The following is a 114815-nucleotide window of genomic DNA, read 5'->3' on the forward strand; positions in this document are numbered from 1 at the left end:
CAGGTCGCGACGTGAGCGTGTCGGCGGGGCGCTCACTGTTCGCGTCGGTGCGCGGTGCGATCTCGATGTTCGCCTACCAGCTTGGGCTGAAACTGGTCGCCGCGAAAGGCCGCGTCGATATCCAGGCGCAGAGCGACCAGATGGCGCTCGCGGCCCTGAAGGACATCACGGTCACCAGCACGGATGGCAAGGTCGTCATCACCGCGTCGAAGGAAGTCTGGATCGGCGCGGGTGGGTCGTATATCCAGATCAACGGCAGCGGGATTATTAACGGCTCGCCGGGGGTGATTCTGGAGAAGGGGGTGAGCTGGGATGTGCCGGGGCCGGATTCGAAGCGGATGCCGTTATCCACCATGCCTCAAGGCAACCTGAAAACGACAAGTCTGTACCCTAAATCTCGCTAACTTATGATTATCAGCCCACCCTTCCTGCCGCAGTCGGCGCTCAATTCCGGCGACGATACCGACACTGATGCGATGATGACCGCGGTCGAAGCATACGAACCGGGCTATCACGGTGTCTTCCCTGTGACATTCGATCGTCGCTGGCACGGTGGCATCCATCTTGTGCCAGGCACCCGAGATGAACCTGTGCGGGCCATCGCAGATGGCGAAGTGATCGCCTATCGCGTTAGCCAGAATCCCATTTCCGACGGACATATAGATGACGCGACAGGCCAGGAGGCACTGAATACTAACAATGGATTCGTGCTACTTCGTCATGTCACCGACACGGGAGACGGGCGCACGATAACCTTTTATTCGCTGTATATGCACTTGTTGGATCTTACGGCGCAGCATGCGCTAATCGCACCGCTACCAGCGAATCCGTCGTCGCACGCTTCGCCCTTCGCGCTCGCGGCGTGGCTGCTTGAAGCTGGCGATGGTGTCAAAGAGGGCAATGGCAGGAAGGTCTATCGCAAGGACATCCTCGGTCATTGGGGGCAATCGCAAGGGCTATGGCACTTGCACTTCGAAATCTTTATGACCGGGGATGATTTCACTGCCTGGTTTCAGCAGACTGGTCATACAGTCCAGCTTGGGGAAAATACTCCGGTTCAGCCCAGTTCGAAAGACTGGTGGGGTCATGCCTATTATGTGATCCCTGCCACAGTAGAATTTCTGGACCGGCCAGGCACACCGCATGACGAAGCCTAGTTTCCAAGGCTGAATGCGGGAAGGCTTCCAAAGGAAAGCAGCAAACTGTATGTGGAGGCCTATTTCCACAAGGGCCAGCGTTACGCGCGCGCCTGGATGGATGAAAACGGCGACGGCCGATGCGTACAACTGACAGCCCAGCCCTTAAGGGAGCGATACAACGACTATGAGTACAAGCTCTATGAGCGTGCGATGGCGTTGTATCCAACATGTCCGAGCGACGGGTACGAACTGCTGCGCTTCGGGCGCATTCTGGCCGATTCTCCGACGCTTGTCTCCGCCTCGGATAGAACAACATGGGTCGCGGTGCCCTTCGACGCAAACGGTACGCAAGGCTACGTGGATATCAACAGGACATCCATCGTCAAACTTTCGGATGCGGACTTTCCATTCTTCACCGGCTGGCAGAAGATAAGTAGTGAAAACGCGCCGCTCGATGCGGATGGTCTGTTCAGTTACCGCAAGCTGCGGCAGCTTGTTGGCGACGCAACCGCAACCGCGTTTGATGCTTCTCAGAGTGATTCAACCTTCAGCCTCGATGAACAGCTCTCTTCCTACGTGCAGGGCAACGATAGTGTGCAAACTGGTCTCTCCGGCCTGGTGTGCCATACAAAAAGCGAGTGGGATTCAGCCAACAATGACCTGCGTTATAGGGATCTGAACAAGCCCGATGGTTATTTTGGCAAGTGCAAGGATACGGACCCCGACGGCTACGACAGGTTTTTAGGTTTTTTGAATAAAATCCAGTTCATGGATCACGTGCCATCGCTGGCAGGCGGAAAGGAATTCTGGTTTTTTCATCCACTTGCATTCATTCGACATTTCAGAAAATGCGGATGGCTGTCCGCATCTGAGCTGGCTCAATGTATACCGCGTCAAATTATTGACGAGACTAAAGACGCCTCGCATCATCGAACATATCCAACTGGGACGATACCTTGGGCCAGAGCACTGCAACGGGCAAACCTTTTTGTGCGACATTTAAATTCGACTTTAAGAAAATACTCAATTTCGACCAGCGGATTAAGGGTGGCGTATTTCTTGGGAAATGCGATTCAAGAAACGATTTACCTTTCCACAACTGCCGAGGTCGGCGGAGCACATGCCACCTACGCCCCATGGTGTGGTCGCGGGGTTATCCAACTTACTTTTGAGGCGAATTATACGAAGTATGGGCGCTACAAGGGCTGGAGTGGTCCAGCAACGGCATATCGCGATAGACTTGAAACGGATAGAGATGTCGCCTGCGATTCAGCCGGATTTTACTGGGTTACTTGCGCGAAGGAAGTGCAGTCGGCACATAATATAAATGTCGAATCCGACATTGTTCCAGTCGTTTCCAACTCGCGGCTCGAAAATGTTTGCGACAATTATGATTACCATCAAAAATCTTGCAGATCTCATCCCGAGAGCATTGATTTTCGTGTGTGCCCTCAATTTGAAAGGGCGGCCCGCGCAGTCAATACTGGAAATCCAAATAGTACCGGACCTATGAACGGACTTGTGCCGCGAACAAATGTCTTTCTTTCTGCGCTTGCAAAGACTACTGATACTATCATTGACTATGAAAAAGCATACACTCAAAAAAGCCATTGATCTCTTTAAAGTTTCGCGACAGCGTTCTTTAAAAATAATTTTTATGATCGTAACGCAAGTCGTTCTTCGTCAAAACGGGCTAGTGTTAGCGAAGGAAGTTGCTGCTTCGGGAATAACATTGTCGGGACGGGAACTCCGCGTCATCACAGCAGAAACAAAGCAGACCATTTGGTTAAATCGTGATGTGAACAAGAAAGATATATCCTGGGAGGACCTTAACTTCGATGGTCATCCTGATTTAAAAATACTTTCATCCAGAGGGGCGAGTCAAGAGTTCTATGATGTGTATTTATTCAATTTTTCGGTGAAAAAGTATGTTTATTCCAGGCGATTAAGTGCTTTGCCGTGCATTCAGGCAGACTTGAAGAGGCACCAAATTGTCGGCGCTTGTTTTCATGAAAGTGCTTGTGAAAACTGGAGTGAACGGTATTCCATAAATAAGGGCGGGAAGCTTAATTTATTAGAGCGCGCTGGAACGTATTGCGATACGGCAACAGGTGAGGCATTTTCTTATGTTGATCGTTTTAGCAACGGCAAGCGCATATCATCTAAAGTTGCTCCGATGAAGAATGAATCCATGGTTCAGTAATAAGGGCTGCCGGAGAACTCGGAGTTCCGCAATGAGTGAGTCTGCATCCAATCCCAGTGTATTGTCCAAGTAAAACGGCAAGCACAAAAATGTTGAGCAATGTGCAAGGAACAAATCCGTGACCGATCTCATCCGACTCGGTGACACCACCGACCACGGGGGCGAAGTTATCACCGCCTCAGAAGTCATGCGCTATGGCGGCTTGCGCGTGGCCCGCAAGGGCGACGAAGTGACCTGTCCGCTTCACCCCGAGGTGGTGCCCAACGTCATTGTTGAGGGCGACGACAGGATAACGGATCACGGCGTCCCCGTTGCGCGTCAGGGCCATCACGCAACGTGCGGTTGCAGCCTTATATCCAGCATCGTGTAGCTGGTATATCCACGCCGTTTCCTGCGGCGTGGATACACGACGAAGGAATTACAGGACGTGATTGTGACGAACCCAGACACTATCAGGCTGTTACGCCTGTGGATTGCGAAGGAGCCCTATCACCAGACTCCGTGGGGAAAATCCATGTCGTCCCCATGCGCCCACACCGCAGCATGGACAACTCACCTGTCCGAATTTAAACAAGTCACTTGCCGTGTTAGCTCCCGTTAGGGATCGCCGTTAGCTCGAATGCTGTACAAAAACACATGTCTAATATGTCGGCCTTTTCCCATTGAGGGGAAAGGCAGTTTCCCCGCGCCGTAGCGTATGGGGAAACGTGGGGAACGATGTTTGGCGGCCTGCGGGGAATGCTCAATTTCCCATCACATGGCCCGCAAAGCATTATGGCGTGGGGTTCAGCGCTGTGGGGAGAGACTTATCCACGGATTTGCGAACACAATCTGTGGATAACCTGCAGCGCCGCCGGTCATTCCCACGGCGCCCGACGTTGCTGCATCCACCGGCATCTCAAGTAACAAACCCATTCGCGTCAAGCACTTAAGCGGGTAGCCCCGGAGTTATCAACAACGCTGTCAACACAAACTGGGGATAACGTCGAGGCCTCCCAGGGTCTTCGTTTCGTGAAAGAGCCATTGTTCAACGCCGGCTGGTTCATTCCGTACCGCACACACAAATCCCCATGCGTTCAAGCCGTTAGCCTGCTTGTCAGATAGTTTTCAACAGGCTCTTCAACAAAAAGTGGGGATAAGTTTGCAGCGACCAGTACGGAATCCCAGGTTTAGCTAATCGACAACACCCGGGTTCGCCGCCGGAGCGGCCGACGGCGAAGCCGAAGCCGCGGTCGCTGCAGTTGCGGAATCCGCCGCCGACCCCACCGGCGGATTCCCCATCGCCTGGAACAACGCCGCTGTATCCGTCAAACGCGCGCTCGTATAGCGGATCTCATCGAGCTGCGCGTTGCGGAACTGCTGCTCGCTTGAACGTGCCGACGTAATAGGCAACGCGCCGAGCCGGTAGCGGCCGGAGGTCTCGTCGAAGATGCCTTGCGCCGAGCGCGCGGCGACATTCGCCGCGTCCAGCGCCTGCGAGTCGTGCTCGAGCGCGGCAAGCGTGTCGGCGACGTTCTGGAACGCGGCCAGCACCGTCTGTTTGTACTGCGAGACGGTGGCGTCGTAGGTATCGACCGCCGCGCGCCGTTGCGCGAACAGGGCGCCGCCGTGGAACAGCGGCTGCGACAGCGACGCACCGATGCTCCAGATCGCCCCCGCGCCGGAAAGCGCGACCGGCCAGCTAAAGCCGCCTTGTCCCATCGACGCGCTCAGCGACAGGCTCGGGAACATCTGCGCGGTGGCCACGCCGACATCGGCCGCCGCGGCTTTCAAGGCGGCATCAGCGGCCTGGATGTCGGGACGCGAGCGCAGCAGTTCCGACGGCACCACCACGGGCACCTGCTCAGGCACATGCAACTGCGCGAGTTCGAGATCGTCCGGTGCGGCATCCGGCGTGCGGCCGAGCAGCACCGCCAACGCATGGCGCGTTGTGAGCCACTGCTGCTTCAGGCCCGGCAAACTCGCGGACAGACTCGCGGCGCTTTGTTGCGCGCTCAACTGATCGGCGTGCGAGACGGCCCCCAATGCATAACGCCGCTGCGTGTCGCGCGCCTGATCGTTGGCGATCGTCACAAGCCTTTCCGTCGTCTCGATCTGCGCGCGCAACGCGGCACTGGTGATGGCCGCGCTCACGATGTTGGCGGCCAGCGCCCGCCGCGCGGCGTCGAACTGATACGCCTGCACGTCGACGCGCGCGGCGAGCGCCGCGTCGGCGAGGCGCGCCGCGCCGAACAGGTCGAACGTATAGTGCGCCTGCAACTGACCGACGAAGATGTTGTACAGAAACGTGTTCGGTCCGATCTCGGGGATCGCCAGCGCGCGATTGCGCGTGACCTGGCCGCCGGCATCGATGGTCGGCAGCATCGAACTGCCGATCTGCGCGCGCAGTTGCTCGCGCGCGGCGGCGAGGCTCTTGTCGGTCGCGGCGAGCGTCGGGCTGTTGCGCAGGCCTTCATCGACCAACGCGTTCAGCGCGTCGGATCGATACAGCTTCCACCATTCGGGCACCGGCTTCGCGCCGACCACGAATTGCTGCGTGATGCCTTGCGCGGGCACGGTTTGCGTCGGCTGCGCTTCGGCGCCGTAGTGCGCCGGCTGCGGCATGGCGGGCGGTTCGCCGCTCGGCCCGAACGAACAGGCGGCGAGTGCGCATGCCATGCCGGTGAGCGCCGAGATACGCGCGGATCGGGAAAGTGCGAAAGTAATCATGCTCAATTCCCCGTATGCGTCGTGCCGGACGCGGACGGCGCCTGCGGCTCGCGTTCATCGGCACGCACGCGGAACGACACGGCGTAGAGCGCGGGCAGATAGAACAGCGTGAGGATCGTGGCGCTCGTAATGCCGCCCATCAGCGCGGTGGCCATCGGTCCGAAGAAGTTCGAGCGCAACAGCGGAATCAGCGCAAGCACGGCGGCCGCCGCGGTCAGCGTGATCGGCCGGAAGCGCCGCACGGTCGCGCCGACAATCGCGTCGAAACGCTTATGTCCCGACGCAATGTCCTGCTCGATCTGGTCGACCAGAATCACCGAGTTGCGCATGATGATGCCGAACATCGCGATCACGCCGAGCATCGCGACAAAGCCGAACGGCTGACCGAACAGCAGCAGCGTGAGCACCACGCCGATCAAGCCGAGCGGGGCGGTCAGCACGACCATCAGCACGCGCGCGAAACTTTGCAGCTGGATCATCAGCAGCGTCAGTACGGCGATGATCATGATCGGCATCTGCGCATTGATCGAGGTCTGACCTTTGCCGCTTTCCTCGACCGAGCCGCCGATTTCGATCCGGTAGCCGACCGGCAGTGTCGCGCGAATCGGGCCCAGCGCTTTGTCCACCGCATGCGTGACGTCGATGCCTTGCGCGCCGGGCGCGACGTCGGACTGAACGGTGAGGGTCGGTTGACGGTCGCGTTCCCAGATCACGCCGTACTCGAGGTCGTTGCGCAAATGGCCGAGCGTGCCGAGCGGCACGGGGCCATTAGGCGTGGGAATGGCCAGTGTAACGAGTTGCGCGGGGTCGACACGCTCGGCCTTCGGCGCGCGCAGATCGACGCTGATCAGTTTGTCGCGTTCGCGGTACTGCGTGACGGTGTAGCCGGAGAGCGTCATCGCGAGGAAGCTCGAAATGTCGTCGGAACTGACGCCCAGTTCGCGCGCTTTTTTCTGATCGACTTCGAAGCGCACCGAGCGCTCGGCGGGTTCGTCCCAGTCGAACTGGACGTTGCTGGTGCCGCGGTCCGCGCGCATGGTTGCGGCGACGCGCTCGGCGATCGAGCGCACGGTGGCGATGTCGTCGCCGCTCACGCGGAACTGCACCGGATAGCCGACGGGCGGTCCGTTTTCGAGCCGCGACAGGCGCGTGCGAATCGCCGGAAAGTTGTTGCGCAATTCCGGTTCGAGCCATTGCGCGAGTTTCTCGCGATCCTTTACCGACTTCGCCGTGATCACGAACTGCGCGAAATTGGGCTGCTGCAATTGCTGATCGAGCGGCAGATAGAAACGCGGCGCGCCGGTGCCGACGAAGTCGACCGTATGATCGATTTCCGGGCGGCCCACCAGCGCTTTTTCGAGCCGCTGTGCCTGGCGCAGCGTGGCTTCGAACGACGCGCCTTCGGGCAGGCGTACGTCCACCAGCAACTCGGGACGGTCCGAACTCGGGAAGAACTGTTGCGGCACCAGCGTGAAACCCGCCATGGCCAGCACGAACAGCGCGACGGTGATGGCCAGAACGACGAAGCGTCGCTCGATGCACCAGCCGATCCAGCCGCGCAGGCGCCGGTAGAAGCGCGTGTCATAGATATCGTGCTCGTGATCGTCGGGCAAATGCGCTTCGTGCACCTCGCGTTTGCGCTCGGGCAGCAGGTGATAGCCGAGCAGCGGAATCAGCACCACCGCGGCGAGCCACGAGGCGATCAGCGCGATCGCCGATACTTCGAAAATCGAGCGCGTGTATTCACCGGTGCTCGACTTGGCCAGCGCGATCGGCAGAAAACCGGAGACCGTGACGAGCGTGCCGGTCAACATCGGAAACGCGGTGCTGGTGTACGCATACGCTGCCGCGCGCGTGCGGTTCCAGCCTTGCTCCAGTTTCACCGACATCATCTCGACGGCGATGATCGCGTCGTCGACGAGCAGTCCAAGCGCGAGCACCAGCGTGCCGAGCGACACCTTGTGCAGACCGATATCGAACAGATACATGCACAACGCGGTGACGGCTAGCACCACCGGGATCGAGATCACGACCACCATGCCGGTGCGCACACCTAGCGAAACCAGACTCACCACCAGTACGATCGCCACTGCTTCGGCGACGGCTTCGAGAAAGTCGTCGACCGAATGCGCGACCGCGTCCGGCATGCTCGACACTTCGACCAGTTGCAAGCCGGCGGGCAGCGCTTTTCGCAACTGCGTCATCTGCTGATCGAGCGCCTTGCCGAGGCGAATCACGTCGCCACCCGGCTGCATCGTCACGCCGATGCCGAGCACGGCCTTGCCGCCGGCGCGCATTTGCGTGGCGACGGGGTCGTCGTAGCCGCGCTTGATCGTGGCGATATCGCCGAGACGGAACGAGCGGTTGTTGATGCGGATCAGCGTGTCGGCGAGCGCGTTGACGTCTTTGAACTGACCGGTGGGGCGCACGAACACGCGGTCGTCGGCGGTGGTCAGCGTGCCGGCTTGCGAGACGCTGTTCTGCGAGTTGATCGCCTGGCCGAGTTGCTGCGGCGAGATGCCGAGACGCGTGAGTTGCGTGTTGGCGATCTCGATGTAGATGTGCTGGTCCGGATCGCCGAAATAATCCACTTTACCGACGCCCGGCACGCGCAGCAGCACCGTGCGCAACTGGTCCGCGTAGTCGTGCAGTTGCGCGGCAGAGAAGCCGTCGCCTTCGAGCGTGTAGATGTTGGTGTAGACGTCGCCGAACTCGTCGTTGAAAAACGGGCCTTGAATGCCTTGCGGCAGGGTCGCCGCAATATCGCCGACTTTCTTGCGCACCTGATACCAGGTCTCAGGTACGTCCTTGACCGGCGCCGAGTCCTTCATCGAGAAGAACATCAGCGATTCGCCGGGGCGCGAGTAGCTGCGCACGAAATCGATGGCGGGCGTCTCCTGCAATTTGCGGCCGATGCGGTCCGTCACCTGTTCCTGCATCTGGCGCGCGGTGGCACCCGGCCAGAAGGTGCGGATCACCATCACACGGAAGGTGAAGGGCGGATCTTCGGACTGCGCGAGCCGCGTATAAGCGAGGATGCCGAAAGCGGTCGCGAGCGCGATCAGGAAAACCACCAGCGCCTGATGACGCAGCGCCCAGGCGGACAGGTTGAAGCGTCCTTCTTCATGCGTGGTGCTCATGAAGCGAAGTCCTCGGGATGCAGCGGCGCGATCGCCCGGACTTTTTCGCCGGCGCTCACCGTATGCACGCCTTGCAGCACGACGCGTTCGCCGTCCTTGAGACCTTGACCGATCACGACGGTGCGTTCGTTGTAACGCGTAACCGTCACGCGGCGCAGTTCCAGCGCGTTATCCGCGGCGCGCACGATCCACACGGCGGGCTGCGTGCCGTCATGGAACAACGCCGTGGCGGGCACAGTGAACGAACCGTGCTGATTGGCCGAGGCGTTAGCTGGCGCGGCGAGTTCGATATCCGCGGTCATGCCGAGGCGCACGTCCGGACCGGGATTGTCGAGCGTGAGTTTGGCGCGATAGGTGCGGCTTTGCGGGTCCGCGGCGGGCGACAGTTCGCGCACGCGCGCGGTGAACTTGCGCCCCGGCAGCGCGGCGAGCGTGACGTTGGCGGTTTGCCCGACCGAGAGCGCGGCGAGCGCGCTTTCCGGCACGTCGCATACCACGTCGATGTCGCCGCTCCACGCGAGGTTGTAGACGGCCTGGCCCGCGGAGACGTTCTGGCCCGTGTCGGCCTGTTCGGCGGTAATCACGCCGGCGTGATCGGCGGCGAGCGTGGTGTATTGCAACTGGTCCTTCGATAACGCCGCCTGCTGCGCGGCCTGATCGCGCTGCGCGAGCGCGGATGCGTATGCATTGGTGGTCTGTTCGAGCTGCGCGGGCGCGATCAGGTTTTCTTTGGCCTGCGCCTGATCGCGATCGAGTTGCTGCTTCGCATACACGAGAGCGTGCTGCGCGGCGGTGAGTTGCGCCTGCGCGCTCGCGGCGCTCTTCTGCTGATCGGCCGGATCGAGGCGGGCGACGATCTGCCCGTTCTTCACCACATCGCCGAGACGCACGCGCCGCTCGACGATCTTGCCGCCGACGCGAAACGACAGCGGCGTCGAATAGCGCGCCTGCACCTCGCCGGGCAAGGATGCCGCCTGCGTGCCGCTGCCGTCCGCATGCACGGCGACGGCCACCGCCGGACGCGGCTCGGGCGCCGAGGCTTGCTGCTTCGAACACGCGGCCAGCGTGACGACGCCGGCCAGAACCAGCACGGACGCGGCGCGCCGCAGGCGCGCTCGATGACGATGCTGATGGGACTGCGGACGCATCGCGGGCGATGCATGAAGACCGGGACGCTTCACAATTACCCCAACTGGAGACAGCGAACGAACAGGGCAAGCCGCAGTGGCCCGCCAGCGAAGACGCGCCGGCCGTTCATGCAATTGGCATACGCGACTGATTCAGAATGACGAGATGCATTCTAATACACACCTGTATTTGAATGTTGGAGTGAATTCGAATTCTTTTCGGTGCTAGACTTGCGCCCATGAAACGGCAACGACTGACACGCGAGCAGAGCAAGGACCAGACGCGCGAGCGTCTGCTCGACGCTGCGCAAGCAATTTTTATGAAGAAAGGGTTTGTCGCGGCGAGTGTCGAAGACATCGCGGCGGCGGCAGGCTATACGCGTGGCGCGTTCTATTCGAACTTCGGCAGCAAGAGCGAGTTATTTCTTGAACTATTGCGGCGCGATCACGAGGTCATGCAGGCAGGGCTGCAGGCCATCTTCGCGAACGCGGCATCGCGCGAGGAAATGGAAGAGCGCGTGCTGCGCTACTACAGCAACCTGCATCGCGAGAACAAGTGTTTCCTGCTGTGGGCGGAGGCGAAGCTGCTCGCGGTGCGCGACGGCCGGTTCCGGATTCGCTTCAACGCGTTCATGCACGACAAGCTCGAGCAACTGGGCGCGTACATTCGCGAGTTTTCGGCGCGGGTCGGCACGCCGATGCTGATGCCGCCGGACACGCTGGCGATCGGCTTGATGAGCTTGTGCGACGGTTTGCAGTTCTTCTACACGGTCGACCCGCAGAACGTGCCGGCGGAGAGAGTTGAAGCGGTGCTGGCGGGATTTTTCGCGCGCGTGGTGTTCGGGCGCGATGCGTAAGCGCGTTGAAGCGCGCGATCAGTTGGTCGGCAATTGCGCGCAGGTGTCCACCACCGGCGTGGCGCATACATACGAATATTGACCGCTGTAGCGCAGCACTTCTTCGCCTACGTGCAGCACCACCTTGATGTCCGGACAACGCTCATAGGCGATGAAAGCCGAGCAGGCCGCGGCGGACCAGCAGACCAGCGAGAACGCGATTTTTTCGAGAAGCTGAAAACGGTGTGTCATGGCGGCTTGATTGCAATTGATTTCCATTCGGACGCTATGGTACCAGAATACTAGGGTTTATACCTAGTCGAAATCCGCAATAATGCTCGCGGTCAAGCGCGTTATGAGCCTGCAAGCGTGACGCAGGCGCCTCGCAAACCTGTCCGAATTGTCATGTTCAGGTCAGGGTTGGGACATGATCGGGTCGATACAATCGGAACGTTGGGCAAGCCCGCGCGCGCCTTGCCGCGCGGGTCGACACAGGCGCGAGGCGTGCGCCGGCCCGGCTTTACCGAGGCAGGAGTCGTCCCATGAACCAATTGCAGTCGATGCGCGTATTCGTCAAAGTGGCCGACCTCGGCAGTTTCGTCGGCGCGGCCGGCGCGCTGGATCTTTCCACGGCGGTCGTCACGCGCCACGTCGCCGATCTGGAAGCGCGTCTCGGCACGCGCCTGCTCAATCGCACCACGCGCCGGCTGTCGCTGACCGAGTCCGGCACGACCTATCTGGAGCGCGTGCGTCACATTCTCGACGACCTGGAAGGCGTGGAGCAGATGGTGGTGGCGCGCAATCACGAGCCGGTCGGCACCTTGCGCATCGTCGCGCCGGTGGTGTTCGGGCTGCACAGCCTCGCCCCCGTGGTGCAGTCTTATGCCGCGCGTTATCCGGATGTCGTTCCCGACGTCACGCTCGCGGATCGTCATGTCGATCTGGTGGAAGAGGGCTTCGACGTCGGCATTTTCGTGGCGCGGCACATGCGCAGCGCGAGCATCGTCACGCGACGGCTCACTACCGGCTATCTGACGGTGTGCGCGACGCCCGCTTATCTGGCGCGGCACGGCACGCCGACGCGGCCGGAGCATCTGCTCTCGCATCCCTGGTTGAGCCGTCCGTCTGAGCAGGGCGGCGAGGAGCGTGTGTTCACCGGACCGGATGGCGAAGTCCGCCTGCGCCCGCCGAATGCGATCGTCGCGAACAATACGGAGATGCTCAGGCAGTTCGCGCTGCTGGGCATGGGCGTGGCGATCCTGCCGAGCTATCTGATCGGCCGCGACCTCGCGTCCGGACGGCTGGTGCCGCTGCTACGCGAATACCGTTTGCCGCAGATCGAAGTCTCGATCGCTTATCCGAGCCGCCTGCATTTGCCGGCGAAGGTGCGCACCTTCATCGATCACCTCGTCGAGTATTTTCAGCAGCCGGGGCAGCAGACAGGTGATCCGCGTGCTGTGACGGCGGTGCGTTCCGCGAACGGGGCGACGGACGTTGCAGCGGATATCGACGACCTGTCGGTGCCCGAATTGACTGCCGACGCAGCGCGTCCTTTGCACAAGACTGCGCGCTCGCGAATCGCGGCTTCATCGCCGTTTTGATGCTGTTTTGATGGCGTTTTGACGCCGGGCGCGGCAGGCGTCGGCTTTTGAAGCGCGGCGTCAGTTGGTATGGCGGACTGGCCGGCATGCCTGTCGGCGCTGGGCGCTGCGTCTCGCTCGGCAGCGCCGCCCTGAAACCGCGCTAACGCTTCAAATCCACACGTCGTTTGCCGCCGTCCGTTCGCTGACTTCCTCGCCGGTATTCTTCACGCCGCGGGGCTCGATCAGCAGCAGCTTCACTTCGTGTTCGGCGTACGGCTTGTGCTCGATGCCCTTCGGCACCACGAACATTTCCCCCGCTGAAATCAGCACGAAACCATCGCGCATGTCGATGCGCAGTTGTCCCTCGAGCACGATGAACGTCTCGTCGGTGTCAGCGTGCTCATGCCAGATGAAATCCCCCTCGATTTTTACCAGCTTGAACTGATAGTCGTTCATTTCGGCGACCACGCGTGCTTGCCACTGGTCGTTGAAGAGCCGCAATTTTTCCGCGAAATTGATGGCCTGATACGGCCGTTGAGTGACCTGTGCGTCGGACATGCAGTGCTCCTCCTGAGCGGTTATGTCAGGCAGGAGCGTACGGCGCGGCGGGTGGCCGGGTCTTGAACGTTTGTGCGCGCGGGCTGTGCGTCGAAAACGCCTTCGCTCAGCGCGCGCCGGGTCCCGACGATCCGAGCATCTTCAGCCATTGCGCCGGTGCGACGCCCCAAGTGTGCTTGAAGTGCCGCGTCATGTGGCTCTGATCGGCGAAGCCGCTTGCCGCCGAGGCGTCGGCGAGCGACAGGCCCGCGAGCACCCGTTGCCGCACGAGATCGAGTCGCCGCATGGTCAGATAGCGATGCGGACTGGTGCCGAACAATGCGCGAAAATCCCGCGACAAACTCCAGCGGTCGCGGCCTGCCGCGGCTGCGAGTTCATCGAGCGTGACGGCGCGATCGAGCGAGGCCAGCAGGTAGTCGCGCGCAAGCGTTGCCGCGCGGTAATCCACCGGACGCGGTGTATCCGGCGCGCCTGCCACCGTGTCGAGTGCGACCGCAAGATCGTAGAGCGCGCTGTCCTGTTCGAGCGGATCGATGGCGCTGTCCATCGCGCGCAGCAGGCTTTCGGTGGCGGCGAACAGGCGCGGATCGTTCGACAGCCCTCCTTCCAGGAACGGCAGCGGCTTGCCGCCGAGCGCCTGCTGGAACAGCGCCGGATCGACATAGATCATGCGGTAGTGGAAGCCGTCGCCGGTGCCGGCCTGGCCGTCGTGCGGTTCGTCGGGATGCAGCACCATCGTGCCGCCCGGCAAGCTGTTGCGGGTGCTGCCGCGATAGCGAAAGCTCTGCACGCCGGACAGCGTGCGGCCGATCGCATACGTATCGTGGCGATGCATCGCGTAGCCGGCCTGGTGAAAGAACGCCTCGATCCGCTCGATGCCGCTCACGCCGGCAGTTTGCGGCGAGCGATAAATCCAGTCGGAACCGCGGCCGTTCCGCGTGGACGAAAGCGGCAGGGAACGCGCCGGCGATGAAGCCGGTTCCTCGCTCATCCGCCGAGCCCCGGGCCGTAATTGCCGCTGATGTAGCGCGTCACGGAGGCGACGTCCGCGTAATCCTGTTCCGGCAGGCCATCGAGCATCGACAGCACTTCGTTGCTCGCGCCGGCTTCGCGCGCGGCGTCGACCAGCGCGTCCTTGTACGTGGGAAATTGGACTTCGCTCAGAAGATCGGTGATCTGCAGGTCAATCGATTCGCCGGGAATAGCCGATGCGGTCATGCAAACGCTCCTATTGATACGGTTGGACGTGACGAGGACGTGAGTGTTGCCGCTGAACGAAACGCCAGAGGCCGCGCTAGTTGCAGTATGCCGCATGAGAAAAAGTGCCCGTCCGCGCACGCCATCGTCACCGCTGACGGGTCGTGACGTCTCACGTATGCAACCCGCGCGCGCGCTTCCGTACATGCCGGTGTCAGGTCTGCAAATGCTCGTTCTGTCCGGTGAAGCTTCGATCGAGATGCCGTGACTTGGGCAGCGCGATATGTTGCCATTGTTGCGGACGATTATTGTCCGTGGCGGCAACATCCGGCGCCGCCGGGGCGACGGGTGCTGCGTTAGCGCGTTCGGCAAGACTATTGGCGTTCGTGCTGTCCGGCGCGGTGTGAACCGGCGCGGCGAAACACGAGGCTGACAGCGTCACCATGGTCAACAGCGTCGAGGTTTTCATCCCGACCTCCTAAGCTCATGCGGCGCTGACAGTGGAGCAAATGCTGTGCCGCAAGCGCTGTGCCGTCCCCGCGTCGAAAGGACGGCGCATGCTCTGCGCGGCGTGGCCGAGGTGTACGGTCGGCGGCTACCGCGCATCTTTCCATCTTACGCGCGCAAATTCTGCATCGCGCGCACGTTTGCGGCAAAACGGTATTGTGATTTCAGATAATGGCAGAAACGCGGCGACCGCGCAGCAGCGCCATCGCGAACGGCCGTGCGGCGCGAATGCTGCGGCGCGGCAGGCGCCATGGATGAGGCTCTAGCGCAGCACGTCAAAGCGCGTCCACGGCCACGAAGGCCGGTCGCGCATGTACCCATTCAGCCAGTTCCACTGCGGATGCCGCTTCATGAACGCCTGCGCGTCGAACGGCCGCCCGCAAGGGTGGCCCCAGCGCGCGCTGAACGCCATCTCGCGCGCCATTTCACTGTCGACCACCTTGCCGTCGTTGGCGCCCCATGGATTGAACGGCCCGTGATCGGTTCCGCCGAAGCGCGCGTCGTCCAGTTCCAGATGCCCGCAGATGGTGCGCGAGCATGGATTGTCGTTGCGGTCGAGATAAACGTCGTGATGATCGGCGATCATCTCCTTGGCCAGTTCCACGTCGATCTTGCCGCGATGCATTTCCTCGAGCTGCATGAAGCGCAGGCGCCGTGCGCCGTTCTTGCGCACGTCTGTATAGTCTTCGCCTTCGCCGAGGCATTCCTGGTTGCGGATCTTCAGGTCGGTCGCGGTGTTGTAGCCGCTGTAGAAACCGTCCTTGGTGCTCTCGAAACCGGAGAAGTGCAGGCCCAGTTCGTAGCGCGCGATCTCGCCGGTCTTGGCGTCGCCCAGCAGCCAGCTGTTCGCATAGCCGCCGTTATTGGCGATCGCGAACATTTCGCACCATTCGCCGATGCTGTTCGCGTACTGCGACGCACGCCGCGAGCGATAGAACTCGGGCGCGCCCGCCGCGTTGTAGCCGGCGAAGTTGGAGATGGTGGTTTCCGTCACCATCAGCCCGGCGGCGGTGACCCAGAAATCCGTCAGACTGGAAATGCAGCCGGGCAGCCCTTGCATCAGGATGCGGTTGCCCTCGTCGGGCACGATGTCGAAGATCACGTTGAACGCGTCGCCGGCGGCGTAGCGGTCCCACGAGTTGTGCGCCATCACGATCCGGCCGTCGCGCGTTGCGCGGCCGGTGGCAATGAATGCGCTGCAGTGGTGCCCGCGCCGTCCGCGCCACGGCTTCACGCCGAGGTTCGGCTGCTTCTGCGACGCGTGGGTCGGCCACCAGCTTTGCAGCAGATCCATGTAGCCGTTCCACGCCAGCACTTCGGCGAACGGCAGCTTCGCGCCGTCGGCGATGCCCTGGATTTCGTCGGCGAATTCGGTGTCGAGTTTGTTGGCGAACTGGGAGACCGCGGCGCTGACGAAGGTGTCGAAATCTTCGCCGGTGTCCCATTTGGCGAGATAGCGGGCGGTGTGGATCGCGTTGCGGATTTCGCTGGCGAGCAACTGGCCGTGCTGCTCGCCGCGATCGTACGGCTCGCCTTCGATATGCAGGAAAATCCAGCCTGCCTGGTCGCGGCGCACGGCATCGAGGGACGGTTCGCTCATCTTCGCTCCGATCGAAGGACGGGCGTCTCGGTGCGCCCGTTCTGGCGTAACGCGCGCTGCCGGCGTTCGCCGCAGCGGTCTGTCCATTGTAGAGAATTTGCCGCGCTTTGCACGGGCCCCAAAGAGAGCGCGGCCGCGGCCTGGAGCGGATCGCGCGCGGTGCCTAACGCGTCGGATTCATGCGGAAATACGCGTCGAGCAGCGAGCTTTTGTAGACCACGCCGGCGAGCGTGGGATGCGCGGCGCTTTCGATCACCGGCAGGCGCTCACCCTGGAACGCGAGGAAATGCTGCAACGCTACGCCGAGCGGCATGTCCGGCGTGAGCACGTCGAAATGCGGCTGCAAATAGTTCGCCGCGGTCTTCGCGGACGTGTCGCTGCCGTCGAGCAGATCGGAGGTGATGTCCTTCAGAGCGACCACGCCGAGAAACGCGCCGGACTCGTTCGCCACGTAGAGATACTTCACCGGATATTCGAGGAATACGCGCGTCATGTCCTGCACGGTCGCATTGGGCGGCACGACGGTTTCGGCGGGGCGGATCAGCTCGCGCATCTGCGTGGCGCGCAGTCGCGAGCGCTCCTGTTCCTCGTGATTGCGGCGCAGGGTGATTTCGTACATGGAGGTCTTGCCGATCGCGCGCGACACGAAATAGGCGACCACGCAGGAAAGCATCAGCGGCAGCACGACCTGATAGCTGAGGGTCATCTCGAAGATCATCAGGATCGCCATCAGCGGCGCCTGGGTCGCACCCGCGAGGAACGCGCCCATGCCGACCATGGCGTACGCGAACGGCGCCGACGTGCCGTGCGGCCACAGCGCGTGCATGCCCTGGCCGAACAGCGAGCCGACCACCGCGCCGACGAACAGCGTCGGCGTGAACACCCCGCCGACCGCACCGGAGCCCGCCGTGGCCGCCGTGGCGACGAGCTTGAAGACGAGCACGAGGACGAGCGCGGTCCACGTCCACGGCGAATGCAGGATCGAGTTGACGACGCTGTAGCCGTTGCCCCACACCTCGGGCGTCCAGACCGACAGAATGCCGACCACCAGGCCGCCGAGCGCGAGCCTCAACGGCAGCGGCACCGGCAGCTTGCGAAAGCTTTGCTTCGACGCGTCGAGCAGCCGCAGAAACTGCGGCGCGGCCGCGCCGCACAGCGCGCCGAGCGCGACGAACAGCAGCACCTCAAGGCCGGCCACCGGCGGAAACACCGGCATCTCGTACGGCGGCTTGTAGCCGGCGAATTCACGCATGGTGATGTTGGCGACCACCGCCGACACCACCACGGGCCCGAAGCTCTCCATGGCGATCGAGCCGAGCACGATCTCCGTGACGAAAAACGCGCCCGCGATCGGCGCGCTGTACGCCGAGGTGATCCCGGCCGCCGCGCCGCAGGCCACCAGCAGACGCAGCCGGGGCGGATCGAAATGCACCCAGCGTCCGATCAGCGAACCGGCGAGCGCCGCCAGTTGCACCATCGGACCTTCGCGGCCGATCGACCCACCGCTCGAAATCGTGAACAGCGACGACACGCTGCGCCACAAGCTTAGTTTGACCGGCACCACGCCGTCGCCGATCGCGACCGCCTCCATGTAATCGATGTGATTGCATTTGTCCTCGTAACGCCGCGCGATCAGCAGAAAGAAGCCGGCGATCAGGCCGCCTGCCGCGGGCAGCCAGATCCGCACGGTCCACGGCAAGCCGCGCGCCATTTCGACGAAACTGCCGGACTTGCCGACGATCGCGAATTGCAGCAGCGCGATGCCCTCGCGAAAGCCAATGGTAGCGAAGGCGCCCGCCACGCCGACCACGACCGACCAGATCAGCATGGTGTGAGCGTCGGAAAGGCGGAACAGATCTTGGGCGCGGGTGCGCAGCTTCAGCAGGAATGAAAGCACGTCGACGGTACAGGGCGTGAAAGTGGGTTGGACAGCGCGCACGGTAACAGCATCGCGCCCGCTTTGGACGGCGGGCGGGCAACGTTGAGCGAACGAGTGAAGAAGGCGCGGCTCAAGTCGCCGCCTTGTCGAGTTCCGGGTAGTGCCGGAAGATGCAGGCCTCGTTGTGTTCGATGCGCCGCTCGGACTGCAGATACGCGGCGATGTTCGGCCGCTCGATCACCGCGTCGTGTAACGCGGCGAGCCGCGGGTAGTGCTCGCCGAATCGCTTGAGCGCGCGGGGAAACGCGTACAGCAGGCCGTCGATCAACTGGAACATCGACAGGTCGACGTAAGTGAGCGCGTCGCCCACCATGAACTGATCGCCGGCGGGATTCTGTTTGAGCACGCGCTCGAAGTACGACATGAACTTCGGAATGCGGTTGTCGATGAAGTCATGCGCGCGCACCTTGGCGGCGTCTTTCTGGTCTTCGTAGTACAGCGCGCTGGCGAGCGGGTGATGCGTGTCGTGCGCCTCGGTGACCATGTCCGCGATAGTCAGTTGCAGGCCGTTGGCCACATAGCGCAAGCTCTCCACCGTGGGTGCGAGGTTCAGCCGCGGGCCAAGATAGAACAGGATGTTGGCGGTCTGCGCGATCACCAGGTCGCCGTCTTTCAGAAACGGTGGCGCGAACGGCGGATACGGCTCGTCCTTGCTCTTCATCACCGACATCATCGCCTTGGTGCCGAGACCGTCGGACGGTTCGCCGCGCGCCACTTCCACGTAGTCGGCGCCGGCTTCTTCCAGCGCGAGCCGGACGAATTCTCCGCGGCCTTGCAGGCCGTCCCAATAGTAAAGTTCCAGGCTCATCAATCGATCCTCATTCCGGTTGCATTGACACAGACGCGAAGACGGGGCGCGAAGCGCAGCGCGGAAGCGGCCCACCTTGGCATGCTGCATGAGCTGACAACGTTGGCAGCCAGTATGCCGCGCGAGCGGGCAGTTTGGGTCTCCAGAATGCGCAAAACCCCGCACGCGGCGGGGTGGGTTTAAAGGCGAGGGCGGCCTAGCCGAACAGGTGCTGGACAGTCCATGTAATTCCGAGTCCGCCGGCAATCAGCCACACATACAGAATGAAGCCGGTGGTCAGTGCGCGGGGGCCGGCCTGCCGGATCTGCGCAATGCGCGTTTCGATGCCGAGCGCGGTCATGGCCATGGTCAGCGCGAAGGTGTCCAGCGTGTTGAGCGTGCTGGTCGCGGCTTCCGGCAGCACATGCAATGAGTTGATCACGACGAAGGCGAGAAAGCCGAGCGCGAACCAAGGAATCGCCAGCTTACGCGGCGCGTTGCCGTGGGCGCCGTCCTGCGCGCCGGCGGCAGCCGAATCGCGACGCGCCGAGCGGTTCACCCACATGCCGACCACCAGCAGCACCGGCACCAGCAACATCACGCGGGTCATCTTCACGATGGTGGCAATGTGCGCCGCTTCCGGGCTCACGTTGCTGGCCGCGCCGACCACCTGCGCCACTTCATGGATCGTGCCGCCGAAGAAGAGGCCCGCGCCGACCGTGTCCAGATGCAGCCAGCCTGCCTTGAACAGAATCGGGTAGAGGAACATCGAGAGCGTGCCGAACAGCACAACACTGCCTACCGCCATCGCGCTTTTATGCGGCTTCGATTGCAGCGTCGATTCGAAGGCGAGCACGGCGGCGGCGCCGCAGATCGCGCTGCCCGCGGCGGTCAGCAAGGCCGTGTCGCGGTCGAGCTTCATGATTTTCATGCCGGCCCACGTGCCGATCACGAGCGTGCTGACCACGATCAGAACGGATTCCGCGAGACCGGGCACGCCGACCTGAGCGATTTCCTGGAGGCTCACGCGCAGTCCAAAGAAGGCGACCGCGATCCGCAACAACTTGCGCGCCGAGAAATTGACGCCGGCCGCCCAACTGGCGGGCATGCCATCGCGCAAGGCGTTGCCGTAAATGGCGCCGGCCACGATGCCGACGATCAGCGGGCTCAAGCCCAATCCGGCGATGGCGGGAATCGCGGCGATGCGCGTGACGGCAGCGGCGAAAAGCGCGACGAACAGAACGCCGTTGAGCTGCCCGCGGGTGGAAAACCCGGCGGGCGTCGTGCTGGAGGCAGTGAGATGAGCGGTGGACATGAAGCAGCCCTTTTCTGTGACTGACGAAGATTCGATGGGGCTAATCCTAAATTAGATATATCGATATGAAAAATCATGATTTAGAATGTAAGGTATCGCCCCAGCCGATACTTCGCCCTCCATGACCCCCGATCAACTTATAACTTTCGCTGCCGTCGCCGAGCATCGCAACATTAGCCGGGCGGCTGTCGCGCTGCATTTGTCGCAGCCCGCCGTGTCCGGCCAGTTGCGGCAGTTGCAGGACGAATTCGGCGAGCCGCTGTATCAGCGCGACGGCCGCGGCGTGCGTCTCACGCCGGCGGGCGAACAGCTCGCCAGCTACGCCACGCGGCTGCGCGACACCTGGCGGCAGGCGCATGCGTACCGTGATGCCTTGCGCGGCCTCGAGCAGGGCACCTTGCGGATCGGTGCGAGCACCACGCCAGCCAGCTACCTGCTGCCGTATCTGATCGCCGACTTCCATCGCCGCTATCCGGACGTCACGCTGCATACGGCGGACGGCAATACCACGGAGATCGTCGCTGGGCTCGATTCGGTGGACATCGCGATGATCGAGGGGCCGGTCGGCGTGGATCTGCCGCCGGACACCGCGGTGCACTCGTGGCGCGAAGACGAGATCGTCGCGATCATGCCGCGCGCGCATCCGTTGGCGCAGTCGGCGGAGTCGGCGGAGTCGGCGCAGTCGAGCAGAGGCGGCCCGGCCGGGCTGGCGGCTTTCGGCGACTATCCACTGGTGTTGCGCGAAGCGGGCTCGGGCGTGCGGCAGATCGTCGAGCGCGCGTTTGCGCGGGCCGGTGTGCCGATGCGCGTCGCCTTGGAGATCGCCGGCGTCGAAGGCGTGAAGGAAGCGGTGCGCGCGGGCATGGGCATCGGTTTCGTGTCGGCCATGTCGATGCGGCACGAAGACCACGCGCTGTGTCTGCTGTCGCTCAGTCCGGAGCCGCTCACGCGGCGGCTGTCGATTCTGGTGCCGCATGCGAGCGCGCCGTCGCGGGTGGTGGAGCAATTTCTCGCGCTGTGTCTCGCGGAACAGCGTTGAGTCTTCGGCGCCGGCAGCCGGCACGTCGATCGCACACCATGCCAACCGACGCCTGGGGATTTCCACTATGGTGCATAACGGCGCCCTCGGCGCACTATTCGGGCATCGGAAGCGCCTCGGCGCTTTTTTTCGAGGCGTGTTTGGAACCGGTTCCAAATGCCGATCGTGAGACAGATTTGAGTAAATTCGACATGGCCGACGCAGTGGACGTGGTGATCGTCGCAAGCGCATTCGGGATGGACGCGGTCCGCACGGACGGTCATCTGAAGTGGGCGCAAGCGAGCAAACAGGCCGGCGCGGCGGGTTTCGAAGTGCGCCGCGAACTGTTCGCTGACGAAACAGACGCCGCGCCGCACAAGCTGCGCGCGCTCGGCGAGCAGATCGCCGAGCTGGGACTGTGGTGCGTGTACTCCACGCCGGCTTCGCTGTACACGGCGCAGGGCAAGCTCGACGCCGAAGCACTGCGCCTCTCGACGGAAGAAGCGCGCGCGCTCGGCGCGCGCTTCGTGAAGTTGCAACTCGGCGGGTTCGCCGCCGACGCCAACGCTGCGGTGATCGCCGATCACATGCGCTGCGCGGAGTTGCGCCTCGTCGTCGAAAACGGGCAGTTGGCCGAGGGCGGTTCGCTCGCGCAATTCACCGGCCTGTTCGAAGCGCTGGCGCGCGAAGGTCACGCCGACGTGCTCGGCATGACTTTCGACATCGGCAACTGGGCCTGGCGCGAGGTGATGCCGCTCGACGCCGCCCTGCCGCTGGCGGCGCATGTGGACTACATCCATTGCAAGACGACGGTGGGCGAGGGCGCACGACGCTTCCCCGCAGCCCCGGCCGCGGACGACGCCCAGTTCGCCGCCGTGCTCGACAAGCTGCCGCGTCATGTGCCGCGCGGCATCGAGTTTCCGTTCGATACGAGCCGTACCGAAGCAGACGCGGCGCATTACGTCGCATGGCTGGCCGCCGCGTGAGCGGCATGTGGAACCTGAGAGAAGCAGCGACACCGAGAAAAGCACGCGGCAACAGGCACGCGGCAAATGAGTCGCGGTAAAGGAAAGCAGCAAGCGGTGCGCGCAAAGTGGTACGCCCAAACAGCACGCAGCAAATCTGACGCGGCAAACCGTAAGCGATAAACACGCACGCGAAACACGCAGCAAAAGGGATCACGCAGGAGCGAAGCATGAGCAAGCCAACCGCAGCACTCGATGTCATCACCTACGGCGAAGCGATGGCCATGTTCGTGGCCGCCGAAACCGGCCCGCTCGCGGGAGTCGGCCAGTTCACGAAGCGCGTCGCCGGCGCCGATCTGAACGTGGCGATCGGTTTGTCGCGCCTCGGCTTCAAGGTGGGCTGGATGAGCCGCGTCGGCAACGATTCGTTCGGCCAGTACGTGCGCGACACGCTGACGAAAGAGGGCATCGACCAGGGCTGCGTCACGACCGACGAGCGCTATCCGACCGGCTTCCAGCTGAAGTCGAAAAACGACGATGGCAGCGACCCGGCGGTCGAGTATTTCCGCAAAGGTTCGGCGGCGAGTCATCTGTCGCTGGCCGACTATGCGGCGCACTACGTCCTGCAAGCGCGCCACCTGCATCTGACCGGCGTGGCGCCCGCGATTTCGGCCAGCTCGCGCGAACTCGCGTTCCATCTGGCGCGCGAAATGCGTGCCGCCGGCAAGACGATTTCGTTCGACCCGAATCTGCGCCCGACGCTGTGGCCGTCGCGTGCCGCGATGGTCGAAGGCCTGAATGCGCTTGCCGCGCTGGCCGACTGGGTCCTGCCCGGCATCGGCGAGGGCGAGATTCTGACCGGCTACACGCAGCCCGAGGACATCGCGAAGTTCTATCTGGATCACGGCGCGCGCGGCGTGATCATCAAGTTGGGCGCGCATGGCGCGTACTTCCGCACCGCCGACGATGCCGCCGTGATCGCCGGTCAACCGGTTGCGAAAGTCGTGGACACGGTCGGCGCGGGTGATGGTTTCGCCGTCGGCGTGATCAGCGCTTTGCTCGAAGGCAAGTCGCTGCCGCAAGCGGTGGCGCGCGGCAACCGCATCGGCGCGCTGGCGATTCAGGTGATCGGCGATTCGGAAGGGCTGCCGAGCCGGGCCGAACTCGACGCGCTGGAAGCGGCCGACGCAGCTCCCGTGGCCGCTGCGGCCTGACAACCGAGGGACCGCGCAGCTCGCAAGACCGCAAGCCGCGTTGAACCCGACCGCCTCGATAACAGCAAGAGCGCTCGAACAGAGCGCCGCATGACCGTCCATCATTGTTTCGGGAAGCCGTCCAAGGAGACACCCTATGACTTCATCGCTTGCGATTCGCCGTTGGTGGACGATCATGCCGATCGTTTTCATCACCTACAGCCTCGCCTATCTGGATCGCGCGAACTACGGTTTCGCGTCGGCCGCCGGCATCAACCAGGATCTCGGCATCAGCAAGGGACTGTCGTCGCTGATCGGCGCGCTGTTCTTCCTCGGTTATTTCTTCTTCCAGATTCCCGGCGCGATCTATGCGGAACGCCGCAGCGTCAAGAAGCTCGTGTTCTGGAGCCTGATTCTGTGGGGCGGGTGCGCGTCGCTCACCGGCATGGTCAGCAACATTCCGTCGCTGATGGTGATCCGCTTCGTGCTCGGCGTGGTCGAAGCCGCGGTGATGCCGGCCATGCTGATTTTCATCAGCAACTGGTTCACCAAGAGCGAGCGCTCGCGTGCCAACACTTTCCTGATTCTCGGCAATCCGGTGACGGTGCTGTGGATGTCGGTGGTATCCGGCTATCTGGTGCATTCGTTCGGCTGGCGTCACATGTTCATCGCCGAAGGCGCGCCCGCAATTCTTTGGGCCGTGTGCTGGTGGTTCATCGTGAAGGACAAGCCGCAACAGGTGTCATGGCTCACGCAGCAGCAGAAGGACGACCTCGCCGAAACGCTGCGTGCCGAGCAGGCCGCGATCAAGCCGGTGCGCAACTATAGCGACGCGTTCAAAACGCCCGCGGTGATCAAGCTGTGCGCGCAATATTTCTGCTGGAGCATCGGCGTGTATGGTTTCGTGCTGTGGCTGCCGTCCATCTTGAAGAACGGTTCGACGCTCGGCATGGTCGAAACCGGCTGGCTCTCGGCGCTGCCTTATCTTGCCGCGACCATCGCGATGCTTGCAGCTTCGTGGGCATCGGATAAACTCAACCGCCGCAAGGTATTCGTGTGGCCGTTCCTGCTGATCGGCGCGGTCGCGTTCGCGGCTTCGTATGCGCTCGGCTCCACGCATTTCTGGCTCTCGTATGCGCTGCTGGTGATCGCCGGCGCCGCGATGTACGCGCCGTATGGCCCATTCTTCGCGATCGTGCCGGAACTGCTGCCGAAGAACGTCGCGGGCGGCGCGATGGCGCTGATCAACAGCATGGGCGCGCTCGGTTCGTTCGTCGGTTCGTATGTGGTGGGCTATCTGAACGGCGCGACCGGTTCGCCCGCCGCGTCGTATGCATTCATGAGCGTGGCGCTCGTCGCCGCCGTGATTCTGACGCTGATCGTCAAACCGCAGCAGCAGGAAACCGGCAACGCGGCCGCCGTTCGTCATACCGTCGCAAGGAAAATAAGCTGATGAAGAAGATCGTCGCCTGGAAGTCGTTGCCCGAAGATGTGCTCGCGTATCTGCAGCAGCATGCGCAAGTCGTGCAGGTCGCCGCCGCGCAGCACGACACCTTCGTGGCCGCGCTGAAAGACGCGGACGGCGGCATCGGTTCGAGCGTGAAGATCACGCCGGCCATGCTCGAAGGCGCGACGCGGCTCAAGGCGCTCTCGACCATCTCGGTGGGCTTCGACCAGTTCGACGTGGCCGATCTCACGCGCCGCGGCATCGTGCTCGCACACACGCCCGACGTGCTGACCGAGTCCACCGCGGACACGGTGTTTTCGCTGATTCTCGCCTCGGCGCGGCGCGTGGTCGAACTCGCCGAATGGGTGAAGGCAGGGCATTGGCAGCACAGCATCGGCCCGGTTTTGTTCGGCGTCGACGTGCAGGGCAAGACGCTCGGCATTGTCGGGCTCGGGCGGATCGGCGGCGCGGTGGCGCGGCGCGCGGCACTAGGTTTCAACATGAAGGTGCTGTACACCAACCGCAGCGCGAACCCGCAGACGGAAGCGGCGTATGGCGCGCGGCGCGTCGAGTTGGCGGAACTGCTCGCCGTGTCCGACTTCGTTTGCCTGCAAGTGCCTTTGACGCCGGAAACGAAGCATCTGATCGGCGCGGCCGAGTTGAAGTCGATGAAGAAAAGCGCGATCCTGATCAATGCCTCGCGCGGCGCGACCGTCGACGAAAAGGCGCTGATCGAGGCGCTCCAGAATGGCACGATCCACGGCGCGGGTCTCGACGTGTTCGAGACCGAACCGCTACCGGCAGAGTCGCCGCTGCTGAAGCTGCCGAACGTGGTCGCGCTGCCGCATATCGGTTCGGCGACCCACGAAACCCGTCACGCCATGGCGCGTAATGCGGCGGAAAACCTGGTCGCCGCGCTCGACGGCACGCTGACCAACAATATCGTCAACCGCGACGTTCTTTCGAAATGAGCCCATTCCGCTCGATGAGCAGCCGATGAGCACGACGCCGCAGGCTACGCCGCGCCGCGCGACGATCACCGACGTCGCGCGCGAAGCCGGCACCGGCAAGACCAGCATCTCGCGCTATCTGAACGGCGAGATGAGCGTGCTGTCGCCGGAACTGCGCGCGCGCATCGAGGCCGCGATCGCGCGCCTCGACTATCAGCCGAACCAGATGGCGCGTGGCCTCAAGCGTGGCCGCAACCGCCTGATCGGCATGCTGCTCGCCGACCTCACGAACCCCTACACGGTCGAAGTGCTGCAAGGCGTGGAAGCGGCATGCCACGCGCTCGGGTTGATGCCGCTGATCTGTCACGCGGCGAACGAAGTCGAGATGGAGCGGCGCTATCTGCAACTGCTCACCACGTACCGGGTGGAGGGCGTGATCGTCAACGCGCTCGGCGTGCGCGAGGAAACGTTGCGGCCGGTGGGCGGCGGCGGAATTCCGGCGGTGCTGGTCGATCGTTCGGTGGATGGACTCGTCACGGATATGGTCGGTCTCGACAACCGGGCGGCGGCTGAACTCGGCACGCGGCATTTGCTGGACAATGGCTTCGACGATATCTGGTTCGTGGTTCAGCCTTTCGAGCAGGTCAGCTCGCGGCAACTGCGCGAAGCGGCGTTTCGTGAAGCGATCAGCGCTCAAGGCGAGCAACGCGGCAAGCGCGCCGCGCGCGGTCACACGTTGGTGCTGAACCTCGCGGACGCGGACGAAGTGGCGCGCGGCCTCGCCGAACTGGACCGCGCGATCGACGCAGCCGCCCGCGCGCTCGGCGCCGCTGGCGCCACGAGCAACGCGGCGCGCATCGCCCTGTTCGCGGCGAACGCGCCCGTCGCGCTATGCCTCGCCTTGCATCTGAAAACGCGCTACGGCGCCGACTGGCAAGCCCGCGTCGCGCTGCTCTCCATCGACGACCCCGACTGGGCCGAACTGACCGGCGTCACCACGATCCGCCAGCCGACCTACGAGATAGGCTACCGCGCGGTCGAGTTCCTGCACGAACGCATCGAAGGCGTTCAGACCGCCGCGCGCGACTGTCTTCTGCCGGGCGAACTGATCGTCCGCGCCTCCACTTTGCGCTGAATTCCCGCCGATCTGCGATCATTCGGGCTGCGGCGCGCAGCGGGTGCGCGCCGGACATCGCAAGGAAACTCATGGTTGTTGCACCGCTTACCCTCTCGAGCCTCGCCCTCGCGACGCTGCTCGTCGCCGCTTTACCCTTCCTGATCTACCGCCGTCTGCGCCGGCCGCTCGCGCTCAAGCCGCGTGACGCCATCACCGGCATCGCCGTGTTCGCGCTGTTCGCCATGGTGATCGAGCGCGCGCTGAACGACTACGTGCTGCATCGGAACGAAGCGACCGCGAACTTCCTGTCGAATCCGCTCGCCTTCGTGGTGTACGGCGCGCTGGCCGCGGGTATTTGCGAGGAAGTGGGGCGGTTCATCGGCATGCGGCTGCTGCTCAAACGGGCGGCGGCGAAGGCCGGCGCCACGTCGCTCGCGGCGGGCACGAACGACGGCACCGCGCTGACCTACGGCCTCGGACACGGTGGCGCGGAAGCCTGGCTCGTCGGCGTTCTGGTGCAGATTCAATGGATCCTGTTCGCGGTGTTCGAAAACCGCGGCCAACTGGATGGCTATCTGAGCAATCTGCCGACCGATTCGCTGATGCGCATCCACCTGATTCTCGCCAGCCTGACCCCGCAGACGGCCGGGATTTTCGCGCTCGAACGGGTGGCCGCGCTGGTGTTCCAGATCGGCTTGTCGGTGCTGATGTGGCGCGGCTTGCGGGCCGGCTGGCGCGGCATCCTGCCGCTCGCGATCGTATTGCACGCGCTGGTGGACGTGCCCGCCGCGTTGTTCCAGGCGCAACTCGTGCCGCTTGCGGCGGTGGACGCCTTGTATGCAGTGGGAGCGGTGATCGTCGCGGGGTTGTTGTTCCGCGCGTACAGGCGTCCTGTCGTGGCCGCTTGATGCGCGCTTCGCACTACATGTTCGACGACCGCGTGACCACCACGCGATAGCCGCGCCATGGGCGCGCGACGGTTGCTCGATGGCGCGCATCAGACGCGCTCCGTCTTGAGCCGTCAACCGTTCTCTACAATCGGCCTCTTTTCGAGGCCACCCTTTCGGCACACTTCAATGGAAGAAGCTTACCAATACGACTGCGCCAATCCTGAGTTCGAGGAACTGGCGCGCGTGATCAGCGATCTGTTTCCCGAGCAGACGCAATTCATCCAGCGCGCCGCGGAAGACGGCACGCCGACGCTGGCCATTCACTGGGTAGCAATGCGTTTCGGTTCCACCGCGCGCCGTATCGTGATGACCGTGGTGATCGCACCGGCCGCGTTGGCGCGTTATCGCGCAATGCCGGCGCGGCTGCGCGGCCGCAGTTTCGCGGTGCTGCGCGCGTATGTCGAAGCCAGTATCGGCTCGCTCGAAGAACAGTATGCAAATGGCGAAGCGGTGCCGCGCGACGTCACCGTGGATCTGGGTGACGAGTTCGCTTGATGCACATGCGGCGCCGGCTCAATCGGCGAGCCGGTAGACCTTCGCGAAGCGGGCGGCCTGCACCACGCCGTAGTCGCCTGGCGCGTATTGCATGACCCAGTCGCCGGCGACGCCACGCAGCACGTCGCCGCCGTTTGCCGATCGCGCGAGCGTGAACGCTTCATGCATCTGTTTGGCCAGCACGACGGCGGGGCGGTTGCGGTACGCGCCGGCTTCGCCGTGCGAGACGGCTGCGTCGGCGGGAACATATTTGGCGTCGAAGCGTTCGCGCGAGACGACCCAGCGGTCGCCCGTCGAACCGGTGATCAGCGCGTCGCCGCGGACATAGCGGTTGGGGCCTTCGAGGCTCATCAGTTCGCCTTCGGCGGCGGCGAATTCAACGCTGACCGTTTCGTCTTTGACGACGCGGCAGGCGTCGGCGTCTTGACTCAGGTCGAGATTTTTCAGTTCGGTCATGAGGCGGGCAAGTATGGAGAGTTTGGCGGCGGCGCCGGACTTGAAGTCTTCGGGCCGCGTACGACTCGCATCATGCCAGATGCATCTGGCGACCGGTTTCTTTTGCGAAGGATGGCGGGCGCGGATCGTCTGTTTGTCGGGCGGAATCGCTAAGGCGGGAAGAGCCGGATCGGCGTGTGGACGGCAGGAAAGTTCGACGTGCGGCAAGCGTAAGGGCGAAACCCCTTCCGCCGCGCACGGCAAAAAATATCCGCCGCGCGCAGCGTGCACAAGCGACACTGCGCGCAAGCGGTTTTTTTACACTTACGGCTTCACCGTGGCGTCGCTTGCCGGCGCTGCAGCGGCCTTGCCGCCTTTACCCTTGCCACGATGACCATGGCCTTCCACGCCGCCCGGCTGATGGAAGGTCACGTCAGCCAGCTTCTTCTGTTCCGGCGAGAAGCTGTTGTACAGCGGGTCGAACGCGTCGACGAGCTTCTTCATGCCGTCCGCGTGCGCTTGCGCGATCGTCGCGTATTGCTTCATGTCGTCGAGCGCCGACAGGTTGGTGGCGGCACGGCGTTGCTGGAACAACTGACCCATCGTCTGGCCGTTGCCGCGCATCACGTCGGCGAACGCGTTCCACTGCGATTCCTGCGCCGAGGTGATCTTCAGTTGCGAGTGCAGGTAGGCGATGCGGTCTTCGACGTTGCGCTCATGGCCGGCCTTGCCGGCAGGTGCGGAAGCGGCGCTCGCCGGTGCCGACGCCGACGCCGGCGCGGAAGTTTGTGCGAACGCGCCGCTCATGGCGACTGCGGTGGCCAGCATTACCAGTGCTTTTTTCATCGAAACTCCTGATGTCTATTCGAATTGGGACAAGGCTCGCGAGCGAGCGGCCCGTGGTGCGTCAGTCATGCACGAGTCAAGACGACGCACGGCGGCCGGCTGCCCACTTTGCCGTCGCCGCTATTAGTATCACGATATCCCTACAATCCGGCTCTTATGCGACAAACGCTTACAACCGAAACGAACAGGAAATAGCGGGTGGACAAATTCGTCAGCATGGAAATCTTCGTCGCCGTGGTCGAGGCGGGCAGCCTGACGGCGGCCGCCGAGCGCTTCGACATTTCGTCGGCGATGGTGGGCAAGCATATCCGTTCGCTCGAAACGCGGCTCGCCACGCGGCTTTTGACGCGCACCACCCGACGGCAAAGTCTGACGGAGATCGGCCGGCAGTATTACGAGCAATGCCGGCGCATTCTGGCCGACGTGAAAGAAGCCGAGTCGCTCGCCGAGGCAATGGCCGCCGCACCGCGCGGCGTGCTCAAGGTGACGGTGCCGCTCACTTACGGCGTGGAAGTCTTCGCCCCGGCGATGACCGAGTACCTCACGGCATGGCCGGACATCACGCTCGAACTCGATCTGTCGAACCGCTTGATCGATCTGGTGGAAGAGGGCTTCGACGCGTCGGTGCGCATCGGGCGGCTGCCGGATTCGAGTCTCGTGGCGCGGCCGTTGAAGCCGTACCGGATGCGCGCGTGCGCGTCGCCCGCGTACCTTGCGCGCGCCGGCACACCGCGCACGCCGGAAGATCTGTTGCATCACGAGTGCCTGGGGTTTCTGCATTGGGGCCGCGAAGGTTTGTGGCGTCTCGGCGGCGACAACGCGGAGGAATGCCAGCTACGCGCCGGCCGGTTTCGCGCGAACAACGGCCAGGCGTTCAAGGTCGCCGCGCTGCACGGCTTCGGCCTGGTGTTGCAGCCGGAGGCGCTGCTGGCGAGAGAAATTGCCAGTGGCGAACTGGTGTCGGTGCTGGAAGATTATTTGCCCGATGGCGCGCCAGTCCATCTGCTGTATCCGCGTGATCGTCGCGCCACGCCCAAGCTCACCAGCTTTATCGATTTCGTGGTCGAACGGTTCGGCGTATGAGCCTGGCGGCGCACGTTTCGTGACCTCTCGTGCGACTCACACGATGTGTTCATCGCGATAGCCCCGGTGACTTCTCCATTTGCCGATGAAGACGCGCGATAATCCGCCTCACCTGAGCCACTTCTTTTCCCTCCATGAGACCTCCGCGCCTCGACCAACTCGACGATCTCGATCGCAACCTCGTTGCACTGCTGCAGGCGAACGCGCGCGAGAGCGTCGCCAACCTCGCTCGCCACTTGGGCGTGGCGCGCACCACGGTAATCGCGCGCATCGCGCGGCTGGAGCGCAGCAACGTGATTGCCGGGTACAGCGTGCGGCTCGGCCAGGATGTGCTCGATTCGAGCATCGTGGCTTATGTCGGCATCATCATTGCGCCGAAGCATGGGCCTGCCGTGCAGAAACGCCTCGGCAAGATGCCCGAGGTGCAGTTGCTGTGCGCCGTGAGCGGCGAGTTCGATTACGTTGCGTGGCTGCGTGCCGATTCGCCCGATCGCCTGAACGATCTGCTCGATCAGATCGGCGAACTGGAAGGTGTGGAGCGAACCACGACTTCGATCATTCTGGCGCGCAAGATCGATCGCGGCATCGTGTGAGCATCGCCTGACGTTTACACCGTTTTAACACCTTTCCGACATATTGACTGATTGGTTCGTCATAACGTCGAACTTCATGGTCATACCGCAGCATTTTGCACGTATGAACTGTTTTTGCTTCTCCCTAAACTGTTGCTGAAGGGTACAGCCCGCCGGGCGCCGCGCCACGAGCGCAGCGCACTTCCCAAAGCTGGAGACAGCACACAATAATCAGGAGAAGCGCATGAAAGTAGCCATCGTTGGCGCAGGTTTGATCGGTCACACCATCGCCCACATGTTGCGCGAAACCGGCGACTACGACGTCGTTGCATTCGACCGCGACCAGCACGCGCTCGACAAACTCGCCGCCCAGGGCATTCCGACCCACCGCGTGGATTCTGCCGATGCCGCGGCGCTGCGCGCCGCCGTGCAAGGCTTCGACGCGCTCGTCAACGCGCTGCCGTACTACCTCGCGGTGAACGTGGCCTCGGCGGCCAAGGGCGCGGGCGTGCATTACTTCGATCTCACGGAAGACGTGCGCGCCACCCATGCGATCCGCGCGATCGCCGACGACGCCGATCACGCTTTCATGCCGCAGTGCGGTCTCGCGCCGGGCTTCATCGGCATCGCGGCGCACGAACTGGCGAACCGCTTTACGGAAATCCGCGACGTCAAGATGCGGGTGGGCGCGCTGCCGGAATTCCCGACCAACGCGCTGAAGTACAACCTGACGTGGAGCGTCGACGGTCTGATCAACGAGTACTGCCAGCCGTGCGAAGCGATTCGTGATAGCCGCACGCAGTGGGTGCAGCCGCTCGAAGGCCTCGAACATTTCTCGCTCGACGGCACCGAATACGAAGCCTTCAACACTTCCGGCGGTCTCGGCACGCTGTGCGAGACGCTGTCGGGCCGGGTCGAGTCGCTCGACTACAAGTCGGTGCGCTATCCGGGCCACCGCAATCTGATGCAATTCCTGCTCGAAGACCTGCGCCTTGCCAGCGACCGCGACACGCTCAAGGCCATCATGCGCCGATCGGTGCCTTCCACCGCGCAAGACGTGGTGCTGGTGTTCATCACGGTGAGCGGCATGCGCGACGGTCAGCTGGTGCAGGAAGTCTTCACCCGCAAGATTTTCGCGAAGACTGTGTGCGGCGTGCCGATGAGCGCGATCCAGATCACCACGGCCGGCGCGATGTGCGCGGTGCTCGATCTGTTCCGCGAACAGAAGCTGCCGCAAAAGGGCTTCGTGCGCCAGGAGCAGGTGTCGCTGCGCGACTTCCTCGCGAACCGCTTCGGCCAGTTGTATGAGGGGCAGGCGCTGGAGACCATGGCTACGGTCTGAAGGGTCGGCGCCGAGGGCCGTGCGACAACGCGGCAACACGCATGAAATGTCTGCCGCGAGCAGCTAGGAAGGCTTCGTAGAGAGCCGAGGAAGCGCCCCGTCATTCGGGGCGTTTCTGTTGATGCCGACGTTACGCTACACGGGCATCGGCGGCATGAGCGTCGCCGCCCGCGGCTCGCCGACGATGCGCGCGAGCAGGGCTTCATAATCCGCCGACGTTGGCGCGGTATTGTCGAACATCAACAGGTCGTCGCGGACACCGACGCCGGGTTCAAAGCGGCGTTGCCGATATTCGTCCCAGTGCGCGAGCTTGTAGGCATCGTCCGGATTGGCGCGCTCCACGATACGCCGATGCGCCGTCTCTTCCGACGTATGGACCCACACGACCCGGAGCGCCACGTCCGCATCCACCCCCAGCCACGCGCGATCGAACAGGCGCCGCTCACGTACTTCGCGCGAGAGCGGCCCGACCACGATCGCGCTAATGCCGAGTTCGAGATTGTCGCGGGCGGTATCGAGCAGGCCGCGATACTCGGGATCGCGCAGATGCTCAAGGAACAGCGGGCTGTCGCGGTCGTTCGAATCGCCGGTCAGCATGGCCATGGCGGCCGCGCTGTAGCCGCCGTAGAGCGTGTCTTTATCGAGCAGGCAGAAGGGCGTGGCGCACGCTTTCATCAGCGGGCCGACGAGTTTTTTCGCGAGCGTGGTCTTGCCGGTGCCCGCGTGACCGCAGAAGAAAACCAGATGAGTCACGAAGGGTGGTCCTCGGGCGTGGCAGGTACGGCGCCGGCGCGTTGCGGGTCACGCGTGAACTTGTCGCCGGCCTCCAGCCACATCACGTTGATGATGCCGAAGCCCAACGCCACGCCGATACCGAGAATCCAGGTGAAATACCACATTGCAGTCTCCTTGATCTTATGTCGGACGAGGCCGGACCTGAAGCGTTGCGCGTTGTAGTCAGAGCGATGGCGAGCTGACGGCGGGCGAAGGTATGCGTTGGAACCGAGGGTAAATCCGCAACGCGGACCTCGCACGCGGTAGCACACGGAACCGCCCTTTGCAGCGATCATGAAGAAGAACGCCGCGCCGTGCAAGAGGTCGCGGGGTCGGCCGTTCGGCCAGGCTGGCGGAACGGGCGGCCGTTGCTATGATGCATGGCAAAGGTTGGGCGGCAGCAGCGGTCGGCAATCAGGACGGCCAGGCATTGTCCTGCATACCGATCAGAAAGAATACGCACACGAGCGGGACCATAACCAACTAGACGGGAGACCAGCATGCCGACGCGTCCGGACCATCACCGCCAGGCCGCACTAGTCGCATTCGCGAGGCTAGGCGCGCTTGCCGCGCCAGGTCTCCGCGTGCTCGCCGGCTGCGCCTCGACATCCGCCGAGCCGGTTCCGTTCAAGCCGGTGCCGGCCGCGCGCATCGTCGGCCGCGAGGCTTAACAATTCGATACATGGCCTTCGCGCATAGCCCTTAACATGGCGGCTAAAGCAAATTCGTTCATGCAGAGCGCCGCCAGGCTTACGTATCGTAAGCGTGCGGCCGGTCTGTTCCGTTTTTCAAGGTAACTCAACATGCTGATCAATTGCGCCGCGTATCAGGACGGCCGGAAGCTGGCAGACATCGACATCGATAGCATCAGCGACTACGTAGCTCGGCCCGAGTGTTTCGTCTGGGTGGCGCTGAAAGACCCGGGCCCGGGCGAACTGGCCGTGATGAAACACGAGTTCGGCCTGCACGAGCTCGCGATCGAAGATGCGCAGAACGGCCACCAGCGTCCCAAGATCGAGGAGTACGGCGAGTCGCTGTTCGCCGTGATGCACACGGTGGAAATGGACGAGGAGGGCGAACTGCTGATCGGCGAAGTCGACGTGTTCGTCGGCGCCAATTACGTGCTCTCCGTGCGGCGCGGCACCCGCGCCGGCTTCCAGAACGTGCGTGCCCGTTGCGAGCGCGAGCCGCAACTGCTCAAGGAAGGCTCGGCGTTCGTGCTGTATGCGCTCGCCGACGATATCGTCGATCGCTATTTCCCGATTGTCGAGACCATGAACACCGAGATCGAAGCGCTCGAAGACCGCATTTTCGACCGCAACAATTCGGCGGCTTCGCGCGCGATCATCGAGGATCTGTACTCGCTCAAGCGCCGCCTCGTGATCCTGCAGCACCATATCGCGCCGTTGCAGGAAGCCCTCAGCAAACTGACGGGCGGCCGCATTCCGAGCATCTGCGAAGGCATGCAGGCTTACTTCCGCGATGTCTACGACCATCTCGACCGGATCGTCAGAATCATCGACGGCCGGCGCGAAATGGTCGTCACCGCCGTGCAGGTCAATCTCGGCATGATCTCGCTGGCCGAGAGCGAGGTGACCAAACGGCTCGGCTCGTTCGCGGCGCTGTTCGCGGTGCCGACCATGATCGCCGGCATCTACGGGATGAACTTCCAGAGCATTCCCGAGTTGCATTACCAGTACGGCTATCCGATCTGTCTTCTGGTCATGCTGAGCGTCGACCTCGTGCTGTATTGGCGCTTCCGCAAGGCCGGCTGGCTCTGATGTGAGGCGGTGCGGCGTTCGTCCGCGCCGCTCCGCGCTTGCACCGCGCGCAATAAAAGTCCAGCATAGGCGGCCCGCCAGCTTGCGATCTTGCAACCGGCGGTCAATCCGACACGCACGGACCAAGCGAGGAACTCTTTGCCACACGTCGTCTGCCGGCGCGCTGACGCGGCGCGCCGCTTCGATTCGACCGTATGCAGTGCATCGCCGTGCGCCCCGCATGCCGATGCACTGCAACACCGCGCATCGTTGACAATCAGAATAGACTGCGCTGAGAATGGGCTTCGCAAACGTTTGCGCACTAATTAAAAATAAGGCTCCGCCGCGAGCCTGCCAGACCCTGGAGATATGCATGAGCCAACGCATTCGCCGCCGCATCCTGACGGCCGCCGTCCTCGCCACCGCCACCGCCGCGTTGCCGTTTTCCTCCGCGTACGCGCAAAGCGCGCCCGCTCATAAACCGAAGGTCGCGCTCGTGATGAAGTCGCTCGCCAACGAGTTCTTCCTCACGATGGAGACCGGCGCGAAGGACTATCAGAAGCACAATCCGTCGCAGTTCGACCTGATCACCAACGGCATCAAGGACGAGACCGATACGGCGAACCAGATCCGCATCGTCGAGCAGATGATCGTGTCTAAGGTCGACGCGATCGTGCTGGCGCCGGCCGATTCGAAGGCGCTGGTGCCGGTCGTCAAGAAAGCGATCGACGCGGGCATCATCGTCGTGAACATCGACAACCGGCTCGACCCGGACGTGCTCAAGTCGAAAAACCTGAACGTGCCGTTCGTCGGCCCGGACAACCGCAAGGGGGCGCAGAAGGTCGGCGACTATCTGGCGAAGAAGCTGAAGTCGGGCGACGAGGTCGGCATTATCGAAGGCGTGTCGACCACCACCAACGCGCAGCAGCGCACCGCGGGTTTCAAGGACGCGATGCAGACGGTCGGCGCCAAGGTCGTCTCGGTGCAGTCGGGTGAATGGGAAATCGACAAAGGCAACGCGGTCGCGTCGGCCATGCTCAACGAATACCCGAACCTGAAGGCGCTGCTCGCCGGCAACGACAACATGGCGATCGGCGCGGTCTCGGCGGTGCGCGCGGCGGGCAAGCAAGGCAAGGTGCTGGTGGTCGGCTACGACAACATCAATGCGATCAAGCCGATGCTCAAAGATGGCCGCGTGCTCGCCACCGCGGATCAGTACGCGGCCAAGCAGGCCGTGTTCGGTATCGACACCGCGTTGAAGGCGCTCAGCGAGCACAAGAAGCAGGCGGATCTGTCCGGCGTGGTGGAAACGCCGTGCGATCTGGTCACGAAGTAAGCATTGCCCGGTCAGTCCCGGGGTAAGTCGGGTACGCGGGTTCGCGCCGGCGCCGTTTCATGCTTCATGCTCGACCTGCGCCCGCCAAACCCGCGTCTATTCAATAAACGCTCAAGAAACCTGCCGCGCCGCCGTTAATTCCAGAGGTAAGCGTCATGACGGTGCCGCGCGACGGGAGGGTGCGTGGCTGTTAGCGCCGGCGCATTTCGCGCATTGGGCCGGCATGACATGGGGCGCAAGGGCTGCTACTTCACCCGGTCGAATCGGATGAGGCCGCGGCTGCCGCCCGGGAACCAGGATTGCGATGGATTCAACCGATCACGACGCCGTGCCTGCCGTCCTGTCTGTCAGCGGCATCGGCAAGACCTACGCCGAACCGGTGCTCGCCGACGTTTCGCTTTCGCTGCGCGCCGGCGAGGTATTGGCGCTGACTGGCGAGAACGGCGCGGGCAAGAGTACGCTGTCCAAGATCATCGGCGGGCTGGTCGATCCGACCGCCGGCACGATGCAACTCGGCGGCGTGCCGTATGCACCGGCGAGCCGTACCCAGGCCGAGGCGCTCGGCGTGCGCATGGTGATGCAGGAACTGAATCTGCTGCCGACCTTGTCGGTGGCCGAAAACCTGTTCCTGAACCGCTTGCCGCGCGCCGGCGCGTTCAGCTTCGGCTGGATCGACCGTCGCAAGCTGCGCGAGGACGCGCGTCACGCCATGGCGCAGGTCGGGCTCGACGCGATCGATCCGGACACGCTGGTCGGCGAGCTCGGCATCGGCCATCAGCAGATGGTGGAGATCGCACGCAATCTGATCGACGACTGCCGCGTGCTGATCCTCGACGAACCGACCGCAATGCTGACCGCGCGCGAAGTCGATCTGCTGTTCGAACAGATCGACCGGCTCAAGGCGCGCGGCGTCGCGCTGATCTACATCTCGCACCGGCTGGAGGAACTCGCGCGGGTGGCCGAGCAGATCGCCATTTTGCGCGACGGGCGGCTGGTGCACGTCGACGCGATGGCCAACCTGACCAGCGACGAAATCGTCACATGGATGGTCGGCCGCGAACTCGGCGAGCGGATCGAACTGGGCGTGCGCAACATCGGCGCGCCGCTGTTGAAAGTGGACCGGCTGACGCGCGGCAAGGTAGTCCGCGAGGTGTCGTTCGAAGTGCGCGCGGGCGAGATTTTCGGCATCAGTGGCCTGATCGGTGCGGGCCGCACGGAGTTGATGCGGTTGATCTACGGCGCGGATCCGAAGGATAGCGGCACCGTCTCGCTGGCCGCCACGCCGGGCGCGCCGCCCACGCCGGTGCAGATTGCTTCGCCTTCGGACGCGGTACGCGCGGGCATCGCGCTGATCACCGAGGACCGCAAGGGCGAAGGCCTGCTGCTGCCGCAGCCGATCGCGGCCAACGTGTCGCTCGGCAATATCGGCAGCGTGGCGCGGCACGGCATCGTCGATGCGAAGCGGGAGAACGCGCTGGCGCAGACGCAGATCGCGGCGATGCGGATCCGCACGTCGGGGCCGGGGCAGATTGTCGGCGAGCTGTCGGGCGGCAACCAGCAGAAGGTCGTGATCGGCCGCTGGCTGGCGCGCGACTGCCGCGTGCTGTTATTCGACGAACCGACGCGCGGCATCGACGTCGGCGCGAAGTTCGATATTTATGGCTTGATGGGTGCGCTGGCCCGTGAAGGGCGCGCGCTCGTCGTGGTGTCGAGCGACCTGCGCGAGCTCATGCTGATCTGCGACCGGATCGGCGTGATGTCCGCGGGTAGCATGACGGGTGTGTTCGAGCGCGATAACTGGTCGCAGGACGCGTTGCTGGCCGCGGCTTTCGCCGGCTACCGCAGCCGCGAAGCGTTGCTGCACGCCGCCCCCGACACCAGCGAAGCAGGGAGTGTGTGATGAACGATCAACCGTTGCGGGAAGCATCGGGCGACAAGCCAGGCACGGCGAGCGGCACAGGCACGGTGACACCGCCGCCCGATCCGTCGGCGCCGCTCGCGAGCGGCAAGCCGGCCGGCACGCGGCTGGGCTTTTCGAATTACCTGGGGCTCGCCGGCGCGTTGCTCGGGATGATCGTGCTGTTCTCGCTGCTGAGTTCCCACTTTCTGACCTACGACACGTTCAGCACGATCGCCAATCAGATTCCGGATCTGGTGGTGATGTCGGTCGGCATGACCTTTGTGCTGATCATCGCCGGCATCGATCTGTCGGTGGGATCGGTGCTGGCGCTCGGTGCGTCGGTGGTGAGCGTGGCCGCGCTGAAGTGGGGCTGGGGGGCGTTGCCGTCGGCGCTGCTCGGCGTCGCGGCGGCGGCGCTGACCGGCACCATCACCGGCGCGGTGACGGTGGGTTGGCGGATTCCGTCGTTCATCGTTTCGCTCGGTGTGCTGGAAGCGGCGCGCGGCATGGCGTATCAGATGACGAATTCGCGCACCGCCTATATCGGCGACGCGTTCGACTTCCTGTCGAACCCGATCGCGCTCGGCATCTCGCCGGCGTTCCTGATCGCGGTGGCGGTGATGGTCATCGCGCAGCTGGTGCTCACGCGCACGGTATTCGGCCGCTATCTGGTCGGCATCGGCACCAACGAGGAAGCGGTGCGGCTCGCGGGCGTCAATCCGCGGCCCTACAAGGTCATCGTATTCGCGCTGATGGGCGCGCTCTCGGGGCTGGCCGCGCTATTCCAGATTTCGCGTCTGGAAGCGGCCGATCCGAACGCGGGCCAGGGCGTGGAACTGCAAGTGATCGCGGCCGTGGTGATCGGCGGCACGAGCCTGATGGGCGGACGCGGCTCGGTGATCAGCACTTTTTTCGGCGTGTTGATCATTTCCGTGCTGGCGGCCGGCCTCGCGCAGATCGGCGCCAACGAGCCGACCAAGCGGATGATCACCGGCGCGGTGATCGTGGTGGCGGTGGTGCTGGATACATATCGCAGCCGCCGCAAGCGGGCCTGACCGGTGAAGGTCGACGCAAGCCGGCAGAGTAACGCGACCTGGGCAGTCACAGCGTCATGAGCGGTAAAGCGTAAGAATTCACGGATTGAGTCGATCTTCGATGAAGAGTCCGGCGGGTCGCCAGGTGGCGCGGCCGGCGGTAAAACAGGCGGGAGAGCAACAGGTTATGGCGACGATCAAGGATGTAGCGGCTGCGGCAGGCGTGTCGTTCACGACGGTATCGCACGTGGTGAACAATTCGCGGCCGGTGTCGGCGGACGTGCGCGCGAAGGTCGAGCACGCGATCCGTCAACTCCACTATGTTCCGTCGGCGGTGGCCCGCTCGCTGAAGGCGCGGGCGACGGCGACCATCGGGCTGGTCGTGCCGAACGCGACGAACCCATATTTCGCGGAACTGGCGCGCGGCATCGAGGACGGTTGTTCGCGCAACGGCTACTGCGTGTTCTTCTGCAATTCCGACGACGATCCGGCCAAGCAGCGTAACTATCTGCGCGTGTTGCAGGAAAAGCGCATCGACGGCCTGATCGTCGCGTCCGCCGGCGACGACGCCGTGCTCGCGCAGACGCTCGCCGACTCGCACGAGCCGCTGGTCATTCTGGATCGCAACATCGAAGGGCTGAACGCGGATCTGGTGCAGATCGATCACGAGAAGGGCGGCTATCTGGCGACCCGGCATCTGCTCGAACTGGGGCATGTACGGATCGGCTGCATCACCGGGCCGGTTCAGACGGCGGTCAGCGCAATGCGCGTGCACGGCTTTATCCGCGCGATGACGGAGCGCGGCATCGAGATTCCGCCCGACGCGATCGTGGAAAGCGATTTTTCGGGCACCGGCGGCCACCGTGCGGCCGCGCAACTGTTCGACACGCTCAGGCCAACGGCGATTTTCGCCGGTAACGACATGATGGGCATCGGCGCGCTGCGCGCCGCCGCGGAACGCAATATCAGCGTGCCGCGCGACTGCTCGATCATCGGTTTCGACGATATCGAACTGGGGCGTTTCACCTATCCGGCGCTCTCGACCGTCGGGCAATCGGTACGCGCGCTCGGCGATATGGCCGCGCAGACGCTGATCGAACGGATCGCCGGGACCTCGTCGGGCACGCCACGCGCTCCGGGCCGCCGGCGCGTGGTGTCGCCGCGGCTGATCGTGCGCGAATCCACCGCGACATGGGCCGGCGCGGCCAGGCGCGATCTGGCGGCGTGACCGCAGACGGATGCGCGGATTTCAAACGCGCATTTGTGGTTAGCGGAGCGGTTGCTCGCGCGAGGCGATTCCTTTCGCGCAACACATAGCCTTCGAGTTTCGCCCGCATTGACCCGCGGCAGGCTGCTGAACAGTTCGGCAACCCCGCAGACGCTGTCGGATGCGGCGCTGGAAACGCGCGTATGTCCCGGCGCTAAACAGTATTTCTACGCTTGTCTTGTCACATCGGGATCAGGCAGTCGGACGGATTCAACCGTGCGGCGCTCGCTATCGTCGCGCAATCCAGCACCTTCGCGGCGACGCCGCGAGCACACTGGCAGCCGCCGCAACGGCGCGCCGCCGCGCTCTGCCGACTTTGAGCCACCGCCGCTCCGGTTCCACATCGGCTGCCTGCCAACCCGCCGGCTGTCAGCCTATTGTAATTTGTTCCATTGCCTACGCCGCCTTTCCTCATACCATATAAATCCTTCAAGTACGCTGTCACCATGCCGTAAACAGGCTCATTAGAGCGCGGTATCGAACGAACGCGACTACGCAGACGCCACACGCCAAGCCGCGCTGCGGACGCAGCCTCACATTTTGTTAAGCACAGGAACAAGCATGTTGAACAAGGGCATTACGATCAAGGCGCGGATAGGCCTCACGATGGCGTTTCTCGCCGCGCTGCTCGTCGCCATCGGCGTATTCGGTCTGATCGGCATGAGCCGGTCGAATGACGCCTATAAGGACACGTTCACCAACGCCATGCCGAGCGCGGTCAATATCGGCAACGCCGAGCTCTTTGCGGCGCGCGAACGGCTCGCGCTCGACCGCGCGGCGTTCATGATCGGCACGCCGGAAGCGCCGCCGACGCTCGAGCGCGCGCGCACCATGCGCGCCACGTCCGACACATGGTGGAAGAAGTACATGGATCTGCCGCGCGATGCGGACGAAGACCGCCTTGCGCAAGACGTCGTCTCCAAACGTGAGGCGCTGCATCAGCAGATGGACGCCTTCGCGACGATCGTCGCCGCGAACGACTCGCCCAAGCTGGTCGACGGCGCCAAGCGGCTGCAAGCCGCCTACAACGACCTCGCCAATTCCGACGACGCGCTGCGCAAATATCAGTTCGCGTCGGCGAAAGAGGGCTACGACACCGCGCAAAGCAGCTTCGACGTGTTCCGCATGGTCAGCGCGGGTGCGTTGCTGATCGGCGTGCTGGCGGCGGTGATTTCGTACCTGACGCTCAGCCGCGCGATCGCCCGGCCGCTCGATGCCGCCCTCGGTCATTTCGACGCGATTGCTGCCGGCGATCTGCGCCGCCCGGTCGTCGTGACCTCGCGCGACGAAATGGGGCAGTTGCTCGAAGGCATCGCCAAAATGCAGCGCAGCCTCACCGAAACGGTGCGTACCGTGCGCAGCGGCAGTGAATCGATTGCGACGGCCACGCGCCAGATCGCGGCCGGCAACATCGACCTGTCCTCGCGTACCGAAGAGCAGGCGTCGGCGCTGCAGGAAACCGCATCGAGCATGGAAGAGCTGACCGGCACGGTCAAGCAGAACGCCGACAACGCCCGCCAGGCGAGTTCGCTGGCGGCCAATGCGTCGGAGATCGCCAACAAGGGCAGCGCCGTGGTCGGCCAGGTGGTCGGCACGATGGGCGACATCAATCAAAGCTCGGCCAAGATCGCGGACATTATTTCGATCATCGAAGGCATTGCGTTCCAGACCAACATCCTTGCCCTGAACGCGGCCGTGGAAGCAGCGCGGGCCGGCGAGGAAGGGCGCGGCTTCGCGGTCGTGGCCGGTGAAGTGCGCAGCCTCGCGCAGCGCTCGTCGGCGGCGGCGAAGGAAATCAAGGAACTGATCGACACCTCGGTGGAGCGCGTGCAGTCGGGCTCGGCGCTGGTCGACGAAGCCGGCCGCACCATGACCGAGATCATCGGCGCGGTGCAGCGCGTGACCGACATCATGGGCGAAATCGCCGCGGCATCGGAAGAGCAGAGCAGCGGCATCGATCAGGTGGCGCGCGCCGTCACGCAGATGGACGAGGTCACGCAGCAGAACGCCGCGCTGGTCGAAGAAGCCGCGGCCGCAGCGTCGTCGCTCGAAGATCAGGCCGGCAAGCTGCGTACCGCGGTGGCCGTGTTCCACCTCGAAGAAAGCGGGTATAAGGCGCCCGTCAGTACGCCACCGAAGCGCGTCGCCGCGCCGCTGCGTTCAGTCGTCGCGCGCAAGGTCTCGCATACTCGCGCCGAGCAACCCGCGCCGCACGCGGCTGTTGCGACGAAGGCGCCGGCCACGACGTCACAGGCCGCTGCCGCACCGGCACGCGCGCCTGCTAAAGCCCCGGCATCCGCTAGTGCAGGGAGCGATCAGGACTGGGAAACGTTCTAAGCGGAAATCAGTCGCAACATTCATTCCCGGCGCCGCGGCCAATCCCATTAGATGGGTCGGCGCTGTGGAAAGAAAACGCCGACTGGCTTCGAAAGACCGCGATTGCGCAGGCATTCGCGGTCTTTTTTTATGGCGTGCGCATTAAGTAACGTTTGCGGCGTCGGCCGACCCCCTGGCGGGCGTCATGATCCGGTACATTGACGGACGCACCGAAGTAACCGTGCCTGGGCAATGCGGCCCGGCATAGTGCGGCAAGAGCTGACGGCCCGTTAGCCCACGCGCGTGGCTCCGCCGCCCGCGACTAGCGCAACGCACGACCCAAACGCATGGCCCGACGCACGGCCACCACCCACCAGCACGCCACTCCCAATCGCTCAATGCGCCAGCCCCAAAGGACCGACATGACGCCATACGACTTCGCGAACCGCCTGGTCGAAGCACGCCGGCAGCATCGCCCGATCGATGCGCCCGCACCCGACAGCCTGCCGCCCGACGCGGCAACCGCATACGCGATCCAGCAGGCGGTTATCGCAGGTCTCGGCGACTCGACCGGCGCCTGGAAGATCGGCGCCAAAGCGCCGGGCGCGGCCGCCGCGGGCGCGCCGATTCCGGCTTCGCTGGTCCTGCGATCGCCGGCGCGCGTCGCGCATGACGGCTTCTTCAGAGTGCTGGTCGAACTGGAGATCGCCTTCCGTTTCGTGGAGGCGATCGAACCGCGCGGCCGCGCCTATGCGCGCGACGAGGTGCTCTCGAAGGTCGGCGTCGTCTTGCCCGCCATCGAGATCGTGGACAGCCGCTTCACCGAGTGGCCGAATGTCGCGCCGCTCGCGCAACTGGCCGACGCCCAGAACAACGGTGCGTTGATCACGGGCCATCCGGTCGCTTATGCGGGTCTCGCGCGCGGCTTCGACTTCGTCTCGCCGGAACTGGAACTGAGCTTCGAGGGCGCTTCGCTGCTACCCGAAGCCACCGGCAATCCGGCCGGCGACCCGCGCGAACTGCTGGTGTGGTTCGTCAACCATTGCGCTGCCATGGGCATTACGATCGAGCCCGAGTGGACCATCACTACCGGTTCGTATGTCGGTGCCCACAGGCTGGACAAAGCGGGCGTCGTGCGCGGCCGCATCGACGGCCTCGGGGAAGTGGCGATTGAACTGACCTGAGGCATCGCACGCTTGTAACAGTACACGCTTGTAACAGTGCATTACGAAGCTTCGTTCAAACGGCTGCCTGAGGGTGGCCGTTTTACATTCTTCGCATCTGTGAGGGCGACCTCGCCGTATACACCTATTGAAGCGATGCGGGGCGATGTCGTCATCCAGTTATACATGCGGCTAACCATGCTCTCGACGCGGTTAATGCGCACACGTCGCACGGGGCGATTCATGACAAGCTGTGTAGATGACGCGGAACAAAACCGTTCATCAGTTGACGAAGCGCATGAAACCGCACGGACTTTGCTTAAGCTTGAGACGGCGTACGAGGCACGAAGCGCGCATGAACATGTAACAGTCAGGTGTCGGTGTCGACCGAACGCTCGTGTCGCGCGTTGAGGAAAAAGTACCCGGACACAGAAAGCGGCCAGACGTCCGCGCTTTTAGCAACAAAGTGTGCGTGTGCAGACACGCCGTCTCATATTGCGGTGGGATCGTTCGATGAACGTAACGCTGGTGCAAGAGAATATTGCGGGACACTTCGATGAGCACGAGCAGCATTGCAGCAGGCTGCTGATCAGGCGGCAAGGCAGCAGTAGAAGGGCAGCGACGTGTGACCGCAATCGCTGCGATATGAGCGCAAGATTGTAGGTGGTCGAAACTTTGTTTCCAAGTGACGAGTGTTGGGAGACGAATACGGCGCGATTTTCGCAACGTAGTTCGTGAAAAAAAATTTAAAAGGGTTTAGGATGAATTCGAGCGATGTCGTTTCCGAATAGCGCGCCGCGCACGACATCGGTCTAGACTTCGGCGAGGAGGTAGCATGGATATCTACAGCAGTTTCGCGACCCGCTTCGAGAAAACGCGAGAAGATGAGCTCTCGCTCGAGGAGTATCTCGCGCTCTGCAAAGACAATCCCGCCGCGTACGCCACGGCTGGCGAACGCATGTTAACGGCGATCGGGGAGCCGGAACAGATCGACACTCGTAACGATCCGCGCATGTCGCGCATCTTCGCGAACAAGGTCATCAAGGTATACCCCGCATTCCGTGAGTTCTACGGAATGGAAGAGGTGATCGAGCAGGTGGTCGCCTACTTCCGCCACTCGGCCCAGGGGCTCGAAGAAAAGAAGCAGATCCTGTATCTGTTGGGCCCGGTCGGCGGCGGTAAATCGTCGATCGCGGAACGTCTCAAGCAGCTCATGGAACGCGTGCCGTTCTACTCGATCAAGGGCTCGCCCGTGAACGAGTCGCCTCTCGGTCTGTTCGACTACGAGGAAGATGGCCCGATTCTCGAAGAACAATACGGTATTCCACGCCGCTACCTGAAAAGCATTCTGAGCCCGTGGGCGGTCAAGCGCCTGCACGAATTCAACGGCGACATCCGCAAGTTCCGCGTGGTGCGCCGCTACCCGTCGATCCTTCGCCAGATCGGTATAGCCAAAACCGAGCCGGGCGACGAAAACAATCAGGACATTTCGTCGCTGGTCGGTAAGGTCGACATCCGCAAGCTCGAACAGTACGCACAAGATGACGCGGACGCATACAGCTACTCCGGTGGCTTGTGTCTCGCCAATCAGGGGCTGCTCGAGTTCGTCGAAATGTTCAAGGCGCCGATCAAGGTGTTGCACCCGTTGCTCACGGCAACCCAGGAGGGCAACTTCAAGGGCACGGAAGGCTTCGGCGCGATTCCGTTCGACGGCGTGATTCTGGCTCACTCGAACGAGTCCGAATGGAAGGCGTTCCGCAACAACCGCAACAACGAAGCACTGCTCGACCGGATCTTCGTGGTGAAGGTGCCGTACTGCCTGCGCTACGGTGAAGAGATCAAGATCTACGAGAAGCTGCTGCGCAATTCGTCGCTGGCCAATGCGGTGTGCGCGCCGGGCACCTTGAAGATGATGGCGCAGATGTCCGTGCTCACGCGCTTGCAGGAGCCGGAGAATTCGAGCCTCTTCTCGAAGATGCAGGTGTACGACGGCGAGAACCTGAAGGACACCGATCCGAAGGCCAAGTCTTATCAGGAGTACCGCGATTTCGCGGGCGTGGATGAAGGGATGACCGGCGTGTCGACCCGCTTCGCGTTCAAGATTCTCTCGCGCGTGTTCAACTTCGACTCGACCGAGGTCGCGGCCAATCCGGTGCATCTGATGTACGTGCTCGAACAGCAGATCGAACGCGAGCAGTTCCCGCCGGAAACGGAACAGAAGTACCTGTCGTTCATCAAAGACGTGCTCGCCTCGCGCTACGCGGAGTTCATCGGCAAGGAAATTCAGACCGCTTATCTGGAGTCGTATTCCGAGTACGGTCAGAACATCTTCGATCGCTATGTGACGTACGCTGACTTCTGGATTCAGGATCAGGAGTTCCGCGACCACGACACCGGCGAGAGTTTCGACCGCGCGGCGCTGAACGCCGAACTGGAGAAGATCGAAAAACCGGCGGGCATCAGCAACCCGAAGGACTTCCGCAACGAGATCGTGAACTTCGTTCTGCGTGCGCGTGCTGCCAATGGCGGGAAGAATCCGGCATGGGTCAGCTACGAGAAGCTGCGCGTGGTGATCGAAAAGAAGATGTTCTCGAACACGGAGGAACTGCTGCCGGTGATTTCGTTCAACGCCAAGGGCTCGGCGGAAGAACAACGCAAGCACGAGGACTTCGTCAATCGCATGGTGACGAAGGGCTATACGCCGAAGCAGGTGCGCTTGCTGTGTGACTGGTATCTGCGCGTGCGCAAGTCGTCATGATGCGCATTGCGTGCCGCCCGCGCGGTCCGACCGCGTGGGCACCCTGCGAGGCGCAAGCTGCATGGACATAACGTTGCCTTGGGCAGCTACGTCTCGCAAACGCGATATTACAGCGGGAGACCGGGCGTGCTTCATCAAATCATCGACCGCAGGTTAGCAGGCAAGAACAAAAGCATTGCGAATCGCGAACGTTTTTTGCGTCGCGTTAAGAACTATATTCGTCGCGCCGTTTCGGAAGCCGTGCGCGACCGCAGCATCAAGGACATTCAGAACACCCAGAGCATCACCATCCCGCGCAAGGACATTGCGGAACCGTCGTTCCGGCACGGCCCCGGCGGCAAGCGGGAAATGGTGCATCCGGGCAATTCCGACTACATCCGCGGCGACAAGATCCAGCGCCCGCAAGGGGGCGGCGGCGGAGGCGGGGGCAATCAGGCCCGCAATGAAGGCGAGGGTCAGGACGACTTCGTGTTCGAGCTGAGCCGTGAAGAATTCATGCAGTATTTCTTCGACGATCTCGAACTGCCGCGCCTCGTCAAAACCCATCTGCTTGCCGTCCCGACGTGGAAGAGCATCCGCGCGGGCTGGGCTGCCGAAGGCACGCCGAACAACATCGACGTGGTCCGTTCGCTGCGCAGCGCGCTCGGCCGCCGCATCGCGCTCGGGGCGCCGCTCGTCAACCAGTTGCACGAGATGGAGCGGCAACTGGAGGTCATGAAAGCCGATCCCGACGACCGTCGCGAAGACATCAAACTGCTCGAAGAAGAGATTCACCATTTGCGCGGGCGCATCTGGCGGATTCCGTTCATCGATCCGTTCGATCTGCGCTACGTGAACCGCGTGAAGCAGCCCACGCCGTCCAGCCAGGCCGTGATGTTCTGTCTGATGGATGTCTCCGGTTCCATGGACGAGCAGCGCAAGGATCTCGCCAAGCGCTTCTTTATCCTGTTGTATCTGTTCCTCAAGCGTAACTACGAGAAGATCGAAGTGGTGTTCATTCGCCACCACACGCGCGCCGAAGAGGTCGACGAAGACACGTTCTTCCATTCGACCGAAAGCGGCGGCACGGTGGTGTCGAGCGCGCTGGAATTGATGCAGAAGGTGATGGACGAGCGCTATTCGCCGACTGAATGGAATATTTACGGCGCTCAGGCGTCGGACGGCGACAACTGGACCGACGACTCGCCGAAGTGCCGCAAGATACTCTCGGATGACATCCTGGAGAAGGTGCGCTATTTTGCGTATATTCAGGTGACGCCGGAAGAACAGAATCTGTGGCTGGAATATGCGCAGTTGGCGTTGAGCCAGCCGCACATGGCGATGAAGAAAGTCGAGACCGCGGCTGACATTTATCCGGTGTTTCGCGAGTTGTTCGAAAAGCAGGCGGCTAATTCATGACGAACAGGCACCTGCACAACGAAGTGCGCGGCGAGCCGGCGAACGGCGCGCCGGAGCACGGAAAAGGCGTGCCGCAGCAGCAACAGTCGGGGCATGCCGAGGCGAGGGCGGACGATACCGGAACCGCCGCAGCCGGAGCAGTCGACACCGCTGCAGCACGGGGACACACCGGAACGCCCACTCAGGGGCAAAGGGAAGTCCGTATGAACGTAGCCGATAGACGGCCTCTGCCGTGCCCGTCCGACTGGACCTTCGAATTGATCGAAGAGTACGACTCGCATATTGCCCGTGTTGCAGAGCAATATGAACTCGACGTGTATCCGATCCAGCTCGAACTCATCAGCGCCGAACAGATGATGGATGCGTACGCGTCCGTCGGTATGCCGGTGAACTACCGTCACTGGTCGTTCGGCAAACACTTTCTCTCCACCGAAAAAAGCTACCGTCGCGGGCAGATGGGGCTGGCGTACGAGATCGTCATCAATTCGAACCCCTGCATCGCGTATCTGATGGAAGAGAACACGATGACGATGCAGGCGCTCGTCATCGCCCATGCGGCCTATGGGCACAACTCGTTCTTCAAGGGCAACTATCTGTTCAGGCTCTGGACGGATGCGCACGCGATCATCGACTACCTTGTGTACGCGAAGAATTACATCGCGGAGTGCGAGGAGCGTTTTGGGCTCGACCGGGTCGAGGAGCTGCTCGATTCCTGCCACGCGTTGATGAACTATGGCGTGGACCGTTACAAACGTCCGCAGAAGCTGTCGCTGCAAAAGGAGTTTGCGGCGCGCCGCGAACGCGAGGCCTATCTGCAGTCGCAGGTGAATGAACTGTGGCGCACCTTGCCGACCCGGCATACGCCGCTGCCGGAGGAAGTCGAGGAACGCTATCCACCGGAGCCGCAGGAAAACCTGCTGTATTTCGCGGAGAAAAACGCGCCGCTGCTGGAGCCGTGGGAGCGGGAAGTGATCCGCATCGTGCGCAAGGTCGGCCAGTATTTCTATCCGCAACGGCAGACCCAGGTGATGAACGAGGGCTGGGCGACATTCTGGCACTACACCTTGCTCAACACCATGTACAACCAGGGCAAGCTGGAAGACGGCTTCATGATGGAGTTTCTCCATTCGCACAGCAACGTGGTCTACCAGCCGCCGGTCACGAAACCGTACTACAGCGGGATCAATCCGTACGCGCTTGGTTTTTCGATGATGAGCGATATTCGCCGCATCTGCGAATCGCCCACGGAAGAAGACCGCAAGTGGTTCCCGGAACTGGCGGGCAGTCCGTGGCTCCCGGCCATGCACTACGCGATGCGCAACTTCAAGGACGAGAGTTTCGTCGCGCAGTATCTGTCGCCGCATCTGATCCGCGAAATGCGCCTCTTCTCCGTGCTCGACGACGACATGCGCGATGCGCTCGAAGTCTCGGCAATTCACGACGACAGCGGCTATCAGTACGTGCGTCAGGCGCTGTCGCGCCAGTACGACATGCATCACCGCGAGCCGAATATTCAGGTGTGGGCGGTGAACACGCGCGGCGACCGGAGTTTGACGCTGCGGCACTTCATGAGCGACAACCGGCATCTTTCCGGCGATAGCGACGAAGTGCTCAAGCACATGGCGCGGCTGTGGCAATTCGACGTGTACCTGGAAAGCGTCGATGAGAATGGCACGGTCCGCAAGCGTTACGAGTGCCGTTATGTGCCGCCGGCAGTGAGAGTGTGACCGGAGGCCGCAGTGCAACGCAGCGCGGTTGAGGTGTTGCGACCCAAAGAAGCCAGCTTTCGAGCTGGCTTTTTTCTTGGCTGCCCGACCGCGATCAGGCCGGTTCTCAACACTGCCGCGCCGCAACAAGACGGATGGCGCGCATTCGCGGGTCGCTAACAAACTCCCATCTTTGCCTTGCGGTTCTGTAAAATTCGCGCACGCGTGCGACGACATGCCGGCAGGGCACTTCGCCGCGCGCGATGAAGGCGGCGCCAAGACCGCTACCTCCGTTCAAAGATAAGGAAAGAGACCAGCATGACCGACTTAACCGACCAAACCGTGGCCTCGGCTCACGATACCCGGCGCCGCATCTTCGCGATAGTTGGCGCTTCATCAGGCAATCTCGTCGAGTGGTTCGACTTTTACGTGTATTCGTTCTGCGCGCTGTACTTCGCGCCCGCGTTCTTCCCGAGCGGCAACACCACCACGCAGTTGCTCAACACGGCGGGCGTGTTCGCCGCCGGCTTCCTGATGCGTCCGATTGGCGGCTGGTTCTTCGGCCGCCTCGCCGACAAGCACGGCCGCCGCACCGCGATGATGGTGTCGGTGTTCATGATGTGCGGCGGCTCGCTCGTGATCGCCGTGCTGCCCACCTACGCGCAAATCGGTGCGCTGGCGCCGGCGCTGCTGCTGGTCGCGCGGCTGTTCCAGGGCTTGTCGGTGGGCGGTGAGTACGGCACCAGCGCGACCTACATGAGTGAGGTCGCGCTCAAGGGCCGGCGCGGTTTCTTCGCGTCGTTCCAGTACGTCACGCTGATCGGCGGGCAATTGTGCGCGCTGCTGGTGCTGGTGGTGCTGCAACAGACGCTTTCCACCGAAGAGCTGAAGGCGTGGGGCTGGCGCGTGCCGTTCGCAATCGGCGCGGTCGCGGCGCTGGTCGCGCTGTATCTGCGTAAATCGCTCGACGAAACCACCACCGCCGAAACGCGCCAACGCAAGGAGGCCGGCACGCTGCGCGGCCTGTGGCTGCACAAGGGCGCGTTCATGACGGTGCTCGGTTTCACGGCTGGCGGCTCGCTGATTTTCTACACGTTCACCACCTACATGCAGAAGTACCTGGTCAACACGGCGGGCATGCATGCGAAGACGGCCAGCAACGTGATGACCGCGGCGCTCTTTGTCTACATGGTGATGCAGCCGGCGTTCGGCGCGTTGTCGGACCGCATCGGCCGCCGCCGTTCCATGCTGTTCTTCGGCTTCTTCGCGACCATCGGCACCGTGCCGCTGCTGCACGCGCTGAAAGACGTGACGAGCCCGTATGCGGCCTTCGGGCTGGTCGTGGTGGCGCTCGCGATCGTCAGTTTCTACACGTCGATCAGCGGCCTGATCAAGGCGGAAATGTTCCCGCCGGAAGTGCGGGCGCTCGGCGTGGGGCTTTCGTATGCGGTGGCGAATGCGATCTTCGGCGGCTCGGCCGAGTATGTGGCGCTGTGGCTGAAGTCGGTCGGCAACGAGTCGATGTTCTACTGGTACGTGACCGCGTTGTGCGCGGTCGCCGGTCTCGTTTCGCTGCGCATGCGCGATCCGTCGAAAGAAGGGTATCTGCGTCTCGAGCCCTGAATCTTTGAAACGCGGTCCGCTCGCGCGAAAAGTATGTTCGGGCGATGCATGAGAACGGCGGTCAGGGGTTAGCCTTGGCCGCCGTTTTTTATGCGCGTGAGCAGCCGGAGCAATCCGACTGCGCATCGAGGGCAGGGCGCATGCTCACGCCACGACGATCTCCGTGCCCAACGCATGCAGCAGATCGCGCAGCGTCTCGGCCTGCGCCATTTTTGCGTCGCTGCGCAGATGAATCTGCAGCGCCCGCCCCGCAATTCCGTCGACGGGTTGCGCGAGCCATAACTCCACTGCAAGGCCCAATCCTTCAGGCTGGTTGACGACGACAGGTTCGATCACACGCGGCTTGAAACAGGCACTGTCGGACATGCGAGTTACCTCGAGACGGGTGTAGGTTCGCTCTCATCGTAATCAGTGCGCCACACCGCACCAAGCAACAAATCCGCGATTGCTTAGCATTGGATGCTTAGCACAAAACACGCTTATTGCCCGGCGCTTGCAGGCGTTCCGCGCCGGTGGTGTCGCGTCAGACCGGTTCCGAACGATCGCTGACCAGTTCGGAGACGAGTTCCTTCACCACGGCGGCCGGATCCGCGGCCACCACGGGTGCGGCCGCCACCGCGGCGCTCGCGGCCGCCGCCACGGCCTGCTGAGGCGCGCTGAGCGCAGCACGCGCAAGCATCAGAAGATGATAGTAAAGCCGTGCGCTCAAGCCGTAGTTGTACGCGAACAGATGCGTGAAGGCGACCTTGAACCCTGCGAGCACCTGACGATTCCTGGCGTGGATGGACACCACGATCGGCGCGAGCCGGCGCAATGCCAGCTTGCGCGACGGCTCCAGTTGCGCCGGCAGCCGCAACGCCTTGACGTACGCATACGCGCTGACCGTCGCCGCGACCGCCGTGCCGCGCGTGCTATGCGAGACCGAGCTTGCCGTCTTTCGATACACCGAAACGTAGTCGTGCAGATAGAACACCTCGCGCGCGGCGAGACAGAGTTCGCTGCCGAACACGAAGTCGCAGCACACGCCGTACTTTTCCGGGTAGCCGATCCGCTTCACCAGTTCGGCGTTGGCCATCCAGCCGTTATTCGGAAACATCTGGACCAGACCGGTTCGGCCCGGCAGGGACTGCAGGCCTTCGGCGTCCTTCGTACGCCGGAATGCGGCGTTCAGGTCCGCGCTCGCCTGGAAGTCGATGGCGCCGCCGTGATCGGCTTCATATTGATCGCCGAATGCCACCTCGAGCAGCGGGTAGAGCGTCCATAGCGACACGAGCTTCTCGACGCCGTCCGTGGTGAGCAGGTCGTCGTCGTGGATCAGCAGGATTTTGTCGCCGCGTGCGCGCTCGAAGAGGCTCGCGACATTGCGCGCCTGGCCGAGCGGCGGCTGGTTTTTCACGTAGCGCACGCGCGGTTCGCGCGCGTAGCGGGCTGCGATCAATCGCTCAGTGCGCGCGTCTTTCGAGTCATCGCCGATCACGATCTCCAGATTGTCGTAACTCTGCGCAAGGCACGAATCGATGCACGTCGCGATCAGCTCAGGTCGATTGCAGGTCGGCACACAGATCGAGACTTTCGGGCGGTGGGAGAGAATCGGGGAGATGGACATAAGCGTCGCCTTTGTTATCTGAAGAGGGGCGGCAGCGGGTCCGCCTGGCGCACACGTCGCTGCAAGCAGAAAAATAGTCCATCACGCGGGAAAAATAATCGGTAAAAAACAGGAAGAAATGTTTGGCTTATGAAAGCCGTCAGAAGGGAAAAATTTATGCGGCATCGCTGTTTAAATACAGCAAAGCCGCTCCTGGATTGATGCTAACTATTTTAGCCAACCGGCGGTTCACCCTCACCGGGCTTTTTGCCGGGCCGGTCCGACGGCGCTTGATCGCGGCTTGCGTCGTCGCGTTCGGGCAGCTTGCTCTTTTCATTGTCGCTGTGCGCGGCGGGTTGCGGATGCTCGACGTCGGCCGGTTTGTCTTTGGCGCTTTGTTTGGTTTCGCTCATGATCCTCTCCTGGGTGAATGACATGAGCATTGCAGCAAGCGGCAGACCTGGACTCGCGCCTGGCGTTGCGGTCGGGTCTCGCCATCGCTGCGCGGAATTACAAACAAAGCCCTTGACCCGTGCCCCCATTCAGCGCAACGTGGAACGAGAATCCTATAGTGCGGGAGTACGACATGTCCCTCAACTTCCCGAATCCCAGCCGCAGCTACGACGCCTCGCATCACTGCGTGAATTTCTGGGGCTACGACAACGCGCGCGAAATTGCTTTCGCCGTCAACCGTTCGGTGATTTCCAATCTGAGCCCGAGCGTGGGCTCAGACGAACCCGCGGTCCTCGCCGCGTTCGACCAGCATCGCGAGCAGATCCTCACGCTCGCCCGCGGCCTCTACCTGGGCGGCCCGCAGAACCGTTACACGATCTCCTGACGCGGCGCAGCACGCTGCGCCGGCGCGCGGGACGCGGCCTCACGCCGCTGTTTCGCGCGGCGCGCCGCCTGTCAGCGAGACGACGAAATCGTAAAACGCCCGGACCTTGGCCGGCGGATGATGCCGCGAAGGATAGAGCGCATACAGCGGATAAACCTCGTCGCCCCAATCGGGAAATAGCTCGACGAGTTTTCCGCTCGCCATCAACGATTCGGCGCCGAGCGAGAGAATTTGCGCGACGCCCTGGCCGGTCGTGCAAGCGCTATGCAGGGTGCCCACGTCGTTCACGGTCAAACGGCCCTGCGGCGTGATCACGATTTTCTTGCGGCCGCGATGAAATTCCCAACTGAACGGGTAGCCCGTGAGCGGATCGCGGAACTTGATGCAGACATGCTTGCCGCTTTCGAGTTCGGTCGGATTCGCCGGGTGCCCGTGCTTCTTCAGATACGCCGGCGCGGCCACGGTGAGAATGCGCGTCTCCAGCAGTTTGCGCGCGATCAGCGTCGACACCGGCGGATCGCCGAAACGGATCGCGAGATCGAATCCGTCGCCGACCAGATCGCCCATCTGGTCGCGGGTGATCAGTTCGAGCTGCAGATCGGGATGCCTGTCGATAAAGCCGCCCAACCGTGGCCCGAGCACGAGGCGCGAAAAGAACGGGTCCATGTTCACGCGCAAACGTCCGCGCACGGCGGTCGCGCCCTGCGCGGCGGAAGCCGCCGCTTCTTCGAGGCCGCCCAGCAACGGCACGATCTGTTCGTAGAAGCGCCGCCCTTCGTCGGTCAGCGTGACCGAACGCGTGGTGCGGTCGAAAAGCCGGATGCCCAGACGCGCTTCGAGCCGCGCGACCGAACGGCTCACCCCGGATTGCGACATGTCGAGCGCAACGCCAGCCGCCGCAAAACTCCCGGAATCGACAATCGCCGTCAAGACGCCCATGCCGTTCAGCATGCGCTCGTCAAATGGCATGTGATAGTCCTTTGTTATTTACTAATGCGTGACATGCTAACGCGAAAGTCCGTTTGAATTCACATGCCGGCTCGCGGAAACGCCGCCTGGTAAGGCGGACGAATGATGTCATGTCATGAGTGGAATGACAATCAGGCTATCGCGTCAGTCGAGCGGTGGGCGTTAATCTGTTGACGTTCGCCCGAAGCACCGAGACATGCGATTCTCGTCATGCATCAGGCATATTCGGATTCAGTTGGACTGAACAACGGAGAACACGCCATGTCGCGCATTTTTATTACCGGTTCCGCTGATGGTCTCGGTCAAATGGCCGCGCGTCTGCTCGTCGAGGCCGGCCATCAGGTGGTGTTGCACGCGCGCACTGCCGCGCGCGCCGACCAGGCACTGCAAGCCGTACCGCAAGCGGAAGCCGCGCTGATCGGCGACCTGTCGGGCATCGCGGCCACGATCGCGCTCGCCGGGCAGGTCAACCAGCTAGGCCGTTTCGATGCGGTGATCCATAACGCGGCGGTCGGCTATCAGGAACCGCGCCGGATTGCCACCGTCGACGGCTTGCCGCATGTCTTCGCTGTGAATACGCTGGCGCCTTACATTCTCACCGCCTTGATCCAGAAGCCGCGGCGGCTCGTTTATCTGAGCTCTGGGCTGCATCGCAGCGGCGACGCGAGCCTCGACGATCTAGCCTGGGAGCGGCGTCCCTGGCGGGGCACGGCGGCGTACTCGGACTCGAAACTGCATGACGCGTTGCTGGCGTTCGCGATGGCGCGGCGCTGGCCGCAGGTGATGTCGAATGCGCTGGAGCCGGGTTGGGTGGCGACGAAAATGGGCGGTCCTGGCGCGCCGGACGATTTGCAGGCCGCGCCGAAAACCCAGGTATGGCACCGTCAGCGGCGCGTACTTCTATCACATGAAGCGCTGCGAGACGCATCCGGCGGTGCACGACGTTGCCGTTCAGGAGCGTTTGATCGAGGCGTGTGCGGGGTTTTCCGGCATCCGCTTGCCGGACTGACGCAAGCGCCGGATCAGCGGCCCGCGCCTTGCGTCGCCTGCCCGCCCACCGGGCGCGAGGCAGGCGCTTCGTCGAGGTGACGAAACACCCACGCCGACACCAGCGTGATCACGCCGACGCACACGAAGGCGAGCCGAAAACCGAGCGCGGCCGATCCGACTTGCGCCGAGAAGAGATTCACCAACCCGCCGCCGATCGACACGCCCAGCCCGATGGCCAGCATCTGCACCATCGAAAAGAGGCTGTTGCCGCTGCCGGCGTCTTCATGCGAGAGGCCTTTGAGCGTGACGCTGTTCATCGCCGCGAATTGCATGGAGTTGGCCGCGCCGAACACCGCCAGGATCGCGATCTCGACCACGAGCGGCGTGCCGCGTGTAATCAGTGCGAACGCAACGATCGACGAACCGACGATGATCGTGTTGACCAGCAGGAAGGCATCGTAGCCATAGCGGTGCACGAGCGGCGCGATCCAGCGTTTGGCGACGGTGCCGGCGAGCGCCGCGGGCAGCATCATCAGACCGGAATGCAGCGGCGAGTAGCCCAGTTGCAATTGCAGCAGCAAGGGCACGAGAAACGGCACGGCACTCGAACCGATGCGGCACACCAGATTGCCGATCAGACCGACGCTGAAATTCGGCTCGCGAAAGAGCGACAGTTTGAAGAGCGGATTGACGCGGCGTCTCGCATGCGGAATGTAGGCCAGCGCGCTGACGACGGCAAGAGCGAATAGCGCCACTGACCATGCCGCGCGATGCGTGGGCATCGGCGAGTCGACGGCGAGCGAGAACGCGATCATGCACAACGAGAGCAACCCGCAGCCGACGAAGTCGAACGGCGGCGCCTTTGCTTCGCCATGCGATGGCAAGAAGCGCTGCACCGCATATAGACCCACGGCACCGATCGGCACGTTGATCAGGAAAATCCAGTGCCACGTGATCGCCTGAACGAACCAGCCGCCGAGCGTCGGCCCGGCGATCGGCCCCAGTTGCCCGGCCACCGAAATGAACGCGAGCGCCGCGACATACTGGTCGCCCGTGACGCTGCGCAGGACGGCGAGCCGCCCGATAGGCAGCAGCATCGAACCGCCCACGCCTTGCAGCACGCGCGCCATCACCAGTTGACCGAGCGTGTGCGCGCTCGCGCAGCAGATCGAGCCGAGCACGAAAACGAGAATGGCGGCGAAGTAGACGCGCCGCGTGCCGAAGCGGTCGGCGAGCCAGCCCGAGGCGGGCGTGAGCATCGCCATGGTCAGCGTGTAGGCGACCACGATCGGCTGCATCGCGAGCGGTGCGACGTGCAGGCTGTTGGCAATCGACGGCAACGCGGTGTTGACGATCGTCGTGTCGAGCGACTGCATGAAAAAGCCGGCGGCGACGATCCAGAGCAAAGCGGTCTGGGAAGAATCCTTGGTCATCTTTCAACGGTGCAGCGGGGCGGCGGCATGGGCGGCCGTGTCGACGCCGAGCATTCAGTGTGGGGGCAACCCGGTCATCATATTGACATCCTCGTCAATCGGGAACCCCGCTAAGGGCATTGACTGTTATCGACTTTGCCGATGAGCGGCGCGACAATGCCCCATGCTCAATCCCATCTGGCTCAAAACTTTTTCGACCGTCGCGGCCTGCCACAGCTTCACCGAGGCGGGGCGGCGACTCGACCTGACGCAATCGAGCGTCAGCGAACACATCCGGCGGCTCGAGCAGAGCGTGGGCCGGCACCTTTTCGTGCGCGACACCCATTCGCTCGCGATGACGCCGGACGGTGAAGCCATGCTCGCGCACGCCAGCGTGATTCTGCATGCGCTGGCGCGGGCCGAATCGCAGTTTCGCGCGCCGCGTCTGAAAGGCCGCGTGCGGCTCGGTTCTTCGGACGACGTCGCGCTCGGTCCGCTGCCCACCGTACTCGCCGCGTTTCGCGACGCGCATCCGGATGTCGAACTGGAAATCACCATCGGCATGACCGGCAAGCTGTATGAGTTGCTCGATGCCGGGGCGATCGATCTGCTGGTCGGCAAGCGCCGTCTCGGCGACAGGCGCGGCGTGCCGCTCTTCACCGGGCGGCTGGAGTGGCTGGCGCGCGCCGGTACGCTGGTCGATTTGAGTCAGCCCTTGCCGCTGATCCTAGTCGCCGAACCGAGCGTGACGCGAGCCGTCGTGCTCGACGCGCTCGCCGAGGCGGGATTCAGTTGGCAGTTGGTGTGCACGAGCAGCAGCCACGCCGGTTGCATCGCGGCCGCGCGCGGCGGCCTCGGCATTACGGTTCGTCCGCAGTATCTGGCGGCACGCGGTCTTGCGGCGCCCCTGAACACGGCGAGTCTGCCGACGCTGCCGTCGGTGGAATTCATCGCGCTGGCGGCGAAGCGGCTTAGCCGGCCGGCGGGCACGCTGCTGCAATTGCTGCACGACAGCGATCTGCGCGGATCGTGGATCGGGGAATAGCGGCGAGGCGCGAGGCGCAAGGATCGACGCCATGCATTGACATGACGGCGAAGGATCGCGCATCGGCATAGCGAATCCGCGTGGTGCGTGCCGCCGCTTTCCAACCGAAGCGGACTGAACTGCATTGTTTCTGAGCGCGTGCCGCTCAGGCAGGCAGCTTGCGGAACGAAATCGCGAAGCGGTTCCATGCGTTGATCGCGGAAACCAGCAGCGTCAAATCGACCAGTTCTTCGTCGCTGAAGTGCGGGCGCACCGCTTCCCAAACCGCGTCGGGCACGTGCACTTGCGATATTAGCGTCAGCGCTTCCGTCCATTCGAGCGCGGCGCGTTCCCGGTCCGTGAAGAACGGCGTTTCGCGCCAGACCACCACGGTCGCCAGACGGCGGTCGGTTTCGCCGCCCTTGCGGGCGTCGGCAGTGTGCATGTCGACGCAGTATGCGCAGCCGTTGATCTGCGAGGCGCGCAGACGAACCAGTTCGGTCAGCGATTTTTCGAGCGCCGATTTGCCGATGCGTTCTTCAACGCCGATCATGGCCTTGATCGCGGCGGGGTTGGCTTTGTAGAAGTCGAGACGTTGTTCCATGATTCACTCCTGAGTTGGGTTGGACGCATTCCGTAATGCGATGAGGGAAGATTAGGCGCATGACTGGCTTCGGGAAATGACCGATTATGGTGATTTTCAGGTAACCACTTTGACGCGGTGAGCGGGCGCGCACGCGGCCCGCCGAGCGTCCTTACCGACCGTAATGGCATCGTTGCCGCGCATCGGCCGATTCGGTATGGTGGGTCATTCACCCATCTACCCATCCGAAGAGATCGCGCATGACTTCCGCCGCACACCAGCAACCGCCGCCGATCCGCACCGACGTCCTGATCGTCGGCGCCGGGCCGGTGGGGCTTTTCGCCGCTTTCGAGGCGGGCGTGATCGGCCTGTCCTGCCAGATCGTCGACGGGCTCGACAAGATCGGCGGCCAATGCATCGAGCTTTATCCCGACAAGCCGATCTACGACATTCCCGCCATTGCGTCGTGCACCGCGCGCGAGCTGGTCGAGCGACTGCTGGCGCAATGCAAGCCGTTCGATCCGGCCATCCATCTCGAACAACGGGTCGAGTCGGTCGAGCAGGGCAGCGACGGACGCTGGACGGTACGTACCGGGCGCGGCCTCGTGTTCGATGTCGCGGCGATCCTGCTCGCCGCCGGCAACGGCGCGTTCGTGCCGCAAAAGCTGGCCTTGGCCGAGGCCGTACCGCTGGAGTCGCGTCATGTGCACTACAGCGTGCCGCGTCTCGCGGACTTCGCCGACAAGGTCGTGGTCGTGGCGGGCGGCGGCGATTCCGCGCTCGACTGGGCGCTGGCGCTGCGCAAGGTCGCGCGCCGGGTGACGCTCGTGCATCGGCGCAGCGGTTTCAGCGCGGCTGATTCGAGCGTCGCGTCGATGCGGCGCGCGGTCGAGGCGGGCGAAATGGACTTTATCGTCGGCGCGATTGCGGGACTCGACGTCGAAGGCGATGCATTGAAGTCGATCACGTTGCGACATATCGAGGGCGAGACGCAACTCGCGGCCGAGCATCTCCTCGCGCTCTATGGACTCGTTGCCGATCTTGGGCCGATCGCGCAGTGGGGGCTATCGATTCACGCGGGGCGCGTCGATGTCGATACGTCGAACTACGAAAGTTCGCGGCCCGGTATCTTCGCGGTGGGCGACATCGCCAATTATCCGAACAAGCAGAAGCTGATTCTGTCGGGTTTTCATGAGGCATCGCTGGCGCTGCGCCGGGCGTACTCGTACGCTTATCCGGACAAAAAGCGTGTGCACGTGCATTCGAGCTACGACGCAAAGCTGGCGGAAAAGGTCAGTGCCGCCGGGTGACCATCTCGCGCAGATAGCGGTTTCCTGATTGATCCAGCCGGCAGTAACCGCAGGCCACTACCGGCTCTTTTCCACGCGCCGCTTATTTCCCGGCGGGTTGACTCGCGGCCGCGGCCGCGCTGGCTTCCTTGTCCTTCTTCTTGGCCTCGTGATGGCCGACCGCGCAGCCGGCCGCCGCGCCCGCTACGCCATGGCCACCCGCGACGTGGCCGGCCACGCCGCCCACGACCGCGCCTTTCGTACAGCCTTCGGCTTGCGCGGCAGTGCAGATGAGTGCCAGTGCGGCACTGAGAGCGAGGGTAATGAATGCCTGTTTCAATTGCGACTCCTGTTGTTTGATGATGGTGCGATCACGGAGTAGCAATTGCGGGGCCCGGCGATCCCGTCAGCGCTTTTCTCGACGCGGACTCTGGCGTCGGGCCGTTCGCGCGGACCTCAGGTGAAACCATAGGCAAAGCGGCTGGTGATTGGCGGTGTATGCTTTTGGCCGTAGCCCTTATTTCTGACCACAATGAAACCGCTTGATGTCCCTTCCGCCAGCGAAAACGGCCAGCCGGTGACAGTCCCGGCCGCGGCCCGTCCCGGCGCGGCTGTCGAGGTCGACTACTGGGCGCTGCTGCAGGCAATCGAAGACTATGCGATCTTCCTGCTCGACCCGACCGGGCTGATCGTGAGTTGTAATGCGGGGGGCCACAAGCTGACGGGTTACTCAGAGCAGGAGATCGTCGGCGAGCACTTTTCGCGCTTCTATACCGAGGAAGCCGTGGCGCGCGGCTGGCCCGCCTACGAACTGCAACAGGCGTCGCTGACCGGCCGCTTCGAGGACGAAGGCTGGCGCAAGCGCAAGGACGGCACGACCTTCTGGTCGAATGTCGTGATCACGTCGATGCGCAACGACGCGGGCATACTCACCGGCTTTGCCAAGATCACGCGCGATTTGAGCGCGCAACGCGAGTACGTGGAAGCGCTGCGGCAAAGCGAAGAGCGTTTCCGATTGCTGGTCGACTGCGTGAAGGATTACGCGATCTTCATGCTCGACCCGCAAGGCTACGTGGTGAGCTGGAATTCGGGCGCCGCGCGCATCAAAGGCTATACGCGCGAGGAAATCGTCGGCCGGCATTTCTCGACCTTCTACGTACCCGAGGAAGCGGCGGCCGGCAAGCCCGCGCGCGAACTGGCGATTGCCCGGCAGCTCGGCCACGTCGAGGACGAAGGCTGGCGCGTGCGCAAGGACGGCACGACCTTCTGGGCCAACGTCGTCATCACGGCGGTGCATGACGAATCGAACCGGCTGCGCGGCTTCGCCAAGGTCACGCGCGATCTGACCGAGCGGCGTCAGCGCGAAGAACTGGAACGTTCGGGCGAACGCATGCGGCAGTTTCTCGCGACCCTCGCCCATGAGTTGCGCAATCCGCTCGCGCCGGTGCGCAACGCGATCGGCGTGATGCAACTCGAAACCGGTGTGAGCCCCACCGTGGCACGTTCGCGCGACCTGATCGACCGGCAGGTCACGCACCTCACGCGGCTCGTCGACGATCTGCTCGACGTTGGCCGGATCATGTCGAACAAGGTCGAGTTGCGCTTCGGCCGCGTCGATCTGGCCGAGGTCATGGCGCGCGCGATCGAGGCGGCCCGGCCGTTCACGGATGCGCACGAGCAGCGGGTCGTCCAGCATATGCCCGACGAGCCGGTGTTCGTGCGCGGCGACATGACGCGCCTCGTGCAGGTGTTGCAGAACCTCTTGCACAACGCGGCAAAATTCTCGCCGGTCGGCAGTGCCATCGATGTCGCGGCGCGAGTCGACTACCAGATGGCGGTGCTCGAAGTGCGCGATGCGGGTTGCGGCATCCCAGTGCGCTCGCTCGACAAGATCTTCGAACTGTTCGCTCAGGAAAAGAGCGGGCAGAATACTGGCGAGGGCGGTCTCGGCATCGGCCTCACGTTGTGCAAGTCGCTCGTCGAGATGCACGGTGGCAGCATTATCGCGAGCAGCGAAGGGCCGGGCTGCGGCAGCACCTTCACGCTGAGTCTGCCGCTGGCCGCCGCGCCACCCGAAGCAACGGGCGATGAAGCGAACGCGGCGAACACCGAAGTCGCGCCGCTGCGCATTCTGCTGGTCGATGACAATCGCGATTCGGCCGACAGTCTCGCCATGCTGCTCGAACTCAAAGGCCACGAGGTGCGCATCGCCTACGAGGGCGAGCAGGCGGTGCTGATCGCGCCGCGTTTCGCGCCTCATCTCGCGGTGATCGACATCGCGATGCCGAAGATGGACGGCTACGAGACGATTGCGGCGCTGCGCGTCATGCCCGCGCTTGCCAACACGCGGTACGCCGCCATGACTGGCTTCGGCCACGCGAGCGATCGCGAGCGTACCCGCGAAGCCGGTTTCCATGCGCATCTCGTCAAGCCGGTTGGACTGGAACTGTTCGATGCCCTGCTGGCCGACGTGGAAGCGCGGCGCAGCGAACGCGGTCCCGACTAGCGTTCAGGCAGGGCGCGCTTCCCTCATACCAGAGCGGTGTGACGGCTTGCGCGCCTGCACATTCCCGATTCCTGAAGAAAGATGTTGTGCATTCCGACGTCCGGTGTTCGAGGCACGCCGCTTGCTGTGGGTCTTCTGTGCGCGGCGGCCCTTGAGAGTCCGCCGGCAGTCGATTGAACAGCTTCAGGGAGGCACGATGCTCGATACGCGTGGCCGTACGGCCGGCGCCAACGCGCGGCCGCCGCAAAACGCCGGCATGACCGCATCTCGCGATTCCCATGTCAGGGCGGGCGGACCGCGGAAAGACGCGAAACCTGCCGCGTCGCTCGAAAATTTTCTGCGTGATACGCGTTTCGATTCCGGCGACCCCGTCGCGCTTGGCGGCGTGTTGTGCGCGCTGGCCGAGCGCGGCTACGACCGTGCGCCTGACATGCCCTTGCCTGGGCACGGCGAAACGCTGGTGCGCTGGCGTTCCTTGGCTGCGGTGGCCGCGTGCGATCTCGGGCTCGTCAAGCTGTTTGAAGGACACACGGATGCGCTCGCGATTCTCGCCGAGTTGCAAGGCCCCACGCCGCCAGCGGGAAGCCGCTGGGGCGTCTGGGCCGCCGAGCCGCCCGATGCGCGTGTGCAAGCGCTCAAGGTAGGAATCCGAAGCGATGGCGAGAACCTTCGCCTCACCGGCACGAAAGCGTGGTGCTCGGGGGCGGGTGTGGTCACGCATGCGCTCGTTACCGCATGGTTGGACGATGAGCCGGTGCTGGCGGCTGTGGCAATGAATCAGCCGTCCATCTCGATCGACACGTCGAAGTGGCAGGCGGTCGGCATGCAGGCCACGGCAAGCGCCGACGTGAGCTTCGACCAGACATCGGCGACACTCGTGGGCGGCGCGCATGCCTATGTACGGCGTCCCGGTTTTTGGCACGGCGGCGCCGGAATTGCCGCGTGCTGGTATGGGGCCGCCACGCAGATTGCGCACATGCTGCGCGCCGCGTGCACGCGGCGCGCGGATCCGCATTGGTTCGCCCACCTCGGCGCGGTCGAGGTGGCACTGGCCGGCGCGGCCGCGGTATTGCGCGAGACCGCCGCGCACATCGACGCCAATCCGCTAGCCGACTCGCAGCGCGAGACCATGCGCGCGCGCCTGGTGGTGGAAGAGGCCTCGACGGCCGTGATGAATCACGCGACACGGGCCCTCGGCGCCGGCCCGTTGTGCCGCAACGCGCGCTTCGCACGTGCGCTGGCGGATCTGCCGGTGTTCCTGCGACAGAGCCACGCGGAGCGCGATCTCGCTGCGCTCGGTGAGCTGATCGCCGCGGCGGGACCCGCCGACGGTCGCGACGGTCCCGATGCCGGAGGTGCCCCGTGGATGCTCTGACGCCATACACGGAGGGCCGCTGACATGAGCTCACCGGCTACCTACTTCGACGAACTCTATCGACACAGCGACGATCCGTGGAAGTTGCGCGAAGGTTGGTACGAGCGCCGCAAGCGGTCGTTGACGCTCGCGTTGCTGCCGCGCCCGCGCTACCGGAGTGCGTTCGAACCCGGCTGCGCCAACGGCGAACTGACCGTCGAGCTGGCGAAGCGCTGCGACGTGCTGCTCGCGGCGGATCTGCACGAGCGCGCGGTGCAGCTTGCACGCGAGCGCGTTGCCGACGCGCCGCACGTCCGCGTCGAACAACGCACGGTGCCGCGCGATTGGCCGACCGAGGCCGGGCCGTTCGATCTGATCGTGATCAGCGAATTCGCCTATTACCTCGATTCGGCGGAGCTGGAAACGCTGGCTGCGCGAATCGCCGCCTCGCTCACCACGGACGGCACGCTGCTCGCCTGTCATTGGCGCCGGCCCTTCGCCGAAGCGCTCGAATCCGCCGATGCCGCGCATGCGCTGTTCGACACGCGCTGCGGCCTCACGCGTCTCGCGCATCACGATGAAGCCGATCTGCTGATCGACGTCTGGTCGCGCGACGCACGCTCGGTCGCGCAACGCGAGGGGCTTCTATGATCGGCGTGATCGTTCCGGCGCATAACGAAGAGGCGTTGCTGGCGCCTTGTCTCGCTGCCTTGATCGCGGCCTCTCGCCATGAGGACCTAGCGGGCGAAACGGTGCGCATCGTGGTCGTGCTCGACGCATGCGACGACTTCAGCGGGGCAATCGCACGGGCCTACGGCGTCGAGACGCTGACGCTGAAAGCGCGCAATGTCGGCATTGCGCGCGCGGCGGGTGCGGACTTCCTGCTGGCGGACGGCGCGCGCTGGCTCGCGTTCACCGACGCCGACAGCCGCGTCTCGTCGGGCTGGCTGGTGGCGCAGCTTTCGCTGGCGGCTGACGCGGTGTGCGGCTCGATTGCCGTCGACGACTGGACCGCGCATCCGCATAGCGTGCGCGAATACTTCCGCAAGACTTACGTGGATGCCGACGGTCATCGTCATATTCACGGTGCGAACCTCGGCGTGTCGGCCGACGCCTACCGGCGCGCGGGTGGCTTTCCGCCGCTCAGGTGCAGCGAAGATGTCGCGCTGGTCGACCGGCTGATCGCGATCGGCGCGCGCATCGCCTGGAGCGCGGCGCCGCGCGTGATTACGAGCGCGCGCGCAGCGGCTCGCGCTCGCGGCGGCTTCGGCGATACGCTTGCGGCGTGGGCGGCCGCCGGATAAGGGCGCCGCCTGCTAGAACAGGAGGGCGACAGGATGGAAGCGTTCTTGCTGCTGTTCGGTCAAGGCAGGATGCTCGACCCGCTGCAGATGGCCATGCGCTCGGTCGTCGTGTTTCTGATCGCGCTGGTGCTGATCCGCATCTCGGGCCGGCGTTCGTTCGGACAACGCTCGCCATTCGATTCGGTAGTGGTGATCCTGCTCGGCGCGATGTTGAGCCGGGCCATCGTCGGTGCGTCGCCGTTTATCGCCACGGTCGTGGCGTCGTTCGCGATCGTCGTCTGCCATCGGGCGCTGGCGTGGGTATGCATGCGCTCGCGCGCGCTGGAGCGGCTGGTGGGCGGCGTCGAACGCGAGGTGTTCAGCAACGGCGAATTCAACGCGCGCGAGATGGACGCGGCGTTGATCAGCCGAACCGACATTCAGGAAAGCGTGCGGCAGAAAACCGGCTCACGTTCGATGGAAAACGTGGCCGCGGCGATTCTCGAGCGCAACGGCGAAGTGAGCGTGATCCGCAAGAAGGCGTGAGTCGAACCGGTCAGCCCCGGCCACCGCGTGAGATTTCTTCGCCGGCTCCGCGCGGCATGCGCAACGTGACCGGAATCGACGCGAACGAGCATAGCCCAACCACCAGAAACGCCGGCCAGAAATCCGACCATGTGATGCCAGGATGCCCATGCAGCACGCGTGAGATCTGCAGTACGATGCCGCCGATCGTGACGCCGAGGCCGAGCGACATCTGCTGCACGACGCTGCCGAGACTCGTGGCGCGGCCCACATCGCGGCTCGCGATTTCCGCGTAAGTGAGCGAGTTCAGACTCGTGAATTGCAGCGCCGGGAAGAAGCCGCCGAGCAGCACGATCACCCAGATGATCCAGGTCGGCGTGCCGGGGAAAAACAGTCCGCACGCAGCGATCGAGAGTCCCGACAATGCGGCGTTCACCACCAGCACCGAACGGAAACCGAAACGATGCAGCACGCTCGAGGCGACCGTGCGCATGAACATGCCACCGAACGCGGACGCGCAGGTGATCAGGCCGGATTCGAACGCGCTCATGCCGTGGCCTTCCTGCAGCATCAGCGGCAACAGGAACGGCAGCGCGCCGAGGCCGATCCGGAACAACGAACCGCCCAGCACGCTCGCCTGGAACGTCGGCACCTTGAAAAAGCGCAGGTCCAGCAGCGGCAGCGGGACGCGCTGCGCGTAGGCGACATAGGCCGCGAGCAAAACCGCGCCGCACGCGCACATGCCGAATGCGTCGCCGTTGGAAATCAGTTCGCCGCCGACCAGCGACAGCCCGAGCAGAAGCAGCACCGCGCCCGCCGCCGACAGAAAAAAACCGATCCAGTCGAGCGGGCCCGGGTCCGGTTCGCGCGTGTTGGCGATGTGCTTGTTGGTCAGATAGATGCCGAGGATGCCGATCGGCACGTTGATGAAGAAAATCAGGCGCCAGTGCAGATAGGTGGTGATGAAGCCGCCGAGCAGCGGTCCCGCGGCCGGGCCGAGCATCGCGGGAACGCTCAGATAGTTCATCGCGCGGATGAAGTCGGCCTTGTGCACCACGCGAAAGATAATGATCCGCCCGACCGGCACCATCATCGCGCCGCCCACGCCTTGCACGAAGCGCGCGAGCGTGAAGGTGGCGAGAGAATTCGACGCGGCGCACAGCAGCGAACCCGTCACGAAGATACCGATCGCCGTGCGGAAGATCGTGCGTGCGCCGAACCGGTCGGCGAGCCAGCCGCACACGGGGATGAACACGCCCAGTCCCAGCACATAGCTCGTCACGGCGATTTTCAGCGTGACCGGATCGCGCCCGAAGTCGCGCGCCATGGCGGGTAGCGCGGTCACGATCACGTTCGCATCGACACTTTCCATGAACATCGCGCACGCGACGATAAGGGGCGCAATCAGGGCTTTCTGGACGGCGGTCATGAAGGCGGGCTGCGGCGAACGGTCGCGGGCAAAGGGGTCATTATTGCACCTGTACGGTGCGGTTTGTTAATAGTGCGGCGGCCGGTGCCACCCTTTTTAAGTTGGGCGGCGGCGCATGTGACCGTCATGCAACAGTCGGCCGTTTTATTGATATTTGTTGCAGTGCGGCAGGAGGCGGTTATAATCGGGTTATTGCCTAGGTATAAACCCTATACAGGAGTCCGCCATGAACACCGCTTCCAACGCTTCCGCCGTCCGCGCTACCGTCGCCGCCAACAGCACTTTCTTCGGCAAGCTGCGCGCCTTGGCCCTGCATGCCCTGAACCTGCATCTGCAAAACTGCGCCGTGATCGCCGAGGCGCATCGCCGTCCGGAGTAAGACAAAGGCCGCGCGCCGCATGCACTGACTGATAGAGCAGGGCGCTGACATGCGCCCCGTCTGTCACGCGCACGTCGGCACGGCTTAGCATTATTTCTGCGTCATTCATGCCCGCCAGGCCGCGATGTCACCGCGGCCTCGCGGGCATGCGCAGCGAGCGCTGCGCGAACCGATTCCCCATTATTCGAAAATCGTTCCAGCGGCGGCACGCGCGTACTTCGCGCCGTGTGCCGGGCTTTCGTTACGCCGTTCGTGTCTAATCTCGTACAGCGTCGGGGCTGTATATCGTCGCCTGACTTAGTCGCGGACGCGGCGCGACACCTTCGCTACGGTCTTGCGTTCCATGGTCGCTCGCGTGGCGAGTGCGCTCATCAACAGCGCGATGGACACCAATCCGACCAGATACACGCCCGCCATCATCCAATCCTGTTCCGCCATCTTCTTTCTCCTTCAAGTACCGAATTTCACCCGGCAAATGCGCCGCGTTTCACTGAGCTATTGCTCTCGATTACGGCACGCGAAGAGAAAATCTTGATGCTGCGCTTCCACGGTTCGAGCGATACAGCGTGCGCACACACTCGGCGCAATGTCGAATCTTCATTCGCAGCGCGTAAATAGCGTTTAAACTTCAGCCCCCTGTCAGCTACCGGACGCGTCCCGTCACAGCCCAATCGGCAATATCGACCGTTTGATTCGCGTATCGCCGCGGCGCGCCGCGCGGCGCTTTCATATCCAATGGCCGGCTAAGGTTAAACCCCGCAATCCGGCTGACGCTGTCAACCTTTTCACCCCAATGCCGTTATCCATTTGTAATCGCCAATAAGCGGCGATGCCGCGGCAGACGATCCGTCGTCGCAACAGCTCCACGCAAGGCCCAGCATTGACCATGTTCCATCGATATAACTATAAATTCGACCGGCTAGGCGCGATGTTCGACCGTGCATCGAAAACGCTTGGCAACCGGGGACTTCTCTCGCCCCTGCTCGCACTCGTGATTGGCGCGTTGCTGCTGGTCGTCTTGCAACATCTCTCGCAAGCAGTCGACTATCGTTCGGTGATGCATGAGTTGCGTCGACTGACGGCCGGCGAATGGAGCGCCGCGCTCGGCGCCACCGCGCTCAGCTATGTGGCGCTGGTCGGCCGCGATGCCGTCGGTTTGCGCTATCTGGGCGCGCTCGTGCCGCGTGTGGCGCTGTGGATCGGCGCAACGGCGGGCTCGGCGCTCGGCAACGCCACCGGTTTCGGCGCGCTGACGGGCGGTGCGGTGCGCGCGCGCGTCTACGGCGTGGCGAGCGTCACGCCCGCGCAGATCGGCCGCATGACGGTGTTTACGAGCGTGTCGCTCGCGCTCGCACTGGTGTTGATGACGGCGCTCGGCATGGTCGGCGTGGCCGGCACGCTCGCACCGATGCTGCATCTCGAATCCGTCACGCTGCGTTGGATCGGCATGGCGCTGCTCGCCGTGCTCGCATCGGCCGCCGCCGCATGCCGCCGCGACACGCGCCCGGTGCGCACGCGCTGGCAGTGGCTCTCGTTCGATATCCCCGCGCGCCGCGACCTGCTCGCGCAAGTGGCGCTCGCAGTGCTCGACGTGGTGGCCGCCGGCCTCGCCTTGTGGGCGCTGCTGCCGCATGCGGACGTGAGCTTCGTGACCTTCATCACGGTCTACGCCGCGGCCATGCTGCTCGGCATGATCGGCCACACGCCCGGCGGCGTCGGCGTGTTCGAAGCGGCGATGGTGTTCACGCTGAACGGCAGCGTGCAAACGCATCAGATGGTTGCCGCCTTGCTCGCGTATCGCGCAATTTACTTCGGTGTCCCGTTGATCGTTTCCGCCGCGCTGCTCGCCGGTTTCGAAGGGCGCGCGCTAAAAAGCCGTTTGCCGCTGCAATATGCCGCTGCGGCGTCCAGGCTCGCGCCGCTGTTTCTGAGTCTCGTCACCTTCGTAGTCGGCGGCATGCTGGTCATTTCCAGCGCGACGCCCGCGTTCTGGCAACGCATTTACATACTGCGCGACGTGCTGCCGCTGTGGGTGCTCGAAAGTTCGCAGATGCTTTGCAGCGTGCTCGGTGTGCTGCTGCTGTTCGTCGCGCGTGGTTTGATGCGCCGGCTGGACGCCGCATGGTGGATGACGCTGCTGCTCGCGGTGCTGAGTCTCGCGTTGTCGCTGACCAAGGGTCTTGCGTTCGTGGAAGCCGGAGTGCTCGGCATGCTGGTCGTGTTGCTGCTGTCAACGCGCCGGCGTTTCAACCGTCATTCGTCGCTGTTCGCCGAGCGCTTTACGGCGGGCTGGCTGGTGTCGGTTGCGATGGTGCTGATGCTGGCCACGTGGGTCATGCTATTTGCTTTCCGCGACGTGCCGTACACGCGCGACCTGTGGTGGCAATTCGCTTTCGACGAACGCGCGCCGCGTGCGCTGCGCGCGACGCTCGCCGCAAGCGTGTTCGCCGCGACATTCTCGTTCTGGCAGTTGCTGCGTCCCGCGCCGGGGCGCTTCGTCAAACCGGCGCCGGCAGATCTGCACGACGCGGCGCGCATCGTGCGCGCGCAGGAACGCAGCGATGCCGGTCTCGCGCTGATGGGCGACAAGAGTTTCCTGTTCTCCGAGTCGCGCGAGGCTTTCCTGATGTACGCGAAATACGGCCGCACGTGGGCCGCATTGCACGACCCGGTGGGTCCGCGCGAAGAGTGGGCCGGCCTGATCAGCAAGTTCGTCGCGCTCGCCCACGCGCACGGCGGGCGCGCGGCGTTCTATCAGGTGCGCGCCAACGCCTTGCCGCTTTACCTCGACGCCGGTCTCACGCTGATGAAGCTCGGCGAGGAAGCGCACGTCGTGCTGGACGATTTCGACCTGAAGGGCTCGCATCGCGCGCACCTTCGCTATGCGTTGAAGCGTGGCGACCGTGATGGCTTCACCGTCGAAGTGATCGATCAGGCGAACGTGCCCGCATCGCTCGAGACGCTGCGCGAGATTTCCGACGGCTGGCTCGACAGTCGCGACGCGCGGGAAAAGAGCTTCTCAGTGGCCGCCTTTACGGACGAATATCTCGCCGCGCAATCGGTGATGCTGGTGCGCCAGAATGGCGAGCCGGCCGCGTTCGTCACCTTCATGACGACCGACCTGAACACCGAAGCGACCGTCGGCGTGATGCGTCATGTGGAGAGCGCGTCGCCGTATGCCATGGAATATCTGTTCACGCAATTGGCGCTGCATCTGAAACAGGCGGGTTTCCGCTCGCTCAGTCTCGGCATCGCGCCGCTCTCCGGTATGCAACCCACGCCGCTCGCGTCGCGCTGGCATCGGTTCGCCGGCATCGTATGGCGCTTCGGCGGCCGTTTCTATAACTTCCGCGGACTGCGTGCTTTCAAGAGCAAGTTCCAGCCGCATTGGGAGCCGCGCTATCTCGCGGCGTCGGGTTCGGTCGGCGTGTTCTTCACGCTCGCGGACCTGTCATTGCTGGCAGGAGGCCGGCGTTCATGACATTGCATTCGTTGTTCAAGCTGGCTCTCGCAACGAGCCTCGTGACCGGTGGCGCACTCGCGCTTGCGGCAACCACTACGACCACCACGGTGCCCGGCGGCCGTTATGGCGACGTCACGGTGACTCAGCCAACTGGTCCGTTGCGCGGCTTCGTGGTGCTGTACTCGCAGGCGAGCGGCTGGAGCGCGGCGGACCAGCAGAGCGCCGACGCGCTCGCCAAGGCCGGTGCGTTGACCGTCGGTGTCGACACGGCTCGCTACGCCGCCAATTTGGTCGCGAAGAAAGAGGCCTGCCATCAACTGGTGGGCGATGCGGAAGCGTTGAGCCATCAGCTCGAACGTCAATCGCGATCGAGCCATTATTTCGCGCCGATCGTCGCGGGCACGGGCCAGGGCGCGACGCTCGCCATGCACGTGCTCGAACAGGCACCGTCGAATACGATTGCCGGCGCGGTCGCGGTGGATGCCGAACACACGCTCGATGCACGCTTTCAGCCGTGCCCGCCGGACCCGACGATTATCCGCGACAAGGTGCCGGGTTTCGTCGAAAAGGCGGCCACCGGCAACGCCGATCGCGCGCGCCTCGTCGCGTTGCTCACGCCGCATTTGCAGGCCGTGTCGACGAGCGACGACGACGTTTCCGATCTGCCGCTCATCGAATTGCCGGCGGCGCATCCAAACGGCCTGATGGCGATCGTGATTTCCGGTGACGGCGGCTGGCGCGATCTCGACAAGACGATCGCGCAGGCTTTGCAGAAAGACGGCGTCTCCGTGATCGGTTGGGACAGCCTTCGCTATTTCTGGAGCGAGAAACCACCGGCGCAGACCAGCCGCGACCTCGCGCGCGTGATGCAAACCTACGGCGCGCGCTGGAACGCGCAGCATATTGCGCTCGTCGGCTATTCGTTCGGCGCGGATGTGATGCCGTTCGCCTATAACCGTCTGCCGGAAGCGTTGCGCGCGAAGGTAGCGCTGATCGCGCTGCTCGGCTTCGCGCCCGATGCGGATTTTCAGATTCGCGTGGGCGGCTGGCTCGGCATGCCGGCCAGCGACAAGGCGTTGAAGGTCCAGCCGGAATTGACGCGCGTGCCGCCCGCCATCGTGCAGTGCTTTTACGGCGAGAACGAGAAGGACACCTTGTGTCCGACGCTGACCAAAAGCGGCATCGAGGTGATCCGCACTTCGGGCGATCACCACTTTGGCGGCGACTACAACTCGCTTGAAAAGCGCATTCTCGGTGCCTTCAGGAAGCAGAGCGGCGTGCATTGATCGTCGCATCGCGCATGGCAATCAACAGGATTGACAAAGCGCCTCAAGTCAACGAAGATGCAACGCATGAACTGCCTCGACATCCGTATTGCGCTGATTATTAGCATCATTCATCGAATGGTGGGTTAGCGCGCGTCTGATAGCAGTGACACATAACCCGCCCCACGAGGCGGGTTTTTTTATGTCCGCTTGCAGCCTGCCTCCTGGTGAACTCTCCGATGATTCGTCCTTGCCGCACAGGAGCTTGCCTTGTCGTTACACCAATTCAAACAGGTGGCCGTTACCGCCGATAGCGTCGCGCTTCGTCACGACTACCTGAAAAAAACCCTGACCGCGCGCGTCTACGACGTGGCCCGCGAGACCGAACTCGAGCGGGCGCCGAATCTGTCGGCACGTCTGCGCAATCCGGTCTATCTGAAGCGCGAGGACAACCAGCCGGTGTTCTCGTTCAAGGTGCGCGGCGCGTACAACAAGATGGCGCATATTCCTTCTGAAGCGTTGGAGCGTGGGGTGATTACGGCGTCGGCGGGCAATCATGCGCAGGGCGTGGCTTTATCGGCGGCGCGCATGGGCGTGAAGGCGATCATCGTGGTGCCGGTCACCACGCCGCAGGTGAAGGTCGACGCGGTGCGCGCGCACGGTGGCCCGACCGTCGAAGTGGTGCAGTTCGGCGAGTCGTATAGCGACGCGTACGGTCACGCGGTAACGCTGCAGGAAGAGCGCGGCCTGACCTTCGTGCATCCGTTCGACGATCCGTATGTGATCGCCGGACAGGGCACCGTCGCGATGGAGATTCTCAGCCAGCACCAGGGGCCGATTCACGCGATTTTTGTGCCGATCGGCGGCGGTGGACTCGCGGCGGGCGTGGCCGCGTACGTCAAATCGGTGCGCCCGGAAATCAAGGTGATCGGCGTGCAGACCGACGATTCGTGCGCGATGGCCGCGTCTCTGAAGGCCGGTGAGCGTGTCATGCTGAACGAAGTCGGTCTGTTCTCGGACGGCACGGCGGTGAAGCTCGTTGGTGAAGAAACCTTCCGCCTGTGCAGCGAATATCTCGACGACGTGCTGCTCGTGAATACCGACGCGCTCTGCGCCGCGATCAAGGACGTCTTCCAGGACACCCGCAGCGTGCTCGAACCCGCGGGCTCCTTGGCCGTGGCCGGCGCGAAGCAGTATGCGGAGCGCGAAGGCATCGAGAACCAGACGCTGATCGCGATCACGTCGGGGGCGAACATGAACTTCGACCGCATGCGCTTCGTGGCCGAACGCGCCGAAGTCGGCGAAGCGCGCGAAGCGGTGTTCGCCGTGACAATCCCCGAAGAGCGCGGCAGTTTCCGCCGCTTCTGCGAACTGGTCGGCACACGCAGCGTCACTGAATTCAACTACCGGATTGCGGATGCGAACTCCGCCCATATTTTTGTGGGCGTGCAGATCAGGAATCGCAGCGAGTCGGCGCAGATCGCGGGCGCGTTTGAGGCGCACGGCTTCGCCACGGTCGATCTGACGTTCGATGAACTCTCCAAGCAGCACATCCGCTACATGGTCGGCGGGCGTTCGCCGTTGGCACACGACGAACGTCTGTTCCGTTTCGAGTTTCCCGAGCGGCCGGGCGCGCTGATGAAATTCCTTTCGTCGATGGCGCCGAACTGGAATATCAGCCTGTTTCACTACCGTAACCAGGGCGCGGACTACAGCTCGATTCTGGTCGGCATCCAGGTGCCCGAAAGCGAGAACGAAGCGTTCAACCAGTTCCTCGCGACGCTCGGTTATCCGAACTGGGAAGAGACGAGCAATCCGGTCTACCGACTGTTTCTGGCGTCGTAATTTAGCTCGGGGTTTACCTTGATCTGGCGAAACGCTGCGCGAAAGGTGAGCCGTCGAGCGAATGGGCCACAAGCCTCGTCTGGACGGCGTTAAGGCTCAATTCCGCCTACCGGCGGCATGCGGCTGATCAAAGCTTCTATCTCTAAATTAAATACAGTCTATCCGCCATATCGCGTTGCGCGATACCGTGCGTGATCGTCAAACTGGGTGCAAATCTAATGTCGCATTCAGGAGACGACTCATGCGTACCCAAGTTGGCATCATCGGTGCCGGGCCTGCGGGCCTGCTGCTTTCCCATCTTCTTCATCTGCGCGGCATCGACTCCGTTGTGCTCGAGTCACGCAGTCGCGATCAGATCGAATCCACCATCCGCGCCGGCGTGCTCGAACAAGGCACGATGGATCTGTTGACCGAAGCCGGTGTCGGCGCACGGATGAAAGCGGAAGGCGCGCTGCATCACGGCTTCGAACTCGCTTTCGAAGGCAAGCGGCGCCGCATCGATCTGACCGGACTCACGGGGCATTCGATTACGGTCTACGCACAGCACGAAGTGATCAAGGATCTCGTCGCGGCGCGCGTGTCCGACGACGGCAAGCTGCGCTTCGGTGTCTCGGAGACGTCGATTCACGGCATCGACACCGATAAGCCGTCGATCCGTTATCGTCAGGATGGCGAAGCGTATGAACTGCAGTGCGACTTCGTGCTCGGCTGCGACGGTTCGCAAGGCGTGTCGCGCGCAGCGATTCCGCAGGCGTTGCGCAAGGATTTCGAACGTGTGTACCCGTTCGGTTGGTTCGGTATCCTGTGCGAAGGGCCGCCGTCGTCGGACGAATTGATCTACGCGCGTCACGAGCGCGGTTTCGCGCTGATCAGCACGCGCTCGCCGAACGTGCAGCGCATGTATTTCCAGTGCGATCCGAAGGATTCCGTCGAGAACTGGTCCGACGACCGCATCTGGGCGGAACTGCATGCACGAGTCGACTCGCACGACGGCCAGAAGATTGTCGACGGTAAGATCTTTCAAAAGAACATTGTCGGCATGCGCAGTTTCGTATCGAACACGATGCAACATGGCCGGCTGTTTCTGGCGGGCGACGCGGCGCATATCGTGCCGCCCACCGGCGCGAAGGGAATGAATCTGGCGGTGGCCGATGTGCGCGTGCTGACCGAGGCGCTGAATGCGTTTTACGTGGAGAATCGCACGGATCTGCTCGACGGTTACAGCGCGACTGCGCTCAAACGCATCTGGCGCGCCGAGCATTTCTCGTACTGGATGACCAGCATGATGCACCGTATCGAAGGCGCGTCGCCTTTCGAGCAGCAGCTTCAGGTGGCCGAACTCGAATATGTGACGACGTCGCGCGCGGCGGCCACGGCGATGGCTGAAAACTACGTCGGCATCGCGGGCGCGCAGGCGTGAGCGGGCAGGGCGCGCATTGAGTCATGTGCGGGGTGGCGTGCCTGTCATTTGCGCGGGCTGAACATCGCAGCGGCCTCTCGCTGAAAGACCAGCCGGCCGACGGACACGCTAATCTCGCGATACGTCACGCCTGTGGGAATTGACCTGGCCGGACTGGACGCAGGTGAAGATCTTCGAAAACTATTCATAGGGACGCACCTCGCGCTGTCATTTTGCCAGGGTAAGCTGTGCCTTCGGTGCGTTCTCAAAATAGGGGCAGAGGTCGATGCGGCGTGTGATATTCAACCAGAAGGGCGGTGTGGGCAAATCGACCATCGTATGCAACCTGGCGGCTATCAACGCCAGCGAGAACTTGCGTACACTGGTCATCGATCTGGACCCGCAAGGCAACTCCAGCCAATATCTTCTTGGCAAGCAGGCCACCGATCTCAAACCCAACGTCGCGGACTTCTTCGAAACGGCCTTGAGTTTCAGTTTCAGGCCGACGCCTGTCTCGACGTTCATTCACCCCACGCCCTTTGAGAACCTCGATGTGATGCCCTCGCATCCCGACCTCGACACGCTGCACGGCAAGCTCGAGTCGCGCTACAAAATCTACAAGCTGCGTGACGCGCTGAACGAACTGGACGAGTACGACGCGATCTACATCGACACGCCGCCGGCGCTGAATTTCTATACGCGCTCCGCACTGATCGCGGTGGAACGCTGCCTGATTCCGTTCGACTGCGACGACTTCTCCCGTCGCGCGCTGTACACGCTGCTCGATAACGTCAAGGAGATTCAGCAGGATCACAACGCCGGGCTCGAAGTCGAGGGAATCGTGATCAACCAGTTTCAGCCGCGCGCGACTCTGCCGCTTCAACTGGTCGAGGAACTGATCAGCGAAGGCTTGCCTGTGCTGGAGTCACGGCTATCGACGTCCGTGAAGATTCGCGAGTCGCACCAGTACGCGAAGCCGATGATTCACTTCGATCCCCGTCACAAGCTCGCTCAGGAATTCGTGGCGTTGCATCGGGAATTGATTGGATAGCGAACGCCGCGGGTTGTGAATGTGATAATCCGCCACGTTCTCTAGCTAACGAGGTATGGCAATGCAGGTCTACGGCAGACGCAATTCGATCAACGTGCAGAAAGTGCTGTGGTGTCTCGCTGAACTGGGTTTCGAAGAAGGCCGGGAGTTTTCGCGGATCGACGCGGGCCTGGAGTACGGTGTGATCGACACGCCGCAATATCGTGCGCTCAATCCGAATGGCCTGGTGCCGACACTCGTCGACGGAGAGAGCGTGTTGTGGGAGTCGAATACGATTGTCCGTTATCTGGCCGCAAAATATGACGCGCAGATGCTCTTGCCGTCCGAACCGGCTGCCCGTGCCGACGTCGAGCGCTGGATGGACTGGCAGCTCGGCACGCTGTGGGCGACGTTGCGCATCACGTTCCTGGGACTGACGCGCGTGCCGGAGGCGCAACGCGACTACGACGCCATCACGCGATCGTATCGCGAAGCAACGCGGCTTCTGGGCATCGTCGACGCGATCCTCGAAACACACGACTATCTTGCGCAGGATCGCTTTACCGTGGCCGATATCGGTGTCGGCCTCGCGGCGCATCGCTGGGTGCACCTGACTGAACGGTTTCCGGATACGTTGGGGGCGCCGCAGCCGTTGCCTTCGCTGGATCGATGGCTTCGGGCTATCAAGGCGAGGCCGGCGTTTTCCGCGGCGGTTGCTTCGTAAGTAGCTATCTGGCCGGCGAATTGTGACGCGTGGTTCGCCGCCGGTCACCGGCATCAAACTCCCTTCAAGACGGGCGCACGTGCAGGCTTGTGTGGCCACACTCGTTCCATCTCCGCGCTGATCGCCAAATAACCTGATCATCGCCGCCGGAATCCCAACCCGGCCGCCTCCCTGATTCATCTCCTTCCATTTTCCGCTGACCCCGGGTCAACCCGCATTGCCAGGCCATGCTCTTGCGCCTATCTTTCTACATCATACGTATGACTTAGAGGGTATTGTGGCAACCTTGCACAGGCAGGTCCTGAACCAGATGGGCGAGCAGATCTGTTCAGGCAAGTTCATGCCCGGCGACATTCTTCCCGCCGAGCCCGTGCTTGCCGAGCAGATGCAGGTGAGCCGCATCACAATCCGCGAGACGATGAAGTCGCTGTCCGCCAAGGGCATGCTTCAGGTGCGCCGCCGCTACGGGACGGTCGTGCTGCCGCGTTCGCAATGGCAGTTGTTCGACCCGGACGTGATCACGTGGCGGGCTCGGGCGGGCGCAGTCGAGCCGGGCCTCGTCGAAGATCTGATGGAGTTGCGCCTGATCATCGAGCCGAACGCGGCGCGGCTCGCCGCGAAACGCGCGACCGCGGAAGACCGGGTCGCGGTCCGGCGCGCGTTCAAGTTGATGGAGCGCGCGGTCGCCGGGCATGGCGAATACGTTCCCGCCGACCTGGCGTTTCACGGCGCCATTCTCACGGCCTGCCACAACCAGTTTGTCCAGCAGATGCAGAACGCGCTGTCGGCGATCCTGCGCACCAGCTTCGAACTCAGCTCGGAGATCGAGGGTGGGCCCGCTCGTTCGCTGCCCATGCACGAGGCGCTGTGCGTCGCGATCGAGCAGGGCGACCCCGTGGCGGCGGAGCAAGCCGTGCTGACGCTGATCCAGCGCGCCGAGCAGGACTTCGAGGACCGCGCCGCGCTCGATCGCAGCGCCAACGAGAAGCCCGTTTGACGAGTCGCCTTAGCCACGCAACACGGCCACGCGAGGCGGCCTCGTAGGCGGACCGTCCAGCAGCGCCGTTGCATCCCCAACCCATTTATCGCGACTGTCATGACGGCACGCGAGGGGCGCACTCGCGCCTTGTTATCGAACATTGAGAGGACACGTGCATGACACAGCTATTCGATTTGAGCGGGCGCACGGCGCTCATCACCGGCTCGGCGCGCGGCATCGGCTTCGCGTTAGCGGAGGGGCTCGCTGACGCCGGCGCCGGCGTGGTCCTGAACGGCACGCGCGCCGATACGGTGGCTGAAGCCGTCGAGCGGCTACGCGCGAAAGGCTTGAACGCTCAAGGCCGCGCGTTCGACGTGACCGACGAAGCCGCCGTCGCCGAAGCCTTCGCGCAATGGGACAAGGACGGCGTGCAGGTCGACATCTTGATCAACAACGCCGGCATCCAGTTTCGCAAACCGCTCGTCGACCTGGAACTGCGCGACTGGCAGCGTGTGATCGACACCAACCTCACGAGCGCATTCATTGTCGCGAAGCAGGCCGCGCGCCGCATGATCGCACGCGGCACGGGCGGCAAGATCATCAACATGGGTTCGCTGACGAGCGAGGCCGGGCGCGCGACGGTCGGCGCCTATACGGCGGCGAAAGGCGGCATCAAGATGCTGACCCGCGCCATGAGCGCCGAGTGGGGGGGCGCGAACATTCAGGCCAATGCGATCGGTCCGGGCTACATCCTGACCGATATGAACAAGCCGCTGATCGAAAACGCCGCGTTCGATGCGTGGGTCAAGAGCGGCAATCCTTCGCAACGCTGGGGCAAGCCTGAAGAACTGGTCGGCACGGCGGTGTACCTGGCGTCGCCGGCATCAAGCTATGTGAACGGCCAGATCATTTACGTGGACGGCGGCTGGTTGGCCGTGCTGTAAAGACAGATTCGCGCGGGCAGAGCACAACAAAAACACCGCGTTCGCCAGATAGTAAGTATGCCGTACCGATCCGGAGACATCATGGAAAGCGTCAAAGCCGTAGCGCCCCAAAGATGGTGGTATCTGATGCCCATCATCTTTATCACCTATAGCCTTGCCTATCTCGATCGCGCGAACTACGGCTTCGCCGCCGCAGCGGGCATCGATCGCGATCTCGGCATCACGCACGGCACGTCGTCGCTGATCGGTTCGCTGTTCTTTCTCGGTTACTGCCTGTTTCAGGTGCCCGGTGCGATCTACGCGCAGCGCAATAGCGTGAAGAAGCTGATCTTTTTCAGCCTGATTCTCTGGGGGCTGTGCGCGGCGGCCACCGGCATGGTCAGCAACATTCCGATGCTGATGGTGCTGCGCTTCGTGCTCGGCGTGGTGGAGGCGGCCGTCATGCCGTCGATGCTGATGTACATCAGCCGCTGGTTCACCAGGAGTGAACGCTCGCGTGCCAATACGTTCCTGATTCTCGGCAATCCGGTGACTGTCTTGTGGATGTCGGTGGTGTCGGGCTATCTGGTGCGCAGCTTCGGCTGGCGTGAAATGTTTGTTATCGAAGGTGCGCCGGCGCTCATCTGGGCGGTCGTGTGGTGGTTCACGGTGAAGGATCGCCCGGCCGACGCGCCGTGGATGAGCGCCGCCGAAAAGACCGAACTCGACGCGCGCCTGAGAGCCGAGCAGGCGCATATCGCACCAGTGCGCGACTACAAGGCGGCCTTCCGCTCGTCGATCGTATTGAAGTTTTGCGCGATTCACGCGTTGTGGAGCATCGGCGTGTACGGCTTCATCATGTGGCTGCCGTCGATCCTCAAGGCGGCCTCGACGATCGACATCGTCTCGGTCGGCTGGCTCGCCGCGGTTCCGTATCTCGCGGCGATCATCCTGATGCTGCTCGCGTCGTGGCTCTCGGACAAGACGCGCAACCGCAAGCTGTTCGTCTGGCCGCTACTGCTGGTGGGCACGATTGCGTTCGTAGCGTCTTACCTGATCGGCGGCTCGCATTTCTGGATCTCGTTCGCGCTGCTCGTCGTGGCGGGCGCAACGATGTATGCGCCCTACGGGCCGTTCTTCGCGCTGGTGCCGGAGCTGATCCCGGGCAACGTGCTGGGCGGCGCGATCGGTCTGATCAACGCGTGCGGCGCGCTCGGTGCGTTCGCCGGTTCATGGGTGGTGGGGTATCTGAACGGCGCGACCGGCAGCCCGGCGGCTTCTTATATTTTCATGGCGGGCGGCCTGCTGTCGTCTGTGATCCTGATGATGACCGTGCCGGCGAATTCCCAAGAACATGCGAAGCGCGAAGCATCGCTGTCGCTACAGCGCACGCAACAGTAGTCGATCGAATTCATTGGCTGAAACCTGGCAGATAGAGCATGGCAACCCTGATTACCGACGTAAAAGTCATCCTGACCGCGCCGGAAGGCATCAACCTCATCGTCGTCAAGGTGGAGACGAACCAGCCCGGTCTGTACGGCCTCGGTTGCGCGACTTTCGCTTACCGGCATGTGGCGGTGGAGTGTCTGATCGAGGAATATCTGCGACCGCTGCTGATCGGGCGCGATGCGGACGCGATCGAGGAACTCTGGCAACTGATGCATCAGAATGCGTACTGGCGCAACGGCCCGATCGAGAACAATGCGATCTCCGGTGTCGACATGGCGCTGTGGGACATCAAGGGCAAACTGGCGAACATGCCGCTCTACCAGCTGTTCGGCGGCAAGTGCCGCGAAGGCGTGCCGATCTATCGCCACGCGGACGGCCGCGATCTGAACGAATTGTGCGAGAACATTCAGAAGTATCGCGAGCAGGGCATCACGCACATTCGCTGTCAGAGCGGCGGCTATGGCGGAGGCGGTTTCGGCAGGGCGCCGGCGAGCGCGCCGCAAGGCGCGGCGGACGGCGTCTATCTCGACAGCCGTAAATACATGCGCGACACGCTCAAACTGTTTGACGGCATTCGCAGCAAGATCGGTTTCGACGTCGCGCTGTGTCACGACGTGCATGAACGTTTGAAGCCGGTCGAAGCGATCCGCTTTGCGTGCGAACTGGAGCGGTACGAACTGTTCTTTCTCGAAGACGCGATCGCGCTGGAGGAGGGGGAATGGATGCGTCAGTTGCGCGCCAAAACGACCACGCCGCTGGCGCAGGGCGAGCTATTCAACAACCCATACGAATGGCGCTTCCTGATTACCGAGCGTCTGATCGACTTCATCCGCGTGCATCTCAGCCAGATCGGCGGGATTACCGCGGGACGCAAGCTGCAGATCTTTGCCGAGCAATTCGGCGTTCGAACGGCATGGCACGGCCCCGGTGACATGTCGCCGTTGGCGCATGCGGCGAATATTCATATCGATCTGGCCGCGCGCAATTTCGGCGTCCAGGAATGGTCGGGCATCGAGCCGCCGAATTTCGTGATCCAGGACCTGAAGGGTCCGAGAGCGGCGTTGCTTGATGTGTTCCCCGGCCTGCCCGAGTTCAGGCAGGGTCACGTCTACGCCAACGACAAGCCGGGTCTCGGTGTCGATATCGACGAAGCGGAGGCCGCGAAATATCCCTGCGAAAATAGCGTAACGACGTGGACCCAAACGCGCCTGAAAGACGGCACGCTGCAAACGCCGTGAAATCCCCACTTTGACGCAATGGTCTGCATGGACCCTGGTTCGGCAACAGGATCCGTGCGTGACGCTCCCAACGTTGCGCCGCAAAACGCAACTATGCGGGCGATGCAGAACAGTCTCTCCATTGCTGCAAGACAAACGGCGAATTCCGAGCAAATGAATTTGAAAACCACTCGCTGAGCAGCCGTTTTTCATTGTAGTGGCAGCAGCAACAGTGAATTCAGGATTGGCGGATTTATCCCGCCGCGCTGGCCGCCTACACTCAATCTACCGCTGCAACGACAGCCCTTGCCGCAGCGCGTAGAAAGACAATCTCTGGAGGTGGTTTCATGAAGTCGCTCATTCAAGCCGTTGCGATCGCCGTTGTTCTTGCCGCGCCGGTAGCTTCGTTCGCTCAGTCGTCCAATGAACCTGTATCGCAAGGCGCGCAGACGCAAGCCGCGGGTCATCAAGACCCGGCTCAGGCCGGCAACAGCGGATATGGTTCTGCCAGCGCAGGCACATGGCAGGCAGGTCAAGGCAGCGATACGACGGTTAGCTCCTACTCGCCGCCGATTCACAACGCGCGTTAAGCATTTCACGAAGCGCGCGGCGAGCCCATCACCGCGCGCGAAACTGAATCTCTTCTTTTATGGCGCGCGCAACAGAGTCATCTCGTTGTGCAGCAGCGCCAGCAAATCATCATCGCTAGGCCGCGTGCCCCAATGCCGCGCGCCCGCCACTGACGCAATTGCGATCCACGAGTGAGGTGGAAACCATTCGCGCAAGAGTGTGCCGTTCTGGCGCAAACACAATTGGCCGGTCTGTTCGCTGTATTCGGCGCAGATCAGCGTGTCGTCGATGCGCGCGGTGACTCGTCGTGGATCGCTGCGTAGCAAGTCGTCGCTCCTGCAGAACGTATGGCGCGAATGCGTGCGCGGCACGGCCGCGTCGTCGACGCGGCCGCGGCCTCTGCATCAATGATCGCCGTGGCCATGGCCGTGATCGTGATCATCGCCATGGCCGTGATCGTCGCCATGACCATGCCAGCCGTTGTCGTGACCGCGCCAGTCGCCGTGCGGACCGCGCGCTTCATACCAATCGCGTCCGCCGTGATGACGCTCTTCCCATTCGCGCCGTTCCCAGTAGCGGTGACCGTCGTAATACCGTTCGCCGTACCAGCCCGGACTCACCACGACCACCGGCGGAGCCGGAGCGTAGACCGGCGGCGGCGGGGCGTACACGGGTTCGGGCGCATAAACGACGCCTGGAACGCCGATATTCACGCCCACATCGACGTGGGCCAGCGCGACCGATGAAGCGCCGATTCCGAGACCCGCGACGATCGCCATGGACAGCCAGCGGTTTTGTGATTGCTTCATATTTTAGTTCCGGCTTCTACGATGATGAGTGGAAAGTCTTGCGCGTGTCGTGCTCAATAACGATCGTGATAGTGGTTGTGGTAGCCGCCTTCCGGAACCACGATGCAGCCGCCCAATGCACTGCCGAGGGTGACGGCCAGAATGACCAGCGCGAAAATTCTTTTCATGACATTGCTCCCGTTTCCTTGTGACCCGAACTCTACTGAGCCGCGGCATTACCGGTGTGTTTGTGTGTAACAGGACGTGTCGATTGCGATGTATGCGGGCAACCCATGCGTCGCGTGAATGGCGTGCGTCGAGACGCAATGAGCAGAGGGGGCTCAGCGCGCAGTCTGACGCGCAAGCCATTGAACGCATTGTGGAAAGGTCGGCGTGGCCGGGCGTCTCGCGTTTGCCGCGCGTCGAACCGCGCGTGTATCGACGGCCATTGGGTATGCCGCGGCGCATGTCGTAGCGGCTATGCCGTGCGGATACATTCGGTTGCAGACTGCACTGTGCAGACCCGTGTTCTCGGCCGATTTATCGAGCCGGCAGTGCGCGCCTATGCGTTGGCGCGATACGCGAGCCTCGATAGCAAACATGAGCGACAGCATCGTGACGATACCGGCGCCATCGCGTCCACGCGCGATCCTCATTCCGTCGAGTGTGATAAGGACATGAAAAACAAGTGTTTTACGTGCGTCGCCGGGACTGGTTAGATCGCTGGATCGGCTGACCGTCAGCCACTTCAGTTCGATCGCATTCTTGCGGTCAGCGCTGAGCTTTCTCGTCCTCAATCGTCCTCACACCGGGAGTGGCATAGCATGTCGAATCTGAGTCTCGCGACGTCCAACGCACTGGACATTCATCCCGTCACTGGCCGCATCGGCGCGGAAATCCGCGGCGTGCGGCTGTCGAGCCAACTCGAAGCGGCCACCGTCGAAGCGATTCGCGCGGCGCTGGTACGTCACAAGGTGATATTTTTCCGCGGCCAGACGCATTTGCAGGACGCCGATCAGGAAGCCTTCGCCAGGCTGCTCGGCGAGCCGGTTTCGCATCCCACGGTGCCGGTGGTGGACGGCACGGACTATCTGCTCGAACTCGACTCGCATCGCGGCGGCCGCGCCAATTCATGGCACACGGACGTGACGTTCGTCGACGCTTATCCGCAGGCGTCGATCCTGCGCGGTGTGACGATTCCGGAGGTGGGTGGCGACACGGTGTGGGCCAACACGGCCACGGCTTACGACGATCTGCCGCCGCCGCTCAAAGCGCTCGCCGATCAACTCTGGGCCGTGCATAGCAACGATTACGACTACGCGAATCACACCAGCGTCGGCGAGCGTGGCCGCGACGCCGAGGCGATCAGGCGTCACCGTGAGGCGTTCGTCTCGACGCGTTACGAGACCGAGCATCCGGTCGTGCGCGTGCATCCGGAATCCGGCGAAAAGACGCTGATTCTCGGGCTCTTCGTGAAGAGTTTCGTCGGTCTCGCGCCGAGCGCGTCGGCGCATCTGCTGGAACTGCTGCAAGGTTACGTGACGCGTCTCGAGAACATCGTACGCTGGCGCTGGCAGGCCGGCGACGTCGCGATCTGGGACAACCGCGCGACCCAGCACTACGCGGTCAACGACTACGGCGACGCGCACCGCGTGGTGCGTCGCGTGACGCTGAAGGGCGATGTGCCGGTGAGTGTGGACGGCCGCCGCAGTTTCACGCGCAGCGTGCGGCCGAATCCGCCGGCGAAGGCGGCCTGAAGACCTGACGAACTAACGCTCAGCCCGGCTCGGCGGCGATCTGTTGCGGCGCCGTCGCTTGCCGATAACCGAGCCGCGCCGAGATCGCGAGGCCCGCCTTCCTGAGCAGCGCGACATAATGCGACTTCGTGTCGGCGCCGCAGCGCATGGTCGGAAACGAAATCGACAGGCCGGCGATCACGCGGCCGAAGCGGTCGAACACCGGCACCGCGAGGCACCGCAGACCTTCTTCCTGTTCCTCGTTGTCCTCGCCGTAACCTTGCTCGCGCACGTGCGGCAGAATGTTCAGCACGGCCTCGGCGGAGGAGAGCGTCTTCTGCGTCGACTTGCGGAATTCGACGTGCGAGAGCACTTCGCGCGCGTCGGCCGGGTCCATCCAGGCGAGCAGCACCTTGCCGATCGCCGTGCTGTGCAACGGATTGCGCCGGCCGATGCGCGACTGCATGCGCAGCCCGTAGTCGGCATCGATCTTGTGAATGTAGATGATGGCGTCTTCGTCGAACGCGCCGAGGTGCACCGCCTCGCGCGTCGCTTCACCGATGCGGCGCATTTCCACGTCCGCCTCGCGCACCAGATCAACACTTTCCAACGCCTTCGCCCCGAGTTCGAACAGGCGGATGGTCAGCCGGTAGCGCTCCGTTTCCACTTCCTGCGTGACGTAGCCGAGCGCTTTTAGCGTCTGGATCACGCGGTGCACGGTGGTCTTCGACATGCCGAGCCGCTGCGACAGTTCGCTGATGCCGATCTGTCCGCTGTCGCCGATCGCGCCGAGAATCGCGAAGACGCGGCCGATGGACGAGGCCGATTCGCCCTTGTCGCCGCAGTCGGCGTTCTCCGCGTCTTGCGCTTGTGGGGCGCCGTCGTCCTTGCGCTGTTTGCCTGCTGATGCCATTTCCGTCTTCCCTGTCTATCCGTTCCAGTGCCGTTCCCGCAAGTCGCCGGTATTTCCAGCCGCGTGCCCCGGCGCGTGTACCCGCGCGGCGCCGGGAGCATACCGCGTCCTGCGCCCGCTGCCGGGTCAGCGAGCGAGCCAGCCGCCGTCTACTGCCAGTGTATGCCCATGCACGTAGTCCGAAGCCGCGGACGCGAGGAATACCACTGGCCCCGCGAGATCGTCGGGCGTGCCCCAGCGGGCGGCCGGGATGCGGCTCAGAATCTCGTCGTTGCGCTGTGAGTCGTCGCGCAGCGCGGCCGTGTTCGCGGTCGCCATGTAGCCCGGCGCGATCGCATTGACGTTGATGCCTTGCGCCGCCCATTCGTTCGCGAGCAGTCGCGTGAGACCGAGCACGCCGCTTTTCGACGCCGTGTATGACGCAACGCGGATGCCGCCCTGAAACGACAGCATCGACGCGACGTTGATGATCTTGCCGCCGCTTTGCTGCTTCACGAATTGCCGCGCGGCAGCCTGCGAGAGAAAGAACAGGCTCTTCAGATTGACGTCCACCACGGCGTCCCAGTCGGCTTCGGTGAAATCGAGCGCGTCTTCGCGGCGGATGATGCCCGCGTTGTTCACCAGCACGTCGATGCGGCCGAACGCTTCCACAGCGGCGCGCACGATGTCCTCGACCGGCGCGATCGAGCCGAGATCGGCGCGCACGTCCGCGAAGCGTCGTCCGCAGGCTTGCACACGCGCGGCGGTGTCGCCGGCGTCGGCGCGGCTCACGCCGACGATGTCGCAACCGGCCGCGGCAAGCGCGACCGCCATGCCGGCGCCGAGCCCCGTATTGCTGCCGGTGACGATGGCGACGCGGCCGGTGAGATCAAAGGGATTCACGATGTTCGGGCCCATGTCGTGCGGTCGTGGTTGCTGTTGTGAAAAGGGCGGTCCATCAACGCAAATCCCGCACCGCGATGTGATCCATATCGCTGAACACCTGGTTTTCGCCGACCATGCCCCAGATGAACGTGTACGCCCGCGTGCCGACGCCGGAGTGAATCGACCAGCTCGGCGAGATCACCGCCTGTTCGTTGTGCACGAGAATATGCCGCGTCTCGTTCGGCTCGCCCATCATGTGAAAAACGGCGGCGTCGTCGGCGACGTTGAAGTAGAAATACACCTCCATGCGGCGCTCGTGCGTATGGCACGGCATGGTGTTCCACAGGCTGCCCGGTTCGAGTTTCGTCATGCCCATGGAAAGCTGGCAGGTGGGCAGCACTTCGGGAACGATGAACTTGTAGATGGTGCGGCGGTTGCTCGTGGCGGGGTCGCCGAGCGTTTGCGGCGAGGCTTGCGCGAGCGAGATGGTGCGGGTCGGATACGACATGTGAGCGGGCGCGCAGTTCACATAAAACTTCGCGGGGCGCGCGGCGTCGTCGCTGCCGAAGGCGATGGACTGCGTGCCCTGGCCGATGTAGATCGCCTCTTCATTGCGTACCGCGTGGCGCGTGCCGTCCACGTCGACCCAGCCGTCGCCGCCGATATTGATCGCGCCGAGTTCGCGTCGCTCCAGCAGATAGCTCACGCCGATCGCCTGGCCGACGGAGCCGGGCACCTCGACCGCGCGCGCCACCGGCATCGCGCCGCCGACGATGATCCGGTCGATATGGCTATAGGTCAGCTTCAGCGCATCGCGCTCGAACACCTGATCGACCAGAAATGCCTTGCGCAGCCCCTCGGTATCCAGCGTCTTCGCGTATTCGCTGTTGATGGCCTGTCTCACTTCCATTGTTCCGTCTCCGCTGGGGTTGTGGGCTCGACTGTAGCGCAGAAATACAGTTTCGGAACGTCGGTCCGAAAATATTGCGATGCCGCATCATGACTGACAAGGCTTTGGGAGAACGCGCGGGTAAACGATGAGCTAGATTTATCAGGGAAACGGAACAGCGTTCCTTTCACGATGCTATATTGCGCCAAAAGGGAGCAGCCCGGCGCGAGAACGGGACATTACCCAGGGTGAATTACCCGATAACTGGACGCGAAGTCCATGGAGGAGGCATGAAGCTCAAGAAGGCCATCGACCGCATTCCTGGCGGCCTGATGTTGGTGCCGTTGCTGCTCGGCGCCTGCGTCCACACATTTGCGCCGGGCGCGGGCAAGTACTTCGGCTCGTTCACCAATGGCTTGATCTCCGGCACCGTGCCGATTCTGGCGGTGTGGTTCTTCTGCATGGGCGCGACCATCGATCTGCGGGCGACCGGCACCGTGTTGCGCAAGTCGGGCACGCTGCTGGTGACGAAAATGCTCGTGGCGTGGATCGCGACCATCATCGCCTCGCACTTCATTCCAATCGACGGCGTCAAGGCCGGACTCTTCGCCGGCCTCTCGGTGCTGGCGATCACGACGTCGATGGACATGACGAACGGCGGTCTCTATGCGGCCGTGATGCAGCAATACGGCACCAAGGAAGAGGCGGGCGCGTTCGTGCTGATGTCGATCGAATCCGGCCCGCTCGTCAGCATGATCATTCTCGGCGCGACCGGTGTGGCGTTCTTCGAGCCGCGCCTGTTCGTCGGCGCGGTATTGCCGTTTCTGGTCGGCTTCACGCTGGGTAACCTGGATGGCGAGCTGCGCGAGTTCTTCGGCCGTTGCGTGCATCCGCTGATTCCGTTCTTCGGCTTTGCGCTCGGTAACGGCATCGACCTCAGCGTGATCGTGAAGAGCGGCTTGCCAGGCATCGTGCTGGGTCTCGGCGTGATCGTCGTGACGGGCATACCGCTGATTCTCGCGGACCGCTGGATCGCGGGCGGCAATGGCGCGGCGGGACTGGCGGCTTCGTCGACGGCAGGGGCCGCGGTGGCGAATCCGGCGATCATCGGTGAAATGATTCCAAGCTTCAAGCCGCTGGTGCCGGCCGCGACGGCGATGGTCGCGACGGCCTGTCTGGTGACTGCGATTCTGGTGCCGATCCTCACGGCGATGTGGGTACGCCGGCATCATGCGCGCGACGCGTTACAAGAGGAGTTCGCAAGGGCAGCGGCTGGTAACGCGCCGCCCCTGAATGAACGGGACGTCCATGTGTAGCGCAGCAAAGGCGGCTCGCTTTCGCTCTAATCGAGAAGCGTAAGCGGGCCGCGCGCTGGTGGGTTTGTTATCGCGCCAGCTTTGCTTCGCGCATGTTCCCGCTGAAGCGGCCGCAGCTCCACGGTCTTGCCAGTCAGCGTGGGTTGCATGAGTCCTGAAGTCGTATCGTTCATGACAATAAAAAAGTCCGCGAGCAACGACTCGCGGACCCGGTACGGTGGTTTAAAAACAGGCGGCGATAACGCCGCCCTGTTCCGCCTTAAACCGACATCACCGATACCGCCTTGGTAACCAGATAGCCTTCCATCGCTTCCGGACCGCCTTCCGAACCGTAGCCCGAATCCTTCACGCCGCCGAACGGCATTTCCGGCGACGGCGTGGCCGGCTGGTTGATCCACAGCATGCCGACTTCCAGTTGCTGCGACAGCAGATGCACGTTGGTGAACGACTTCGTGAACGCGTAACCGGCCAGACCGTACGGCAGACGGTTGGCTTCGGCGATTGCTTCCTCGAGCTTGTCGAAGCCGCGGATCGCGGCGATCGGGCCGAACGGCTCGTTATTGAACACGTCCGATTCGAGCGACACGTTGGTCAGCACGGTCGGCGCAAAGAAGTTGCCTTCCGAGCCCACGCGCTCGCCGCCCGTCTCGACCTTGGCGCCGGTCTTGCGCGCATCGTCGAGCACCTTGCTCATCGCCGTCAGACGACGTGCGTTGGCGAGCGGGCCGAGTGTGGTGCCTTCGGCGAGGCCGTCGCCCAGCTTCAGGCCTTCAGCGTGCTTGACCAGCGCCGCGGCGAATTCTTCGCGAATGCTGTTGTGCACCAGGAAGCGCGTCGGCGAGATGCAGACCTGGCCGGCATTGCGGAACTTCGCGCCGCCCGCGGCCTTCACGGCGAGCGCCACGTCGGCGTCTTCAGCCACGATCACCGGCGCGTGACCGCCCAGTTCCATGGTCGCGCGCTTCATGTGCGCGCCGGCCAGTGCCGCCAGTTGCTTGCCGACCGGCGTCGAGCCAGTGAACGTCACCTTGCGGATCACCGGATGCGGGATCAGGTAGCCCGAAATTTCAGCGGGATCGCCGAACACCAGACCGACCGTGCCCGCCGGCACACCGGCTTCGACGAAAGCCTGCAGCAGTGCCGCCGGCGACGCCGGGGTTTCTTCCGGCGCCTTGACGAGGAACGAGCAGCCGCATGCGAGCGCCGCGCTCAGCTTGCGCACGACCTGGTTGACCGGGAAGTTCCACGGCGTGAAGGCGGCGACCGGGCCGATCGGTTCCTTCAGCACCAGTTGCTGCGCCGCGAGGTTGCGCGACGGCACGATGCGGCCGTAGACACGGCGGCCTTCGTCGGCGAACCATTCGATGATGTCCGCGGCCGCCAGCACTTCGACGCGTGCTTCGGCAAACGGCTTACCTTGCTCCAGCGTCATCAGGCGGCCGATGTCCGAGGCCCGCTCGCGCACCAGCGCGGCGGCTTTGCGCATGGTCGTGGCGCGCTCATTGGCCGGCACCTTGCGCCAGGTTTCGAAGCCGCGCTGCGCGGCGGCCAGCGCGCGGTCCAGATCGGCGATACCGGCGTGGGCCACTTTGCCGATGGCTTTGCCGGTAGCAGGATTGATGACGTCGAGGGTTTTGCCGCTGGCGGCATCGCACCACTCGCCGTTGATCAGAAGTCGGGTATCGGTGTAGTTCGAGGTTGCCATGCTGAAGTTCCTATGTAGGGGAAAACGACAAGGCCGCGCGGTCGTGAATATTGGGCTGGACCTGCGCGGGCCCTGGATGGACTGCCGATAACCAAACAGTTTATCTGATTGCATCGAATCGCACCGGCGGGCCGCCGGCTATGGCGCGCGGCACGCGTCTTGCGACGGCGTTGTCGCGGCGTCGAAAAAACGGGCAAAGCAACGCCGCGCAAAGAAGCGTAGAGTCGAGCGGCGGAGGCAGAATCCGGCGCACCCGCGGCGGCGGGCGAAGCTCGGCGAAAGCAGCCCAATCAACCCAGATGCACAGAGGAATCGACATGCCAACCGGTACAGTGAAATGGTTTAACGACGCGAAAGGTTTTGGCTTCATCACCCCCGACGACGGCGGCGAAGATCTGTTCGCGCACTTCTCGGAGATTCGTTCCGAAGGTTTCAAGTCCTTGCAGGAAAACCAGAAGGTCAGCTTTGAAATCAAGCAGGGGCCGAAAGGCAAGCAGGCGGCGGATATCAAGCCGGTCTGAGGTCATGGCCGGTGCGCACGCGCAATGCGTGCGCACCGGCCATCATTGCGCGTCACCCACACAAAAAAAGCGCCTCGTTCACACGCATGACATGAAGCGCGGCGAGCGGGATCGCCCGCACGATCCTCTCAAGTACATCTAATCCGACGCCTGTTTCGAAGCACATGAAACAGCGCCGCCGGCATTGTTAGCGCCCATATTTTCCTTAAGGTTTCCTTCAGCTTTGCTCCGTAGTATTTGCGCGACTCCCGCTTCCCGGCGGGACAATAGTTCCGATAGTCTGTCGACAGAGAACTGAAAGCGCCAACTCAAGGCTTGCTGGAGCATCCATGAAAACCCTGTTCTTGCAGGCGCCGTCGTATGACGGCTTCGATGGTGGCGCGGGTTCGCGCTATCAGGCCAAGCGTGAAGTCCGCTCGTTCTGGTATCCGACGTGGCTCGCGCAGCCCGCGGCACTCGTGCCCGATAGCCGCGTGCTCGACGCGCCGGCCGACGGCGTGTCGGTCGAGGCCACGCTCGACATCGCGCAGCACTACGATCTGGTGGTGATCCACACCAGCACGCCGTCCTTTCCCACCGACGCGCTATTCGCCGAAGACCTGAAAAAGCGCAAGCCGTCGCTGCTGGTCGGCATGGTCGGCGCCAAGGTGGCAGTCGATCCGCATAATTCGCTGACCGCGAGCGAAGCGATCGATTTCGTATGCCGCGAGGAATTCGACTTCACCTGCCAGGAAGTCGCCGAGGGCAAACCGTTAGCGCAGATCAAAGGCCTGAGCTACCGCAACCGTGACGGCTCGATCGAGCACAACGAAGCGCGCCCGATTCTCGAGAACATGGACGAGCTGCCGTTCGTGGCGCCCGTGTACAAGCGCGATCTGAAGATCGAAAACTATTTCATCGGCTATCTGAAGCATCCGTACGTATCGATCTACACGGGCCGCGGCTGCCGTTCGAAATGCACCTTCTGTCTATGGCCGCAAACCGTGGGCGGGCATCGCTACCGCACGCGTTCGGTCGAGAACGTGCTGGAAGAAGTGAAGTGGATTCGCGACAACATGCCTGAAGTCAAGGAGATCATGTTCGACGACGACACCTTCACCGACTTCAAGCCGCGCGTCGAGGAAATCGCTCGCGGCCTCGGCAAGCTCGGCGTGACGTGGTCGTGCAATGCCAAGGCGAACGTGCCGTACGCGACGCTCAAGATCATGAAGGAAAATGGCCTGCGCCTGCTGCTGGTCGGCTACGAATCCGGCGACGACCAGATCCTGCTGAACATCAAGAAGGGCTTGCGCACCGACATCGCGCGCCGCTTCAGCGACGATTGCCGCAAGCTCGGCATCAAGATTCACGGCACCTTCATTCTCGGTTTGCCGGGCGAAACGCAGGACACGATCCAGAAGACGATCGAGTACGCCAAGGAAATCAATCCGCATACGATCCAGGTGTCGCTCGCCGCGCCGTATCCGGGCACGACGCTCTACAACCAGGCGGTCGAAAACGGCTGGCTCGAAGAGAACAAGGTGATCAATCTCGTGAGCAAGGAGGGCGTGCAGCTCGCGGCGATCGGCTATCCGCATCTGTCGCGCGAGGAGATCTACCATCAGCTCGAAAACTTCTATAAGCGTTTCTATTTCCGCCCGTCGAAGATCTGGGAAATCCTGCGTGAAATGCTGACGAGCTGGGACATGATGAAACGGCGCTTGCGCGAGGGCGTCGAATTCTTCCGTTTCCTGCGCGCCCACGAGGCGTGAGCGCCGCGCACCTGCTCGCCGTCACGCTGGCCTATGCGTGCGCGGCGTGCGCGGTTTTCGGCGTCGGCTACACCGTGCTCGCCGGCGCGTTGATCGGACGGTTCTTCGCGCGAGCGGTATCCGAGCCGACTGCCTTTCCGCCGGTCACGATCGTCAAGCCGCTGCACGGCAACGAGTGGGCGTTGCTCGCCAATCTGTCGAGCTTCTGCCACCAGGATTATCCCGGACCCGTGCAATTCCTGTTCGGCGTTCACGACTCGGCCGACCCCGCGCTGCAAACCGTCGACGACCTGCGCCGCCTCTATCCCGACGCGGACATCACCGTTGTGGCCGACGCGCGCCTGTACGGCCCGAACCGCAAGATCAGCAACATCCTCAACATGCTGCCGCAAGCGCGGCATGACGTGCTCGTGTTCGCCGACAGCGACGTCAGCGTTGGTCCGGACTATCTGCGCAATGTGATCGGCGAGTTGGAGATGCCGGGCGTAGGTCTCGTCACCTGCGCGTATCGCGGACAGCCCGATCCCGGCTTCTGGCCGCGCCTGTCGGCCAAGGCAACCAATTATCAGTTCCTGCCGGGTGTCGTGACCGGTCTCGCGCTCGGGCTTGCGCGCCCGTGCTTCGGGCAGACCATCGTGATGCGCCGCGATACGCTCGAAAAAATCGGCGGCTTTACGCCGTTCGTGCGGCATCTGGCCGAGGACCATGCGATCGGCGAGGCGGTGCGCCTGCTCGGCGAGAAGGTGGTGATTCCGCCGTTCACGATCTCGCATGCGTGCGTCGAATCGAGCGCGGCGCAACTGATCGCGCATGAACTGCGCTGGAGCCGCACCATTCGCCGCATCGATCCGCTCGGCCATCTAGGCTCCGCTCTGGTTCATCCGTTCGCGTTCGCGTTGCTCGCGGTGCTGTGCTCGGCCGGCGCGTGGTGGGCGTGGTCGCTCGCGCTCGCCGCCATGGGCGCGCGGCTGGCCTTGAAACTGCTGTCGGATCGTGCGTTGAAGCAGGCGTATCGCGACCTGTGGCTGCTGCCGTTCTGGGATATCGTATCGTTTGCGATTTTCGTCGCGAGCTTCTGGTCGTCGCGCGTGATCTGGCGAGGCATCAGCTTCAAGGTGGACGGCGACGGCCTGTTGTCGGCGGCCCAGGACGAATGAACGGCGGTACGGATCGGCAATGATGCAGAAGGTTTTTAAAGCAGTGGCTAAAAGCAGGGCAACGCGCCTGAAGCGCGCGCACGAGGTGCGCGCGTGATGAAACATCTCGGCCGTATCGCCGCGTTAGCCGGCTTGCTGGCGTCACTCTGGCTCGTCTGGCACGACAACCCCGGCGCCGTGCTCGGCGCGCTGCGCGCGGCCGGCGCGGGACTGCTGCTGGCCGCGCTCGCGCACGTGCTGCCCATGCTGGCCAATGCCTGCGACTGGCGTTCGCTGATTCGCGGCGCGAATCGTCCGGGTCTTATCAATATGCTGCACGTCGTGTGGGTGCGCGAATCGGTGAATAGCATGCTGCCGGTGGCGCGCATCGGCGGCGAGGTGGTGTCGTTTCGCATGCTCAGACGTTGCGGCGTGCGGCCGTCCACGGCGGTGGGCAGCATCGTCGTCGATATGCAGCTGACGGTGATCAGCCAGCTGCTTTTCACGATGGTCGGCATCGGCTTCCTGTTCGCCCATGCGCATTCCGACACGCTGCGGCTCGCCGGACAGCTGGCGTGGGGCGTGGTGGTGCTCACGCCGCTGCTGGTGCTGTTCGCGCTCGTGCAGCACGCGAGCCCGTTCGAGCGCATCACGCGCGCGCTCAATCATCTGACGAGCGGCAAGCTCGCCGCGCTGGTCGGCCAGTCGGCGCAGATCGATCAGGCCATCAGGCTGATCTGGCGCCGGCGTGGCGCGGTGCTGCGCTATCTGTTCTTCTGGCAACCGCTGCAGTGCTTCCTCACGTCGCTGGAAATCTGGCTGGCGCTGCACTTTCTCGGCGTGCAGGTCACGCTCGTGGAAGCGGTGGTGATCGAATCGCTGATCCAGGCGATCAGCAGCGCGGCGTTCTTCGTGCCGGGCGGGCTCGGCGTGCAGGAGGGCGGCTTCATCCTGATCGGCGGCGCGCTGGGCCTCGATCCTTCCACCTGTCTTGCGCTGGCCGGCGCGCGCCGGATTCGCGATCTGGTGATGTTCGTGCCCGGCCTGGTCGCGTGGCAGTTCGCGGAGTCGTCGAACCGGGCACCGGAGCGCGCGTTCGAGCGCGCGCCTTAAAGGCGCACGTCACGCGGCGTAGCAGCACCCGCACGAGGGCGCCGCAGTTCGCGGCGCGCGGGGCGCATGGCCACAAGCAAGCACACCCTCACAAGCCGGGCGCGTCGATGCGAGACCGTTTCTGCATTCTCCTCAACTCGCCTGCGCATAAGCCGGAAACGACACCTCGACGGCGAGCCCGTGCTCGCCGATGCCTTTGCCCAGACGCAGGCTCGCGCCAAAATGCTCCGCGATGCGCGCGACGATCGAAAGACCCAGACCGCTGCCGGTGGCCTGATTGCCCGTCGCGCGAAAAAAGCGATTCGTCAGACGGTCGAGGTCGCCCGCCTCGACTCCGGGGCCGTCGTCGCGCACGGTCACCTGCACGCGGTCTTGCGCGTGCTGCACCGCCACTTCGATGCTGCCGCCGGCGTGCCCGTACTTGATCGCGTTATCGAGCAGATTGTCGAGCAGGATGCCGATCAGCACAGGCTCCGCGTCGATCTCGGCGCGCAGGTCGCCGAGCAGCGTCACGTGAATGTCTTTCTGTTGCGCGTTGCGCTCGTTGGCGAGCAGCGCGTCTTTCGCCACCGTGGCCGGTTTGAGCGGCGCGGTCGAAATTTTTTCATGCACGTCCAGACGCGCGAGCAGCAGCAACTGCTCCGCGAGCCGCGCGCTGCGATCGACGCCTTGCACCACGCGTTCCATGGCCAGCCGCTGCCGCGCCATGTCCGTTTCCGCCAGCGCGACTTGTGCCTGCACCTTGATCGCGGCCAGCGGCGTTTTCAGTTCGTGCGCGGCGTCGGCGGTAAATGCGCGTTCGCGCTCCAGCGAATGCAGCAGACGCGACAACAGCAGATTGATCGCATCGACGAGCGGGCGCACCTCGGTCGGCGCGCGGCCGATGTCGACCGGCTCCAGCCGGTTGACGTCGCGCGAACGGATGGCGCGCGAGAGCAGCCTGAGCGGCGCCAGACTCCAGCCGATGCTGAACCACACCATAACCGCCAGCACTGGCAGCGCGACCAGCGTGGGGCGGGCGATACGGCTCGCAACGCCGCTCACCAGATCGCTGCGCGTATTGGCCGGTTCGAACACGCGCACCGTATGGCCGAGCGCGGTGTCGCGCAAGGTGAACGAGTGATACATCTGGCCGCCGAGCGTAATGTCCCGCGTGCCGCTCACCGCCGGCACCGGCAGATCCCAGGCATTGAGTTCGCGCAATTGCGGGCTGCCCGCCAGCACCTCGCCGTTCGCGCCGCGCACCTGGAAGAGCGCGTCGCGCGGCAGCGCGTCGTCGTCGTCGCGGTCATTGGCGCCGGGCTCGCCGCCTTTTTCTTCCTCGCGCACGTCGATGCGCGCATTGGCGAGCGTGGTGAGATTGCGCTGATCGAGCAGGGCGAGAATCTGCGCGAGTTCCGCGAGACGCGCCTCTTCCCATTCGGCGACCTCGCGGGTGGCCTGACGATAACTCGACACCAGCGCCACGCCCCAGACCAGCGCGATGCTGGTGAGAACCAGCAGCACGAGACGCCGGCGGATCGACGCTCCCATCATTCTTTCTCCACGACGTAGCCGATATTGCGCACCGTCTTGATCAGCTTGGCGCCGAGTTTCTTGCGCAGATTAGACACGTGCACCTCGATCGCGTTGCTCTCGATTTCTTCCTGCCAGCCGTACAGGCTTTCTTCGAGACGCGAGCGCGACTGGGGAATCCCCTGGTTGGTCAGCAACTGCATCAGGATTGCCCATTCGCGCGAGGTGAGCGGCACGCGCGTCGTGCCCACTTCGACAGTTTGCGCGGCCGGGTTGACCGTCAAATGCTGATAGCGGATCTGCTCGACGCTGCGACCCTGCGCGCGGCGCAACAAGGCCCGGCAACGGGCGACCAGTTCGGTCAGATCGAAGGGCTTGCCCAGATAGTCGTCGGCGCCCGCTTCGAGGCCGCCGACGCGGTCGACCACCGTGCCCCGCGCGGTCAGCACCAGCACCGGTACGTCCTTGCCCGAATCGCGCAGCCGTTTCAGCAGTTCCATACCCGACACGCGGGGCAGGCCGAGATCGAGCAGCACGAGGGCGTAGGCGGTGGTGTCGAGCGCGAGACCGGCCTTGTGGCCGTCGCGCGCCCAGTCGACCGTGAAGCCGGCCTGACGCAGTCCCGCTTCGATGCCGCAGCCGATCAGATCGTCGTCTTCTACGAGGAGTACGCGCATGAGTCCGTTTTTTCCATTCGATGTTTCATTGCAAGGCAACCGCAATATTTAAGCAAGCCTGCAATGTAATCCGAAGTTTAACCATGTTGTCATCACTCGCTTTATACGCTTACTTGCTTAAGGTTTCCTTCAGCTTGGATCGCTACTATCGCCCCTCAACAGGTCACGAGACCCAGCCATGAAGCCAGCCACCGTCGACATGCTGCGCGCCCACCTGATGGTGGCCTCGCTCACCGCCATGGGCGCCGAAGTGCTCGCCTGCATCGCGCTGCTGGTACTGCCGGTTTCGCAGAGCGCCTTCAGCTCCATGTCGTTCCGCCTGCTCGCCATTGCCGTGATTTTCAGCGGCGTGATCGTGACACGCCAGTTCGCGCATGCCGCCTTCGAACTCGCGTTGCAGGGCCGTTTCGCCACGGGCGTGAGCCGGCCTTCGCGGCCGGTCGCGATCGCCGCGAATTGTCCGCGGCGCTGGCTTGTGATTCTTCATTTGCGCCTGACCGGCAGGGCGTTCGTGCTGGCCGAGCACTGACGGAAGCGGACGATGGCGCCGCACGCGGTGACGGCATGTCAATGGGTTCTGCTGGCCGTCTGCTCGAGCGCGTCCCTGTACGCGCTGCTGGCGGCGGTCGCGATGCCGTTTTTTAGTTCGCGCCGCGGTGCGGCGGGTCGCACCGCTCATTCTTCCTCGCACATTTCGCAACCGCAGCAGCGCTTCGCGCAGGTCGGCGTCAGCGTGCTCAAGCCGCTGTGCGGCGCGGAGCCGCGTCTGTACGACAATCTGCGGACCTTTTGCGAGCAGCATCATGCGCATTTTCAGCTCGTGCTCGGCGTGTCCTCGCCGGACGATTCCGCGATTGCCGTGGTGCGCCGTCTGCAGGCCGCCTATCCGTCGCACGATATCGAACTCGCGATCGACGCGCGCGTGCACGGCAGCAATCTCAAGGTCAGCAATCTGATCAACATGGCCGCGCGGGCACGCCATGAGGTCATCGTGATCGCCGACAGCGACATCGCCGTCGAAGCCGATTATCTCGACAGCGTGGCCGCGCCGCTCGCGGATCCGCGCGTGGGCGTGGTCACGTGCCTCTACGTGGCGCGCGGCATCGGCGGCTTCTGGCCGCGCGTGGGCGCGCTGTTCATCAACGAATGGTTCGCGCCGTCGGTGCGGGTCGCGCACGCGGCCGGCTCGCGCCGCTTCGGCTTCGGTGCGACGCTTGCGTTGCGGCGCGCGACGCTCGAACGCATCGGCGGTTTCGAGGCGCTGAAAAACTGTCTCGCGGACGACTACTGGCTGGCCGAACACGTGCGCGCGCTTGGCCTGCAAACCGTGCTCTCGCGCGTGATGGTGGCCACCGACGTGATCGAGCCGACGTTTTCCGCCTTGTGGCAGCGCGAAACGCGCTGGCTGCGCACGATTCGCTCGGTGAATGCGCCGGGTTTCGCGTTCCTCTTCATCACCTTTCCCACGCCCTGGCTAGTGGCCGGCGCATGGCTCAGTGCCGGCCTTGCGGCCGCTTCGCTGGATGCGGTGCACACGTGGGCCGCGTTCACGAGCGGGGCCGGGGCGGCTGCGGGTCTCGCCGCGCGTCTGTTGATGCATCTGCGCTCGGCGCGTCGTGAGCGCACCTTCTGGCGCGATTTGCCGCTCGTGCCGCTGCGTGATACGTTGCTGGCGTTGCAGTGGTGCGCCGCCGTGTTCGGCTCGCATGTGATGTGGCGCGGTGCGCGCGTGCCCATCGAGGCTGCGACGTCGAAGGCCGCGCGCAACGGCGCGTTGAATGTGATGGACGTGATGGAGGCGTCGGATGGCGGCTAAGCCACGCGCATTGATCGTGACCGCCGACGATTTCGGTCTGCACGCGCGAGTGAATCTGGCAGTGGAGCGAGCGCATCGCGACGGCGTGCTGAGCGCCGCGAGCCTGATGATCGGCGCACCGGCCGCGAGCGACGCGGTGGCGCGCGCCCGCGCGTTGCCGCGCTTGCGTGTCGGCCTGCATCTGGTGCTGGCCGACGGCGACCCGCTCGCGCCGCGCGCGGCGATTGCGGCCTTGCTCGACGAGCATGGCCGCTTCGGCGACAACATGGTGCGCGACGGCGTGCGGTTCTTCTTTTTACCGCACGTGCGCAAGCAGCTTGCGCGAGAAATTCGCGCGCAGTTCGATGCCTTCGCGCAGACCGGTCTGACGCTCGATCATGTCAACACGCACAAGCATTTTCATTTGCATCCGACGGTGCTCGGACTGATTCTGGAGATCGGCCGGGAGTATGGGATGAAGGCGATGCGCTTGCCGTTCGAAGCGAACGCGCCGCTATGGTTGCGGCCGTGGATCGCGCGGGTCAAGGCGCGTCTGGATCGCGCCGGCATTGCGCATAACGATTATGTGGTGGGGATCGCGGACAGCGGCCGAATGGATGAGGCGGCGTGGCTGGCGGCTCTCGCCGATCTGCCGCATGGGGTGGGGGAGATTTACTGCCATCCCGCGGTGGCGGGGGAGCAGGTGTTGAGCGACGGAATGAAGATGTACCGGCACGAGGATGAACTGCGCGCGTTGTTGTCGCCGAAAGTGGCGATGGCGATTCGGGCGGCGGGGGTGCGGGTTGGCGGGTTCGGGGATGTGCTGAAGACGGATGTTCCATAAGCGCGCGGCTCGCTTTGTCTTTGAAGCGTGCCGCGCGTCGCCGGGCTATTGCGAGGAGCACAGATTCATCGACTGAAGCGGTATCGTACCCGGCATATTTTCTGGCTTGATAAGCGAAAACGAGGCCCACTCGTTCTCGTTCACATACACGACGCCCGCTTTGCATAACATCTGCGCTTGTCGCGGCTCGCCTACGCAATTGACCGAGCCGATCGCGCATCGTTGCCACGGAGCAAGCGTCCCATGCGCTTTGACGGGGCCGAACTCCTTGCCCGTGTAGGTCTGCACCGCACGCGTCGTAATGCTCATGTGCAGGAACTCAAGAGTTGTTCGAACTGGACGCGCTGCTTCGGCCTCGGCGTAACGTGCGTGTAACTGCCACATGTAAATTGAACTCGCCGGCGCTAGCACTACCGTGCAGAGAACACCGCAAACAGCCAACACTCGTCTGACGGTCGCACAACGTTTTCGTATCGCGATGTATCCGCCGAGAACAAAACTCAGAACACACGTCGCGGTCGTTGCGAAAAAAACGCCGAAAATTTGGTTCTCGCATTCGTATCCGCATCTCTGAGTGAACGCTGACAACAACCCGGAAGCTACCCACCCGGTCAATGCTCCGACCAGAGCGAATACGAACAGACCGATGGACTGCCTCACTTTATCTCCCAGAACAGAATTTGTTGTGACCCGCGCAGGTCGGAGAAGCCGATGCGTGTTCCAGGAAGAAACGATTGCCAGCCGAATACACGGCTTACTGTCGCAACGGCACCAAGCGGACCGCTAATCGTAAGCCGCGAGCCATTCCAGAGGTCGATGTGTCCGCCACTCGCGTTGCTGGCATCTTCACCTTCGCGAGTCCAGTACCGCGAAAACTGGATGATGCCGGTGCGCCCCTTTACCTTTGAATCCCACTCGGCACCGGTGACGTCTTCAGCAATCGGGAGGCCCAGGAAGGGACGCTGTTTCAGCCATTGGCCTAGTTCGTCCGCTCGGGTTGCGGTGGCTTTGCCGTCAAGCATGATTCGGCCGATAGTTGGCTGACCTGAAAGCGGTTTGACCAGTTTCGCGGAAAACGACTTCATCTCGATGCCGAGCCGATGAAAGGCCACACTCATACGGATCGCACACTGATCCTCGTACGCGGGGTTATCGTACGGATTTCCAGAAGGGTAGCTATCCCACAGATCCTTGAATGTAATTGCCTTTAACTGGACTTCCTTGACTGAATCCGGCGTCGAGTTGGTCTTAACCACGGTCTTTTTATTCGGCATCGCTTAGGTGCCTTCACATCGCGCAAGCGCTTCATCGCCCCAATGCACAGTGTAGAAACCGCTGCTTGCGCCGGTCTCGATGCGTGGCAGAGTGCCTCCCGCTTCAGCGCGTCCCGCGACCAGTTGGCCATCAGGCGTCTCGATCACAAAGGGATAACCTTCAAGAGTGGCGCCGACGACGAGGGCGTGGACCTGTTCGTCATATCGGCCCGATGCCGAGCGAACGGCGTTCACCGTCGATGCCGCTGAGACATCTTCGACGTTAGGCAGGGCGCGGCCAGCTTCAATAAAAATACCGGGGTTTTTGCCCGCGATTGCGCGGTTGTTTCCGCACGGACATAGCACAAGGTCGCCTTCGAGCACGACAGGCCGCGTCTCTTCGAACATCCCCTGACCGGTTCCGAGTATTCTGTGCACACCATTGCAATTGCCGCAGGTTGCACCGTCTCCACACAAGGCGATCTGTGTGCCGCCGTCGATGATGGTCGACGAAAAGGCGATGACCATGCCGCGCGTCGTGGTCCGGTCCCCGTTGCGCACAGCCGCCTTAAGCATGGAAGTTGCCCTCGCACGTTACGTCGGACGCAAGCCGCGCGAAGTCGGGGTCGCGTAAAGCAGAGAGGATTTTGTCGAGCGTATTTTTGTGCTTCTGATGTCGTGCCATTTCGAGTCTCCAGTCGGGATAGCATTGCCTTTGCCGCGGCGCACCTGAACGGACACGCGCACGCGGTAAGGCATTACCAGCGAGACTGGCGACTGGTTATATCGGACAATTCCGAAAAGAGGGGGGCTACCGTTCGCTCACGACCGACCGATCATTGACTCTCCTAAATCGCCTCCTTCTTCATCAACAACTTCAACAGCACCGGCAGCAACAGCAACACCAGCGGCAACTGCACAATCAACCCGGAAATAATCGCAATCGCCAGCGGCTGCTGCATCGCCGAACCTTGCCCAAGTGCAAAAGCCAGCGGCAGCAGCGCCAGAATCGCGGCGATCGTCGTCATCGCGATGGGACGCAGACGATTGCGCCCGGCGCTCAGCAACGCGTCCTCGAATGGCATCTCGTCGTCGCGCACGAGTCCCTGCAACTCCGACACATAAAAAATCGCCACCTCGGTCACGATGCCGATGATCATCGTCATTCCCATCATCGCGGAGATGTTCAATTCGATGCCGGTGACCCATAAGCCGATAAACACCGCGCCCGCCGCCAGCAACGGCATCGCCATGACCGCCAGCGCGACGCGAAAGCGCTCGTAGAGAAACAGCAGCAAGCCGAACACGAGCGCGATCGCCGCGCCGAACACGCTCAACAGTCCTTTGAACGCAATCTGCTGTTGCTGATACAGGCCGCCCAATTCGTAATACACGCCGGTGGGCAACAGGCTCTTATCGCTGAGCGTCTTCTGCACGTCGGCGATCGTCGAGCCCAGATCGCGGCCGTCGATGCGCGCCGTCACCGCCACCATCCGTTTCAGATTGTCGCGGCTGATCTCCGGCTGGCCGGTCACCGTCACCTGATCGGCGACGCGATCGAGCGCGAACAGATGGCCGTCGGGCGCGCGAATCTGCAACTGTCCCAGTTGCGTATCCGTGAGCTTCATTGCGCCGGCCACACGTACACGCACGCCGACCGTTTTCGGGCCGCTCTGGAATTGCGTGGCCACATTGCCTTCCACCATATCGGACACGGCCTGCGCGATCGATTGCGGGTCCATGCCCTCGGCCGCCGCCGCTTCCGGACGAATGTGCAGTTCGAGCGCGTCGCCGGCCGGATTGATGCCGTCGTTCACGTCCACCACGCCCTGAATCTTGCCGATCTGCGCCGCCACCTTGCGCGCGGTCGTCTCGAGTGTGTTCGGGTCGTCGGAATAGATCTTGATCTGGACCGGTTGCGGCACCGCCGTCAGGTCGCCGATCAGATCCTCCATCAACTGCGCGAGTTCGACACTCACGCCGGGCACCTGAGTCTCGACCTTCGAGCGGATTTCCTCCATGACGGTGGCGATCGGCTCGCGATTGCCGGACTTCAGCCGCACGAAGAAGTCACCCTTGTTCGGCTCGTTCAGATCGCCGCCGAGACCGGCGCCGGTACGACGCGAATAGGTCGCGACATTCGGGTTCGCGCGAATAATGCCTTCGATCTGTTTCATCAACCGATCAGTCTCGCTCACCGACGTGCCCGGTTCGGTGTGGTAATCGAGCACGAAACCGCCTTCGTCCATGCTCGGCATGAAACCGCTGCCCACGCGCGTGAACGCGAACGCGGCCACCACGATCAGCGGCAGCAGGCCGAGCAGCACGAGCACTGGCCGCGCGGTGACGCGCTCCACCAGAAACGCGTAGCGCCGGTTCATCCACGAGGCGAAGCGGGTTTCCCGGTGTTCCTCGGCGTCTTTCGGTTTCAGCCAGCGGTCGCACAGAATCGGCACCGCGAGCCACGTGACGAGAAAGGAAATGAACAGCGCGCTCGCCATGGTGACGGAGAGCGCCTTGAAGAACGCACCCGTCACGCCGGATAGAAACGCCAACGGCACGAAAATGATCAGCGTCGCCGCCGAAGAGCCCGCCAGCGGCCGCGTGAATTCGAGCGCCGCCGCCATCACGCGGCCATGAAAAGCGCGTGCGCCACCTTCGCGCATGCGCCGCACGATGTGCTCGATCATCACGATCGCGTCGTCGATGACGAGACCGACGGCGGCGGCCATACCGCCGAGCGTCATGATGTTGAAGCCCATGCCGAACACGTCGAGCAACAGGATGGTCGCGGCCATCACCACCGGCACCAGCGCGACGGCGATCGCGGTGATCTTCCAGTTGCGCAGGAACGCGAACAACGTCAGCGCCGCCAGCACCACGCCGATCATGATCGCGTCGCGCACGCTGGTGGCCGAGGCAATCACCAGTTCGCTCTGGTCGTACCAGTTCGACAGATGCACGCCGGCCGGCATCTGATGCTGGAAGTCGGCGAGCTTCGCGCGGATCGCCCTGGCCATCGCCACGCTGTTCGCGCCCGGCTGCTGGTACACGTTGATGAGCACCGCGTCCTGGCCGTCGGCGGTGACGCGCATCCATTGCGGCACCACGCCCTGGCGTACGATCGCGACGTCGCCGAGGCGGATCTGCGTCGCGCCGCTGGCCGACACCACGACGTTGCGCAATTCGTCGAGCCGCGTAATGGTGGTGTCGGCGATCACGAGGTAGAGCTTGTAGTGATCCTCGATGCGGCCGTTCGCCATCAGCACATTGCTCGCGCCGATCGCCTTCGACACATCGGAGAGCGAGAGCTTGTACGCGGCGAGCCGCGCGGGATCGATCGCGACTTCGAACTCGTCCTGCGCGCCGCCTATCACGTCGACCCGCGCCACGCCTTCCACCGAAGACAGCAACGGCCGCATCTGGAACTGCGCGAGATCGTGCAGCGTGGAGAGCGACTGCTGCTGCGAAGTGAGGCTATACGCCAGCACCGGAAACACGGTCGGGTCCATGCGCCGCACCTGCATCGAGGTGCCTTGCGGCAGCGTCGCGAGAATCTCGCTGATGGCCGACTGTGCCTGCAAGGTGGCTTGCGCCATGTCGGTGCCCCAGTCGAAATTGATCGAGATTTCGGCCGCGCCGCGGCTTGTTTTCGATTCCACGTCGCGCACGTTGGGCACGCGCCGCAGCGCTTCTTCGACCGGCATCGTGACGAGCGTGGCCATCTGTTCGGCGGGGCGGTCGCCCGCGTCGAGCGAAACGACCGCGCGCGGAAACGCGACGTTCGGGAACAGCGAGATCGGCAGGCGGAACGCGGTCAGTGCGCCCGCTATCGCCAGCAACGCGATCACGAACAGCAGCGAGCGGCGGTGCTTCTGCATCCATTGACCGAAATTCATCGCGGCGCGCCTCCGCTGATTCGCACCGCCATGCCGTCCTTCAACTCATAGTTGCCGCTGACCACGAGGCCTTGCGCGGCGTCGAGCGGGCCATCCACGCCGTAACGGTCGCCGTTCTCGACCTGCGTGGTCACCGCCACGCGGCGCGCCTTGTTCTGCGGCGTGATCTGGAACACGTACGCGCCTTGGCCGTCTTTCAGCACAGCGGCACGCGGCACGATCCAGTGCGTGCCGCTGCGGGTCTCGATGTCCGCGCTCACGCGCGTGCCGGGAATGAAGGCCGTCTGACCGAGCGGCACGTTCGCGCCGACATCGACGAGCTGGCTCTGCTGATCGATCGAGGCGCCGACCAGTGCCACGTGGCCGTTCGCCGAAGTCTTCGCGAGCGACGTGGACAGACCGTGCAACGCGACGAGGTCGCCGGTGTGGATCGCGGCGGCATCGGCGGGCTCGACGCCGAGCATCACGTTGGCGCGCGCGTCCTTGCCGCTGCCGCCCGCGAGTTGCAGGATCGCCGTGCCGGCTTGCACCTGATCCCCTTGAGCGGCCGAAACCTGCAGCACGACGCCGTCGTTCGGCGCGGTGATGATTTTGTTGCCGCTTGCCACGCCGGTCTGGTTCTGCGCGGCGAGCGCCTGCTGCGCGTCGTCGGCGGCCTTGCGGGCGCTGGCGAGTTGCGACTGCGTGGCGAGTCCTTTGTCGTACAGCGATTGCGTGCGCGCCAGCTCGCCTTGCGCGAGCGTCACGGCGCTTTTCGCCTGGGTTGCGGCAAGCACGGCGGCCGGGTCGGCCTGCACGAGGAAGAGCGGCGCGCCGCGCGTGACCGTTTGCCCGGACTGCACGCGCATCTGCACGATGCGCGCGGTGTATGGCAGATTGACGGTGGTGAGGTTCGACGCGGACGCCGCGACGACGCCATACGCGCGCACCGGCTGTGCGATCTCGGCGCGCTGCACGCGCACGGTTTGCACGGCGACCACGGGTTGCTCGGCGGTGTCGCCGGCGCTTGCCGCGCGGGCCGTATGAACGCCCGCGCACAGCAGCGTGGCGCAAGCGATCGAAATCGCACCGGCGGCAATGCGCGGCCGCAGCGCTGAAGTCAGGCTATTTCGCATGAGTGTCGGTCAAGGTGAGAGCGGTGGAGTAGGCGTCGGGAATCGCGCTGCCGAGCAGCGCCTGCAAGCCGACGCGTTGTTCGGCGAGCGACTCGCGCAAGGTCGCGACGTCGATCTGTTTGGTGAGCGCGGCGCTTTGCGCGTCGGTGTAGGCGCCGAGCGCGAGGTTGTGATCCGCGTAGGCCGCGGCCGCGTGCCGGGCGGCGAGGTCGACCTCGGGCAGCGCGGCTTCGGTTTGCTGCAACTGCCGTGTGAGGACCGCATTGTCCGCACGCAGATGCGCGACGTCGCCGTAAGCGCTGTTCAGTCGCGTTTGATATTCGTCGCGCAAACGCTGGCGGCTGGCCTGCTCGATTGCGACGTTGCCTTGATTGCGGTTGAAGATCGGCAGGCTGAGGTTGATCTGGAAGCCGCTTGTGTAGATGTTCGACGTATCGCGCGCCCGCACGAAGCCCACCGACAGACTGGGGAACTGGCTGAGGATCGCGGCGCGATATTTCTGTTCCTGCGCCTCGTAGCCTGCTTGCAGCGCGATCAGATCCGGGCGGCGCCGAGGCAGCCCGGCGAGCGCGGCATCGAGCGTCGTGTCGGAGAGCGGCTCGATGTTTTCGCCGCCTGTGAGTTGCAGTTGCACCTCCGGCGAGACGCCGAGCAGCGCGTTCAGATCATGGTGCGTTTGCTCGGCTGCGCGTTCGGCATCGGTGTATTGCTTGCGGGCGTCGCTATAGGCGAGGAGCGCGGCCGTCAACGTGTCGTCGGTGAGGTTGCCGTCGCGGCGCGCTTCGGCCATGCGTTCATAGCGCGTGCGCGTGAGCTCACGCTGGCGCTGCAAGAGGGGCAGCGTGTCCTGCTGAAAACGCGTCTTGATGAACAACTGCCGCGCTTGAGCGACGATCTGCCATTCCTGCCACAGCAGACCGAGGTCGGTTTTAGCCGCCGTGGCGTCGGCGGATTGTTTGTTGGCGCTGCGCAGCACGATCGCCATCACGTCCATGCTCAAGCCGTAGTTGAACGCGCGCACGGTGCCTATCTGGCCGGGATAATCGCTCGCTATGCTCAGTTGCGGGTCCGGCAGCAGGCCCGCTGAATAGGCCTGAGCGCGGGCAATGCCGAGGTCGTCGCGGGCCAGCCTCAGGTCTGGGTTGTTGGCGACCGCGAGCATCGCGACCTCGTCGATATCGAGTCCGTCGGACGGATCGAAACGATGCGCGGCCAGCTCCGGCAACGGCATGCTCGCCGGATCGATGCGGATGCGTTCGAGCGAATGGGCGGAGGTGGACGTATCCTGCGGCGCGAGCGGCTCGCGGTGATACCACGTGCAGCCGCCCATCAGCAGCGCGCAGAGCGGCACCAGCGCGCGCAACCGTTCGTAGGGTCGCGGTGTGTGGCCGGCCGCGGGCTCGGCCGCGGCGAACACAGACACGGCCGCCGATATCGCCGCGGACGCGGCATTGAGAACGGGCAAAATGCGGCTCCTGAACAAAAAAATGGGGCATCCGCGCGGGAAAGCCACGGAAAAGAAGCGATTTTGCTGATGGACTGCTTAAGACATGCTTAACGCCGATTTAAGCCTCCCTTCAGCCTCCCTTCAGTGTCCCTTCAGCAAAACATAAGCAAGCCATAAGGAAGCGTTAAGCTACCGGGCGGGACAATGCCGGAGCCAATAAGGGAGAGGAGAGGCCATGCGTCTGCTACTGGTCGAAGACGACGACATGATTGCGGAAACGGTCCTGGGCGCGATGCGCCGCTCCGGCTACGCGATCGACTGGGCCGAAGACGGCCGCGCGGCGGAACTGTCGCTCGGCAACGGCGTGTATGACCTCGTGCTGCTCGATCTCGGCCTGCCGAAGAAGGACGGCATCGACGTCCTCAACGCCTATCGCAAGAACGGCGGCGCCGCGCCGGTCATCATCCTGACGGCACGCGACGCCGTCGACGAACGGATTCGCGGCCTCGACGCCGGCGCCGACGATTATCTGATCAAGCCATTCGATCTCGACGAACTGGCCGCGCGCGTGCGCGCACTGCTCAGGCGGCGCACCGGCCAGAAGCAGCCGGTCTACGCGCACGGCGAGATAACGCTCGACCCCGCGGCGCACGAGGTCAGCAAGTCCGGCGAGCCAGTGCCGCTCGTGCCGCGCGAATTCGCATTGCTGCAAGCGCTGATCGAAGAGCCGACGCGCGTGTTCACCAAGACCGAGCTCGAAGAAAAACTGTACGGCTGGGGCGAGGAAGTGGGCAGCAATACTATCGAAGTGCACGTGCACAGTTTGCGGCGCAAGATCGGCGCGGACCAGGTGGTGACCGTGCGCGGCGTGGGCTACCGTCTGAAGAGGTGCTGATGACGTCGATTCGCCGCTGGCTGCTGGGCTGGCTGATCTTCGGTCTGGCGGCTGCCTCGGCCGTGGCCGGCTACGGCATCTTTCACACAGCGCGCGAGGAAGCGAGCGAACTGTTCGACTATGAATTGCGCACGATCGCGCTGTCGCTGCCGTTGAATCTCGCCGGCACGGGCGACCGCGAACATCGCGACCCCGACCTCGGTGGTCTGGCCGACGACCGGGTCGTCATCGAAATCTGGGACGGCGCGGGCAAGCTGATCTATCACTCGCTGCAGGCGCCGGTGTTCGCGCGCCAGCCCCCGGGCTACGACACGGTGGAGCGCGGCGAGTATCACTGGCGCACGTTCGCCGTGCAGCAGGGGGAACGCTATATTCAGGTGGCGCAGCCCATCTCCGTGCGCGAGGACCTCGCGATGCGCCTTGCGCTGCATACGCTCTGGCCGCTCGGCGTGCTGGTGCCGGTGACGATCGTGCTGGTCCTGCTGGTGGTGGCGCGCGGACTGGCGCCGATTGGCGGGTTGTCGCGCGCATTGTCCACCCGTACGATCGATTCGCTGGAACCGCTGCGCCTGGACGGCAGCGTGCCGGTCGAGATCAGGCCGCTGGTCGAAGCGCTCAACGATCTGCTGCAGCGGCTGCACACGGCGTCGCAAGCGCAACGCACGTTCATCGCCGATGCCGCGCACGAGTTGCGCTCACCGCTCGCCGCATTGAAGCTGCAATTGCAGGCCGCGTCGCGCGATGGTTCGTTAAAGGGCGAAGGCCAAACGCTCGAACGCGTCGAGGGGCGCGTCAACCGCATCATTCACCTGGTGCAGCAACTGCTGGCGCTCGCGCGTGAAGACACGCATCCGGTCACGGCGATGGTGCCGGTTAGCCTGCGGCGCATCGGCGAGCAGGCGGTGGGCGATTTTTCGCTGCTGGCGGAAACCAGGGAGATCGACATCGGCCTGGAGTGCGAAGGCGCGCGCACGGAGGGGGACGCTTATACCGTGCTGGCCGAGCCGCACGGCATGAGCGTGCTGCTAGGCAATCTGATCAACAACGCGATCCGGCATACGCCGCGCGGCGGACGCGTCGACGTGATCCTCAAGCGTGACGGCACGCGAGTTGGCTTCGAAGTTGCCGATACCGGCTCGGGGATTCCGGAGGCCGAGCGCGAACGGGTCTTCGACCGTTTCTATCGCGGCGAAGGGGCGCAAGGCGAAGGCAGCGGCCTCGGGCTTGCGATCGTCTCGCGCATTGCCGCGCGGCATCAGTTGGATCTGTCTCTGCGCAACAACGAAGGCCGGCCCGGCTTGCGGGTGTCCGTGTCCGGTCTGAAGGCGCATGAGATCGGCGCGCCAGTGGCCCTTAGAATCTGACGGTGTTCGATCCACGCCGCCACGTTCAAGCGCCGCGTTCGTTGCTGGACGAAAGCGCCGGCGGCGGATCGTTCGACGCATCGCCGGACTCGGTGCTCAGCGTCGCGTCCAGTTCCGGCGCGCTCGACACCTGGCGCAACTCGTCAGCGATGATCGACACCAGCGCATCCGCCGCGGCGCTCAACGGGCGTCGCGGATGGCTCACGCACACGATATGCCGCACGATGCGCGGCGCGAGAATCGGATAGGCGCGCAGGCTGCCCCGGTGCACCGCGCGCTGCACGGCGATCCGCGGCAGAATGGTCGCGAAGTGGGTGCTCTCCACCAGCTTCACGATCGTGCTCAACACGTCGATTTCGAAGCGCGGCGCGAGCAGCACGTCTTCATGCTGTGCCGCCGTATCGAGCACGCCACGCAAGCCGTGACGCTTGGTCGGCAGCACCAGTTCCAGTTCCGGCAGTTGCGCGAGTTCAATGGCGTGCGGCAACTCGGGGCCGTGCTCGGCGCTCGTCACCAGCACCATTTCCTCGTCGAGCAAGGGCTGCGCGTCGAGTGAGAAGCGCGCGCGCGGTTTGTTGATCAAGGCCGCGTCGAGCTGGCCGCCCGTTACCCAGTCTATGAAGGTCGCGCTGTAGCCGTCGGCCACGGTTACTTCGACATGCGGATAACGCGCGTGAAAACGCGACAGCGCATCGGCCAGCACGCTTTCCGTGACCGATGCGATCAGCCCGATCGACACGTGGCCGGTCACCACCTCGTCGCGCTGCACGAGTTGCTGACGCGCGTGCGCGAGATCGCGCATGATCGGCAGAAAGAGCCGGTACATGAGGCGGCCGGCAGCGGTCGGCGCCATGCCGTGCGCGTTGCGCTCGAAGAGCTGCTGGTGCAGTTCGTCCTCGAGTTTGGCGATCTGCATGCTGAGCGCGGGCTGCACGATGTTCAGGCGTTTCGCCGCCCGCGTGACCGAACCGTCCTCGAAGAGCGCGATGAAATACTGGATTTGCCTGAGGTCCATGTTGGTATGAATAAAACATCAGCAAACGTAATGAGAAAGACGCGCGGTATCAGATAAAGGCAGGAACCGCGCTCCACGGATGCTCCGGAACCCTCGCTCCGGTTCCGCAGAATGCGCCGTGAGCCGCGCGGTGTCTATTGATATCCTGCCTACAATTGGCTGTCATTGGTGCTAACGCGCATATCATCGGGAATGATTCAACGCATCAATAATCAATATTAGAAGTTATACGCTGATCTCGTTACCCTTCCATCATCAACTGGCAGTCCGGTTCGGACATGAAGCCGGGGCACGGATGGAGACGTAGATGAATACTCGCGATACCGCATCGCACGGTGCTTTCCAACTGACATGGGGCCGCCCGTCCGGCATGCTTACGCTGCGCGACTGGCTGGCGCATCTGGCGCGCACGGGCCGGCTGGCCACGATCGACAGGCCGGTGGCGCTCGAACACGAACTTGCCGCGATTGCCAAGCGCCTCGACGCCACGCAAGCCGCGTTCTTCACGAAACCGGGCGGTCACGACGTGCCGGTGGTCAGCGGTTTCATGTCGCGCCGCGCCTGGATCGCCGAAGCGATGGGTGTGGCCGAGGCCGATCTGCTGAAGCGCTTTCGCGACGCGGCCGATCAACCGATTCCCTCGAAGGAAATTTCACGCGCCGAAGCGGCCTGCCAGCAGGTCGTGCATACCGGCGGCATCGACCTTCACAAGCTGCTGCCGATTCCCACGCACAGCGAGCACGACAACGGGCCATATATCACCGCGGGTCTCGTGATCGCGCGCAATCCGCGTACCGGCGTGCAGAACGTGTCGATCAACCGCATTCAGGTGCATGGGCCCGATCGCATGGCAATCCTGCTGCTGCCGCGCCACTTGTACGCATTCCAGAAAGCCGCGGAAGAGGCCGGCGATGCGCTCGACGTCGCCATCGCGATCGGCGTCGATCCGCTGACGATGCTCGCCTCGCAAGCCATTTCCCCAATCGATTCCGACGAGCTGGAAATTGCCGGCGCGCTACACGGCGCGCCGCTGCCGGTCGTCAAATGCGTGACCAACGGCGTCAATGTACCGGCCTTCGCCGAGATCGTGATCGAAGGGCGCATTCTGCCCAACGTGCGCGAACTGGAAGGTCCTTTCGGCGAATTCCCGAAGTACTACAGCGCACAGGAAGCGCGTGAAGTGATCGAAGTCACCGCGCTCACGCATCGCGAGAAGCCGATCTTTCATACGATCGTTCCGGCGGAAATGGAGCATCTGCTGCTCGGCGCGATTCCGCGCGAGGCGACGCTGCTCGCCCATCTGCAACGTAGTCATCCTAACGTGAAGGACGTGCATCTGTCCGTGGGCGGCGTGTGCCGCTATCACCTGTGGGTGCAGTTCGAGAAGAAGCGCGAAGGCGAAGCGAAGAACGTGATTCTGTGCGCGTTCGGCGCGCACTACGACATCAAGCAGGTGGTCGTGGTCGACACCGATGTGGACGTGCACGATCCGGCCGAAATCGAATGGGCCGTCGCCACGCGCTTCCAGGCCGATCGCGACCTGGTCGTGATCGAAGGCGCGCAAGGTTCGCCGCTCGATCCGTCCACCACCGTCGGTCAGCCGGAAGACGCGCCGCCGCATCTGCAAGGCGTGAGCGCGAAGATGGGACTCGACGCCACGCGGCCGGTGGTGTATGCGTCGCACGTATTCACGCGGGTGCGCATTCCGGGCCAGGACACGGTAAATCTGGACGAACTCGTTGCCGCCGACAACGCCGCGTTCGATAGCTATCTGGGTGGCGCGCATGGCTGAGCTCGCACAAAAGCCGCAGCGCATCGTCGTCGGGATTTCCGGCGCGAGCGGCGCGTCGATCGGCGTGCGTTTGCTTGCGGCGCTGCGCCGCCTCGGCACGCACGAAACGCATCTGATCGTATCGGCCTCCGGTGCGGTCACGGCGGCGCAGGAACTCGGCATGACGCGCGGCGATCTGGACAGTCTCGCCGACGTGGTCTACAACGTGCGCGACATCGGCGCGGCGGTGGCGAGCGGTTCGTTCATCACGGCAGGCATGGTGATCGCGCCGTGCTCGATGAAGACGCTCGCGGGCGTGGCCAACGGTTTCGCCGACAACCTGCTCACGCGCGCCGCCGATGTGATGCTCAAGGAGCGTCGCCGGCTCGTGCTGGTCGCGCGCGAAACGCCGCTCAATCTCGCGCATCTGCGCAACATGACTTCCGTGACGGAGATGGGCGGGATCGTGATGCCGCCGGTGCCCGCTTTCTACGCGCATCCCAAGACTATCGAGGACGTGGTCGATCACACGGTGGGGCGCATTCTCGATCTGTTCGGTATTGAGCATCGCGAGATTGCGCAGCGCTGGAGCGGGCTCGCCGACGAATTCACGGAGCGCCGCTCGGGAGTGGACGAATGAATCAGCGCGACTTGCTTCACGCAGGCGACACCGCGACGCGTGAACGCGAACCGGAACGGGATAAACGCCCGCAACGTCATCTCGGCCGCCCGATGGAGCGTCTGGAAGATCCCGCGATTCTCACCGGTCGTGGCCGTTACGGCGACGACATCGGCGTTCGTCCGGGCACGCTGCACGCCGCGATCCTGCGCTCGCCGCACGCGCATGCAGAGTTGGTGTCGATCGACACCGATGCCGCGTCGAAACTGCCTGGTGTGCACGCGATCCTGACACGCGACGACCTGCGCGCCTGGTCGCGGCCTTTCGTGGTCGGCGTGAAATCGCCGATGGAACAGTGGGCGCTGGCGATGGACCGCGTGCGCTATGTGGGCGAACCGGTGGCGGTGGTGCTTGCGCAATCGCGCGCCATTGCCGAAGACGGGCTCGATCTGCTCAAGGTCGAATACGCCACGCTCGACCCGGTCACCTCGATCGAGCAGGCGGCGAGCGATGCATCGCCGGTGTTGCACGAGAAAGTGGGCAGCAACGTGATCAGCGACCGGCATTTCCGCTACGGCGAGCCGGAAGCCGCGTTCGACAAGGCGCCGCATCGCGTGAAACTGGTGGCGCATTATCCGCGCAATACCTGCGCGCCGATCGAATGCGGCGTGGTGATCGCCGAATACCTGGCCGGCGACGAAGGCTACGACGTCACGTCCAATTTCATGGGGCCGTTCTCGCTGCACGCTGTGATGG

General features: G+C 63.4%; 104 protein-coding genes and 1 pseudogene (1 of these 105 running past the window's edge). 65 read left to right on the plus strand and 40 right to left on the minus strand.

Annotation, left to right across the window (positions count from 1 at the left end; all coding sequences use genetic code 11):
* The 5 genes from B0G73_RS27100 to B0G73_RS27110 all read left to right on the plus strand — a co-directional run.
* A partial coding sequence (locus B0G73_RS27100) for a DUF2345 domain-containing protein (RefSeq protein ID WP_146144240.1) occupies positions 1-404 on the plus strand: 404 nt, incomplete at its 5' end.
* Positions 405-407: 3 nt separating this feature from the next.
* Positions 408-1157 (plus strand): M23 family metallopeptidase, encoded by a 750-nt coding sequence (locus B0G73_RS41410; RefSeq protein WP_258193455.1) that lies wholly within the window; start codon positions 408-410, stop codon positions 1155-1157.
* Positions 1158-1208: 51 nt separating this feature from the next.
* Positions 1209-2753 (plus strand): hypothetical protein, encoded by a 1545-nt coding sequence (locus B0G73_RS27105; RefSeq protein WP_258193456.1) that lies wholly within the window; start codon positions 1209-1211, stop codon positions 2751-2753.
* Positions 2722-3342, plus strand: coding sequence for a hypothetical protein (locus tag B0G73_RS40160; RefSeq protein WP_146144241.1), 621 nt, complete (start codon positions 2722-2724; stop codon positions 3340-3342). The genes B0G73_RS27105 and B0G73_RS40160 overlap by 32 nt, the downstream gene beginning before the upstream one ends.
* A 118-nt stretch (positions 3343-3460) precedes the next feature.
* Positions 3461-3712 (plus strand): PAAR domain-containing protein, encoded by a 252-nt coding sequence (locus tag B0G73_RS27110; RefSeq protein WP_106284261.1) that lies wholly within the window; start codon positions 3461-3463, stop codon positions 3710-3712.
* An 803-nt stretch (positions 3713-4515) separates the two neighbouring features.
* On the opposite strand, the gene B0G73_RS27115 is transcribed toward B0G73_RS27110, so the two are convergent.
* Genes B0G73_RS27115 through B0G73_RS27125 form a run of 3 tightly spaced genes read right to left on the minus strand, consistent with a single transcriptional unit; the run spans position 4516 to position 10339 of the window.
* The gene (locus B0G73_RS27115; protein ID WP_106284262.1) at positions 4516-6051 is read right to left on the minus strand and encodes an efflux transporter outer membrane subunit; all 1536 of its coding nucleotides are present in this window, start codon (positions 6049-6051) and stop codon (positions 4516-4518) included.
* 2 nt (positions 6052-6053) lie between these two features.
* Positions 6054-9191, minus strand: coding sequence for an efflux RND transporter permease subunit (locus B0G73_RS27120; RefSeq protein WP_106284263.1), 3138 nt, complete (start codon positions 9189-9191; stop codon positions 6054-6056).
* Positions 9188-10339 carry an efflux RND transporter periplasmic adaptor subunit gene (locus B0G73_RS27125; protein ID WP_106284264.1) on the minus strand — a complete coding sequence of 384 codons (1152 nt, stop codon included), beginning with the start codon at positions 10337-10339 and terminating at the stop codon, positions 9188-9190. Before B0G73_RS27125 ends, B0G73_RS27120 begins: the two co-directional genes overlap by 4 nt.
* A 218-nt stretch (positions 10340-10557) precedes the next feature.
* Between B0G73_RS27125 and B0G73_RS27130 the strand changes: the two genes are divergently transcribed.
* Positions 10558-11175 carry a TetR/AcrR family transcriptional regulator gene (locus B0G73_RS27130; RefSeq protein ID WP_106284265.1) on the plus strand — a complete coding sequence of 206 codons (618 nt, stop codon included), beginning with the start codon at positions 10558-10560 and terminating at the stop codon, positions 11173-11175.
* Positions 11176-11193: 18 nt separating this feature from the next.
* Here the strand turns inward: B0G73_RS27130 and B0G73_RS27135 are convergent, their stop codons facing one another.
* Positions 11194-11406, minus strand: coding sequence for a hypothetical protein (locus tag B0G73_RS27135; RefSeq protein ID WP_106284388.1), 213 nt, complete (start codon positions 11404-11406; stop codon positions 11194-11196).
* A 290-nt stretch (positions 11407-11696) separates the two neighbouring features.
* Here B0G73_RS27135 and B0G73_RS27140 point away from each other — a divergent pair, with 290 nt between their 5' ends.
* Positions 11697-12755, plus strand: coding sequence for a LysR family transcriptional regulator (locus B0G73_RS27140; protein WP_106284266.1), 1059 nt, complete (start codon positions 11697-11699; stop codon positions 12753-12755).
* Between the two features lie 150 nt (positions 12756-12905).
* On the opposite strand, the gene B0G73_RS27145 is transcribed toward B0G73_RS27140, so the two are convergent.
* The 8 genes from B0G73_RS27145 to B0G73_RS27180 all read right to left on the minus strand — a co-directional run bounded on the left by B0G73_RS27145 (position 12906) and on the right by B0G73_RS27180 (position 20640).
* Positions 12906-13295, minus strand: a complete 390-nt coding sequence (locus B0G73_RS27145; RefSeq protein ID WP_106284267.1) for a cupin domain-containing protein — start codon at positions 13293-13295, stop codon at positions 12906-12908.
* Between the two features lie 106 nt (positions 13296-13401).
* Positions 13402-14286, minus strand: coding sequence for an AraC family transcriptional regulator (locus B0G73_RS27150; protein WP_106284268.1), 885 nt, complete (start codon positions 14284-14286; stop codon positions 13402-13404).
* Complete coding sequence (locus tag B0G73_RS27155; RefSeq protein ID WP_106284269.1) at positions 14283-14513, minus strand: DUF2795 domain-containing protein; 231 nt, start codon at positions 14511-14513, stop codon at positions 14283-14285. Before B0G73_RS27155 ends, B0G73_RS27150 begins: the two co-directional genes overlap by 4 nt.
* Before the next feature lie 193 nt (positions 14514-14706).
* Positions 14707-14961, minus strand: a complete 255-nt coding sequence (locus tag B0G73_RS27160; protein ID WP_106284270.1) for a hypothetical protein — start codon at positions 14959-14961, stop codon at positions 14707-14709.
* Between the two features lie 300 nt (positions 14962-15261).
* Positions 15262-16599, minus strand: coding sequence for a C45 family peptidase (locus tag B0G73_RS27165; RefSeq protein ID WP_106284271.1), 1338 nt, complete (start codon positions 16597-16599; stop codon positions 15262-15264).
* 163 nt (positions 16600-16762) lie between these two features.
* Positions 16763-18496, minus strand: coding sequence for a ClcB-like voltage-gated chloride channel protein (locus tag B0G73_RS27170; protein ID WP_106284389.1), 1734 nt, complete (start codon positions 18494-18496; stop codon positions 16763-16765).
* Between the two features lie 112 nt (positions 18497-18608).
* On the minus strand, positions 18609-19346 hold the full coding sequence (locus tag B0G73_RS27175; RefSeq protein WP_106284272.1) for a glutathione S-transferase: 738 nt from the start codon (positions 19344-19346) through the stop codon (positions 18609-18611).
* Between the two features lie 196 nt (positions 19347-19542).
* A complete protein-coding gene (locus tag B0G73_RS27180; protein ID WP_106284273.1) occupies positions 19543-20640 on the minus strand; it encodes a YeiH family protein in 1098 nt (365 codons plus the stop codon).
* Positions 20641-20761: 121 nt separating this feature from the next.
* On the opposite strand from B0G73_RS27180, the gene B0G73_RS27185 reads away from it, so the two are divergent.
* From B0G73_RS27185 to B0G73_RS27220, 8 genes are all read left to right on the plus strand, one after another.
* On the plus strand, positions 20762-21679 hold the full coding sequence (locus B0G73_RS27185; RefSeq protein WP_106284274.1) for a LysR family transcriptional regulator: 918 nt from the start codon (positions 20762-20764) through the stop codon (positions 21677-21679).
* A gap of 191 nt (positions 21680-21870) precedes the next feature.
* Entirely contained in the window at positions 21871-22644 is a 774-nt protein-coding gene (locus tag B0G73_RS27190) for a TIM barrel protein (protein WP_106284275.1), read from the plus strand.
* Positions 22645-22853: 209 nt separating this feature from the next.
* Entirely contained in the window at positions 22854-23837 is a 984-nt protein-coding gene (locus B0G73_RS27195) for a sugar kinase (RefSeq protein WP_106284276.1), read from the plus strand.
* A gap of 136 nt (positions 23838-23973) precedes the next feature.
* Entirely contained in the window at positions 23974-25269 is a 1296-nt protein-coding gene (locus B0G73_RS27200) for an MFS transporter (protein WP_106284277.1), read from the plus strand.
* On the plus strand, positions 25269-26234 hold the full coding sequence (locus B0G73_RS27205) for a D-glycerate dehydrogenase (RefSeq protein ID WP_106284278.1): 966 nt from the start codon (positions 25269-25271) through the stop codon (positions 26232-26234). Before B0G73_RS27200 ends, B0G73_RS27205 begins: the two co-directional genes overlap by 1 nt.
* Before the next feature lie 25 nt (positions 26235-26259).
* On the plus strand, positions 26260-27348 hold the full coding sequence (locus B0G73_RS27210; protein ID WP_106284279.1) for a LacI family DNA-binding transcriptional regulator: 1089 nt from the start codon (positions 26260-26262) through the stop codon (positions 27346-27348).
* Positions 27349-27419: 71 nt separating this feature from the next.
* Positions 27420-28238, plus strand: coding sequence for a YhfC family intramembrane metalloprotease (locus B0G73_RS27215; RefSeq protein ID WP_106284280.1), 819 nt, complete (start codon positions 27420-27422; stop codon positions 28236-28238).
* A 168-nt stretch (positions 28239-28406) separates the two neighbouring features.
* Positions 28407-28775, plus strand: coding sequence for a DUF3022 domain-containing protein (locus tag B0G73_RS27220; protein WP_106284281.1), 369 nt, complete (start codon positions 28407-28409; stop codon positions 28773-28775).
* A gap of 18 nt (positions 28776-28793) precedes the next feature.
* On the opposite strand, the gene B0G73_RS27225 is transcribed toward B0G73_RS27220, so the two are convergent.
* Complete coding sequence (locus tag B0G73_RS27225) at positions 28794-29231, minus strand: PGDYG domain-containing protein (RefSeq protein ID WP_106284390.1); 438 nt, start codon at positions 29229-29231, stop codon at positions 28794-28796.
* 303 nt (positions 29232-29534) lie between these two features.
* Positions 29535-30056, minus strand: coding sequence for a Spy/CpxP family protein refolding chaperone (locus B0G73_RS27230; protein WP_106284282.1), 522 nt, complete (start codon positions 30054-30056; stop codon positions 29535-29537).
* Between the two features lie 198 nt (positions 30057-30254).
* On the opposite strand from B0G73_RS27230, the gene B0G73_RS27235 reads away from it, so the two are divergent.
* The 3 genes from B0G73_RS27235 (at position 30255) to B0G73_RS27245 (ending at position 33053) form a co-directional block, all read left to right on the plus strand.
* Positions 30255-31139, plus strand: coding sequence for a LysR family transcriptional regulator (locus tag B0G73_RS27235; RefSeq protein WP_106284283.1), 885 nt, complete (start codon positions 30255-30257; stop codon positions 31137-31139).
* Between the two features lie 134 nt (positions 31140-31273).
* The gene (locus B0G73_RS27240; protein ID WP_106284284.1) at positions 31274-31732 is read left to right on the plus strand and encodes an Lrp/AsnC family transcriptional regulator; all 459 of its coding nucleotides are present in this window, start codon (positions 31274-31276) and stop codon (positions 31730-31732) included.
* A gap of 223 nt (positions 31733-31955) precedes the next feature.
* Positions 31956-33053: a saccharopine dehydrogenase family protein gene (locus tag B0G73_RS27245; RefSeq protein ID WP_106284285.1), complete on the plus strand. Its 1098-nt coding sequence runs from the start codon at positions 31956-31958 to the stop codon at positions 33051-33053.
* 135 nt (positions 33054-33188) lie between these two features.
* Here B0G73_RS27245 and B0G73_RS27250 read toward each other — a convergent pair whose 3' ends face one another.
* On the minus strand, positions 33189-33806 hold the full coding sequence (locus B0G73_RS27250) for an ATP-binding protein (RefSeq protein ID WP_106284286.1): 618 nt from the start codon (positions 33804-33806) through the stop codon (positions 33189-33191).
* Complete coding sequence (gene cydX, locus B0G73_RS27255; RefSeq protein ID WP_106284287.1) at positions 33803-33952, minus strand: cytochrome bd-I oxidase subunit CydX; 150 nt, start codon at positions 33950-33952, stop codon at positions 33803-33805. Before cydX ends, B0G73_RS27250 begins: the two co-directional genes overlap by 4 nt.
* Positions 33953-34327: 375 nt before the next feature.
* Between cydX and B0G73_RS40650 the strand changes: the two genes are divergently transcribed.
* From B0G73_RS40650 to B0G73_RS27315, 12 genes are all read left to right on the plus strand, one after another.
* Positions 34328-34498, plus strand: coding sequence for a hypothetical protein (locus B0G73_RS40650; RefSeq protein ID WP_181196656.1), 171 nt, complete (start codon positions 34328-34330; stop codon positions 34496-34498).
* Positions 34499-34630: 132 nt separating this feature from the next.
* Entirely contained in the window at positions 34631-35608 is a 978-nt protein-coding gene (gene corA / locus B0G73_RS27260) for a magnesium/cobalt transporter CorA (protein ID WP_106284288.1), read from the plus strand.
* 352 nt (positions 35609-35960) lie between these two features.
* Positions 35961-36923, plus strand: a complete 963-nt coding sequence (locus tag B0G73_RS27265; RefSeq protein ID WP_106284289.1) for a sugar ABC transporter substrate-binding protein — start codon at positions 35961-35963, stop codon at positions 36921-36923.
* 304 nt (positions 36924-37227) lie between these two features.
* Positions 37228-38823 (plus strand): sugar ABC transporter ATP-binding protein, encoded by a 1596-nt coding sequence (locus tag B0G73_RS27270; RefSeq protein WP_106284290.1) that lies wholly within the window; start codon positions 37228-37230, stop codon positions 38821-38823.
* The gene (locus B0G73_RS27275; RefSeq protein WP_106284291.1) at positions 38823-39878 is read left to right on the plus strand and encodes an ABC transporter permease; all 1056 of its coding nucleotides are present in this window, start codon (positions 38823-38825) and stop codon (positions 39876-39878) included. The genes B0G73_RS27270 and B0G73_RS27275 overlap by 1 nt, the downstream gene beginning before the upstream one ends.
* A gap of 166 nt (positions 39879-40044) precedes the next feature.
* Positions 40045-41085, plus strand: a complete 1041-nt coding sequence (locus B0G73_RS27280) for a LacI family DNA-binding transcriptional regulator (RefSeq protein WP_106284292.1) — start codon at positions 40045-40047, stop codon at positions 41083-41085.
* 600 nt (positions 41086-41685) lie between these two features.
* Entirely contained in the window at positions 41686-43461 is a 1776-nt protein-coding gene (locus B0G73_RS27285; protein WP_106284293.1) for a methyl-accepting chemotaxis protein, read from the plus strand.
* A gap of 401 nt (positions 43462-43862) precedes the next feature.
* Positions 43863-44624: a hydratase gene (locus B0G73_RS27290; protein ID WP_106284294.1), complete on the plus strand. Its 762-nt coding sequence runs from the start codon at positions 43863-43865 to the stop codon at positions 44622-44624.
* Between the two features lie 814 nt (positions 44625-45438).
* The gene (locus tag B0G73_RS27300; protein ID WP_012433254.1) at positions 45439-47361 is read left to right on the plus strand and encodes a PrkA family serine protein kinase; all 1923 of its coding nucleotides are present in this window, start codon (positions 45439-45441) and stop codon (positions 47359-47361) included.
* Between the two features lie 126 nt (positions 47362-47487).
* Positions 47488-48759, plus strand: coding sequence for a YeaH/YhbH family protein (locus tag B0G73_RS27305; protein WP_106284296.1), 1272 nt, complete (start codon positions 47488-47490; stop codon positions 48757-48759).
* Entirely contained in the window at positions 48756-50486 is a 1731-nt protein-coding gene (locus tag B0G73_RS27310; protein ID WP_106284297.1) for a SpoVR family protein, read from the plus strand. Before B0G73_RS27305 ends, B0G73_RS27310 begins: the two co-directional genes overlap by 4 nt.
* Positions 50487-50783: 297 nt before the next feature.
* Positions 50784-52088 carry an MFS family transporter gene (locus B0G73_RS27315; protein ID WP_106284298.1) on the plus strand — a complete coding sequence of 435 codons (1305 nt, stop codon included), beginning with the start codon at positions 50784-50786 and terminating at the stop codon, positions 52086-52088.
* A 144-nt stretch (positions 52089-52232) separates the two neighbouring features.
* On the opposite strand, the gene B0G73_RS27320 is transcribed toward B0G73_RS27315, so the two are convergent.
* From B0G73_RS27320 to B0G73_RS27330, 3 genes are all read right to left on the minus strand, one after another.
* Positions 52233-52454 carry a hypothetical protein gene (locus tag B0G73_RS27320; protein WP_012433250.1) on the minus strand — a complete coding sequence of 74 codons (222 nt, stop codon included), beginning with the start codon at positions 52452-52454 and terminating at the stop codon, positions 52233-52235.
* A gap of 157 nt (positions 52455-52611) precedes the next feature.
* A complete protein-coding gene (locus B0G73_RS27325) occupies positions 52612-53694 on the minus strand; it encodes a glycosyltransferase family 2 protein (RefSeq protein ID WP_106284299.1) in 1083 nt (360 codons plus the stop codon).
* 212 nt (positions 53695-53906) lie between these two features.
* Positions 53907-54086 carry a hypothetical protein gene (locus B0G73_RS27330; protein ID WP_106284300.1) on the minus strand — a complete coding sequence of 60 codons (180 nt, stop codon included), beginning with the start codon at positions 54084-54086 and terminating at the stop codon, positions 53907-53909.
* 173 nt (positions 54087-54259) lie between these two features.
* Between B0G73_RS27330 and B0G73_RS27335 the strand changes: the two genes are divergently transcribed.
* On the plus strand, positions 54260-54511 hold the full coding sequence (locus B0G73_RS27335) for a DUF1488 domain-containing protein (protein ID WP_106284301.1): 252 nt from the start codon (positions 54260-54262) through the stop codon (positions 54509-54511).
* Positions 54512-54550: 39 nt separating this feature from the next.
* On the opposite strand, the gene B0G73_RS27340 is transcribed toward B0G73_RS27335, so the two are convergent.
* The gene (locus tag B0G73_RS27340; protein WP_106284302.1) at positions 54551-55480 is read right to left on the minus strand and encodes a LysR family transcriptional regulator; all 930 of its coding nucleotides are present in this window, start codon (positions 55478-55480) and stop codon (positions 54551-54553) included.
* Between the two features lie 261 nt (positions 55481-55741).
* On the opposite strand from B0G73_RS27340, the pseudogene B0G73_RS27345 reads away from it, so the two are divergent.
* A pseudogene (locus B0G73_RS27345) lies at positions 55742-56489 on the plus strand (SDR family NAD(P)-dependent oxidoreductase).
* 13 nt (positions 56490-56502) lie between these two features.
* Here the strand turns inward: B0G73_RS27345 and B0G73_RS27350 are convergent.
* Positions 56503-57903, minus strand: a complete 1401-nt coding sequence (locus B0G73_RS27350) for a DHA2 family efflux MFS transporter permease subunit (RefSeq protein ID WP_106284303.1) — start codon at positions 57901-57903, stop codon at positions 56503-56505.
* 163 nt (positions 57904-58066) lie between these two features.
* On the opposite strand from B0G73_RS27350, the gene B0G73_RS27355 reads away from it, so the two are divergent.
* Positions 58067-58927: a LysR family transcriptional regulator gene (locus tag B0G73_RS27355; protein WP_106284304.1), complete on the plus strand. Its 861-nt coding sequence runs from the start codon at positions 58067-58069 to the stop codon at positions 58925-58927.
* A 145-nt stretch (positions 58928-59072) separates the two neighbouring features.
* On the opposite strand, the gene B0G73_RS27360 is transcribed toward B0G73_RS27355, so the two are convergent.
* Complete coding sequence (locus B0G73_RS27360) at positions 59073-59510, minus strand: carboxymuconolactone decarboxylase family protein (RefSeq protein WP_106284305.1); 438 nt, start codon at positions 59508-59510, stop codon at positions 59073-59075.
* Positions 59511-59749: 239 nt separating this feature from the next.
* Between B0G73_RS27360 and B0G73_RS27365 the strand changes: the two genes are divergently transcribed.
* A complete protein-coding gene (locus B0G73_RS27365; RefSeq protein WP_106284306.1) occupies positions 59750-60799 on the plus strand; it encodes an NAD(P)/FAD-dependent oxidoreductase in 1050 nt (349 codons plus the stop codon).
* Between the two features lie 82 nt (positions 60800-60881).
* On the opposite strand, the gene B0G73_RS27370 is transcribed toward B0G73_RS27365, so the two are convergent.
* Positions 60882-61118 (minus strand): hypothetical protein, encoded by a 237-nt coding sequence (locus tag B0G73_RS27370; RefSeq protein ID WP_106284391.1) that lies wholly within the window; start codon positions 61116-61118, stop codon positions 60882-60884.
* Between the two features lie 192 nt (positions 61119-61310).
* On the opposite strand from B0G73_RS27370, the gene B0G73_RS27375 reads away from it, so the two are divergent.
* The 5 genes from B0G73_RS27375 to B0G73_RS27395 all read left to right on the plus strand — a co-directional run bounded on the left by B0G73_RS27375 (position 61311) and on the right by B0G73_RS27395 (position 66467).
* A complete protein-coding gene (locus B0G73_RS27375) occupies positions 61311-63284 on the plus strand; it encodes a PAS domain S-box protein (RefSeq protein WP_106284307.1) in 1974 nt (657 codons plus the stop codon).
* Positions 63285-63480: 196 nt separating this feature from the next.
* Entirely contained in the window at positions 63481-64659 is a 1179-nt protein-coding gene (locus B0G73_RS27380; RefSeq protein ID WP_106284308.1) for an acyl-CoA/acyl-ACP dehydrogenase, read from the plus strand.
* A gap of 24 nt (positions 64660-64683) precedes the next feature.
* Positions 64684-65289: a bifunctional 2-polyprenyl-6-hydroxyphenol methylase/3-demethylubiquinol 3-O-methyltransferase UbiG gene (locus B0G73_RS27385; protein ID WP_106284309.1), complete on the plus strand. Its 606-nt coding sequence runs from the start codon at positions 64684-64686 to the stop codon at positions 65287-65289.
* Positions 65286-65942, plus strand: a complete 657-nt coding sequence (locus B0G73_RS27390) for a glycosyltransferase family 2 protein (protein WP_106284310.1) — start codon at positions 65286-65288, stop codon at positions 65940-65942. Before B0G73_RS27385 ends, B0G73_RS27390 begins: the two co-directional genes overlap by 4 nt.
* A 33-nt stretch (positions 65943-65975) precedes the next feature.
* Complete coding sequence (locus tag B0G73_RS27395) at positions 65976-66467, plus strand: DUF421 domain-containing protein (protein WP_106284311.1); 492 nt, start codon at positions 65976-65978, stop codon at positions 66465-66467.
* A gap of 10 nt (positions 66468-66477) precedes the next feature.
* Here the strand turns inward: B0G73_RS27395 and B0G73_RS27400 are convergent, their stop codons facing one another.
* Positions 66478-67875 carry an MFS transporter gene (locus B0G73_RS27400; protein WP_106284312.1) on the minus strand — a complete coding sequence of 466 codons (1398 nt, stop codon included), beginning with the start codon at positions 67873-67875 and terminating at the stop codon, positions 66478-66480.
* A gap of 226 nt (positions 67876-68101) precedes the next feature.
* Here B0G73_RS27400 and B0G73_RS40655 point away from each other — a divergent pair, with 226 nt between their 5' ends.
* A complete protein-coding gene (locus B0G73_RS40655) occupies positions 68102-68254 on the plus strand; it encodes a hypothetical protein (RefSeq protein WP_166679109.1) in 153 nt (50 codons plus the stop codon).
* A 297-nt stretch (positions 68255-68551) separates the two neighbouring features.
* Here the strand turns inward: B0G73_RS40655 and B0G73_RS40660 are convergent, their stop codons facing one another.
* Entirely contained in the window at positions 68552-68692 is a 141-nt protein-coding gene (locus B0G73_RS40660) for a hypothetical protein (RefSeq protein ID WP_181196652.1), read from the minus strand.
* Positions 68693-69182: 490 nt separating this feature from the next.
* Between B0G73_RS40660 and mprF the strand changes: the two genes are divergently transcribed.
* From mprF to B0G73_RS27455, 11 genes are all read left to right on the plus strand, one after another.
* Positions 69183-71735, plus strand: a complete 2553-nt coding sequence (gene mprF / locus B0G73_RS27405) for a bifunctional lysylphosphatidylglycerol flippase/synthetase MprF (protein ID WP_258193546.1) — start codon at positions 69183-69185, stop codon at positions 71733-71735.
* Positions 71732-73003, plus strand: a complete 1272-nt coding sequence (locus tag B0G73_RS27410) for a virulence factor family protein (RefSeq protein ID WP_106284314.1) — start codon at positions 71732-71734, stop codon at positions 73001-73003. The genes mprF and B0G73_RS27410 overlap by 4 nt, the downstream gene beginning before the upstream one ends.
* A gap of 249 nt (positions 73004-73252) precedes the next feature.
* The gene (ilvA, locus tag B0G73_RS27415) at positions 73253-74827 is read left to right on the plus strand and encodes a threonine ammonia-lyase, biosynthetic (RefSeq protein WP_181196653.1); all 1575 of its coding nucleotides are present in this window, start codon (positions 73253-73255) and stop codon (positions 74825-74827) included.
* A gap of 241 nt (positions 74828-75068) precedes the next feature.
* A complete protein-coding gene (locus tag B0G73_RS27420; RefSeq protein WP_106284315.1) occupies positions 75069-76247 on the plus strand; it encodes a 4-hydroxybenzoate 3-monooxygenase in 1179 nt (392 codons plus the stop codon).
* A gap of 265 nt (positions 76248-76512) precedes the next feature.
* Positions 76513-77277, plus strand: coding sequence for a ParA family protein (locus B0G73_RS27425; RefSeq protein ID WP_106284316.1), 765 nt, complete (start codon positions 76513-76515; stop codon positions 77275-77277).
* Between the two features lie 61 nt (positions 77278-77338).
* Positions 77339-77980 (plus strand): glutathione S-transferase family protein, encoded by a 642-nt coding sequence (locus B0G73_RS27430; protein WP_106284317.1) that lies wholly within the window; start codon positions 77339-77341, stop codon positions 77978-77980.
* 277 nt (positions 77981-78257) lie between these two features.
* Positions 78258-78977, plus strand: a complete 720-nt coding sequence (locus B0G73_RS27435) for a FadR/GntR family transcriptional regulator (protein WP_106284318.1) — start codon at positions 78258-78260, stop codon at positions 78975-78977.
* Between the two features lie 158 nt (positions 78978-79135).
* Entirely contained in the window at positions 79136-79903 is a 768-nt protein-coding gene (locus B0G73_RS27440) for an SDR family oxidoreductase (protein WP_106284319.1), read from the plus strand.
* An 81-nt stretch (positions 79904-79984) separates the two neighbouring features.
* Entirely contained in the window at positions 79985-81283 is a 1299-nt protein-coding gene (locus B0G73_RS27445; RefSeq protein WP_106284320.1) for an MFS transporter, read from the plus strand.
* A 38-nt stretch (positions 81284-81321) separates the two neighbouring features.
* Positions 81322-82569 (plus strand): enolase C-terminal domain-like protein, encoded by a 1248-nt coding sequence (locus tag B0G73_RS27450; protein ID WP_106284321.1) that lies wholly within the window; start codon positions 81322-81324, stop codon positions 82567-82569.
* Between the two features lie 326 nt (positions 82570-82895).
* Positions 82896-83138, plus strand: a complete 243-nt coding sequence (locus B0G73_RS27455) for a hypothetical protein (RefSeq protein WP_106284322.1) — start codon at positions 82896-82898, stop codon at positions 83136-83138.
* A gap of 57 nt (positions 83139-83195) precedes the next feature.
* On the opposite strand, the gene B0G73_RS27460 is transcribed toward B0G73_RS27455, so the two are convergent.
* On the minus strand, positions 83196-83444 hold the full coding sequence (locus tag B0G73_RS27460) for a hypothetical protein (protein WP_106284393.1): 249 nt from the start codon (positions 83442-83444) through the stop codon (positions 83196-83198).
* Between the two features lie 78 nt (positions 83445-83522).
* Positions 83523-83927 carry a hypothetical protein gene (locus B0G73_RS27465; RefSeq protein ID WP_106284323.1) on the minus strand — a complete coding sequence of 135 codons (405 nt, stop codon included), beginning with the start codon at positions 83925-83927 and terminating at the stop codon, positions 83523-83525.
* 803 nt (positions 83928-84730) lie between these two features.
* Between B0G73_RS27465 and B0G73_RS27470 the strand changes: the two genes are divergently transcribed.
* A complete protein-coding gene (locus tag B0G73_RS27470) occupies positions 84731-85663 on the plus strand; it encodes a TauD/TfdA family dioxygenase (RefSeq protein ID WP_106284324.1) in 933 nt (310 codons plus the stop codon).
* Positions 85664-85682: 19 nt separating this feature from the next.
* Here B0G73_RS27470 and kdgR read toward each other — a convergent pair whose 3' ends face one another.
* The 3 genes from kdgR to kduI form a co-directional block, all read right to left on the minus strand.
* Entirely contained in the window at positions 85683-86555 is an 873-nt protein-coding gene (gene kdgR / locus B0G73_RS27475) for a DNA-binding transcriptional regulator KdgR (RefSeq protein ID WP_106284325.1), read from the minus strand.
* Positions 86556-86681: 126 nt separating this feature from the next.
* Entirely contained in the window at positions 86682-87452 is a 771-nt protein-coding gene (kduD, locus tag B0G73_RS27480; RefSeq protein ID WP_106284326.1) for a 2-dehydro-3-deoxy-D-gluconate 5-dehydrogenase KduD, read from the minus strand.
* 40 nt (positions 87453-87492) lie between these two features.
* Positions 87493-88329, minus strand: a complete 837-nt coding sequence (gene kduI / locus B0G73_RS27485; protein WP_106284327.1) for a 5-dehydro-4-deoxy-D-glucuronate isomerase — start codon at positions 88327-88329, stop codon at positions 87493-87495.
* A 269-nt stretch (positions 88330-88598) separates the two neighbouring features.
* On the opposite strand from kduI, the gene kdgT reads away from it, so the two are divergent.
* Positions 88599-89624 (plus strand): 2-keto-3-deoxygluconate transporter, encoded by a 1026-nt coding sequence (gene kdgT, locus B0G73_RS27490; protein ID WP_106284328.1) that lies wholly within the window; start codon positions 88599-88601, stop codon positions 89622-89624.
* Between the two features lie 259 nt (positions 89625-89883).
* Here kdgT and B0G73_RS27500 read toward each other — a convergent pair whose 3' ends face one another.
* Positions 89884-91329 carry an NAD-dependent succinate-semialdehyde dehydrogenase gene (locus B0G73_RS27500; RefSeq protein WP_106284329.1) on the minus strand — a complete coding sequence of 482 codons (1446 nt, stop codon included), beginning with the start codon at positions 91327-91329 and terminating at the stop codon, positions 89884-89886.
* A 317-nt stretch (positions 91330-91646) separates the two neighbouring features.
* Here B0G73_RS27500 and B0G73_RS27505 point away from each other — a divergent pair, with 317 nt between their 5' ends.
* From B0G73_RS27505 to B0G73_RS27520, 4 genes are all read left to right on the plus strand, one after another.
* Positions 91647-91850: a cold-shock protein gene (locus B0G73_RS27505; RefSeq protein ID WP_007181784.1), complete on the plus strand. Its 204-nt coding sequence runs from the start codon at positions 91647-91649 to the stop codon at positions 91848-91850.
* A 329-nt stretch (positions 91851-92179) separates the two neighbouring features.
* Complete coding sequence (hpnJ, locus tag B0G73_RS27510; protein ID WP_106284330.1) at positions 92180-93601, plus strand: hopanoid biosynthesis associated radical SAM protein HpnJ; 1422 nt, start codon at positions 92180-92182, stop codon at positions 93599-93601.
* Positions 93598-94758 (plus strand): bacteriohopanetetrol glucosamine biosynthesis glycosyltransferase HpnI, encoded by a 1161-nt coding sequence (hpnI, locus tag B0G73_RS27515; protein ID WP_106284331.1) that lies wholly within the window; start codon positions 93598-93600, stop codon positions 94756-94758. The genes hpnJ and hpnI (B0G73_RS27515) overlap by 4 nt, the downstream gene beginning before the upstream one ends.
* 96 nt (positions 94759-94854) lie before the next feature.
* Complete coding sequence (locus B0G73_RS27520) at positions 94855-95850, plus strand: flippase-like domain-containing protein (protein WP_106284332.1); 996 nt, start codon at positions 94855-94857, stop codon at positions 95848-95850.
* A 132-nt stretch (positions 95851-95982) separates the two neighbouring features.
* On the opposite strand, the gene B0G73_RS27525 is transcribed toward B0G73_RS27520, so the two are convergent.
* Entirely contained in the window at positions 95983-97386 is a 1404-nt protein-coding gene (locus tag B0G73_RS27525) for an ATP-binding protein (RefSeq protein ID WP_106284333.1), read from the minus strand.
* Entirely contained in the window at positions 97383-98042 is a 660-nt protein-coding gene (locus B0G73_RS27530; protein ID WP_106284334.1) for a response regulator transcription factor, read from the minus strand. The genes B0G73_RS27525 and B0G73_RS27530 overlap by 4 nt, the downstream gene beginning before the upstream one ends.
* A gap of 178 nt (positions 98043-98220) precedes the next feature.
* On the opposite strand from B0G73_RS27530, the gene B0G73_RS27535 reads away from it, so the two are divergent.
* Genes B0G73_RS27535 through hpnK form a run of 3 tightly spaced genes read left to right on the plus strand, consistent with a single transcriptional unit; the run spans position 98221 to position 100681 of the window.
* Positions 98221-98571, plus strand: coding sequence for a hypothetical protein (locus tag B0G73_RS27535; RefSeq protein WP_106284335.1), 351 nt, complete (start codon positions 98221-98223; stop codon positions 98569-98571).
* A 12-nt stretch (positions 98572-98583) separates the two neighbouring features.
* A complete protein-coding gene (hpnI, locus tag B0G73_RS27540; protein WP_106284336.1) occupies positions 98584-99858 on the plus strand; it encodes a bacteriohopanetetrol glucosamine biosynthesis glycosyltransferase HpnI in 1275 nt (424 codons plus the stop codon).
* Entirely contained in the window at positions 99848-100681 is an 834-nt protein-coding gene (hpnK, locus tag B0G73_RS27545) for a hopanoid biosynthesis-associated protein HpnK (protein WP_106284337.1), read from the plus strand. The genes hpnI (B0G73_RS27540) and hpnK overlap by 11 nt, the downstream gene beginning before the upstream one ends.
* Before the next feature lie 45 nt (positions 100682-100726).
* Here the strand turns inward: hpnK and B0G73_RS27550 are convergent, their stop codons facing one another.
* The 6 genes from B0G73_RS27550 to B0G73_RS27575 form a co-directional block, all read right to left on the minus strand.
* A complete protein-coding gene (locus B0G73_RS27550) occupies positions 100727-100990 on the minus strand; it encodes a hypothetical protein (protein WP_106284338.1) in 264 nt (87 codons plus the stop codon).
* A 347-nt stretch (positions 100991-101337) separates the two neighbouring features.
* Positions 101338-101955, minus strand: a complete 618-nt coding sequence (locus tag B0G73_RS27555; RefSeq protein WP_106284339.1) for a type VI secretion system amidase effector protein Tae4 — start codon at positions 101953-101955, stop codon at positions 101338-101340.
* 3 nt (positions 101956-101958) lie between these two features.
* Positions 101959-102510 (minus strand): PAAR domain-containing protein, encoded by a 552-nt coding sequence (locus tag B0G73_RS40165; RefSeq protein WP_146144242.1) that lies wholly within the window; start codon positions 102508-102510, stop codon positions 101959-101961.
* 272 nt (positions 102511-102782) lie between these two features.
* On the minus strand, positions 102783-105833 hold the full coding sequence (locus B0G73_RS27565) for an efflux RND transporter permease subunit (protein ID WP_106284340.1): 3051 nt from the start codon (positions 105831-105833) through the stop codon (positions 102783-102785).
* Positions 105830-106948 (minus strand): efflux RND transporter periplasmic adaptor subunit, encoded by a 1119-nt coding sequence (locus tag B0G73_RS27570; RefSeq protein WP_106284341.1) that lies wholly within the window; start codon positions 106946-106948, stop codon positions 105830-105832. Before B0G73_RS27570 ends, B0G73_RS27565 begins: the two co-directional genes overlap by 4 nt.
* Positions 106938-108413 (minus strand): TolC family protein, encoded by a 1476-nt coding sequence (locus B0G73_RS27575; protein ID WP_258193496.1) that lies wholly within the window; start codon positions 108411-108413, stop codon positions 106938-106940. The genes B0G73_RS27570 and B0G73_RS27575 overlap by 11 nt, the downstream gene beginning before the upstream one ends.
* 217 nt (positions 108414-108630) lie before the next feature.
* On the opposite strand from B0G73_RS27575, the gene B0G73_RS27580 reads away from it, so the two are divergent.
* Together B0G73_RS27580 and B0G73_RS27585 are read left to right on the plus strand one after the other, a co-directional pair.
* Positions 108631-109290, plus strand: coding sequence for a response regulator (locus B0G73_RS27580; protein ID WP_106284342.1), 660 nt, complete (start codon positions 108631-108633; stop codon positions 109288-109290).
* A complete protein-coding gene (locus B0G73_RS27585; protein WP_106284343.1) occupies positions 109290-110654 on the plus strand; it encodes an ATP-binding protein in 1365 nt (454 codons plus the stop codon). The genes B0G73_RS27580 and B0G73_RS27585 overlap by 1 nt, the downstream gene beginning before the upstream one ends.
* A 25-nt stretch (positions 110655-110679) precedes the next feature.
* Here the strand turns inward: B0G73_RS27585 and B0G73_RS27590 are convergent, their stop codons facing one another.
* The gene (locus tag B0G73_RS27590) at positions 110680-111669 is read right to left on the minus strand and encodes a LysR family transcriptional regulator (RefSeq protein ID WP_106284344.1); all 990 of its coding nucleotides are present in this window, start codon (positions 111667-111669) and stop codon (positions 110680-110682) included.
* Between the two features lie 307 nt (positions 111670-111976).
* Between B0G73_RS27590 and B0G73_RS27595 the strand changes: the two genes are divergently transcribed.
* The 3 genes in view from B0G73_RS27595 to B0G73_RS27605 are tightly spaced (each overlapping or abutting the next) and all read left to right on the plus strand, a layout consistent with a single transcriptional unit that may run on beyond the window.
* Positions 111977-113461, plus strand: a complete 1485-nt coding sequence (locus B0G73_RS27595; protein WP_106284345.1) for a UbiD family decarboxylase — start codon at positions 111977-111979, stop codon at positions 113459-113461.
* Positions 113454-114080, plus strand: a complete 627-nt coding sequence (locus B0G73_RS27600; protein WP_106284395.1) for a UbiX family flavin prenyltransferase — start codon at positions 113454-113456, stop codon at positions 114078-114080. Before B0G73_RS27595 ends, B0G73_RS27600 begins: the two co-directional genes overlap by 8 nt.
* Positions 114077-114815: the 5' end (the start) of a molybdopterin cofactor-binding domain-containing protein gene (locus tag B0G73_RS27605; RefSeq protein WP_106284346.1), read on the plus strand. The gene runs 2300 nt beyond the window's last position; the window shows 739 of its 3039 coding nt (coding positions 1-739); its start codon is at positions 114077-114079; its stop codon lies beyond the right edge, outside the window. The genes B0G73_RS27600 and B0G73_RS27605 overlap by 4 nt, the downstream gene beginning before the upstream one ends.

Origin of the sequence: Paraburkholderia sp. BL25I1N1, from assembly GCF_003002025.1 — a bacterium.
GTDB lineage: Bacteria > Pseudomonadota > Gammaproteobacteria > Burkholderiales > Burkholderiaceae > Paraburkholderia.

Excerpts from the sequence above, each read along its gene's own strand:
- B0G73_RS41410 (WP_258193455.1), top strand. The coding sequence starts at position 408 with ATGATTATCAGCCCACCCTTCCTGCCGCAGTCGGCGCTCAATTCCGGC.
- B0G73_RS40160 (WP_146144241.1), top strand. The coding sequence starts at position 2,722 with ATGAAAAAGCATACACTCAAAAAAGCCATTGATCTCTTTAAAGTTTCG.
- B0G73_RS27115 (WP_106284262.1), bottom strand. The coding sequence starts at position 6,051 with ATGATTACTTTCGCACTTTCCCGATCCGCGCGTATCTCGGCGCTCACC.
- B0G73_RS27120 (WP_106284263.1), bottom strand. The coding sequence starts at position 9,191 with ATGAGCACCACGCATGAAGAAGGACGCTTCAACCTGTCCGCCTGGGCG.
- B0G73_RS27125 (WP_106284264.1), bottom strand. The coding sequence starts at position 10,339 with ATGCGTCCGCAGTCCCATCAGCATCGTCATCGAGCGCGCCTGCGGCGC.
- B0G73_RS27130 (WP_106284265.1), top strand. The coding sequence starts at position 10,558 with ATGAAACGGCAACGACTGACACGCGAGCAGAGCAAGGACCAGACGCGC.
- B0G73_RS27135 (WP_106284388.1), bottom strand. The coding sequence starts at position 11,406 with ATGACACACCGTTTTCAGCTTCTCGAAAAAATCGCGTTCTCGCTGGTC.
- B0G73_RS27140 (WP_106284266.1), top strand. The coding sequence starts at position 11,697 with ATGAACCAATTGCAGTCGATGCGCGTATTCGTCAAAGTGGCCGACCTC.
- B0G73_RS27145 (WP_106284267.1), bottom strand. The coding sequence starts at position 13,295 with ATGTCCGACGCACAGGTCACTCAACGGCCGTATCAGGCCATCAATTTC.
- B0G73_RS27150 (WP_106284268.1), bottom strand. The coding sequence starts at position 14,286 with ATGAGCGAGGAACCGGCTTCATCGCCGGCGCGTTCCCTGCCGCTTTCG.
- B0G73_RS27155 (WP_106284269.1), bottom strand. The coding sequence starts at position 14,513 with ATGACCGCATCGGCTATTCCCGGCGAATCGATTGACCTGCAGATCACC.
- B0G73_RS27160 (WP_106284270.1), bottom strand. The coding sequence starts at position 14,961 with ATGAAAACCTCGACGCTGTTGACCATGGTGACGCTGTCAGCCTCGTGT.
- B0G73_RS27165 (WP_106284271.1), bottom strand. The coding sequence starts at position 16,599 with ATGAGCGAACCGTCCCTCGATGCCGTGCGCCGCGACCAGGCAGGCTGG.
- B0G73_RS27175 (WP_106284272.1), bottom strand. The coding sequence starts at position 19,346 with ATGAGCCTGGAACTTTACTATTGGGACGGCCTGCAAGGCCGCGGAGAA.
- B0G73_RS27180 (WP_106284273.1), bottom strand. The coding sequence starts at position 20,640 with ATGTCCACCGCTCATCTCACTGCCTCCAGCACGACGCCCGCCGGGTTT.
- B0G73_RS27185 (WP_106284274.1), top strand. The coding sequence starts at position 20,762 with ATGACCCCCGATCAACTTATAACTTTCGCTGCCGTCGCCGAGCATCGC.
- B0G73_RS27190 (WP_106284275.1), top strand. The coding sequence starts at position 21,871 with ATGGCCGACGCAGTGGACGTGGTGATCGTCGCAAGCGCATTCGGGATG.
- B0G73_RS27195 (WP_106284276.1), top strand. The coding sequence starts at position 22,854 with ATGAGCAAGCCAACCGCAGCACTCGATGTCATCACCTACGGCGAAGCG.
- B0G73_RS27200 (WP_106284277.1), top strand. The coding sequence starts at position 23,974 with ATGACTTCATCGCTTGCGATTCGCCGTTGGTGGACGATCATGCCGATC.
- B0G73_RS27205 (WP_106284278.1), top strand. The coding sequence starts at position 25,269 with ATGAAGAAGATCGTCGCCTGGAAGTCGTTGCCCGAAGATGTGCTCGCG.
- B0G73_RS27210 (WP_106284279.1), top strand. The coding sequence starts at position 26,260 with ATGAGCACGACGCCGCAGGCTACGCCGCGCCGCGCGACGATCACCGAC.
- B0G73_RS27215 (WP_106284280.1), top strand. The coding sequence starts at position 27,420 with ATGGTTGTTGCACCGCTTACCCTCTCGAGCCTCGCCCTCGCGACGCTG.
- B0G73_RS27220 (WP_106284281.1), top strand. The coding sequence starts at position 28,407 with ATGGAAGAAGCTTACCAATACGACTGCGCCAATCCTGAGTTCGAGGAA.
- B0G73_RS27225 (WP_106284390.1), bottom strand. The coding sequence starts at position 29,231 with ATGACCGAACTGAAAAATCTCGACCTGAGTCAAGACGCCGACGCCTGC.
- B0G73_RS27230 (WP_106284282.1), bottom strand. The coding sequence starts at position 30,056 with ATGAAAAAAGCACTGGTAATGCTGGCCACCGCAGTCGCCATGAGCGGC.
- B0G73_RS27240 (WP_106284284.1), top strand. The coding sequence starts at position 31,274 with ATGAGACCTCCGCGCCTCGACCAACTCGACGATCTCGATCGCAACCTC.
- B0G73_RS27245 (WP_106284285.1), top strand. The coding sequence starts at position 31,956 with ATGAAAGTAGCCATCGTTGGCGCAGGTTTGATCGGTCACACCATCGCC.
- cydX (WP_106284287.1), bottom strand. The coding sequence starts at position 33,952 with ATGTGGTATTTCACCTGGATTCTCGGTATCGGCGTGGCGTTGGGCTTC.
- B0G73_RS40650 (WP_181196656.1), top strand. The coding sequence starts at position 34,328 with ATGCCGACGCGTCCGGACCATCACCGCCAGGCCGCACTAGTCGCATTC.
- corA (WP_106284288.1), top strand. The coding sequence starts at position 34,631 with ATGCTGATCAATTGCGCCGCGTATCAGGACGGCCGGAAGCTGGCAGAC.
- B0G73_RS27265 (WP_106284289.1), top strand. The coding sequence starts at position 35,961 with ATGAGCCAACGCATTCGCCGCCGCATCCTGACGGCCGCCGTCCTCGCC.
- B0G73_RS27270 (WP_106284290.1), top strand. The coding sequence starts at position 37,228 with ATGGATTCAACCGATCACGACGCCGTGCCTGCCGTCCTGTCTGTCAGC.
- B0G73_RS27275 (WP_106284291.1), top strand. The coding sequence starts at position 38,823 with ATGAACGATCAACCGTTGCGGGAAGCATCGGGCGACAAGCCAGGCACG.
- B0G73_RS27280 (WP_106284292.1), top strand. The coding sequence starts at position 40,045 with ATGGCGACGATCAAGGATGTAGCGGCTGCGGCAGGCGTGTCGTTCACG.
- B0G73_RS27285 (WP_106284293.1), top strand. The coding sequence starts at position 41,686 with ATGTTGAACAAGGGCATTACGATCAAGGCGCGGATAGGCCTCACGATG.
- B0G73_RS27290 (WP_106284294.1), top strand. The coding sequence starts at position 43,863 with ATGACGCCATACGACTTCGCGAACCGCCTGGTCGAAGCACGCCGGCAG.
- B0G73_RS27300 (WP_012433254.1), top strand. The coding sequence starts at position 45,439 with ATGGATATCTACAGCAGTTTCGCGACCCGCTTCGAGAAAACGCGAGAA.
- B0G73_RS27310 (WP_106284297.1), top strand. The coding sequence starts at position 48,756 with ATGACGAACAGGCACCTGCACAACGAAGTGCGCGGCGAGCCGGCGAAC.
- B0G73_RS27315 (WP_106284298.1), top strand. The coding sequence starts at position 50,784 with ATGACCGACTTAACCGACCAAACCGTGGCCTCGGCTCACGATACCCGG.
- B0G73_RS27320 (WP_012433250.1), bottom strand. The coding sequence starts at position 52,454 with ATGTCCGACAGTGCCTGTTTCAAGCCGCGTGTGATCGAACCTGTCGTC.
- B0G73_RS27325 (WP_106284299.1), bottom strand. The coding sequence starts at position 53,694 with ATGTCCATCTCCCCGATTCTCTCCCACCGCCCGAAAGTCTCGATCTGT.
- B0G73_RS27330 (WP_106284300.1), bottom strand. The coding sequence starts at position 54,086 with ATGAGCGAAACCAAACAAAGCGCCAAAGACAAACCGGCCGACGTCGAG.
- B0G73_RS27335 (WP_106284301.1), top strand. The coding sequence starts at position 54,260 with ATGTCCCTCAACTTCCCGAATCCCAGCCGCAGCTACGACGCCTCGCAT.
- B0G73_RS27340 (WP_106284302.1), bottom strand. The coding sequence starts at position 55,480 with ATGCCATTTGACGAGCGCATGCTGAACGGCATGGGCGTCTTGACGGCG.
- B0G73_RS27350 (WP_106284303.1), bottom strand. The coding sequence starts at position 57,903 with ATGACCAAGGATTCTTCCCAGACCGCTTTGCTCTGGATCGTCGCCGCC.
- B0G73_RS27355 (WP_106284304.1), top strand. The coding sequence starts at position 58,067 with ATGCTCAATCCCATCTGGCTCAAAACTTTTTCGACCGTCGCGGCCTGC.
- B0G73_RS27360 (WP_106284305.1), bottom strand. The coding sequence starts at position 59,510 with ATGGAACAACGTCTCGACTTCTACAAAGCCAACCCCGCCGCGATCAAG.
- B0G73_RS27365 (WP_106284306.1), top strand. The coding sequence starts at position 59,750 with ATGACTTCCGCCGCACACCAGCAACCGCCGCCGATCCGCACCGACGTC.
- B0G73_RS27375 (WP_106284307.1), top strand. The coding sequence starts at position 61,311 with ATGAAACCGCTTGATGTCCCTTCCGCCAGCGAAAACGGCCAGCCGGTG.
- B0G73_RS27380 (WP_106284308.1), top strand. The coding sequence starts at position 63,481 with ATGCTCGATACGCGTGGCCGTACGGCCGGCGCCAACGCGCGGCCGCCG.
- B0G73_RS27385 (WP_106284309.1), top strand. The coding sequence starts at position 64,684 with ATGAGCTCACCGGCTACCTACTTCGACGAACTCTATCGACACAGCGAC.
- B0G73_RS27390 (WP_106284310.1), top strand. The coding sequence starts at position 65,286 with ATGATCGGCGTGATCGTTCCGGCGCATAACGAAGAGGCGTTGCTGGCG.
- B0G73_RS27395 (WP_106284311.1), top strand. The coding sequence starts at position 65,976 with ATGGAAGCGTTCTTGCTGCTGTTCGGTCAAGGCAGGATGCTCGACCCG.
- B0G73_RS27400 (WP_106284312.1), bottom strand. The coding sequence starts at position 67,875 with ATGACCGCCGTCCAGAAAGCCCTGATTGCGCCCCTTATCGTCGCGTGC.
- B0G73_RS40655 (WP_166679109.1), top strand. The coding sequence starts at position 68,102 with ATGAACACCGCTTCCAACGCTTCCGCCGTCCGCGCTACCGTCGCCGCC.
- B0G73_RS40660 (WP_181196652.1), bottom strand. The coding sequence starts at position 68,692 with ATGGCGGAACAGGATTGGATGATGGCGGGCGTGTATCTGGTCGGATTG.
- mprF (WP_258193546.1), top strand. The coding sequence starts at position 69,183 with ATGTTCGACCGTGCATCGAAAACGCTTGGCAACCGGGGACTTCTCTCG.
- B0G73_RS27410 (WP_106284314.1), top strand. The coding sequence starts at position 71,732 with ATGACATTGCATTCGTTGTTCAAGCTGGCTCTCGCAACGAGCCTCGTG.
- B0G73_RS27420 (WP_106284315.1), top strand. The coding sequence starts at position 75,069 with ATGCGTACCCAAGTTGGCATCATCGGTGCCGGGCCTGCGGGCCTGCTG.
- B0G73_RS27425 (WP_106284316.1), top strand. The coding sequence starts at position 76,513 with ATGCGGCGTGTGATATTCAACCAGAAGGGCGGTGTGGGCAAATCGACC.
- B0G73_RS27430 (WP_106284317.1), top strand. The coding sequence starts at position 77,339 with ATGCAGGTCTACGGCAGACGCAATTCGATCAACGTGCAGAAAGTGCTG.
- B0G73_RS27440 (WP_106284319.1), top strand. The coding sequence starts at position 79,136 with ATGACACAGCTATTCGATTTGAGCGGGCGCACGGCGCTCATCACCGGC.
- B0G73_RS27445 (WP_106284320.1), top strand. The coding sequence starts at position 79,985 with ATGGAAAGCGTCAAAGCCGTAGCGCCCCAAAGATGGTGGTATCTGATG.
- B0G73_RS27450 (WP_106284321.1), top strand. The coding sequence starts at position 81,322 with ATGGCAACCCTGATTACCGACGTAAAAGTCATCCTGACCGCGCCGGAA.
- B0G73_RS27455 (WP_106284322.1), top strand. The coding sequence starts at position 82,896 with ATGAAGTCGCTCATTCAAGCCGTTGCGATCGCCGTTGTTCTTGCCGCG.
- B0G73_RS27465 (WP_106284323.1), bottom strand. The coding sequence starts at position 83,927 with ATGAAGCAATCACAAAACCGCTGGCTGTCCATGGCGATCGTCGCGGGT.
- B0G73_RS27470 (WP_106284324.1), top strand. The coding sequence starts at position 84,731 with ATGTCGAATCTGAGTCTCGCGACGTCCAACGCACTGGACATTCATCCC.
- kdgR (WP_106284325.1), bottom strand. The coding sequence starts at position 86,555 with ATGGCATCAGCAGGCAAACAGCGCAAGGACGACGGCGCCCCACAAGCG.
- kduD (WP_106284326.1), bottom strand. The coding sequence starts at position 87,452 with ATGGGCCCGAACATCGTGAATCCCTTTGATCTCACCGGCCGCGTCGCC.
- kduI (WP_106284327.1), bottom strand. The coding sequence starts at position 88,329 with ATGGAAGTGAGACAGGCCATCAACAGCGAATACGCGAAGACGCTGGAT.
- kdgT (WP_106284328.1), top strand. The coding sequence starts at position 88,599 with ATGAAGCTCAAGAAGGCCATCGACCGCATTCCTGGCGGCCTGATGTTG.
- B0G73_RS27500 (WP_106284329.1), bottom strand. The coding sequence starts at position 91,329 with ATGGCAACCTCGAACTACACCGATACCCGACTTCTGATCAACGGCGAG.
- B0G73_RS27505 (WP_007181784.1), top strand. The coding sequence starts at position 91,647 with ATGCCAACCGGTACAGTGAAATGGTTTAACGACGCGAAAGGTTTTGGC.
- hpnJ (WP_106284330.1), top strand. The coding sequence starts at position 92,180 with ATGAAAACCCTGTTCTTGCAGGCGCCGTCGTATGACGGCTTCGATGGT.
- B0G73_RS27520 (WP_106284332.1), top strand. The coding sequence starts at position 94,855 with ATGAAACATCTCGGCCGTATCGCCGCGTTAGCCGGCTTGCTGGCGTCA.
- B0G73_RS27525 (WP_106284333.1), bottom strand. The coding sequence starts at position 97,386 with ATGATGGGAGCGTCGATCCGCCGGCGTCTCGTGCTGCTGGTTCTCACC.
- B0G73_RS27530 (WP_106284334.1), bottom strand. The coding sequence starts at position 98,042 with ATGCGCGTACTCCTCGTAGAAGACGACGATCTGATCGGCTGCGGCATC.
- B0G73_RS27535 (WP_106284335.1), top strand. The coding sequence starts at position 98,221 with ATGAAGCCAGCCACCGTCGACATGCTGCGCGCCCACCTGATGGTGGCC.
- hpnI (WP_106284336.1), top strand. The coding sequence starts at position 98,584 with ATGGCGCCGCACGCGGTGACGGCATGTCAATGGGTTCTGCTGGCCGTC.
- hpnK (WP_106284337.1), top strand. The coding sequence starts at position 99,848 with ATGGCGGCTAAGCCACGCGCATTGATCGTGACCGCCGACGATTTCGGT.
- B0G73_RS27550 (WP_106284338.1), bottom strand. The coding sequence starts at position 100,990 with ATGAGCATTACGACGCGTGCGGTGCAGACCTACACGGGCAAGGAGTTC.
- B0G73_RS27555 (WP_106284339.1), bottom strand. The coding sequence starts at position 101,955 with ATGCCGAATAAAAAGACCGTGGTTAAGACCAACTCGACGCCGGATTCA.
- B0G73_RS40165 (WP_146144242.1), bottom strand. The coding sequence starts at position 102,510 with ATGCTTAAGGCGGCTGTGCGCAACGGGGACCGGACCACGACGCGCGGC.
- B0G73_RS27565 (WP_106284340.1), bottom strand. The coding sequence starts at position 105,833 with ATGAATTTCGGTCAATGGATGCAGAAGCACCGCCGCTCGCTGCTGTTC.
- B0G73_RS27570 (WP_106284341.1), bottom strand. The coding sequence starts at position 106,948 with ATGCGAAATAGCCTGACTTCAGCGCTGCGGCCGCGCATTGCCGCCGGT.
- B0G73_RS27580 (WP_106284342.1), top strand. The coding sequence starts at position 108,631 with ATGCGTCTGCTACTGGTCGAAGACGACGACATGATTGCGGAAACGGTC.
- B0G73_RS27585 (WP_106284343.1), top strand. The coding sequence starts at position 109,290 with ATGACGTCGATTCGCCGCTGGCTGCTGGGCTGGCTGATCTTCGGTCTG.
- B0G73_RS27590 (WP_106284344.1), bottom strand. The coding sequence starts at position 111,669 with ATGGACCTCAGGCAAATCCAGTATTTCATCGCGCTCTTCGAGGACGGT.
- B0G73_RS27595 (WP_106284345.1), top strand. The coding sequence starts at position 111,977 with ATGAATACTCGCGATACCGCATCGCACGGTGCTTTCCAACTGACATGG.
- B0G73_RS27600 (WP_106284395.1), top strand. The coding sequence starts at position 113,454 with ATGGCTGAGCTCGCACAAAAGCCGCAGCGCATCGTCGTCGGGATTTCC.